Annotated in this window: 133 protein-coding genes, 1 other RNA gene, 8 pseudogenes, 1 riboswitch and 1 other annotated feature (2 of these 144 only partly in view); of the genes and pseudogenes, 87 read left to right on the forward strand and 55 right to left on the reverse strand. The window is 24.9% G+C overall.

Features of this window, described 5'->3' with window-relative positions:
• The 29 genes from rnmV to trmB all read left to right on the forward strand — a co-directional run.
• Positions 1 to 163, forward strand: the final stretch of a protein-coding gene (gene rnmV, locus AACL22_RS07000) for a ribonuclease M5 (RefSeq protein WP_338990719.1). It extends 356 nt beyond the left edge of the window; 163 of the gene's 519 nt are visible here — the last part of the coding sequence; its start codon lies beyond the left edge, outside the window; it ends in the stop codon at positions 161 to 163.
• Positions 163 to 1,011, forward strand: coding sequence for a 16S rRNA (adenine(1518)-N(6)/adenine(1519)-N(6))-dimethyltransferase RsmA (gene rsmA, locus AACL22_RS07005; RefSeq protein WP_338990721.1), 849 nt, complete (start codon positions 163 to 165; stop codon positions 1,009 to 1,011). The genes rnmV and rsmA overlap by 1 nt, the downstream gene beginning before the upstream one ends.
• A gap of 2 nt (positions 1,012 to 1,013) precedes the next feature.
• Positions 1,014 to 1,502, forward strand: a complete 489-nt coding sequence (locus AACL22_RS07010) for a hypothetical protein (RefSeq protein ID WP_338990723.1) — start codon at positions 1,014 to 1,016, stop codon at positions 1,500 to 1,502.
• A 324-nt stretch (positions 1,503 to 1,826) separates the two neighbouring features.
• The gene (gene polA / locus AACL22_RS07015) at positions 1,827 to 4,436 is read left to right on the forward strand and encodes a DNA polymerase I (RefSeq protein WP_338990724.1); all 2,610 of its coding nucleotides are present in this window, start codon (positions 1,827 to 1,829) and stop codon (positions 4,434 to 4,436) included.
• Positions 4,437 to 4,541: 105 nt separating this feature from the next.
• Positions 4,542 to 5,375: a DNA-formamidopyrimidine glycosylase gene (gene mutM, locus AACL22_RS07020; RefSeq protein ID WP_338990725.1), complete on the forward strand. Its 834-nt coding sequence runs from the start codon at positions 4,542 to 4,544 to the stop codon at positions 5,373 to 5,375.
• 328 nt (positions 5,376 to 5,703) lie between these two features.
• Positions 5,704 to 6,594, forward strand: a complete 891-nt coding sequence (gene fba / locus AACL22_RS07025; protein WP_338990728.1) for a class II fructose-1,6-bisphosphate aldolase — start codon at positions 5,704 to 5,706, stop codon at positions 6,592 to 6,594.
• Between the two features lie 105 nt (positions 6,595 to 6,699).
• Entirely contained in the window at positions 6,700 to 7,425 is a 726-nt protein-coding gene (gene budA / locus AACL22_RS07030) for an acetolactate decarboxylase (RefSeq protein WP_338990731.1), read from the forward strand.
• A 184-nt stretch (positions 7,426 to 7,609) separates the two neighbouring features.
• Positions 7,610 to 7,972 (forward strand): cation-transporting P-type ATPase, encoded by a 363-nt coding sequence (locus AACL22_RS07035; protein ID WP_338990734.1) that lies wholly within the window; start codon positions 7,610 to 7,612, stop codon positions 7,970 to 7,972.
• The gene (locus tag AACL22_RS07040) at positions 7,957 to 8,160 is read left to right on the forward strand and encodes a hypothetical protein (RefSeq protein WP_338990737.1); all 204 of its coding nucleotides are present in this window, start codon (positions 7,957 to 7,959) and stop codon (positions 8,158 to 8,160) included. The genes AACL22_RS07035 and AACL22_RS07040 overlap by 16 nt, the downstream gene beginning before the upstream one ends.
• A gap of 113 nt (positions 8,161 to 8,273) precedes the next feature.
• The gene (locus AACL22_RS07045) at positions 8,274 to 8,555 is read left to right on the forward strand and encodes a hypothetical protein (protein ID WP_338993032.1); all 282 of its coding nucleotides are present in this window, start codon (positions 8,274 to 8,276) and stop codon (positions 8,553 to 8,555) included.
• Positions 8,556 to 8,633: 78 nt separating this feature from the next.
• Positions 8,634 to 9,137 carry a hypothetical protein gene (locus AACL22_RS07050; protein WP_338990740.1) on the forward strand — a complete coding sequence of 168 codons (504 nt, stop codon included), beginning with the start codon at positions 8,634 to 8,636 and terminating at the stop codon, positions 9,135 to 9,137.
• 11 nt (positions 9,138 to 9,148) lie between these two features.
• Positions 9,149 to 9,844, forward strand: a complete 696-nt coding sequence (locus AACL22_RS07055) for an HAD-IC family P-type ATPase (protein WP_338990743.1) — start codon at positions 9,149 to 9,151, stop codon at positions 9,842 to 9,844.
• Positions 9,845 to 9,858: 14 nt separating this feature from the next.
• Entirely contained in the window at positions 9,859 to 10,266 is a 408-nt protein-coding gene (locus tag AACL22_RS07060) for a cation transporting ATPase C-terminal domain-containing protein (RefSeq protein ID WP_338990746.1), read from the forward strand.
• Positions 10,267 to 10,452: 186 nt separating this feature from the next.
• Positions 10,453 to 13,941 (forward strand): ABC transporter permease, encoded by a 3,489-nt coding sequence (locus AACL22_RS07065; protein ID WP_338990748.1) that lies wholly within the window; start codon positions 10,453 to 10,455, stop codon positions 13,939 to 13,941.
• Between the two features lie 142 nt (positions 13,942 to 14,083).
• The gene (locus tag AACL22_RS07070) at positions 14,084 to 14,365 is read left to right on the forward strand and encodes a hypothetical protein (RefSeq protein WP_338990750.1); all 282 of its coding nucleotides are present in this window, start codon (positions 14,084 to 14,086) and stop codon (positions 14,363 to 14,365) included.
• Positions 14,366 to 14,517: 152 nt separating this feature from the next.
• Positions 14,518 to 14,703, forward strand: coding sequence for a hypothetical protein (locus AACL22_RS07075; RefSeq protein ID WP_338990753.1), 186 nt, complete (start codon positions 14,518 to 14,520; stop codon positions 14,701 to 14,703).
• A gap of 138 nt (positions 14,704 to 14,841) precedes the next feature.
• On the forward strand, positions 14,842 to 15,210 hold the full coding sequence (locus tag AACL22_RS07080) for a hypothetical protein (protein WP_338990756.1): 369 nt from the start codon (positions 14,842 to 14,844) through the stop codon (positions 15,208 to 15,210).
• Between the two features lie 83 nt (positions 15,211 to 15,293).
• Positions 15,294 to 15,401, forward strand: a sequence feature (ribosomal protein L10 leader region).
• 72 nt (positions 15,402 to 15,473) lie between these two features.
• A complete protein-coding gene (rplJ, locus tag AACL22_RS07085; RefSeq protein ID WP_338990760.1) occupies positions 15,474 to 15,965 on the forward strand; it encodes a 50S ribosomal protein L10 in 492 nt (163 codons plus the stop codon).
• Positions 15,966 to 16,020: 55 nt separating this feature from the next.
• A complete protein-coding gene (gene rplL / locus AACL22_RS07090; protein WP_338990764.1) occupies positions 16,021 to 16,386 on the forward strand; it encodes a 50S ribosomal protein L7/L12 in 366 nt (121 codons plus the stop codon).
• 314 nt (positions 16,387 to 16,700) lie between these two features.
• Positions 16,701 to 17,339 (forward strand): hypothetical protein, encoded by a 639-nt coding sequence (locus tag AACL22_RS07095; protein WP_338990766.1) that lies wholly within the window; start codon positions 16,701 to 16,703, stop codon positions 17,337 to 17,339.
• Positions 17,340 to 17,407: 68 nt separating this feature from the next.
• Positions 17,408 to 19,732, forward strand: coding sequence for a hypothetical protein (locus AACL22_RS07100; protein ID WP_338990767.1), 2,325 nt, complete (start codon positions 17,408 to 17,410; stop codon positions 19,730 to 19,732).
• A gap of 30 nt (positions 19,733 to 19,762) precedes the next feature.
• Positions 19,763 to 24,010, forward strand: coding sequence for an ABC transporter permease (locus tag AACL22_RS07105; protein ID WP_338990769.1), 4,248 nt, complete (start codon positions 19,763 to 19,765; stop codon positions 24,008 to 24,010).
• Positions 24,011 to 24,219: 209 nt separating this feature from the next.
• Complete coding sequence (locus tag AACL22_RS07110) at positions 24,220 to 25,311, forward strand: hypothetical protein (protein WP_338990772.1); 1,092 nt, start codon at positions 24,220 to 24,222, stop codon at positions 25,309 to 25,311.
• Positions 25,312 to 25,326: 15 nt separating this feature from the next.
• A complete protein-coding gene (locus tag AACL22_RS07115) occupies positions 25,327 to 27,528 on the forward strand; it encodes a DUF4091 domain-containing protein (protein ID WP_338990774.1) in 2,202 nt (733 codons plus the stop codon).
• 9 nt (positions 27,529 to 27,537) lie between these two features.
• Complete coding sequence (locus AACL22_RS07120) at positions 27,538 to 28,722, forward strand: hypothetical protein (protein ID WP_338990776.1); 1,185 nt, start codon at positions 27,538 to 27,540, stop codon at positions 28,720 to 28,722.
• Positions 28,723 to 30,039: 1,317 nt separating this feature from the next.
• Positions 30,040 to 30,463, forward strand: a transfer-messenger RNA (tmRNA) gene (gene ssrA, locus AACL22_RS07125).
• 710 nt (positions 30,464 to 31,173) lie between these two features.
• Positions 31,174 to 32,679, forward strand: a complete 1,506-nt coding sequence (locus tag AACL22_RS07130) for an EAL domain-containing protein (protein ID WP_338990778.1) — start codon at positions 31,174 to 31,176, stop codon at positions 32,677 to 32,679.
• Positions 32,663 to 32,911, forward strand: a complete 249-nt coding sequence (locus tag AACL22_RS07135; protein WP_338990781.1) for a hypothetical protein — start codon at positions 32,663 to 32,665, stop codon at positions 32,909 to 32,911. Before AACL22_RS07130 ends, AACL22_RS07135 begins: the two co-directional genes overlap by 17 nt.
• Before the next feature lie 91 nt (positions 32,912 to 33,002).
• The gene (trmB, locus tag AACL22_RS07140; protein ID WP_338993034.1) at positions 33,003 to 33,302 is read left to right on the forward strand and encodes a hypothetical protein; all 300 of its coding nucleotides are present in this window, start codon (positions 33,003 to 33,005) and stop codon (positions 33,300 to 33,302) included.
• On the opposite strand, the gene AACL22_RS07145 is transcribed toward trmB, so the two are convergent.
• The gene (locus AACL22_RS07145; RefSeq protein ID WP_338990783.1) at positions 33,277 to 33,879 is read right to left on the reverse strand and encodes a YigZ family protein; all 603 of its coding nucleotides are present in this window, start codon (positions 33,877 to 33,879) and stop codon (positions 33,277 to 33,279) included. The two genes, trmB and AACL22_RS07145, sit on opposite strands and share 26 nt — an antisense overlap.
• A gap of 132 nt (positions 33,880 to 34,011) precedes the next feature.
• On the opposite strand from AACL22_RS07145, the gene AACL22_RS07150 reads away from it, so the two are divergent.
• The 9 genes from AACL22_RS07150 (at position 34,012) to AACL22_RS07190 (ending at position 40,532) form a co-directional block, all read left to right on the forward strand.
• Entirely contained in the window at positions 34,012 to 34,674 is a 663-nt protein-coding gene (locus tag AACL22_RS07150; protein WP_338990785.1) for a uracil-DNA glycosylase, read from the forward strand.
• Positions 34,675 to 34,747: 73 nt separating this feature from the next.
• Complete coding sequence (locus AACL22_RS07155; protein WP_338990787.1) at positions 34,748 to 35,704, forward strand: hypothetical protein; 957 nt, start codon at positions 34,748 to 34,750, stop codon at positions 35,702 to 35,704.
• 86 nt (positions 35,705 to 35,790) lie between these two features.
• Positions 35,791 to 37,032 (forward strand): serine hydroxymethyltransferase, encoded by a 1,242-nt coding sequence (gene glyA, locus AACL22_RS07160; RefSeq protein WP_422397503.1) that lies wholly within the window; start codon positions 35,791 to 35,793, stop codon positions 37,030 to 37,032.
• A 111-nt stretch (positions 37,033 to 37,143) separates the two neighbouring features.
• Complete coding sequence (gene rplM / locus AACL22_RS07165; protein ID WP_338990790.1) at positions 37,144 to 37,584, forward strand: 50S ribosomal protein L13; 441 nt, start codon at positions 37,144 to 37,146, stop codon at positions 37,582 to 37,584.
• Between the two features lie 11 nt (positions 37,585 to 37,595).
• On the forward strand, positions 37,596 to 37,997 hold the full coding sequence (gene rpsI / locus AACL22_RS07170) for a 30S ribosomal protein S9 (protein ID WP_338990793.1): 402 nt from the start codon (positions 37,596 to 37,598) through the stop codon (positions 37,995 to 37,997).
• 111 nt (positions 37,998 to 38,108) lie between these two features.
• Positions 38,109 to 38,495 (forward strand): hypothetical protein, encoded by a 387-nt coding sequence (locus AACL22_RS07175; RefSeq protein WP_338990796.1) that lies wholly within the window; start codon positions 38,109 to 38,111, stop codon positions 38,493 to 38,495.
• A 5-nt stretch (positions 38,496 to 38,500) separates the two neighbouring features.
• Complete coding sequence (locus AACL22_RS07180; protein WP_338990799.1) at positions 38,501 to 38,944, forward strand: hypothetical protein; 444 nt, start codon at positions 38,501 to 38,503, stop codon at positions 38,942 to 38,944.
• A 175-nt stretch (positions 38,945 to 39,119) separates the two neighbouring features.
• Entirely contained in the window at positions 39,120 to 39,788 is a 669-nt protein-coding gene (locus AACL22_RS07185; RefSeq protein WP_338990802.1) for an AAA domain-containing protein, read from the forward strand.
• Between the two features lie 453 nt (positions 39,789 to 40,241).
• A complete protein-coding gene (locus AACL22_RS07190; protein ID WP_338990804.1) occupies positions 40,242 to 40,532 on the forward strand; it encodes a hypothetical protein in 291 nt (96 codons plus the stop codon).
• Between the two features lie 36 nt (positions 40,533 to 40,568).
• Here AACL22_RS07190 and AACL22_RS07195 read toward each other — a convergent pair whose 3' ends face one another.
• From AACL22_RS07195 to AACL22_RS07235, 8 genes and pseudogenes are all read right to left on the reverse strand, one after another.
• Positions 40,569 to 41,282 (reverse strand): IS3 family transposase, encoded by a 714-nt coding sequence (locus AACL22_RS07195; protein WP_338993035.1) that lies wholly within the window; start codon positions 41,280 to 41,282, stop codon positions 40,569 to 40,571.
• 140 nt (positions 41,283 to 41,422) lie between these two features.
• Positions 41,423 to 41,686, reverse strand: coding sequence for a hypothetical protein (locus AACL22_RS07200; protein ID WP_338990807.1), 264 nt, complete (start codon positions 41,684 to 41,686; stop codon positions 41,423 to 41,425).
• Positions 41,687 to 41,784: 98 nt separating this feature from the next.
• Positions 41,785 to 42,168, reverse strand: a pseudogene (locus tag AACL22_RS07205) (terminase TerL endonuclease subunit); the annotation flags it as partial.
• Between the two features lie 30 nt (positions 42,169 to 42,198).
• Positions 42,199 to 42,563, reverse strand: a pseudogene (locus AACL22_RS07210) (terminase large subunit domain-containing protein).
• A 4-nt stretch (positions 42,564 to 42,567) separates the two neighbouring features.
• On the reverse strand, positions 42,568 to 42,954 hold the full coding sequence (locus AACL22_RS07220) for a terminase large subunit domain-containing protein (protein WP_338990813.1): 387 nt from the start codon (positions 42,952 to 42,954) through the stop codon (positions 42,568 to 42,570).
• 92 nt (positions 42,955 to 43,046) lie between these two features.
• Positions 43,047 to 43,466 carry a hypothetical protein gene (locus tag AACL22_RS07225; RefSeq protein WP_338990815.1) on the reverse strand — a complete coding sequence of 140 codons (420 nt, stop codon included), beginning with the start codon at positions 43,464 to 43,466 and terminating at the stop codon, positions 43,047 to 43,049.
• Positions 43,467 to 43,830: 364 nt separating this feature from the next.
• Complete coding sequence (locus AACL22_RS07230) at positions 43,831 to 44,088, reverse strand: hypothetical protein (protein WP_338990819.1); 258 nt, start codon at positions 44,086 to 44,088, stop codon at positions 43,831 to 43,833.
• A 309-nt stretch (positions 44,089 to 44,397) separates the two neighbouring features.
• Positions 44,398 to 45,380: pseudogene (locus AACL22_RS07235) on the reverse strand (IS30 family transposase).
• A 66-nt stretch (positions 45,381 to 45,446) separates the two neighbouring features.
• Here AACL22_RS07235 and AACL22_RS07240 point away from each other — a divergent pair.
• The 4 genes and pseudogenes from AACL22_RS07240 (at position 45,447) to AACL22_RS07250 (ending at position 50,126) form a co-directional block, all read left to right on the forward strand.
• Positions 45,447 to 47,183, forward strand: a complete 1,737-nt coding sequence (locus AACL22_RS07240; protein WP_338990823.1) for a hypothetical protein — start codon at positions 45,447 to 45,449, stop codon at positions 47,181 to 47,183.
• A 445-nt stretch (positions 47,184 to 47,628) separates the two neighbouring features.
• A complete protein-coding gene (locus AACL22_RS07245; RefSeq protein WP_338990826.1) occupies positions 47,629 to 49,599 on the forward strand; it encodes a PQQ-binding-like beta-propeller repeat protein in 1,971 nt (656 codons plus the stop codon).
• 13 nt (positions 49,600 to 49,612) lie between these two features.
• Positions 49,613 to 49,675 (forward strand): annotated as a pseudogene (locus AACL22_RS13810) (hypothetical protein); the annotation flags it as partial.
• Between the two features lie 142 nt (positions 49,676 to 49,817).
• Positions 49,818 to 50,126, forward strand: a complete 309-nt coding sequence (locus AACL22_RS07250; RefSeq protein WP_338988777.1) for a hypothetical protein — start codon at positions 49,818 to 49,820, stop codon at positions 50,124 to 50,126.
• Between the two features lie 27 nt (positions 50,127 to 50,153).
• On the opposite strand, the gene AACL22_RS07255 is transcribed toward AACL22_RS07250, so the two are convergent.
• The 24 genes and pseudogenes from AACL22_RS07255 to AACL22_RS07365 all read right to left on the reverse strand — a co-directional run bounded on the left by AACL22_RS07255 (position 50,154) and on the right by AACL22_RS07365 (position 64,225).
• The gene (locus AACL22_RS07255) at positions 50,154 to 50,972 is read right to left on the reverse strand and encodes a hypothetical protein (protein WP_338990828.1); all 819 of its coding nucleotides are present in this window, start codon (positions 50,970 to 50,972) and stop codon (positions 50,154 to 50,156) included.
• Between the two features lie 351 nt (positions 50,973 to 51,323).
• On the reverse strand, positions 51,324 to 52,361 hold the full coding sequence (locus AACL22_RS07260) for a hypothetical protein (RefSeq protein WP_338990831.1): 1,038 nt from the start codon (positions 52,359 to 52,361) through the stop codon (positions 51,324 to 51,326).
• Positions 52,361 to 52,903, reverse strand: coding sequence for a hypothetical protein (locus tag AACL22_RS07265; protein ID WP_338989258.1), 543 nt, complete (start codon positions 52,901 to 52,903; stop codon positions 52,361 to 52,363). Before AACL22_RS07265 ends, AACL22_RS07260 begins: the two co-directional genes overlap by 1 nt.
• A gap of 61 nt (positions 52,904 to 52,964) precedes the next feature.
• Positions 52,965 to 53,615, reverse strand: a complete 651-nt coding sequence (locus tag AACL22_RS07270) for a hypothetical protein (RefSeq protein WP_338990834.1) — start codon at positions 53,613 to 53,615, stop codon at positions 52,965 to 52,967.
• A 14-nt stretch (positions 53,616 to 53,629) separates the two neighbouring features.
• Positions 53,630 to 53,899, reverse strand: a complete 270-nt coding sequence (locus AACL22_RS07275) for a hypothetical protein (RefSeq protein ID WP_338990836.1) — start codon at positions 53,897 to 53,899, stop codon at positions 53,630 to 53,632.
• A gap of 15 nt (positions 53,900 to 53,914) precedes the next feature.
• On the reverse strand, positions 53,915 to 54,850 hold the full coding sequence (locus AACL22_RS07280; RefSeq protein ID WP_338990838.1) for a hypothetical protein: 936 nt from the start codon (positions 54,848 to 54,850) through the stop codon (positions 53,915 to 53,917).
• Between the two features lie 12 nt (positions 54,851 to 54,862).
• Entirely contained in the window at positions 54,863 to 55,771 is a 909-nt protein-coding gene (locus tag AACL22_RS07285) for a hypothetical protein (RefSeq protein ID WP_338990840.1), read from the reverse strand.
• A 189-nt stretch (positions 55,772 to 55,960) separates the two neighbouring features.
• Entirely contained in the window at positions 55,961 to 56,458 is a 498-nt protein-coding gene (locus tag AACL22_RS07290; protein WP_338990843.1) for a hypothetical protein, read from the reverse strand.
• Positions 56,459 to 56,494: 36 nt separating this feature from the next.
• On the reverse strand, positions 56,495 to 57,721 hold the full coding sequence (locus tag AACL22_RS07295) for a hypothetical protein (RefSeq protein ID WP_338990845.1): 1,227 nt from the start codon (positions 57,719 to 57,721) through the stop codon (positions 56,495 to 56,497).
• Between the two features lie 18 nt (positions 57,722 to 57,739).
• Positions 57,740 to 58,198, reverse strand: coding sequence for a hypothetical protein (locus AACL22_RS07300; protein WP_338990847.1), 459 nt, complete (start codon positions 58,196 to 58,198; stop codon positions 57,740 to 57,742).
• An 11-nt stretch (positions 58,199 to 58,209) separates the two neighbouring features.
• Positions 58,210 to 58,608, reverse strand: a complete 399-nt coding sequence (locus tag AACL22_RS07305) for a hypothetical protein (RefSeq protein WP_338990849.1) — start codon at positions 58,606 to 58,608, stop codon at positions 58,210 to 58,212.
• The gene (locus tag AACL22_RS07310; RefSeq protein WP_338990852.1) at positions 58,589 to 59,320 is read right to left on the reverse strand and encodes a hypothetical protein; all 732 of its coding nucleotides are present in this window, start codon (positions 59,318 to 59,320) and stop codon (positions 58,589 to 58,591) included. The genes AACL22_RS07305 and AACL22_RS07310 overlap by 20 nt, the downstream gene beginning before the upstream one ends.
• A 1,151-nt stretch (positions 59,321 to 60,471) precedes the next feature.
• Positions 60,472 to 60,660, reverse strand: a complete 189-nt coding sequence (locus AACL22_RS07315; protein ID WP_338990855.1) for a hypothetical protein — start codon at positions 60,658 to 60,660, stop codon at positions 60,472 to 60,474.
• Between the two features lie 247 nt (positions 60,661 to 60,907).
• The gene (locus AACL22_RS07320; RefSeq protein WP_338990857.1) at positions 60,908 to 61,045 is read right to left on the reverse strand and encodes a hypothetical protein; all 138 of its coding nucleotides are present in this window, start codon (positions 61,043 to 61,045) and stop codon (positions 60,908 to 60,910) included.
• A 158-nt stretch (positions 61,046 to 61,203) separates the two neighbouring features.
• Positions 61,204 to 61,491 (reverse strand): hypothetical protein, encoded by a 288-nt coding sequence (locus AACL22_RS07325; RefSeq protein WP_338990859.1) that lies wholly within the window; start codon positions 61,489 to 61,491, stop codon positions 61,204 to 61,206.
• Between the two features lie 13 nt (positions 61,492 to 61,504).
• Positions 61,505 to 61,627, reverse strand: a complete 123-nt coding sequence (locus AACL22_RS07330; protein ID WP_338990862.1) for a hypothetical protein — start codon at positions 61,625 to 61,627, stop codon at positions 61,505 to 61,507.
• Positions 61,628 to 61,695: 68 nt separating this feature from the next.
• The gene (locus tag AACL22_RS07335) at positions 61,696 to 62,034 is read right to left on the reverse strand and encodes an HNH endonuclease (protein WP_338990865.1); all 339 of its coding nucleotides are present in this window, start codon (positions 62,032 to 62,034) and stop codon (positions 61,696 to 61,698) included.
• A 9-nt stretch (positions 62,035 to 62,043) separates the two neighbouring features.
• On the reverse strand, positions 62,044 to 62,238 hold the full coding sequence (locus AACL22_RS07340; protein ID WP_338990868.1) for a hypothetical protein: 195 nt from the start codon (positions 62,236 to 62,238) through the stop codon (positions 62,044 to 62,046).
• A 3-nt stretch (positions 62,239 to 62,241) separates the two neighbouring features.
• Positions 62,242 to 62,403, reverse strand: a pseudogene (locus AACL22_RS13815) (recombinase RecT); the annotation flags it as partial.
• On the reverse strand, positions 62,400 to 62,690 hold the full coding sequence (locus tag AACL22_RS07345; protein WP_338990870.1) for a recombinase RecT: 291 nt from the start codon (positions 62,688 to 62,690) through the stop codon (positions 62,400 to 62,402). The gene AACL22_RS07345 and the pseudogene AACL22_RS13815, both read right to left, overlap by 4 nt.
• A gap of 3 nt (positions 62,691 to 62,693) precedes the next feature.
• Entirely contained in the window at positions 62,694 to 62,864 is a 171-nt protein-coding gene (locus AACL22_RS07350; RefSeq protein ID WP_338990872.1) for a hypothetical protein, read from the reverse strand.
• Position 62,865: 1 nt separating this feature from the next.
• The gene (locus tag AACL22_RS07355) at positions 62,866 to 63,069 is read right to left on the reverse strand and encodes a hypothetical protein (protein WP_338990875.1); all 204 of its coding nucleotides are present in this window, start codon (positions 63,067 to 63,069) and stop codon (positions 62,866 to 62,868) included.
• A gap of 648 nt (positions 63,070 to 63,717) precedes the next feature.
• The gene (locus AACL22_RS07360) at positions 63,718 to 63,999 is read right to left on the reverse strand and encodes a hypothetical protein (protein WP_338990877.1); all 282 of its coding nucleotides are present in this window, start codon (positions 63,997 to 63,999) and stop codon (positions 63,718 to 63,720) included.
• Between the two features lie 28 nt (positions 64,000 to 64,027).
• On the reverse strand, positions 64,028 to 64,225 hold the full coding sequence (locus AACL22_RS07365; protein ID WP_338990879.1) for a hypothetical protein: 198 nt from the start codon (positions 64,223 to 64,225) through the stop codon (positions 64,028 to 64,030).
• 182 nt (positions 64,226 to 64,407) lie between these two features.
• Between AACL22_RS07365 and AACL22_RS07370 the strand changes: the two genes are divergently transcribed.
• The gene (locus tag AACL22_RS07370; RefSeq protein ID WP_338990881.1) at positions 64,408 to 64,716 is read left to right on the forward strand and encodes a hypothetical protein; all 309 of its coding nucleotides are present in this window, start codon (positions 64,408 to 64,410) and stop codon (positions 64,714 to 64,716) included.
• Between the two features lie 35 nt (positions 64,717 to 64,751).
• Here the strand turns inward: AACL22_RS07370 and AACL22_RS07375 are convergent, their stop codons facing one another.
• Positions 64,752 to 65,492, reverse strand: a complete 741-nt coding sequence (locus AACL22_RS07375) for a DNA-methyltransferase (RefSeq protein ID WP_338990883.1) — start codon at positions 65,490 to 65,492, stop codon at positions 64,752 to 64,754.
• 888 nt (positions 65,493 to 66,380) lie between these two features.
• On the opposite strand from AACL22_RS07375, the gene AACL22_RS07380 reads away from it, so the two are divergent.
• From AACL22_RS07380 to tpx, 7 genes and pseudogenes are all read left to right on the forward strand, one after another.
• A complete protein-coding gene (locus AACL22_RS07380) occupies positions 66,381 to 67,223 on the forward strand; it encodes a hypothetical protein (RefSeq protein ID WP_338990885.1) in 843 nt (280 codons plus the stop codon).
• A 306-nt stretch (positions 67,224 to 67,529) separates the two neighbouring features.
• On the forward strand, positions 67,530 to 68,126 hold the full coding sequence (locus tag AACL22_RS07385; RefSeq protein ID WP_338990888.1) for a hypothetical protein: 597 nt from the start codon (positions 67,530 to 67,532) through the stop codon (positions 68,124 to 68,126).
• Positions 68,086 to 68,694, forward strand: a complete 609-nt coding sequence (locus tag AACL22_RS07390) for an AAA family ATPase (protein WP_338990890.1) — start codon at positions 68,086 to 68,088, stop codon at positions 68,692 to 68,694. Before AACL22_RS07385 ends, AACL22_RS07390 begins: the two co-directional genes overlap by 41 nt.
• Positions 68,695 to 68,738: 44 nt before the next feature.
• Positions 68,739 to 68,975: pseudogene (locus AACL22_RS07395) on the forward strand (AAA family ATPase); the annotation flags it as partial.
• A gap of 180 nt (positions 68,976 to 69,155) precedes the next feature.
• Positions 69,156 to 69,377, forward strand: a complete 222-nt coding sequence (locus tag AACL22_RS07400) for a hypothetical protein (protein ID WP_338990892.1) — start codon at positions 69,156 to 69,158, stop codon at positions 69,375 to 69,377.
• 65 nt (positions 69,378 to 69,442) lie between these two features.
• Entirely contained in the window at positions 69,443 to 69,592 is a 150-nt protein-coding gene (locus tag AACL22_RS13820) for a 4Fe-4S cluster-binding domain-containing protein (RefSeq protein ID WP_422397504.1), read from the forward strand.
• 47 nt (positions 69,593 to 69,639) lie between these two features.
• The gene (gene tpx, locus AACL22_RS07405; RefSeq protein WP_338993037.1) at positions 69,640 to 70,476 is read left to right on the forward strand and encodes a thiol peroxidase; all 837 of its coding nucleotides are present in this window, start codon (positions 69,640 to 69,642) and stop codon (positions 70,474 to 70,476) included.
• Here tpx and AACL22_RS07410 read toward each other — a convergent pair.
• The 3 genes from AACL22_RS07410 to AACL22_RS07420 form a co-directional block, all read right to left on the reverse strand.
• Positions 70,445 to 70,918, reverse strand: coding sequence for an HIT family protein (locus AACL22_RS07410; RefSeq protein ID WP_338990894.1), 474 nt, complete (start codon positions 70,916 to 70,918; stop codon positions 70,445 to 70,447). The genes tpx and AACL22_RS07410 overlap by 32 nt on opposite strands.
• A 92-nt stretch (positions 70,919 to 71,010) precedes the next feature.
• Positions 71,011 to 72,732, reverse strand: coding sequence for a lipoprotein (locus tag AACL22_RS07415; RefSeq protein WP_338990897.1), 1,722 nt, complete (start codon positions 72,730 to 72,732; stop codon positions 71,011 to 71,013).
• On the reverse strand, positions 72,732 to 74,972 hold the full coding sequence (locus AACL22_RS07420; protein WP_338990899.1) for a hypothetical protein: 2,241 nt from the start codon (positions 74,970 to 74,972) through the stop codon (positions 72,732 to 72,734). The genes AACL22_RS07415 and AACL22_RS07420 overlap by 1 nt, the downstream gene beginning before the upstream one ends.
• 202 nt (positions 74,973 to 75,174) lie before the next feature.
• Here AACL22_RS07420 and sufC point away from each other — a divergent pair.
• From sufC to AACL22_RS07485, 10 genes and pseudogenes are all read left to right on the forward strand, one after another.
• A pseudogene (sufC, locus tag AACL22_RS13825) lies at positions 75,175 to 75,964 on the forward strand (Fe-S cluster assembly ATPase SufC).
• 2 nt (positions 75,965 to 75,966) lie between these two features.
• Positions 75,967 to 76,122, forward strand: a complete 156-nt coding sequence (locus tag AACL22_RS07440) for a hypothetical protein (protein WP_338990909.1) — start codon at positions 75,967 to 75,969, stop codon at positions 76,120 to 76,122.
• 65 nt (positions 76,123 to 76,187) lie between these two features.
• On the forward strand, positions 76,188 to 78,032 hold the full coding sequence (locus AACL22_RS07445; protein ID WP_338993038.1) for an aminotransferase class V-fold PLP-dependent enzyme: 1,845 nt from the start codon (positions 76,188 to 76,190) through the stop codon (positions 78,030 to 78,032).
• Positions 78,033 to 78,485 (forward strand): Fe-S cluster assembly sulfur transfer protein SufU, encoded by a 453-nt coding sequence (gene sufU, locus AACL22_RS07450; RefSeq protein ID WP_338990912.1) that lies wholly within the window; start codon positions 78,033 to 78,035, stop codon positions 78,483 to 78,485.
• A gap of 20 nt (positions 78,486 to 78,505) precedes the next feature.
• Positions 78,506 to 79,920: pseudogene (gene sufB / locus AACL22_RS13830) on the forward strand (Fe-S cluster assembly protein SufB).
• Entirely contained in the window at positions 79,920 to 80,471 is a 552-nt protein-coding gene (locus AACL22_RS07465; protein ID WP_338990921.1) for a 5-formyltetrahydrofolate cyclo-ligase, read from the forward strand. Before sufB ends, AACL22_RS07465 begins: the two are co-directional and overlap by 1 nt.
• Before the next feature lie 16 nt (positions 80,472 to 80,487).
• Complete coding sequence (locus AACL22_RS07470) at positions 80,488 to 80,871, forward strand: hypothetical protein (RefSeq protein ID WP_338990924.1); 384 nt, start codon at positions 80,488 to 80,490, stop codon at positions 80,869 to 80,871.
• 70 nt (positions 80,872 to 80,941) lie between these two features.
• A complete protein-coding gene (locus tag AACL22_RS07475) occupies positions 80,942 to 81,283 on the forward strand; it encodes a hypothetical protein (protein ID WP_338990926.1) in 342 nt (113 codons plus the stop codon).
• A 4-nt stretch (positions 81,284 to 81,287) separates the two neighbouring features.
• Positions 81,288 to 81,477: riboswitch (cobalamin riboswitch) on the forward strand.
• A 272-nt stretch (positions 81,478 to 81,749) separates the two neighbouring features.
• Complete coding sequence (locus tag AACL22_RS07480; RefSeq protein WP_338990929.1) at positions 81,750 to 82,613, forward strand: hypothetical protein; 864 nt, start codon at positions 81,750 to 81,752, stop codon at positions 82,611 to 82,613.
• A gap of 28 nt (positions 82,614 to 82,641) precedes the next feature.
• Positions 82,642 to 83,010, forward strand: coding sequence for a hypothetical protein (locus AACL22_RS07485; protein ID WP_114565500.1), 369 nt, complete (start codon positions 82,642 to 82,644; stop codon positions 83,008 to 83,010).
• Between the two features lie 104 nt (positions 83,011 to 83,114).
• Here the strand turns inward: AACL22_RS07485 and AACL22_RS07490 are convergent, their stop codons facing one another.
• Entirely contained in the window at positions 83,115 to 83,456 is a 342-nt protein-coding gene (locus AACL22_RS07490) for a hypothetical protein (protein WP_338990937.1), read from the reverse strand.
• A gap of 253 nt (positions 83,457 to 83,709) precedes the next feature.
• Positions 83,710 to 83,925 carry a hypothetical protein gene (locus AACL22_RS07495; protein ID WP_338990940.1) on the reverse strand — a complete coding sequence of 72 codons (216 nt, stop codon included), beginning with the start codon at positions 83,923 to 83,925 and terminating at the stop codon, positions 83,710 to 83,712.
• 387 nt (positions 83,926 to 84,312) lie between these two features.
• On the opposite strand from AACL22_RS07495, the gene AACL22_RS07500 reads away from it, so the two are divergent.
• The 10 genes from AACL22_RS07500 to rplA all read left to right on the forward strand — a co-directional run bounded on the left by AACL22_RS07500 (position 84,313) and on the right by rplA (position 90,180).
• Positions 84,313 to 84,993 carry a hypothetical protein gene (locus tag AACL22_RS07500; RefSeq protein ID WP_338990943.1) on the forward strand — a complete coding sequence of 227 codons (681 nt, stop codon included), beginning with the start codon at positions 84,313 to 84,315 and terminating at the stop codon, positions 84,991 to 84,993.
• A gap of 524 nt (positions 84,994 to 85,517) precedes the next feature.
• Positions 85,518 to 85,670 carry a hypothetical protein gene (locus AACL22_RS07505; protein WP_338990945.1) on the forward strand — a complete coding sequence of 51 codons (153 nt, stop codon included), beginning with the start codon at positions 85,518 to 85,520 and terminating at the stop codon, positions 85,668 to 85,670.
• Positions 85,671 to 85,676: 6 nt separating this feature from the next.
• Positions 85,677 to 85,880, forward strand: a complete 204-nt coding sequence (locus AACL22_RS07510; RefSeq protein WP_338990947.1) for a hypothetical protein — start codon at positions 85,677 to 85,679, stop codon at positions 85,878 to 85,880.
• Positions 85,871 to 86,092 carry a hypothetical protein gene (locus AACL22_RS07515; RefSeq protein WP_338990950.1) on the forward strand — a complete coding sequence of 74 codons (222 nt, stop codon included), beginning with the start codon at positions 85,871 to 85,873 and terminating at the stop codon, positions 86,090 to 86,092. The genes AACL22_RS07510 and AACL22_RS07515 overlap by 10 nt, the downstream gene beginning before the upstream one ends.
• 260 nt (positions 86,093 to 86,352) lie before the next feature.
• The gene (locus AACL22_RS07520) at positions 86,353 to 86,778 is read left to right on the forward strand and encodes a hypothetical protein (protein ID WP_338990953.1); all 426 of its coding nucleotides are present in this window, start codon (positions 86,353 to 86,355) and stop codon (positions 86,776 to 86,778) included.
• 613 nt (positions 86,779 to 87,391) lie between these two features.
• Entirely contained in the window at positions 87,392 to 87,628 is a 237-nt protein-coding gene (locus AACL22_RS07525; RefSeq protein WP_338990956.1) for a hypothetical protein, read from the forward strand.
• 160 nt (positions 87,629 to 87,788) lie between these two features.
• On the forward strand, positions 87,789 to 88,172 hold the full coding sequence (locus AACL22_RS07530; protein WP_338990958.1) for a hypothetical protein: 384 nt from the start codon (positions 87,789 to 87,791) through the stop codon (positions 88,170 to 88,172).
• Positions 88,103 to 88,753, forward strand: coding sequence for a UPF0236 family transposase-like protein (locus tag AACL22_RS07535; protein WP_338990961.1), 651 nt, complete (start codon positions 88,103 to 88,105; stop codon positions 88,751 to 88,753). Before AACL22_RS07530 ends, AACL22_RS07535 begins: the two co-directional genes overlap by 70 nt.
• 246 nt (positions 88,754 to 88,999) lie before the next feature.
• Complete coding sequence (gene rplK, locus AACL22_RS07540; protein ID WP_422397483.1) at positions 89,000 to 89,491, forward strand: 50S ribosomal protein L11; 492 nt, start codon at positions 89,000 to 89,002, stop codon at positions 89,489 to 89,491.
• Positions 89,492 to 89,493: 2 nt separating this feature from the next.
• On the forward strand, positions 89,494 to 90,180 hold the full coding sequence (rplA, locus tag AACL22_RS07545) for a 50S ribosomal protein L1 (protein WP_338990966.1): 687 nt from the start codon (positions 89,494 to 89,496) through the stop codon (positions 90,178 to 90,180).
• Positions 90,181 to 90,771: 591 nt separating this feature from the next.
• Here rplA and AACL22_RS07550 read toward each other — a convergent pair.
• The 3 genes from AACL22_RS07550 to AACL22_RS07560 form a co-directional block, all read right to left on the reverse strand.
• Positions 90,772 to 91,479, reverse strand: a complete 708-nt coding sequence (locus AACL22_RS07550) for a hypothetical protein (protein WP_338990969.1) — start codon at positions 91,477 to 91,479, stop codon at positions 90,772 to 90,774.
• Positions 91,480 to 91,543: 64 nt separating this feature from the next.
• A complete protein-coding gene (locus AACL22_RS07555; RefSeq protein WP_338990971.1) occupies positions 91,544 to 91,768 on the reverse strand; it encodes a hypothetical protein in 225 nt (74 codons plus the stop codon).
• 17 nt (positions 91,769 to 91,785) lie between these two features.
• Positions 91,786 to 92,091, reverse strand: a complete 306-nt coding sequence (locus tag AACL22_RS07560; protein WP_338990973.1) for a hypothetical protein — start codon at positions 92,089 to 92,091, stop codon at positions 91,786 to 91,788.
• Positions 92,092 to 92,181: 90 nt separating this feature from the next.
• Between AACL22_RS07560 and AACL22_RS07565 the strand changes: the two genes are divergently transcribed.
• Entirely contained in the window at positions 92,182 to 92,904 is a 723-nt protein-coding gene (locus AACL22_RS07565) for a hypothetical protein (RefSeq protein WP_338990976.1), read from the forward strand.
• Between the two features lie 467 nt (positions 92,905 to 93,371).
• On the forward strand, positions 93,372 to 93,917 hold the full coding sequence (locus AACL22_RS07570) for a hypothetical protein (RefSeq protein WP_338990979.1): 546 nt from the start codon (positions 93,372 to 93,374) through the stop codon (positions 93,915 to 93,917).
• 188 nt (positions 93,918 to 94,105) lie between these two features.
• Here the strand turns inward: AACL22_RS07570 and AACL22_RS07575 are convergent, their stop codons facing one another.
• Positions 94,106 to 94,282, reverse strand: a complete 177-nt coding sequence (locus AACL22_RS07575) for a S1 RNA-binding domain-containing protein (RefSeq protein WP_338990982.1) — start codon at positions 94,280 to 94,282, stop codon at positions 94,106 to 94,108.
• A 325-nt stretch (positions 94,283 to 94,607) separates the two neighbouring features.
• On the opposite strand from AACL22_RS07575, the gene AACL22_RS07580 reads away from it, so the two are divergent.
• Positions 94,608 to 94,979, forward strand: a complete 372-nt coding sequence (locus AACL22_RS07580; protein WP_338990984.1) for a hypothetical protein — start codon at positions 94,608 to 94,610, stop codon at positions 94,977 to 94,979.
• A gap of 97 nt (positions 94,980 to 95,076) precedes the next feature.
• Here AACL22_RS07580 and AACL22_RS07585 read toward each other — a convergent pair whose 3' ends face one another.
• The 4 genes from AACL22_RS07585 to AACL22_RS07600 form a co-directional block, all read right to left on the reverse strand.
• On the reverse strand, positions 95,077 to 95,979 hold the full coding sequence (locus tag AACL22_RS07585) for a hypothetical protein (RefSeq protein ID WP_338990985.1): 903 nt from the start codon (positions 95,977 to 95,979) through the stop codon (positions 95,077 to 95,079).
• A 254-nt stretch (positions 95,980 to 96,233) separates the two neighbouring features.
• Complete coding sequence (locus AACL22_RS07590) at positions 96,234 to 96,830, reverse strand: hypothetical protein (protein WP_338990986.1); 597 nt, start codon at positions 96,828 to 96,830, stop codon at positions 96,234 to 96,236.
• 120 nt (positions 96,831 to 96,950) lie between these two features.
• Complete coding sequence (locus tag AACL22_RS07595) at positions 96,951 to 97,184, reverse strand: hypothetical protein (RefSeq protein WP_338990363.1); 234 nt, start codon at positions 97,182 to 97,184, stop codon at positions 96,951 to 96,953.
• A complete protein-coding gene (locus AACL22_RS07600; protein ID WP_338990989.1) occupies positions 97,184 to 98,191 on the reverse strand; it encodes a hypothetical protein in 1,008 nt (335 codons plus the stop codon). The genes AACL22_RS07595 and AACL22_RS07600 overlap by 1 nt, the downstream gene beginning before the upstream one ends.
• Before the next feature lie 388 nt (positions 98,192 to 98,579).
• Here AACL22_RS07600 and AACL22_RS07605 point away from each other — a divergent pair, with 388 nt between their 5' ends.
• From AACL22_RS07605 to AACL22_RS07615, 3 genes are all read left to right on the forward strand, one after another.
• Entirely contained in the window at positions 98,580 to 98,711 is a 132-nt protein-coding gene (locus tag AACL22_RS07605) for a hypothetical protein (RefSeq protein WP_338990991.1), read from the forward strand.
• A gap of 352 nt (positions 98,712 to 99,063) precedes the next feature.
• Complete coding sequence (locus AACL22_RS07610) at positions 99,064 to 99,456, forward strand: lipoprotein (protein WP_338990994.1); 393 nt, start codon at positions 99,064 to 99,066, stop codon at positions 99,454 to 99,456.
• Positions 99,457 to 99,460: 4 nt separating this feature from the next.
• Positions 99,461 to 99,916, forward strand: coding sequence for a lipoprotein (locus tag AACL22_RS07615; protein ID WP_338990997.1), 456 nt, complete (start codon positions 99,461 to 99,463; stop codon positions 99,914 to 99,916).
• Between the two features lie 32 nt (positions 99,917 to 99,948).
• Here the strand turns inward: AACL22_RS07615 and AACL22_RS07620 are convergent, their stop codons facing one another.
• The 5 genes from AACL22_RS07620 to AACL22_RS07640 all read right to left on the reverse strand — a co-directional run bounded on the left by AACL22_RS07620 (position 99,949) and on the right by AACL22_RS07640 (position 104,253).
• The gene (locus AACL22_RS07620; protein ID WP_338991000.1) at positions 99,949 to 102,039 is read right to left on the reverse strand and encodes a hypothetical protein; all 2,091 of its coding nucleotides are present in this window, start codon (positions 102,037 to 102,039) and stop codon (positions 99,949 to 99,951) included.
• A 213-nt stretch (positions 102,040 to 102,252) separates the two neighbouring features.
• Positions 102,253 to 102,744 carry a hypothetical protein gene (locus AACL22_RS07625; RefSeq protein WP_338991002.1) on the reverse strand — a complete coding sequence of 164 codons (492 nt, stop codon included), beginning with the start codon at positions 102,742 to 102,744 and terminating at the stop codon, positions 102,253 to 102,255.
• Complete coding sequence (locus tag AACL22_RS07630) at positions 102,704 to 102,835, reverse strand: hypothetical protein (RefSeq protein WP_338991004.1); 132 nt, start codon at positions 102,833 to 102,835, stop codon at positions 102,704 to 102,706. Before AACL22_RS07630 ends, AACL22_RS07625 begins: the two co-directional genes overlap by 41 nt.
• Positions 102,835 to 103,383 (reverse strand): hypothetical protein, encoded by a 549-nt coding sequence (locus AACL22_RS07635; protein ID WP_338991005.1) that lies wholly within the window; start codon positions 103,381 to 103,383, stop codon positions 102,835 to 102,837. The genes AACL22_RS07630 and AACL22_RS07635 overlap by 1 nt, the downstream gene beginning before the upstream one ends.
• Before the next feature lie 177 nt (positions 103,384 to 103,560).
• A complete protein-coding gene (locus tag AACL22_RS07640; RefSeq protein WP_338991008.1) occupies positions 103,561 to 104,253 on the reverse strand; it encodes a hypothetical protein in 693 nt (230 codons plus the stop codon).
• Positions 104,254 to 104,312: 59 nt separating this feature from the next.
• Here AACL22_RS07640 and AACL22_RS07645 point away from each other — a divergent pair, with 59 nt between their 5' ends.
• A complete protein-coding gene (locus AACL22_RS07645) occupies positions 104,313 to 104,864 on the forward strand; it encodes a hypothetical protein (protein ID WP_338991010.1) in 552 nt (183 codons plus the stop codon).
• Positions 104,831 to 105,223, forward strand: coding sequence for a hypothetical protein (locus tag AACL22_RS07650; protein WP_338991013.1), 393 nt, complete (start codon positions 104,831 to 104,833; stop codon positions 105,221 to 105,223). Before AACL22_RS07645 ends, AACL22_RS07650 begins: the two co-directional genes overlap by 34 nt.
• 17 nt (positions 105,224 to 105,240) lie before the next feature.
• Here the strand turns inward: AACL22_RS07650 and AACL22_RS07655 are convergent, their stop codons facing one another.
• The 3 genes from AACL22_RS07655 to AACL22_RS07665 all read right to left on the reverse strand — a co-directional run bounded on the left by AACL22_RS07655 (position 105,241) and on the right by AACL22_RS07665 (position 108,888).
• Complete coding sequence (locus AACL22_RS07655) at positions 105,241 to 107,163, reverse strand: hypothetical protein (RefSeq protein WP_338991015.1); 1,923 nt, start codon at positions 107,161 to 107,163, stop codon at positions 105,241 to 105,243.
• A gap of 3 nt (positions 107,164 to 107,166) precedes the next feature.
• Positions 107,167 to 107,328 (reverse strand): hypothetical protein, encoded by a 162-nt coding sequence (locus tag AACL22_RS07660; protein WP_338991018.1) that lies wholly within the window; start codon positions 107,326 to 107,328, stop codon positions 107,167 to 107,169.
• Positions 107,329 to 107,547: 219 nt separating this feature from the next.
• Positions 107,548 to 108,888 carry an Mbov_0401 family ICE element transposase-like protein gene (locus AACL22_RS07665; RefSeq protein ID WP_338991020.1) on the reverse strand — a complete coding sequence of 447 codons (1,341 nt, stop codon included), beginning with the start codon at positions 108,886 to 108,888 and terminating at the stop codon, positions 107,548 to 107,550.
• A 259-nt stretch (positions 108,889 to 109,147) separates the two neighbouring features.
• On the opposite strand from AACL22_RS07665, the gene AACL22_RS07670 reads away from it, so the two are divergent.
• The 9 genes from AACL22_RS07670 to AACL22_RS07710 form a co-directional block, all read left to right on the forward strand.
• Positions 109,148 to 109,546, forward strand: coding sequence for a hypothetical protein (locus tag AACL22_RS07670; RefSeq protein ID WP_338991023.1), 399 nt, complete (start codon positions 109,148 to 109,150; stop codon positions 109,544 to 109,546).
• On the forward strand, positions 109,539 to 110,525 hold the full coding sequence (locus AACL22_RS07675) for a PBSX family phage terminase large subunit (RefSeq protein ID WP_338991025.1): 987 nt from the start codon (positions 109,539 to 109,541) through the stop codon (positions 110,523 to 110,525). Before AACL22_RS07670 ends, AACL22_RS07675 begins: the two co-directional genes overlap by 8 nt.
• A gap of 171 nt (positions 110,526 to 110,696) precedes the next feature.
• Positions 110,697 to 110,999, forward strand: a complete 303-nt coding sequence (locus AACL22_RS07680) for a hypothetical protein (RefSeq protein ID WP_338991028.1) — start codon at positions 110,697 to 110,699, stop codon at positions 110,997 to 110,999.
• Positions 110,999 to 111,139: a hypothetical protein gene (locus AACL22_RS07685; protein WP_338991031.1), complete on the forward strand. Its 141-nt coding sequence runs from the start codon at positions 110,999 to 111,001 to the stop codon at positions 111,137 to 111,139. The genes AACL22_RS07680 and AACL22_RS07685 overlap by 1 nt, the downstream gene beginning before the upstream one ends.
• Positions 111,140 to 111,189: 50 nt before the next feature.
• Complete coding sequence (locus AACL22_RS07690) at positions 111,190 to 111,453, forward strand: hypothetical protein (RefSeq protein ID WP_338991034.1); 264 nt, start codon at positions 111,190 to 111,192, stop codon at positions 111,451 to 111,453.
• A 140-nt stretch (positions 111,454 to 111,593) separates the two neighbouring features.
• Positions 111,594 to 112,307 carry an IS3 family transposase gene (locus AACL22_RS07695; protein ID WP_338993039.1) on the forward strand — a complete coding sequence of 238 codons (714 nt, stop codon included), beginning with the start codon at positions 111,594 to 111,596 and terminating at the stop codon, positions 112,305 to 112,307.
• A 25-nt stretch (positions 112,308 to 112,332) separates the two neighbouring features.
• Positions 112,333 to 112,509, forward strand: coding sequence for a hypothetical protein (locus AACL22_RS07700; RefSeq protein WP_338991036.1), 177 nt, complete (start codon positions 112,333 to 112,335; stop codon positions 112,507 to 112,509).
• Complete coding sequence (locus tag AACL22_RS07705; protein WP_338991040.1) at positions 112,502 to 113,893, forward strand: hypothetical protein; 1,392 nt, start codon at positions 112,502 to 112,504, stop codon at positions 113,891 to 113,893. The genes AACL22_RS07700 and AACL22_RS07705 overlap by 8 nt, the downstream gene beginning before the upstream one ends.
• A gap of 3 nt (positions 113,894 to 113,896) precedes the next feature.
• Positions 113,897 to 115,343, forward strand: partial view of a hypothetical protein gene (locus AACL22_RS07710; protein ID WP_338991043.1) — the 5' end (the start) only. It continues 1,775 nt past the right edge of the window; only the first 1,447 of its 3,222 coding nucleotides appear in the window; it begins with the start codon at positions 113,897 to 113,899; its stop codon lies beyond the right edge, outside the window.

Raw genomic sequence — 115,343 nt, forward strand, 5'->3', positions numbered from 1 at the left:
ACAATGAAGTGATTATATTAATTTAGTTGATTCAAAAGTAAAACGCGAAAAAATTATTAAGTACTATAACTTAATGCCAACTAATAATAAAACAACATTTAAATGACTAAATTATATGAATGTTAAAAAACAAGATTTAATTGATATTTTAAAGGAGAAATAATGAAGAAACAAAACCAAGAAATGCGTGCCGAAGGAATAATAGCTAAAGAGAGTAAGGGACAAAACTTTTTAACAAATCCTCATTTTATTAATTTAATTGTTGATAGTGCATTTGATTTACCAAACACAAATATTTTAGAAATTGGTCCAGGAATGGGTGCTTTGACGAGTTCTATTTTATTAAAAGCAAACAAGCTTGTTTGTGTTGAAATTGATTCAACTTTAGTAGAATATTTAACATTAAAATTTAAAGATCAGGGTTTAACTGTTATCCAGGCAGATATTTTAACCATTGATTTAGAAAAATTATTTTTAACAGAATTTTTAAATAATAATCCAATTAGTATTATTTCCAATATTCCTTATTATATTACTTCACCAATTATTTTTAAATTATTAAAAATAAATAATCCAAAAGTAAAAGAAATTATTTTAATGATGCAAAAAGAGGTGGGTGAACGAATTATGGCTCAGCCAAATTCAAAAAATTATAGTAGTCTTTCTGTTGTTTGTCAATTTTATAGTGACATTGAAAAAGTTTCCTTAGTTGGTCGTAATAATTTTGTTCCAGTACCAAAAGTTGATAGTATTGTTTTAAAATTTAAATTGAATAAAAAATATCCTTTATTAATAAATGACGAAGAATTTATTAGATTTATTCGAATGATGTTTGCAACAAAGCGAAAAACAATTTTAAATAACTTAGCAATTATTATTAACAATAAAATTTTAGCCGAAGATATTTTGGTAAGATTAAACTATGCATTAAATTTACGTTCAGAAAATTTAAGTTTAAATGATTTTTATCTTTTATATAATGAAATTAAACAAACTAAGGGAGAACTATAAAAATGAAAATTAGATCATATGGTAAGTTTAATTTAACTTTAGAGGTTTTTCACAAACATAAATTTAAAAAAATGCACCATATTAAAAGTATTATTTTTCCTTATAAGGAAGAATATGATTATGTTGAGTTATTGCCTTATCAAGGTAAACAAACAATTTTTACTTATAATAAAAAAGAACTAGATTCAAATAATAATACTATTTTGGAAGCATATCATAAATTTGTTGTTATGTTCCCTAAGTTTAAATCAACTCCAGTTCATATTAATTTAATTAAAAATACAACTATTGGTTCTGGTCTTGGTTATTCTGCTAGTAATGCTGTTGCAATGATTAAACTTATCTGTCATTTTTTTAATATTAATTATTATTCTTGGAAAATTAAAAAGTTAATTCAAAGTCTTAGTTCCGATGCTTTATTTTTTTATTTAGAAAAACCAGCAATAATCTCTGGTTATGGTCATAAAATTAAGTATTTAACAATGCATTAAATTAATAAATATAAAATCCCAAATCTTAAAATTATTGATTCAAAAATATCATCAATCACAAAAGAGGTTTATCAAGAATTTGACCATAATTATCAATACTATAAAACAAAAAAATAATTAATAATCTTTATTTTAATATGTTACAACAGCCCGCTTTTAAAATTAATCCAGAGTTAAAAAAATTTTATCTTACACTAAAGCAAGAATATTCAAATGTAATGCTTTCTGGTAGTGGCGGTGCTTTTTTGGTTTGATAATTTAGTTTTAAAGTATATTTTAAAATTAAATTAGGCTATAATTGAACATAAAAGAGGAGATTGTAAAATGAAAAAAGTATTGTTAATTGATGGAAATTCTTTGCTTTTTAGAGCATTTTATGCCACAGCGTATAATGGCGAGATGTTAAAAAGTTTGGATGGAACACCAACAAATGCTGTTTATGCATTTGCCAATATGTTGAATAAAATATTAAAAACAAATAACTACTATAGTGTTGTTGTTGCTTTTGATAAAGGAAAAAAGAATTTTCGTCATGATTTATTAGTTAACTACAAAGATGGTCGGAGTAAAACGCCAAATGAATTAATTGTACAATTTCCAATTGTAAAAGAATTTTTAGATAGTTATCAAATTCCATATTTAGAGCAAGAAGGATATGAAGCTGATGATTTATTAGGATGTTTAGCAGTGCTGGCTGAAAAAGAAGATTTTTATGTTGATATTTTTTCAAGTGATAAAGATTTATATCAATTAATTACTAATAAAACAAATATTTTAATGCCACGTCAAGGCGACAGTGCTGATGTTATTGATGAAACAGCTTTAAGAGCAAAATGGGGAATTACACCATTACAAGTTCCTGATTTAAAAGGACTAATGGGTGATCCTTCCGATAATTTAAAGGGTGTTCCAAAGGTTGGCGAAAAAACAGCAATAAAATTAATTAAGGAATATCATTCAATTGAAAATTTATATGATAATATTAAGCAGATTAAGGGTGCATTACAACAAAATTTATTAAATCATGAGGAAAGTGCATTATTATGCAAAAAGATAGCTACTATTTTTTGTGATATTAATTTAGAACATTTTACTTTTACTCAGTTTTCACCAAATCAAGAAAAATTAATGCAATTTTATTTAAAATATAATATGAATTCATTTGTAACAAAGTTGTTTAATAATCAAGATAATAGTACCCAAAATTCAAATATAACAGTAAAGATTATTGAAGAATGACGTTCCGAATTTAATAAAAATAACACTACTGTTTATTTAGAATTATTAGATGAAAATTATCATACTGCAGAAATTATTGGGTTTGGAATTGTTAATTCGAAAGGTGTTTTTTATTTTGATTATATTCATTCAAAGCATGATAAACTATGACATCAATTTTTAAATGATACTAAATATCAAAAGTTAACTTATCATGCAAAGAGTTTAATTGTTGCTTTAGCTCGTGATAATATTTTTGTTCAAAATATTGAATATGATATGATGCTAGCTGGTTATGTTTATAATTCAAATGCAAAAAATAGTTTAGATACTTATATTAATTTATTTGAAAAAAAACAAATTTTGACTAATGAATTATTTTATGGTAAAGGGGTTAAAAAACAAATTCCTGCTGATGTAATTAAATTAAGTCATTTTATTGGTGAAAAAGCAGCGTACATTCATAAATTAAGACCAAAAATTATTGAGTTATTAAAAGCTAATCAGCAATATGATTTATATTATAAGATTGAGTTACCAACCGCTTTTGCATTAGCACGAATGGAAATTAATGGTGTTAAAGTTAACCAACATGAATTAACAACACAAACCTTACGAATTGAAAAAATTGTGCAAGAATTAAATAACGAAATTAATGATATTGCGCAAAAAGAAATTAATCCTAATTCACCAAAACAAATTTCAGAATTATTATTTCAAGATCTTTCATTACCTGATCGGAAAAAAGGGTCAACAGCACAAGAAACATTAAAAGAAATAAAAAATAACCATGTGATTATTCCAAAGATATTAGATTATCGAAAGTATCAAAAATTATATTCAACTTATTTAAAAGGGATGGAAAAATATATTTTTGCTGATGGGAAAGTTCATACAATTTATAAACAAACCTTAACAAATACTGGTCGGCTTTCATCTGTGGAACCTAATATGCAAAATATTAGTATTCGTGATGATGTTCAAAAAGAGGTACGAAAAATTTTTGTTGTTTCATCGCCAAATAATGTTTTATTATCTTGTGATTATTCACAAATTGAATTACGAATTTTAGCACATATGTCAAAAGACCAAGATTTAATTGCTGCTTTTAATAAGAATGAAGATATTCATACTAATACTGCAATGAAAATTTTTAATTTATCAAAAAATGAGATTACACCAAATATTCGTCGTAGTGCGAAAGCTGTTAATTTTGGGATTATTTATGGAATTAGTGATTTTGGTTTAGCAACTGATTTAAATATTTCTGTTGCAAAAGCAAAAGCAATAATTAATAATTATTATCAACAATTTCCAACAATTAAGGCTTTTATTGATCAACAAGTTGAGTTTTGTAAACAAAATGGTTATGTTACAACAATTTTTAATCGAAAACGTTATGTCCCAGAAATTAATGACCGTAATTATATGCAACGTGAATTTGGAAAACGGATTGCAATTAATATGCCAATTCAAGGTAGTGCAGCGGATATTATTAAAATTGCTTTTAAAAATATTGACCAAAAATTTTTAAAATTAAATTTAAAAGCAAAAATTATTGCACAAATTCATGATGAATTAATTTTTGAAATTCCACAAGTTGAATTAATTCAAGTGCAAAAAATTGTTAAAACATTGATGGAAGATTCTACTAAATTAGATGTAAAGTTAATAGTTGATAAGAAAACTGGTTTAAGTTGATATGATTTAAAATAAGATTAAATCATATCATTTTTTATAATTTTAATTACTTATTAGCATCTTGATTTTTATTAGATATAAAAATAAAATTAAATTATTAATTAAGAAAGAAGGAACAATATGCCAGAATTACCAGAAGTTGAAACGGTCCGTCGTATTTTAACAAAACATGTTGTTGGAAAAACAATTACTGATTGTCAAATTTTTTGAAATAAAATAATAAAATATCCTCTTGATACAAAGGAATTTATAAAAAAAATTGTTAAACAAAAAATTAATCGAATTGATCGAATGGGGAAACATTTACTATTTATATTGGATGATTATGTTTTAATTAGTCATTTACGTATGGAAGGCAAATATTATTTTACACTAAAAGATAAACTTGGTGAATGACAACATATTATGGTTTTATTTGAACTTGATCATCAATTTCAATTACGTTATCATGATACAAGAAAATTTGGGACAATGCATTTATATAATAAAAATGATTATTTACAACAAGCACCATTGAATAAGTTAGGATATGAACCATTTGATGAAAAAATTACAGTTTCATATTTAAAAAATTCTTGGCAAAATAAATCACAGCCGATTAAAACAACATTATTGGAACAAAATGTTATTGTTGGAATTGGGAATATTTATGCCAATGAAATTTTATTTGCTTCTAAAATTCATCCTGGTGAAAGAACAAAAAATTTAGTTGATCAAGATTATCAAAATATTATTGACAATACAAAATTAGTTTTACAAAAAGCCATTGATGAAGGAGGAACAACCATTGCAACTTATCATCCTGAACCAGGAATGGATGGTAAATTTTTGCAACAATTAAAAGTACATGGGCGTAATAAAATGGAATGTGTTAATTGCCATAAATTAATTGATAAAATTTTTGTCAATGGACGAGGAACTTATTTTTGTAATTATTGTCAAAAATTAAAATAAAAAGGCATTCCTTGTTTAGAAATGCCCTTTTAGAAAAAACTATTTACTAACGGATACCTATCTTTGGGTATTACCTTTTAGGAGGCCCATCCTTCAGGTAATGATAAGCTCTGTTTGTTTACTATATGTTACCATATAGTGCTTTACTTATAACACGGGATTTTTAAAAAAGTGGATAAGAATTCTAAAAATTATATTTTTTTTCTTTTTTTGGGTAAATTTTGGTAAATTAGGTAAATATTAATAAATTTCTTTGTTTTATATTATTTTTTAAAATAAAAAGTTTATAATATTATCGTAATATTTCATATTAGAAGGGAAAAGAATTATGGGACAAAAATATCATGCTAGATTAGTTAATGCTAGTGAAATAATTAAAAAAGCACATCAAAATAAATATGCTGTTGGTCATTTTAATATTAACAACCTAGAGTGAACAAAAGCTTTATTAGAAGTTGCGCAAGCAACAAAAACACCAATTATTTTAGGAGCTTCAGAGGGAGCAATTAAATATATGGGAGGTTATAATTTAGTTGTTGCGATGGTTAATGCGTTATTAGTCTCATTAGACATTACTGTTCCAGTAGCATTACATTTAGATCATGGTCAATCAGTAAAAAGTTGCAAAATGGCAATTGATGCTGGTTTTTCCTCAGTGATGTATGATGGTAGCCACCACCCATTTGCTGAAAATCTAAAAAATACAAAAGAAGTAGTAGCATATGCAAAAACAAATGGTGTATCAGTTGAAGCTGAAATTGGTACAATTGGTGGAGAAGAAGATGGTGTAGTTGGTGCTGGTGAAATTGGTGATCCAAAAGAAGCTGCGGAAATGGAAGCAACAGGAATTGATTTTCTTGCTGCAGGAATTGGAAATATTCATGGTCCTTATCCAACTGGATGACCAGGTTTAAATTTTCAAGCTTTAGAAGATATTCAAGCTGCTGCAAAAATTGGAATGGTTTTACATGGTGGTAGTGGAATTCCACAAGAACAAGTTAAAAAAGCAATTTCATTAGGAATTAGTAAAATAAATGTTAATACTGAATTACAAATTGCATTTGCTGCTGCAACAAGAAAATATATTGAAGAGGGAAAAGACAAACCAGAAAATGGGAAAGGGTTTGACCCACGAAAATTATTAAAACCTGGATATGAAGCAATTAAAGCAACATTTGATGAATTAACATCATGGTTTGGATGCAAAGGTAAAGCATAAAAAACATTTCAAGAATGAAATGTTTTTTTCTTTAACTTTATGTTTAAATAATGTTAATAAACAATTTCAACAAAAAGTTTATTAGAAAAAGGAGTTTTATTAGTTATGATTCAAAAATTTAGTAATGTTTATCAATTTTCAACAATAACAAGTTTAGCTGCTGGTAATTTTGACGGTATGATTAAGCTTGGGACGTTATTAAAGCAAGGTAATTTTGGATTAGGAACTTTTGACCATTTAGATGGTGAATTAATTGTACTAGATGGTGTGGGGTATCAATTAAAATCAGATGGAACAGTTAATGAAGTTACGGCAAGTATGACAAGTACATTTGCTGTCATGGCATTTTTTGAAGAACATCAAAAAATTAATATTTCACAACTAACTAGTTATGAAGAAATTCAACAAATTATTGTAAATAATTTACCAAGTTTAAATTTATTTTATGGGATTAAAATTAATGGTTTATTTTTGGAAATAAAAACAAGAACTGTTTCTTGGCAAGAAAAACCATATTCAACTTTTTTAAAAGCATCAGAACAACAAGGAATTCTTAATGCTAAAAATATTAATGGTGATATTGTTGGTTTTTGAACTCCATCTTTTGCCAATACATTGGGAATTAATGGTTTCCATTGCCATTTTATTAATACTGAAAAAAATACTGGAGGTCATGTTTTTGATTTTCAATTAGATTCAGGTACTATTAAAATATGCTATTTTTCAAAAATTAACTTAGAATTACCCACAAATAAAGAATATTTAGAAACAAATTTAATGGCTTTTGAATTACAAAAGGAAATTGAATTAGCAGAAAATGCAAAAAAATAAAATTATCTTAAATCTTAAAGTTCTTAATTAAGAATTTTAAGATTTTTTATTTAAATTTATATTTTTAAAATAAATTTATAATTTAAGGATTTATATTATAAAATTAATATGTAAAGTAAAAACTATGAAATTAAATTTTTAAATAATAAATAATAAATTTTAGAAAGCGAGGGCATTATAAAAAATGTGATTTAGTAAATCAGATAAAGAATTAGAACAGGAATTTAAAAGCAATTTAAATGTTGGATTATCTTCAAAACAAGCCAAAGAAAGATTAGTTAAAAATGGGAAAAATGAATTACCAAAACCTAAAAACAAACATTGAATTTTAATTTTTTTAGTTTCATTATTAAATCCATTATCTCTTATTTTAATTATTGCAGGAATTACTTCGGTTATTATTGAAAAAGTTGTTAATAATCGAATTTATGTGATAGATTTTATTGTGATTTTATGTATCGTTTTATTAAATGCCTTCATTCAAACAATTGAACAAATTAGAGCAAGAAAATCCCTTGATTCTTTTAAAAAATGACAATTCCAGTAACGATTGTTAAACGAGATGGTGCAATTTTTGAAATTCCGGTTGATGAATTAGTTGTAGGTGATATTGTTATTTTAGAAGCAGGGAAATATATTCCAGCTGATATTCGCATTTTAGAAGCAAATAATTTGTTAATTGACGAAGCTGCATTAACTGGTGAATCAGTTCCTGTTGAAAAAAAGGTGAAATAATTTTAAAAGAAAAATTAGTGTTAGCAGAACAGACTAATATGGCTTTTATGTAAACTTTTATCACAAATGGTCGAGCAGTTGGGATTGTTGTTGCAAAAGCTGTTGATAGTGAGATTGGAAAAATTGCTGCTGCGGTTGTTAAAACAAAAAAAGAAAAGACACCATTACAATTACGCTTAACAAAATTAACAAAAATTGTTAGTATTTTTGCGGTTTTATTAGCAATCTTTGTTTTTGTTTTCTTTTTATTAACTGATGAAAATAGTTGACCAATTAATTTAATGACAGCAGTTACAATTGCAAATGCTGTTATCCCAGAGTCCTTAATTGTTATTGTGTCAGTTATTTTATCATTATCAGTAAAACGAATGACAAAAGTTAATGTTATTGTTTAAAAATTAGATGCGGTTGAAACATTAGGTTCAGTTAATGTTATTTGTTCAGATAAAACAGGGACTTTAACTCAAAATAAAATGACAGTTAAAGAGATTATCTTCAATAATGAGATTCTTAAAGAAAATGATTTTAATTATAACCAAAATAATAAGGCAACTTTTCATTTTATTAATTGTCTAACCTTATGTAATGATGCTATTAACCAAAAAAATGAACAAATTGGTGATCCAACTGAAATTGCTTTAATTGATTTTACAAGAAGATTTACAATTAGTAAAGTAGAATATCGTGAAAAATATCTTCGTGTTTTAGAAGTTCCCTTTGATTCTGAACGAAAATTAATGTCAACTGTTAATCATGTTAATAAACAAGAATTTGTTTATACAAAAGGTGCTCTTGACCAATTATTACTGCAATGTAATCGAATTTATTTAAATAACGAAATTGTTCCATTAACTGAAGAAATGAAGGAAGAAATCCAAGAGGAAGCATTAGATTTATCAAGTCAAGCATTACGGGTTTTAGCTTTTGCTTTTAAGCAAAAAGATCAACAAGAAATTGAGACTAATTTATTTTTTTAGGTGCTGTTGGTATGATTGACCCACCACGTCCAGAAGCGGTTAAAGCAGTTAGAAAGGCACATGAAGCAGAAATTAGAGTAATTATGATTACTGGAGATCATAAAGCAACTGCTTTAGCTATTGCTAAAGAATTATGTCTAGCAGTTTCAGAAGCGAATGTTTTATCTGGCCATCAAATTGATAATATGAATAATCAAAAGTTACAAGAAAAACTACGTGATGTATCAATTTTTGCAAGAGTTAATCCTGATCATAAAACAAGGATTGTTGAGTGTTTGCAATCAATGAACTATGTTGTTTCAAAAACAGGTGATGGGGTTAATGATGCTCCAAGTTTAAGTAAAGCTGATATTGGTGTTGCAATGGGAATAACAGGGACAGATGTTTCAAAAGAAGCTGCAAATATTATTTTACAAGATGATAATTTTTCAACAATTATTCGTGGTGTTGAAGAAGGACGGAATGTGTATCATAAAATTAAACGGGTTATTGCTTTTGTTTGTATTGCACAATTAGCAAATGTGTTAGCTTTTATTATTATTTCAGTTACAACTAAAATTAAACCATTTGATTCTGTTACCATTTTATGGTTTAACTTAGTCATTGAAACATTAATGTCAATTCCAATTGGTTTAGGAAATAATGATGATGGCTTAATGCTAGAAAAACCACAAAGTAAGAAAGAAACTTTTTTACCAATAGTTTAGTTACAATTTTATATTTGGCTTTTGTAACAGCTGCTACTGTTATTGGTACATTCTTCATTGGCAAAGATATCTTTCATAATATTGAAGATGCTAAAATTGCGACAATCTTAGTAATGGCTTGTTCACCAGTAATTTTTGCTTTTGCAATTCAATTACCAAATTATCGAATTAAAACACAATATAATGTTTCTCCGACTAATTATTATTTATTAGATGCTTCAGTAATTGCCTTGGTATTAAATTTCTTGATGGTTTATACACCGGGTTTAAACTTATTTTTTAAAACAACAACCAAAAAACATAAATTTGATACTTCACCACTGTTATCTTGACAAATGACTGTAGTATCATTAGGAATGATGGTGCTTCCATTATTAATGCTGTTGAGATATGATGCATTTCGTAAATTAATCAAACAATAAAAGAATAACATTAAAAATTGTTTTATTAAGTCTTATTATAAAATAACAAAATGTTGTCAGCCCAACTACTAAAGGAAAGCAAAAAATTTTTAATTTATTAAGCAATTAAAGTTTTTCAATATTTTTTTAAAATTAGTTATTTTTCTTATATAATTAACTTAGTGATTCTTGAAATGGGTGGATAATATGTGAAATCTTGCAAAAGAGGCTACGCGAGGGTTTAGAAAAAAAATAACTCAATTTATTGGGTTAATTTTGTTTATTATTGGTGCAGTTTTAACCTTTACAGCTCTTTTTTCAACTGTTTTTCAAGTTAAAAATGGCTTAAATGATATTAAGAAAAATAGTCTTCCTTATCAATATGAAATTCGAGTAGATAGTTTAAATATTGATAATAATGTGTGAAAAAGAAATCCTGCTTGAAAAATAAATGAAAATAATCGTACTTTTTTAGCTCAGTTTTATGATGAGTCAAAAATTGATGCTGAGCATTTAACATTTAATAATATTCGTGCTGATGTTTTAGGGTTAAATTGTGATTTAACTAATTCTGAAATTTGTAAATGAACAAAAGAACCATCATACTTAAACCCAAAAATGGGGACAGCTTCTTTTACTGCCTTAGTTAAAAATTTTAATAAGAATCTTACTGCTGCTTTTTTAAGTTATATTATTCATAATCCAGATGAAAGTCGTTTAAATGATTTAATTAATGGTGACAAAGCTGGCTTAGAACTTAGTTTTAATGTTGGTTATCAATTTACTGCAAATAATTTAGTAAAAGATACGCAATATTTTAATGCTACTGCTGTTAACAAAAATAAAAATTTATTATATAACGGTGATGGTTGACGAGGTAATAATATTTTTTATACTCCGTTTAATCGTCTTTTTGAAGTAACAAAATGAGAACATATTAGTGATTTAACAAAAAATAACATTATTTTAAATAAACAATATGCTGATTATAATCATTTAAAACTTGGTGGACACTTTAATTTAGGAAATAGTCAAAATTTACAATTTAATATTATTGGATATGGGGCAAAGGTAAGTAATATTTATCCTGATTTAGTAAGTCTATCAACTCTTGCTACTGGTCATAAAATTATTGATTTAAAAAATGGTTCAGTATTATTTATGAATGATATTAATTTTAATGCTATCAAGCAAAATTTTTCAAATGGAACTGAAAAAATTACTAGTTTTATTAATGTTAATGGTAATTTAACTGAACCACAAAAAATAATTTTATTAAGAAAAGTTTTAAACAATTATTTTGTAGCACCTGATAATGCAATTGTCGCTTTTGAAGCATCATTACCCGGACAAATTGTGATGTTAACAAATACTGGTTTTATTATTAATACTTCAATTGCTGTTGCTTGTTCAATTATTATTTTATTTATTATTGCTTTTTTCATTAAAAAAGATATTACTAATGCAAAACGACAAATTGGAGTCTTAAAATCATTAGGATATCATCGCTTTGAATTATCATTTATTTTTACTTTTAACATTATTTTTACAACTTTAATTGGTTGTTTATTAGGATGAGCTTTAAGTATTCCTCTGCAAATGTATTTCACTGGTTCAAATTTATATTCAATAGGATTACCATTATCATCATTTTATTTTAATCCACTAATTTTTGTTTCAGCGACAATTTTTATTCCACTTATTTTTATTGGGATGTCTTTCTTAGTCTCATTTATTCTTTTAAGTCGGACAGCTTTGGATTTAATTTATGATTTAAAAGGTTCTAATTTAAGTTTTCGTCCTAAAAAAGTAAAAAAAGGTCGTAAATATGCTCATTTTGGATTAACATTTAATGTTCATTTATCATTTACCTTTGCACTTAAATCTTTAGGAAAATGAATTATGGTATTAATTGTTTTAGCTTTTTTGTCCTTTTTGTTAATTTTCCAGTTGGATGCAGGAGTAATGGCACAAGGAATTGTTAAAGATTCTTTCCGTTATTTTAAGAATGATATTAAATCATATTTAATTGCTAGTTATGATCAACAAGATATTGCACAAGAAGCCAGCAATAGTAAACCTTATCAGTGAATTACGGCTGATAAGCGTATGAATTATTACCATGAGGCAAAAATTCTTGATGATAATAAAACATTTAACTTTCCAAATCCATTAATGTGCTTTACAAGTTTATCTGTTTCAGATTCAAAAAATATGAAAAAAAATTGTGGTGATTTATTAAATATTATTGGTGATCCCAGTGGTACAACTCTTGTTAGAAGTAAGATTAATTATGATGAAAAAAATAAAAAATATCCATATATAAGTGCAACAACAGTTAAGGCAGTTGCTAATTATAAAGTTAAGGATAATGAGTCTGGTGAATGAATTAATGGATGAGATAATTTAGTAAAAATTATTAATCTTATGAAACCATTTTTAATTGAAAAAGGAATAAATGAAGCTGATATTCAAACAATTATTAGTGGAATTAATTTGGTTAATAGTTTAAGTACAGCAACTAATGGTCAATACCCAGATATTTATTTAGGACCATATATGGTTTATGATAAAAATTATGATTTCCCGTATGTTTTCTTATCAGCAGGTTGAAGTCCAGATGATACTAAAAATTCAAAAAATCCAGTTTCACAATTAAATGTTGTTGGGTTGACAAGTGATGAAACAGAGCGTAATCAATTATTGAATTATCGTTCTAAGACAACACCAAGTGATATTGCCCAAAAAGAAGTCTTTGGCTATAAAATTAGTTCAGACTCTACTGGGAATGACCCAAATGTTCCAATTAATGAACCAATACCAGTTCTTTTAGTAAAACGGGTTTATCAATCGATGAATTTAGTTTCGGGGGATATTTTTAAATTAAATGTTCGAATTACAAATGCTATTGGGTATGTTCCAGTTGCTTTTAAAGTGATTGGTTCAAATGATGCTGATATTAGTTCAGGGAATATTTATATGAATCAAGATTCATTAGTTACGGTTATGAACCAATGAGTTAATTTAACAAAAAAAGGAGAACAATTTTTACCAAATTCTTATTATAATGCTGTTGCATCACGAGCTAGTCCATTGGGAGTAACCTTGCAGCCTTATCGTATTATTTCGTCATTTTCATTAACCGATAATTATGATTTTACAATGTTTGATAATAATAAAAAACCGGATCTTAAAAATGAATTGGACTTAAGAACAAATTTAAAATTATTAAATGGTCTTAACAAAATATGACCATTTGATACTTTACGAGAAAATTATTTACAAGGAATGCGAACTGTCCGGGATGTTCTTAATGTTTTAGAAGGATTAACGATTGTCATTGTTGCTTTAATTTTATCAGTCTTAATTGCTATGGTGCTTGATGAAAATCGCCGTACAATCTTAACTTTAAAAGTCCTTGGATATCCAATATGAAAAATTATTGCAATTGTTTTAGGATTTTACTTATTTGCAATTGTTTTAGGCTATGTTTTAAGTTATGTTATTGCCCAATTATTATGGAATGTCATTGCTCATATTGTTTTTAAAAGTACCGGAATGTTATTAATTCCTTCCTTTTCATCTTATGTTGTTTCAATAGCAACATTAGCAATTGGCTTTATTTTAATTTCAGTAATTGGAGTAGGGATTTGAAAAATTAAAAAGAATAAATTAATAAATATTACAATGGAATAAAAAATGTTATTTAATTAAATAACATTTTTTTAAATTTATTAATTTCTTATTAATTTTTTTGTTAAACTAAATATATAGATATTGTGTTAGCCTAATTTATGATAAATAAAATTAATTGCTAGGGAAGTGGGAAAAATTAACAATGAAAAAGATATATACTTTCTGCATTATTGCAAGTTCTATTTTTGTTCAAAATCTAATCTTTAGTGAAGTTCCTAATCATAGTCGTAATACTCCATTTAGTTTTAATGAAAAACAATATATTCAAACAAGAATTGAAGGACTTGACAATATTTCTCGTAATGCAATTAAAATTTCTAATAGTATAGTTTATTTTGGAACTTCACGGGGAATTTATTTTTTGCCTAATGATACAACAAAAGCAAAAAAAATAATGGAATTAATGATAATGTTCTTGCTTTAACAGTTGATCAAAAAAATATTTATTATGTAAACGAAGATCATCAAGTATATATTTATGATGGTAATAATGGAACAATTGATAAAATTGAGGGTTTAAATGATGAATTAGTTGATAATCATATTACTGTTCTTGCATTAGACAGTAATGATACTTTGTATTTAGAGACTTTTGCTGGAATTTATTATTTACTATCAGGGTCAACTAGAGTTAAAAAATTTATTTATGATAACAATAGTGATAATAAAGTTGCTAGAAAAGTTTTTGCTTTAGTGATTGACCACAACGATAATTTATATTTTACTACTGATGAAGCTAATTTTTTTCAATTCAAAAATTAAATAATAAGTATAGTTTAGTTGACGAACATAAACTTAATGAATTAATTTATGCGTTTGCTGTTGATAAAGAAAATAACATTTTTTTGGTAATTATGTGTATTCAAGTATTGAAAAAGAATTAAGCGAGAGATTGGTTTATTGGATAAAACAACGTTATCTATTACTGTTGACAAAAATAATAATGTTTATTATTCAACAGTACTTGCTGGGGTGTATTTTTTAAAAAATAAAACAAAACAGGTTGGAAAAACTAATATTTTTGGAACTTCTGTCCATACAATTACTATTGACCAAAATGATAATATTTTTATTAATAATAATGAAGGTCCTTTTATTTTTCAAGTTTACAAAGAACTTGTTGTTCCACCTGCAGTAAAGCAAAAAGACACTTTGGTTGTTGAAATTTTAGGATATGTTTTTTTAAGTTCTTCTGGTGCAGTTGGGCTATCTTGTTTGGGTACATGATTGTGGAATAAATATCGGTATAAGAAAATAAGCCGAAAGTAAAACAAGATTAATAAAATTTTTTAAAATAACGTTTTTTATTTGACTTTTAACAAAAATTATAATACTATATTACTTGGTATTGTACCATAGTCATCAAAATACCATAGACAGCAACGGATTTTATTAAATCTTAATTATGTTGCCGAGGCATTATTGAGATATAGAACAATGACATGTTTTTATATTATTTAAATAATGTTTTAGGCAATTAATCCACTTGGTTAATTGCCTTTGCTTTTAAAATTATTATAGGGAGGCGAAGAATGAAGCCAGCAATGAAAATTAAAACAGCAGTTGTTAATGAAATTGTTAATAACTTTAAAAATGCTAATTCAGCAGTTATTGTTGAATATCAAAAATTAACGGTTGCTGAATTTACAGAACTAAGAAGAATGCTTACAAAACAAGATGTAAACATTAAAGTATATAAAAATAACTTAGTAAGTTTGGCTGCTAAAGAGGCAGGATTTGCTGAATTAGACCAATTTTTAACAGGTCCTAATGCTTTTGCGTTTGGTACAGGTGAACAGATGGCTGCCGCAAAAACTTTAGCAAAATTTGCAAAAATACATCCAGCAATAAAATTAAAAGCTGGAATTTATGAGGGTAAAGTTTTAGATACAAAAGCAATTGTTGAAATTGCAGCATTACCAACAAAAGATGAATTATTATCAATGTTTGGAGCAAGTTTACTATACCCATTACGTATGTTTACAATAGCAGTTAAAGAAATTGCTAAAACAAAAACTGAATAATTAGTTATGTTATTCAAAGATTTTAAAGAAAAATCTTAATGAGGAGGAAAATATTATGGCATTATCAAAAGATGATATTATTAAAGCATTAGAAGAAATGAAATTATCGGAATTAAATGAATTAGTAAAAGGAATTGAAGATCATTTTGGTGTTGTAGCTGCAGCAGCAGTTGCTGCTGTTCCCGCAGAAGCAGGAGCAGCAGCTGGTCCTTCAGAGGTTAATATTGTGTTAACAGATACAGGACCAGGTAAAGTTGCAATTATTAAATTAGTTAAAGAAATTACTGGAAAAGAATTAATGGCAGCAAAAGCAATTGTTGATAAATTACCAGCAGTAATTAAAGAAAAAGTAAAGATAGAAGAAGCAGAAGAAATTAAAGGACAATTAGTAACTGCTGGAGCTTCAGTTGACCTTAAATAATTTAATTTTCTTTAAAAAAGCAAAATTAGCCCTTTGCTTTTTTTTTTTTTTTTTGTAAAATATTACTATGTAAAAATAAAGGAGTGGAAAAAATGTTAATAAATTTTTTATCCAATATCACTTTTAATAGATTTATTAACTTTATAAATAATATCTTTTCATCAATTTTTTTTTGAATTTTTATTTTTTTCATTATTAGCATTTTAATCCGCATTAGTTTTTTAAAAACAAAATCTATTAAAAATATTAATAACACCTTTACTAAATTTGCAATTATTAGTTTTATTTTTACTTTTATTAGCAATTTATCAATTTTGCTTGTTCTTAATATTTTTATTCAATTTTCTTTTGGATGAATAGAAAGATCAACAATTAATTTATTAAATTTTATTTTTTTATTATTTGCTATCTTTCTTAGCACAACAAAGAAAAGATATTTTAATTTCATTATTTTATTTAATAAATTAATTGCTATTTTCTTTTTAATTATTTTTGCTCCAGTTATTTTTAATTTTATTTTTAATGCATTTTTAAAAACAAAAAATAACTCATTTTATTTAATTTTATGAATGATTGGTTATGGAAGCTTAATTAGTACTATTGTAATTAATAATAGCGTAATGGAAGTAAAACAAATTTTTCGGAGATTATCGTTTGGTTTTATTTTGTTATTATTGTGTTTAATTTTAAATTTATATTTTATTGAAAATATAAATGATATTAAATTATCAACAATTTTTAAAAATATTTTTATAATTATTTTACTTTGAATTTATTTTTGAAATGTTGTTTTAATAAATAAAAATAATCCTAAAACACAAAATCATAAAAAAAACAATGATGATTTAAAATATTTTGTTTTAGCAATTAAAAATAATTGTTTGAGTATGGATAAGCCAATTAAATATACAACAATTTTTATTAATGGTTATAAGCAGGTAATGATAATTTAATGTTATCTGCTGACTTTTAAATTAATGATTTTTATAAAAATTTAATAAATATAAAAGGAGTGAAGGAAATGAAAAAATTACTTTCTATATTATGATCTACAACTTTAATGTCAGCAAGTATGTTAGGGGTAGTTTCTTGTGCAAAAGGAAAAAATAGTCAAAATAATAATTATTTTGATAGTGAACTTAATAAAATTGATCCAACAATTCGAAATTTAGTCAAATATACTAGTACAATTGCTAAAATTTTAATTGCTAGTCGTCATGAAAATATGAATATTTATGGGTTTCCAACATTACAGTATTTTTTAAACAATGTTGGAAGAAATTTAAAAGGAGTCTTTACTACTAAAAGCGGGAAAGAAATTAAGATTAAAGATTATGTTGAAGAATATAAAAAATTAAATAATCTTTATTATAATCCTTGAAAAGCAACAGATAATAATTATCAACCAGAGCGAAATACTTATAATTTAATGTCATCAATTGTTGCAATGACTGATTTTTCAAAGTGAAATACAGAAGCTAACCAAGGACATCCTAGCAATACAACAGATGCAACAGGGCGTTACACAGATTTTGTTGCAAATCCAAATTTAGCATGTGCTCAATATGATACTGGAGCTTTAGCAAATACATTGTCACAAAAATCAGAATCAGTTATTAATTATATTAACAGAACGGCTGGATGAAGTAATTATTATGATTCATCATCGGGTCCTTATGTATCAAATATTTTATATCATAATTCACTTTCAACACCACCAACAAAGTCAATATTGTCTTATAAAGATGGTGGTGAAGAAATTAAATTTGGGAAAACTGTGGCGAACCAGTCAAGTTCATTATATGATTTATTTGGTTTAAAATATTTTGATGAAGCAATCACTATGTTAGGCCAATTTGGGCCAGGATTAGAATTACCAGTTTTATATTCATTAGCACAATTATTACCATTTATTCAAAATAATCGTTCTGGTGAAAAAACTGCAGGAATTTTTTTGGCAGCACCGTTTTTTATTTTAAACCAAATAAAAAGTCAGTTTTTTGATAGCTCAGGTAATGTTAAATCAAATAGTCCATTATTAGAGATATTTAGTCGTGATACTATTGAAAAAACGGTTCTTAATGTTGAAAAAAAAAGTGATGGTGAAGTAGATAACCCTGATAAAACAATTCAAAATATGAAACTTTATGATATTTTTAACAGTCCAGTTGTGGCAAAATCTCTAACCGTGATTATGTCAGAGAAGAAACAATATTTAGATTTAACAAGTGATAAAAAAGAACATAAAAATGCCTTTTTAAAATGGTATTCTGTTCTAGGAAAATGATTTACAGAAGCTTTAGCAAAAGAAGGTTCAAATTTTGATGTTCAAAAATTTAATCGCATAATGTCAAACACAGTTTATGAGGGTCTTTTAAAATTCCAAGGCTTAATTGGGAATTTTGCTGAAGATAGTGTTGTAACTTTAATTCGAACATTATTGCAAATGTTAAACGCACCAAACTTTGATTTGTTTAATTTATTAAAAGGAATTGCAGGATTAGCAAATTGATTTTACAGTAATGATAGTGAAGGACATTATAATTTAAATATTGATAATGTTAAAACAATTGATGATGTTTATAATGAAGGACCGAATAAAAATGGCTTTAAAGAGGACTTAATTGCAGTTGATTCAAATAGTGAATATGCTAAGTTTATCTTAAATAGTTATGGTTTTGATGAACAAACAGGTCAATATAAACAAGGGTCATTATTTGATATCATTAATATTTGAGCGCATGGAGGAAATAATACTTATCCTGATCATGAATCAATGCATAAATTTATTACACAAATATTAGATTCGCAAAATGGTTATATTGGTGAATTAACAAGTCAAGTTAATAAAGTAATGGCAGAAGATTGATTTGATAATATCTTCTTAGATCGAAAATGATATATTACAGCATCAGGAACTGGTGTAGATGGTTCAAAATTAGGGGCAATTGTAACTGATGGTTTTGTAACAGGTGTTCGTTATCAATTAGATTACTATGGTCCAAAAGATGCTTCAACTAAATTAGAACGTCATAAAAAACCATTAGGATATACTGATCCCGCTTCAGGGAACTCTCCTTCATATGTTGAACAAGAAAAAGACCCAAAACAACGTCATAATATTGCACCAGAGGGCGAAACATGAAACAATCAAGATTGAGTTGATTATGATGGAATGGGTAATGAATATTTAACAAATAGTGACAAAATTAAATATAGTTATGTTGCTCAATTTAATAACCAAGCTCGTTTCTTGTATAATCCAGGGATTAAAGATGATTTAACAAAAAATTCATATTTATTAAGTGATTTTGTTTGATACTATAACAATACTCGTTATTATTAATAGTTAATTGAAAAAGAGGAGATCTAAAAAATGTTGCTGTTTTTACAAACATTAAAAAGTATGTTTAAGCAAAAAGCACAGTTAATTATTTTTATAATATTAGCTGCGCTTTTAACATTATTAACAACTTCTTCGTGAATTGTTAATACACGTTTATCTAATGCATATTCATTTATGGGGGAAGGAACTTTTGCTTATGATTATTTATTAAGATTTGACAGTAAAAAGAAAACAGGAAAAAATGTTGAAACAATTACTCCATGATATGCTTTTGGCAATGATTATCATTTGATTACTGATGTTAATGGGGAACAGTGGACATTGCCTTATGTTCATTTAGGTGAAGATGGCGCATTAAAAGCTTTGGATAATAATGTTGAAATAAAATTTACTTTTGATTCTAAAGCAAATAAAGTAAGTAATATTATTTTTACTGATCTTGATAAAAGTGCACCAATTTTTTTAAATAATGGTTTATATCGTTTCAATGTTAATAGTGAAGCTTTTCAAACTTCTGTAATTGGACAATTATATGATCAGAAAGGTTATCTTTTTAATCAAAATAATTTACCTTTGATTGAAGAATTTATGAGTAATTTTACGCATAGTGATATTTCACAAAATACAATAAATTTAATTATTGCATATTTAAATAAAAAATATTCAGGTATAACAGATGAAACAAAATTAAAAGATGCTGTTATTGATTTTGTTAATAATGGTATAACAAAATGAAAAAAAGATGTTAATTTAAGAGGAAGCGTAGATGAAATCCCTACTAAAGCTAGCATTGAAGATAAAATATTTGAGGAAAAATTAAATGGTGATTTAAGTTTTTTAGTAAAAGATACATCACAGCCTTTAACAAAAATTAGTCTTTATTATTCACCTACTATTAATAATAATCTTGATGTTGGTTATAATAATAATATTGAAAACGCTGTTTTTAGTGTTAATGATTTTTATAATCAAAATAATAAAAATAATAGTTTTCGGAATCAACCTTATTGGCCTTATGGTTTGACAAAAGCCTATTATGCATTAGTTGCTAAAGCTTCAAACTTTTCATTTCAGTTACGTGAACAATATGCATATTGAGATTTAACATCAAATTTAAAATATAAAATTATTAATTGAACACAATTATTATCGGATAATAAATTAAAATTTATTAAAAAATATGATTCTTTTGATCCAACTAATCCAATTAATGATGTGTATGTTGTTATTATGCCACAATTTGCGCGTAGTCAAAAATTAAAAGTAGGAGATCAACTTACAATTGGTGAAAATTCAAATTTCTTTGTTGGTGCTATTGGTGGAGATTCAGCTAATATTTATCCAACAATTTATGATACTGATGTTTTTCCAGATCCAAAAACAGATGGTATTATTTATGTTTCTGAAAAAGTTTATCGTAGTGAGTCTATTGCTGCTAACACTGATATTGAAGAAAATTCTACATTATATATTAATTATGTTGGTTTACCGGAAAATAAAGGTACAGCCTTTGAAAATTTCAAAAAATATTTAGCAGCTGATTTTTGAAGTTTAAATAATCCAAGTGATAAAAATGCCTTATTACAAAGCCGTGATGAAACAAAGTTAGTTTACTTACGTTATTCTTTGTTAGGAACTACAATTAAATTTTATCGTACGATTACAATTATTTTATGTCTTATTTTCTTAATTATTTTAATTTTTACATTAGTAATTTTAATTAAAAAAATTATTAATCAACAAAAAAATGCAAATGGAATTTTAAAAGCAAATGGTTATAATGGAATAACAATTGCTAGTTCCTATTTAGCTCATGCGATTGTAGTAACTGGAATTGGAGTTCCGGTTGGATGAATTATTGGTGTATTTTTACAATTACCTATTATGAGTGTTTTCAATAGTTATTTTGTTATTCCAGTTAACTTTTCATTTTCGTTAATTCCATTTGCAATTTGTTTTGGAATTATTGGTCTTGTTAGTAGTTTGTCAATTTTAGTAACAGCAATTCGGCAATTAATAATCAGCCCATTAGATTTATTAAATCCGAATAAAAATATTAAAACTTCAAAATTAGTTTATTCTATTAGTAATATTTTTCATTTTAAAAAATTTACAACAAAATTTCGTTTTGTGATGATGGCTGTTTCAATGAAAAAAATTGGTTGGTTTTTTTTAACATTTTTTGTTGCTAGTTTATCTTTAACATTAGCAACTTTAATTCCAACAGGAATCAATAAATTTAGTAAGGATTATTATGCCAATTTAAATTATGATAACGAGTATGAATATACAAACGTTATTGGGAATATTCCTTTTAGTCGCTATGAAATGTATGACTGAAATGGTTCTGGTCTTTCATCTGAGGCAGCATATCCCTTAATTAAAAATTCTTTAGTAAGTGATTATTTATATAATGGAGAATGGCTATCAACAAAAAATGATATTAATGCTAAAAATGCTCATTTATATACACAGAAATTAAATAATATGATTATTTTTAATTTTATGGTTGGAAAAGGAGCAAGTTTATCAATTGGTACTTTTTATGATATGTATAAACGTTATGGTGAAAATGTTGATATTCGAAATCAAATTGATACTTTATTATGTTCAACAATGCCACGTGCTTTTGGTAAATCACCAGTTCATCCAACAGACCCAAATATTATTGACCGTTGGACTTATTGTGCGCAATATGCGACAAGTGATATTATGCCAGGCAAAATTCGAGCAATGTGGTTAAAAGATGATTTGGCTAAATTACAATTTAATTTTACTTTTGGAACTTCAATTTATAATTCAAAAAATGAAGATGTTTATACCGGATATACAACAAATATATCAGATTCAAGTTTTATTCTTCCAACATATGGAATTAATATAAATAATAAAACAATTATTTTTCCAAATCAAACAATTAAAAAAATTTTAGATAATAGTAAAAATTTAAATATTAGGACAGATTTTATTCCAATGGTTGTAAATAAAGCCGCAGAAAGTAAATATAATTTATTGTTAGATAAAATAATTGAAACTACTACTAGTGTTCAGCAGTTACAATATTGTGATGATGCACTTCATTGTGCTGTTGACCAAGCAGCGTGGTCATATGAGTTACCAAGTGGTTGGTCTGATGACAATCTCAACCCGTTTACCCTTGATTTAACAAAATTAACAATTGGAAACAAAACACGTGTTGGTTTTGAAAATAAAAATGGTAAAGTTCAAGATTATTATAATATTAAAAATTTTGTTTTAAAATTACCAGTTGATGCTTTTAAACAAGGTGAATTTCAAAATTCAACGATTTCTGCAACAACAGGACGTCGGTTACCAGGCTTGTTAGACCTTAGTAGTCCTGCTGATCAGAGAGTGGTCACTAAAGAAGAAACTGAAGACGGTGATTATTATATTATTCATCCTTTAGATAATAAATTTGATAAAGAAATTAATGGCATAGGTGATTTAACAACCGGGTTTCCAACTAACTGATATCGAGAAGCATTACGCCAAGGATTATTAAAAATTGGGAAAATTACTAAAAATATTAAATATAAAGTTGTTGGGATTCAAAATTCATATGATGTTCCAAGAGCGTATGTAAATCAAATTATTGCTAATAAAATTCTTGGTTTTGATACAAGTTCTAGTGAACTATATGATAACAAAGATGATAATCCAATGTTATGATTTAATGGTAAGTTTAGTAAATATTATGATCAAGTTGATCAAACAACACGATTTAATCTTTCTTCCTCAGATGGTTCCTATTCAATGAATGATTTTATGAATGGTCAATTAACTAGTGGGGTTGGAGGAACAGATTATTTAATTATTAAATCGCAAGTTATTGAAAAACTTGCTTGAATTTCAAGTATCTTATCAATTATTTTTGTTGTTATTACAATTATAACTGCTATTATTATTGTATATATTATGACAGAATCATTTGTTAATTCTTTCTTAAAATTTATGGCTGTGATGAAAGCTTTAGGATATTCAAATCGTGAAATTAATAGTTTAACATTAGGAATATTTACTCCGTTTGCTTTTCTAGCATGGATTTTAGGTGTTGGGATAATGTGACTAATCTTATGACTAGGTGTTTATGGGTTTATTGCAATTGCTAAAGTAATTATTCCATTTGGTTTCCCATGAATTACGATTCCAATTACTTTTATTTTAATGGCAGGAATTTATTTAATAACATATTGAATTTCAACTTATAAAATTAATCATATGAGTATTCAAGAGCAAGTTAATGCAAACGAAGTATAAACCTAACAAAATAAAAAATCTAAGTAAACCTTAGATTTTTTATTTTCAAGTTATTTTTGAAGTTTTAGTTGTCATCTTGTTTTTTTTTTTTTTTTTAATATAATTGAATTTGAACCTATAAACCAAAAAAAGATAAAATGGAGAAAACAAAATTGCGAAAATTATTTTATTTAATGATATTTATTTTTCCTATTACTATAAGTTTTAGTTTGATTTCAATTAATATATGATGAAAAGAAACAAAAAATTTAGGTCTTTTATTAAAACCACAATCAATTATGACTAATAACAAATGAAGCTTAAATAGTCTTCGAGGTTACGATGATGGATTAATGCCATCGATTCGTAGTAATGTTATGTTGGGTTTACAAAATAACTTAGGATTAAATATTGTCAAAAATTTAAGAGTTGATATTTATTATGGTCATGTTGATGATAGTAATTTTTATAATGCAAAAACAATTAATTTTACTGATTTTACTAATACTAATTATATTTTTTGGTTTACTGTTGGAATTTTTGCAACAGAAAAAAGTGAATTTTATGGACATAGTTTTTTACAGTTTGATTATCGTCCAATTTGAAATTTTATTAACAATCAATTTATTAAATTTGATAATTCAAAAGGACAAATTGACAGTGAAGATAAACTTGTTGATAGTTGAAATAAACTATTAAGTAACCAAGTAATTCTTAATAATTTTAATAAACAATTTCAAAAAATGAGATTAGATATTTCAGCTGGGATGGAATTACAACCAGGACAAATGACATTAAATAAGGATATTAGTTTTTTTATAAAATTAAGTAATAAATTTATTTCTGAAAAAGATAATATGTTAACAATTAATAATGATTTATTTAAATATATTCCAGAACGATTGCAAGCATCATTATTTAAACTTCCTGGGGAAACTTTTACAATGAATACAGCAGCAACTATTAAGATTACAAGTAAAGATTTTAAAAATCATAATTTTGATTATGCTATTTTAAATAAAAATGTCACTTTAAATAATACCTTAGGTAGTTTATATGATGATATAAAATTATTTGTTATTAAGGCAATTGATACAATATACCATTATAATTTAGCAATGAGTGTTTTTGAATTACAATTTCGTAAAAATGGATATTTTGATCCTAATTTACTTGAAAAAGAAACAACATTAGATAAACTATATACCTTTTCTTCAGGCGGGAAGAAAAAGTATTGGGTATGATTAGAATTAATTAATGCAAAAGATACCTCACTAGATTTAAGCACTTTACCAGGTGTTCATTTAGGATTTATGGTTTAAGAGAGGAATAAACAAATGAAAAAAATATCGTTTAAAAATATGATTCAAATTTTATTAGTTGTTGTTTTAATTCCTCCTTTTGTGATGATGGTTGTTAGTTGTAGTCGTTTTGAAGGGAATTATCCTGGTGGTAGTGGCGGTCGTTATGATAACCAGTTTAATTTTCAGTATGGTTGTGGTAATAATCAAAATCCACAAGCAGATGATAATTCATATTTCCATACTTTTTTTGGTGATTCAAAATTTACTTATAGTGCTTATAATGAAAATAAAAACGGTGATCCATTTTTTTATGGAAATCGTAAAGATTTATTAAAGTGTACAAATGATCATCCACGCTTAACAGCATGAAGAAATCAACATCTTAATACACAGTTAATTTTATTAAATAAGGAAGATATTACTAAATATAATGATTTACAAGTATCAATTGTAAATGATAATAAAGACCCAGCAATTATTAGTGAGATTGTTTTTTTAACTTATATTAAAGCTTTTCCAAATGCAGCAAGTTCTAATCGTTATATTTACCCAGGAGTACAATATATGCCTGATACGCTAGGAGAAAATACATTGTCTGAATTAACATATGATGTTCAACCGCTTTGAATTAGTCTTTTTATTGGGTCACAAGCAAAGCCGGGAATTCAAAATTTTACGATAAAATTAAGTTTTCGTTTTAATGGTCAAATTAAAACTAGTATTGAACGTAAGTTTAGTATTGAAATTAAAAATTATCTTTTAAAAACTGATGATTCAAATAAACCAATGCATGAACGATTTGGTTTTAGTGCGACATCATTTCCTTCAAATGGTATGAAATATATTGATACTGGTGATAATTTAAGACAGAAAAGAGCAAGTGTAAAAGAACTTGATGACAAAATTGGTCCTTTTGATAATAATTTACCAAGTTATTTATCCCCAAAAATGCGGCCATATTTATTAGCACATTTACAAGCATTAAAAAAATCTAATACATTTTATTTATATGGTCCTGGATGAAATTATCAATTAATTCAATGAGTAGGAAAATTAAATAAATCATCAGAAGGATGAACTGATGAAGAATATGAAGATTATATTAAAAGTAGTGATTTAAATGTTGTCTTTAATGATCCAGATTGAGAATGAGAATTTGATTTTAATGCATTTGATGAATACTTAAAAGTTGCTGCTCAATTAGGATTTACGGAGTTTATGTTTTCAGCAATGGAACCAGGAGCCTTTACCTTTTTTTACCTTAAAAATGGAACTAAAAAAGGTCCTCAACGTACATTTAATGTTGAATTAGTAAAATCAAGCAATGGTATGCCTGGGAAAAACTTTGATGCTTATTTAAAAACAATTCATAGTAAATTTATTAAAGCATTATCAAATCACTGAAATTTAATTCGAAACAAACCAGAATACTTAACACCAAATGGCAAACAAATTACTTTATATGAATCGTTTGATGAATTAGCAGATAAAACTAATGAATTAACAATGAAAAATGTGGTTGAAAATGACCCTTATAATCTTATTAAATCTAGTATTTTTGCTGGTTGGCGTTTTCGCTATAATCCATTTGATGAAGATGATATTCAAAATATTTTTGTTAACAAATATGACCAAATGATTTTGCAATACCGTGAAATAGTCGAAAAATTTAATAATATTAATATTTATAAATTACGAAGTAATATTCTTCGTCGTAAAACATTTGGGAATGCAACTATGATTTATACTTCTTGAAATAATTTTCCAGCAGCATATATTCAATCTGATAATAGTGAACAAGTATGGGGACCTTTAATGGCTTATAAATTAGGAGCAAATGGTTATGTAAGATGGTCATATGATTTATATCGAGATGATTATTATGCTAAAAAAGAAATGAATGGTCAATTCGAATCGGGAGATGATAATTTAGTTTATGTTGGAAATATTCATGGTCCGCGTTATAGTGTTCGCTTTAAAAATTATATTGACGGAATGGAAATGGTCCATAAAATGATGATATTAATGGAAATATATCCAGACAAAAAATATGATTTAAATCGAGTCCTGAATGCAATTGGTTTTCCTGCTTCAACAACAAGGGATAATAAATATAAGTGATATCCAACTCAATTTACATTAGATGATGTTGTGTTTGAACAACCAAGTTTAAATTATGGAAAAACAATAGGAGAACAAGTTTATGAATTATTTATGTATGTTAATTCATTATAAAGGAGGATTATGAAAAAGTTATTAGAGTCATTATTAGTAGGAACTATCTTATTTGGAAATATTAGTCCACTTATTGCTTGTAAAACTACACAAGAAGAGAATCTTAATTTTGATTTAGCACAAATTAATGAAGCAGTATTTCAAAATTATTCATGAACAGTTGATCAAATGTTAGGTAGTGAACTTGACGGGTTTCAAACTTTGCGGAGTACTATTTTTAAAATTATTCAAATTAATTTTGAAGAAATTGATCTTTTTAAAATTAATGTTGATATTTATTATGGCTATCATACGACACCTAATTCAAATTATTTAATTGACTTTAGTGCTGTACGAAACTTATTACCAATTACTTATTTTTCAATTCATATTACACCAAATAATTATGGTCATTACCAAAATGAAAAATGAATTACAATTAATACTAATGTTGATTTAACTGAATTAAATATTTTAAAAAATAGTGTCTTATTTTATTCTGATAATCCATTGCCATTTGATAATGCTAAATTAATAGCAGGATTTGTACAAAATATTAATAATATTTTTCAAACGGAAGAAGGATACGAGGAGATTGTAGCATATTATAAAAGCAAAAAAATGTGAAATGACAATAATCCCTTACCAGTTGGATTCTTTAACTTGGAAATTAATGTTAAAAAAGATAGTAGTAACTTTGTTAAATTTGATGCATCAAGAGCAATGTTAATATTTAATTCCACAGTTGTTGAAAGTAATTATAAGGTAATCCTAGAAAGTAAAGGATTTAGTTTTTATAAAAAACCAGAGTTCTTATCATTTTGAAATGTTTCGATTGACAGTAATGATTTTAATGCTAAAGACTGAAGAAATATTGATTGGAAACCTATTGCTAACAAAACATATGCTGGAACAACAACTATTGCGGAAGTTGTTAATGATGTAACTGATTATTTAATTAAGTGATCAGCACATGTTCATAATTCACATTTTATGCAAGCAACTGATGTAAATGTTGTTTTGAAAAAAGGTGCACAGCCGAATGACTTAGATTTGTGGTCACCAACAACTCAACTAAAAAATTTATGAAAGAGTGCTGACCATGGGGGATTACCATATGTTTTTGCCTGATTTAAAAGTAGCAATAAAAATTATCTTAAAATTAATCATACAGCCGGAACTGTTGGTACACATGTTTCTTTTAAAATTATTTAAGGAAGGAGAAAAGTATGACAGATTTAGTATCTTTAAAATATTTTATTGTTTTAAATATTTTTTTCTTTTTGGTAGTAGTTGAGAAGGAATTTATTTATTAAAACATTTTAAAAATAAAAAAAATAGTGAAAGTTGAATCGCTAGCAAATTATTTTATTTTTTATTAGTTGTTATTAATATTGGTTTAATTCTGAATGTATTACAACTGTTTTTATTATTTTTAACATCAGATTTTACTTTTAGCAATAATTATTTGCCAGAATAAAGATTATTGTCACGAAAGATTTTTTATGCTATTACAACAGCTATTAGTATTTTTATTTTTATTTTATTCTTTATAATAACTTATTTATATCAATGAAAAACAATTATTTATTTTAATCACCAAACATTAAAAAGTATTTTTAGTGAATATGACTTGAATGATAACTAAGTTAAAGTGTCTATTTTTAACAATATTAGTTTGTTTCAGTTTCTAGATAAATATTTAATTTGTAAAACAAATAGTAAATTTTATAATAAAATTATAACTTTTTTAATTGTAAAATTCAAGAAAATAATGATAATTTACAAATTTTACAAATGAGAATATTACGATTGAAATATTATTCACCCAAAAAATTAGTTTTTTTAACAAAAAAATTAGATTTTCAAAAGTTCTGAACGTGGTTAGTGTTTGAAAAGAATCTTAAGATTACTTTAATTGTTGTTACAACCGTTCAAATTCTTTTGACTTTTTATATTTTTTTATCTGGTATTTTTCAATGAAACATCAAAGAATGGATTGTTTATAATTATAATGGAACAAATTATTCGTTAAACCCGAATAACATTATTTATATTTTGAGTATCCTTACTATTGTTTGCTTTATAATTGAGTTTTTGTTGGAAAGTGTTATTTGCTTAATAAATTGGATTAATAAAAATGATAGTGCAATTACAGTCAATTTTTTAAAATTTATCATGTTAATTACTAGTCTTGGGTTATTTAGTTTTTTTTAGTAGTTTAAATTATTATGTTGAATATTTAAATTTAAAAAATAATAATTTAATTACAAATCCTAGGTTAATTGTTGAGCGATTATTATTTTGATTACAAAAAGATTATATTCTAGGTATAGGACTTTTCTTATTATTTACCTTATTTTTAGTAGTTTTAGTTTAATCATGGATTACTATACTTTAATTCGAATTACTTTAGGTACAAAAAATGGAAAAGAAATTAGCCATGAATATCATTTTAAGCAATTATTTCAAAAAAATGTACTAAATAGTTATTATTTACTATTTAATAATTTAAGAGTATAATTACTATATGGGGATGTTCCGGTTTCGACAGGAATGATCTACTAATATTGGCAGTAGTTTAGCAGACTATAATGCTACTAGGTTTGAAGAAACGCAAACAAAAAACAAAAAGAAGACAAAATTGAAATGCCAGCTTTTATGATGAACAATCAATTAGCAGGATCAATGTTAGCAGTTTAATTCCTCGCTGTTAGAGGATTGCTAGCCGTAATAGTAGTTAATTGTAGATTATTAACTATTATCGTATCTCAAGTCTTAATCTAATAGAAATTCTAATTGATAATGTTAGAATTTTGAAAGTCTTATTATCTAGTTATTTAATTAGTTGTCTAATCCTATTATTAAATAATGAAAAAAAGATGATTAGACTAAACTGTAGAAGATATTAGAATGTTATTTGTGGACGCGGGTTCAATTCCCGCCATCTCCACCATTTTTTTATTAAAAATAAGGTAGAAATTAAAAGAAACTTGTTTTGTCATAAATAAATTATTAGATTCAAGAAATTATTTATGAGAATTTTAGTTTCTTTTTTAAGTTCAAAAATATTTTTAAAAGGAATGATATAATAAAAAAAGTACAAGGTTTGTTAAAAGAGGTGGAAGTAAGTGAGTAATATTTTAAATATTATTTTTGTATATTTATTATTTATAATTATTTTTTCTATCATTTATATTTTTACATGAGGTTTAGTGCGTAATTCTTTTGTTCGTTTTTCAATTTATTATCAAGTTTTTATTGGTGGTGTTTTTGCAATTTTAGTTATTATTGCACAAGGATTAATCCCATTTTTTGTGTCACCAAAAACTGGCGAAACCAATACAATGATTGTTATTAATATTTTTCTGCCAATAATAGTTTGTTGAATGATAGTGTTTTTTTTTTTTTTTGCTTTGCCACAATTTTATATACGATTATTATTTTTACTTTTCTTTTTGCAATTTTACCATTTTTAAATAATAATTATTTTTTACCTTTGACAGGTACTCCTAATATTATTATGATTTCAGTACTTTATGTTTTAACCCTTCTAATTGTTTTTGTGAGTTGGTATTTTAAATGAACAAAATGAACTAGATGGTCTTTATTGACATTAACAGGATTCATTACGGCTTCAATTATTGTTTTAGCACAATCAAAAAAATGGCTATGTCAGAAAACTTTGTAAGTGAATTATATGTTTTAGTGTGAATTGCAATGACTTATTTTGCTTATAGTATTTGTGGTATTATTGAATTAATTTATGTTCATGCGATAAAATTACAAAATATTATTGAATATGGACGCAATAGTTATGTTTGTGAGGCTTTAGCACATGATGCTATTTATAATTTAATTCATAAGAATAAGATTCGTCGTGGAATTTATTTTACTTTTATGATTAATAATATTGAAAAACTAGACAAATTTCTAAATAGTAATGTTAAAAATAAAATTATTGATCTTATTTCTCATCAAGTTTTTACACTATGAAAAGAACAAAATGTTTTATTTTTTAAAGCAAGTTTAAATCATTTTGGAATTTTTCTTCCCCTTGATCAAATTGAAAAACCTGATATTAGTAGTATCTTATTGCATAATAAAAGTAAGTTACGACCAGAAACTGATTTGTTAAAACAATTTGAAATTTTATTGCGACAAGTTAATACGACTTTTATTTTAAAAAATTATAAAATAATTGTTAAATTACAAGGATATGCTTCATTATATGGTTTACAATCAAATAATTTAAATAAGTTAAAAGAATATAATATTGCAATAGCAGATAATCGGTTAAATCTTGAATATTCAAATCAAATTATTTTTATTGATCCTGAAAATATTAAAGAATTGTCAAACCAAAAACGTAGTATTTTAGCTTTAAATGAACATATTCAGTTAGAAAAAATTGTTAGTTTATATTCTCCAATTATAAATGTAAATGATGGCCTTACATTAGCATATCATTATAGTAGTAATTTAGTTGATGGGGTTGATAGTGATTTAATATTTGGAAAAGATAATAATACTTTTTTGGGAATTGTACATGAAACAATGCTGGCTCGTTTTAATGCGGCATTAAATATTAAGAATTTTCATAAATTAGATAATTATTTAGAACAAAAATTATTCTTTACTTATCCAGCTAGTTTTATTAGTAGTGACCAGTTTAATTTAAAAAAATTTGCAACAAAATTAATTGAATTAAAAATAAAACCTGGTAATTTAATTTTAACTTTTGATTTAATGGAAACTGGATTTGATCCTGAAAAGTTTAAAAAAAATTTAAATACAATTAAAAATATTGGTATTGAAGTTGCTGTTAAAAATTTTGGAGCAATTGATACGGAATTAAATAGTTTGTACTATTATGAACCTAATTATGCTGTTTTTTCTCCAACAATTATTCGTGAAATGTTTATTCATTTGCATTATCAAAATTTAATTAAAGAATATATTATTTTAGCAGAAAAACTTGATATTATTTTAATTGCACCACAAGTTAATAGTTATTTAGGATATAGTAAATTAAAAGAACTAAAAATTAATTATATGTTTGGTTCATTATTTGGAACTTATGATGAACCACAAAATGAAATTGGTAATGAAATAAAAATAGCTTTATTAAAAAACAGTCGGAAAGGATTTAAAGATGAGACTAAGAAATAAACCTTGAGCAACAGAATATATTATGGAGAATCCTACCTTTGCAATTCAAAATCCAGAATATTATAAGGGGCAATGGGGAAAAATAATTTTTAAAAATAATAATCCCTTAAATATTGAAATTGGTTCTGGGAAAGGGGATTTTATTATAGCATTAGCAAAAAAATATACAAATCAAAATTTTTTAGCAATTGAACGTTATCCATCAGTTTTAGTTTTAGCTTTAAAAAAATAATTGCTGAAAATTTATCTAATTTAAAAATAATTGTTTTTGATGCTATTTTTTACTAGAAATTTTTGCACCTAAAGAAATTAATAAAATATATTTAAATTTCTCTGATCCTTGACCAAAAGTGCGACATGAAAAACGTTGGCTAACAAATAAAATATATTTAGATTTTTATCAAATTATTTTACAAGATAATGGTGAAATTCATTTTAAAACAGATAATGATCAATTATTTACTTATTCATTAGAATCATTAAAAAAAAATAATTGAAAAATTGTTGATTATACAACAAATTTATATCAGAGTCAGTATGTGGAAAATAATGTTCCAACTGAATATGAACGACGCTTTGTTAAACTTGGAAAAAATATTAATTATTTATATGCTCGGAAATAATTATATTAATTTTATTATTGCTGGCTCATAAAAGGAAAGTATGGATTTGTTCATTAGGTAACGAAAATTGATAGCTAATAGGTTCCGTAAAATTTTTATTAATTATTAAATTTTGATAATGATATGTTAAATATTCATCAACTAATTTAATTTTATTAATTGGGAATTTAATAATAATATCTTTTGTTTCAAAAAAAGGAATTAATTCCGCTTTTTTTAGGTTTGTTTTAACACTATTAGCATAAGCTCGAATTAATCCGCCAGCTCCTAATTTAATTCCCCAAAAATAACGAATAACTAAACAAACAACATTAGTCAAATTATGATGAAGTAAAATTTCTAAAATTGGTTTGCCAGCAGTATTAGTTGGTTCGCCATTATCACTTTTTCGAATAATATTTTGATTTTTCCCAATAATGTAGGCGTAACAGTTATGAGCAGCGTTTGGCTGTTGATTTGTTTTAATAAATTCAAGTGCATCATGTTCGGAAGTAACTTTTTGCAATAAACAAAGGAAGCGTGATTTTTTAATATTTATTTCATTAATAATTAATTTAGTTTCTTTTAGTTCTTGCAAGTTTTTCACCTTCCCTTTTATCTTTATTTTATCTTCATTATATTATCTTTTTTTCCTTTTTTTGATATAATTATTTTGCAAAAAACCGAAATTAATAATTTACTATAATAAGAGGCAATAGGAGAAATGGGAATGTGAATAAAATACGCAGTTGGTTGAGGAGAGTTCTTTGATAATGAAATTAAAAAGCCGTATTTTAAACAATTGTTAAAGAATATTGATAATGAATATCAAAATAAACTTTGTTACCCTGCAAAAACAGATATTTTTCGTTTATTTACATTAATTGAGCCTAATGATATTAAAGTTGTTATTATTGGACAAGATCCATATCATGGTCCAGGCCAAGCAAATGGTTTAGCTTTTAGTGTTAATGATGGTATTAAAACTCCGCCAAGTTTAGTCAATATTTTTTATGAATTAAAAAAAGACTTAGGTGTTGATCATTATGCTAGTGGTAATTTAGACCATTGAGCTAAAAAAGGTGTTTTTCTTTATAATACAATTGGAAGTGTTGTTGCCAAAACGCCTTTAAGTCATAAGGATATTGGTTGAACTAATTTTAGTCAAAATTTGATTATTTATTTAAATGAGATTCGTAATGATATTGTATATGTTTTATGAGGCAATTATGCAAAACAGTATGGTGAATATATTTTGAATAAAAGTAATATTATTAAGGGAGCACACCCATCACCTTTTAGTTACAATTTATTTAAGGATCAACAATTTTTTGCAAAAATTAACGATTTACTTTTAAAAAATAAAAAAAACATAATTGATTGAAAAATGTAATGTATAATTGATATATGTAAAATATTGACAGGACAAGAGGATTTATTTTATTAATATAGATTGTGGGGATATTATGGGTCTACTAACATCATTTAGTGATATATCAAAAATCTTATATAGTAATAAAATGGCATATATTGCTAGTGGTGTTATTGGTGCTCTTTTTATTATTTATTGTATTTATAATGGTTTATATTATTTAATTAATCCTAAACGTTATCATGGTATTCGTTTTACAACGAAAAATATTGCGTATATTACAATGTTGTCAGCAGTTTCTGCAACAGTTACTATTATTATTTCAATAACAGTACCAATTACGGTTTTTCCTCCTGTGCGGATTGCTTTTGAAGGTTTAATGGTTAAAATTAGTGGATTTATTTTTGGACCAATTGTTGGACTTTTATCGGGGGTTGTTACTGATTTAATTGTTATGTTATTTGTTCCTTCTTATCTCCATGTTGCTTATATTATTGTAATTGCTTCATATGGATTTTTGTCAGGTTGTGTATCTTCAATTAATCGTGCCGTTGGTAAGCATAAATGAGTTTTATTTATGTTAACAAATATTTTTATTTTAATTTTTGGAACTTTTGCTGGAGTAATGACATGATATTCACCATTTGAAACCATTACATTATTTGCTGGATTGGAAGTTAGCAAAATTGTTTTAAGTTATATTATTGGTTTTGGCACAGGGGGAACTATTATTATTATATGAATTATTATGTTTGTTTATCGTCATTTTGATAAAACAAAAAAACTTTATTGAGATTTAGTTGCTATTATTATGCTTGCTGTTGTTAATGAATATTGAGTCACCACCTTGATATCCGCCTGGGGGGATATCGTCTTTTTAACGGTGTCACAGAATAAAAATGGTGGAACAGATGGTTATGGGGTAACTATGATTACGCGATTAGCAATGGCACCAATGAAAGTATTATTTAATTCGGCAATTATTTATATTACATATCGGGCTGTTTCCCCATTAATTCATAAAGATACTAATGCAAATTTACAATATTAAAATCTTGAAAAAATAACTTTTATTGAAGTTATTTTTATTTATCTCTATATAATGATATTAGAAGTTATAGAATGGAGATGAAAATAATGAAAGTGAATTCACAAATTAAAAAATTGATTGATTTGGAATTAAAACGTCAACAAAATCATGTTGAATTGATTGCGTCAGAAAATTATGTTAGTGAGGCAATTTTAGCTATTACAGGCTCAATTTTAACTAATAAGTATGCTGAAGGATATCCATTTCACCGATATTATGGAGGATGTGAATATGTTGATCAAGTTGAACAATTAGCAATTGATAAGGTTAAGGAGTTATTTCAAGCTGAACATGCTAATGTTCAACCACATTCAGGTAGTCAAGCAAATACTGCTGCTTATTATGCTTTGCTACAACCACGTGATACTATTTTAGCAATGGATTTAGCAGCAGGTGGTCACTTAACCCATGGTCATAATGTTAATTTTTCTGGTCGATTATATAATTTTCGTAGTTATCAAGTTGATTCTACAACCGAAATGTTAGATTATAATGCAATTGAAAAAATTGCAATTGAAGTAAAACCAAAATTAATTGTTGCTGGAGCCAGTGCCTATTCACGTGAGATTGATTTTAAAAAGTTCCGTGCAATTGCTGATAAAGTTAAAGCCTTATTAATGGTAGATATGGCTCATATTGCAGGAATAATTGCCGCTGGTTTACATCAATCCCCAATTCCATATGCTGATGTTGTTACTTCGACAACACATAAAACATTGCGTGGACCTCGTGGGGGTTTAATTTTATCAAAGCAAAAATGAGCAAAAAAAATTAATAGTGCTGTTTTCCCAGGTAATCAAGGTGGACCATTAGAACATGTTATTGCCGCAAAGGCACAATGTTTTTTAGAGGCATTGGAACCAGATTTTAAAACATATCAAGCAGAAATTATTAATAATGCAAAAGTCCTAGCAGAAACATTAAAAGCAAATAATCTGCGTTTAGTAGCTGATGGAACAGATAACCACTTATTAATGGTTGATGTTAAAAGTAGTTTAGGAATTTCGGGACAAATGGCGGAAGAAATTCTACAAAAAATTGGTATTATTTGCAACAAAAATATGATTCCATTTGATAAAGAATCATCAATGGTTACTAGTGGGATTCGGTTAGGAACAGCAGCTATGACAACACGTGGTTTTGAGAGCAAAGAATTTAAACAAATTGGAGAAATAATTTATAATGTTTTAAAAGAACCAACTGAAAATAATATTGTTAAATATCAAGAAGAAGTAAAAAACTTATTAAGTGATTTTCCAATTTACTCAACTTGAAAATTACAAGAGTAATTAAATTTAGAAATAACAAGTTAAAATATTGATTATCCTATTATTTTTAGTTATAATATTATTGCTTTATACATTAGACCCTGGTACGGAATGATGTGAGGAGGCAGTGACATGAGACAAACAACTATCTTAAATTCAACTAAAGTTGAAAAAAAATGATATGTGATTGATGCTCAAGGTCTAGTTTTAGGACGTTTAGCAAGTAAAGTTGCAATGATCTTAAGAGGAAAAAATAAACCATCTTATACTCCACATGTTGATTGTGGTGATAATGTTATTATTCTTAATGCTGATAAAATTAATTTATCAGGAAATAAATTAAAGGGTAAAATGTATTATCATCATTCACAACATCCCGGGGGATTAAAACAAACAACAGCAAAGGATATGTTAGAAAAAAAACCAATTTATCCTGTTGAACACGCAATTAAAGGAATGTTACCAAAAAATAAATTAGGAAGTAAATTATTCCGTAATTTATTTCTTTATGCTGGTAATGAACATCCACATGAAGCACAACAACCAATTAAATTAGAATTAACTAATAAATAAAAGGAGAAAATATGGCAAAAAAACAAGAAGTTATATATCGTGGTACAGGAAGAAGAAAATCTTCTATTGCCCAAGTTGTATTGACTCCTGGTAAAGGGAATGTTGTTGTGAATGGGAAACCAGCATTAGAGTTTTTCCCATATGCAACATTAGTGCAAGATTTGGAACAACCTTTAGAGATTACTGGTTCAAAATCAGAATTTGATATTCGTGTTAGAGTATCTGGTGGTGGTTTTACCGGACAAGCTGGCGCAACAAGATTAGGAATTGCAAGAGCCCTAGTTGAAGCGTCACAAGATTATAAAACTTTATTGAGACATGCTGGCATGCTAACTCGTGATGCTCGTATTAAAGAACGAAAAAAATATGGGTTACATGGGGCTAGAAGAGCACCGCAATATTCAAAAAGATAGATTTCAAAAAAGTACATTTTGCTTTGCAATGTACTTTTTTAATTTGTTTAGTTTAATTTGTTATCTAATATAAGTTTAGTATAATTATTATGTAGATAAGAGGGTGAACAAATGACATTGACAGAATTTACAATTCAGGGTGATAAATATAATAATAAGAATTTATTGTTAAATTTGTATTTTTTAACAAATCCAAAAAGTAAATTTACTGATGATGATGTTAAAAACCTTCGGTTAAAAAACATTACAACAGCTCAAGGCCTAGATACTTTTTTAAAGCATAATATTTGTATTGCTGATTTTTTTGTTTGTTTAATTAATGATCAGGCAAAAATTAAAAAAGATAAAAAAGGATCAGAAAAGAAGCTTTATGATATTTTAATTCGTTTTAAATCAATTACTTTGCTAGATCAAATGTTCGATTCAAACTTATCATTAACAATCTTAGGCGATATTAATCCGGAAATTGGCATTGTTAATGTTAAAAATATTTTTTAACAGCAATGGAAAAGAGAAAACAAGAATTTAAAACGTTAGCTACTGGAGTAGTGCTTGAAATTGCTGATAATTTTCGGATTGATGAAGCAAAATTACGAACTATTTTTGATTCAAATGTTATGGCAAATATGAAATTTTTAACTTCATCTTTTGCTGAAGAAAAAGAACGATGGTTACAATATTTACGCTTTCAAGAACAAAACTTAGAATATAAGCGTAATAATTCTTGTTTATATTTAAACCGGAAATTAACAGAATATATTAAAATTCCAAAAACAGTTCCAATCGGTGAAAAATTTCATGATGTAAGATTTTTATCCCATAATTTTTGATATGTTGATAAAAAAACTTTTACTAATAAAAATTTAACAATTAGTCATTTATTTGAAGAAATAATTATTGTAGAATTAGAACTATTGTTGGATAATTTAGATAAATATTTAATATAAAAGAAATTAAACAATTTAAGTCTTGCTAATTTACAAATTAATCGTACATATCAAAAAGATGTTCCATTAACACTATTTTCTTTTAATTTTAGTAAAAGTTATGTTCAAGATGGAGCAGATATTTATGATTTAGGGATTAATATTTTTGAAACAAAAATGCAACAAAAAGATATCTATGATTTTAAAAAAAAAATTAATCAAAATATATATGCTTGAAAATAATATTATGCAAGAAAGTGATATTGACCATGAAACAATTAAAGTAACTATTAATCAATTAGAGCAGTATCAAATTGTTAATTGCTTTTATGAAATAAAAAATGAGGATGAAATATCATTTAATGAATTAAATAAAATGATACCTTCTTATGGTTATTTAACTTATATTGGAAAAGGGGACTCAACTTTACTTCGACGTAGTAATGTTATTTTAGATAAAATTAGCAAAAATGATGTTGCAAATCCTTATTTAATTAATTATATCTTTAATATTGAAGATATTAAATTAAAGACACAATCTAACTTAATTATGGAAAAACAATTAATTTTTGCTTCAAATAATTTAAATGGAAATCAGCAGAAAGCAATAACAAAAGCCTTAAACTCACAAGATATTTTTTTACTGCAAGGTCCACCAGGGACAGGGAAAACTGAATTTATTGCTGAATTAGTTTATCAATATGCTAAATTAGGAAAGAAAGTTTTAATTTCTTCGCAAAATCATACTGCAATTGACAATGTTTTAACAAGATTATTTAAAACACCTTTATTGATTCCTTTACGCTTAACAAGTGATGAAGTTCGTAAAAAAGTCGTTTTAATGATTTTGATCCAGATAAATTAATTTTTAATAATTATCGTTTTATTTTTGCTCATTTATCACGACAATATTTAACAAAATTAGATGGAATTGGAAGTGATTATGAAAATCAAAAATATGAACTACAAAAATTAAAAGCAAATGCTAAAATGTTAGAAAAAGAAATTAATGATTACAATCATTATACTCAAAAGTTAAATACATTAGTTACTGAGCGAGAAACAATCATTAATCAAAAATTGCAATATTTAGATGATAATCGAAAATTAACAATTGATATTAATAATATTCGTAATCTATTAGATTTCTTAGTTAATATTAATTGAGCTGGAATAGTTACTTCAACTCCGGATCTTGTCCGATTATTTAATAAACATTTTTGGGAGTTGTTGCAAAAAAATTGGATTTCAAATTGATGATTCATATTCATTAACAGAAACATACAAAAAACTATTAACAATTACTACTGATAATAGGTTGTTAAAGGATAAGGAGATAGAATTAGCAACATTAAAACAAGTTAGTCAAGACTTACGTGATGATGATTGAATGAAACAATTAACTGCTGTTCAAAATGAAATTAATGGTGAAGATTTATTTCATTTGTTAGAAAAGTACAAGTTAAATATTAATAAAAATAATATTTTTAATGCTGATACGACATTTACTTCAATTTGCACTAATAAGAGGCAAGAAATCTACTATAATAATAATCAAATTAACAATTTATTGATTGAGGCTTATGAAGAAAAAGAAGTTATATTGTAGAGTGCACCCATTTTAGTAAGTACTAATAAAAAGTATTTACTTTTTTTTAATTATATCTTTTTCTTTACGATTTGAATATCATGTATTTCATTTTATAACATCTTGTATATATTCTTCATGTGAATTATATATTTTATTATGGATTGTAGCTTTCTTAAGTAATGAATGAAAACTTTCTATAACAATATTATCTGCACAGTGGTAATTTTTTCCCATTGAAATTGTAATACCGTTAGATAAACATTTATCGTGATAAATAGTGGATGTATATTGATATCCGTGATCTGAGTGAATTATTATTCCATTCAGATCTTTTTTTATTAATTTTATTTTATTAATTGCATCATTTAAATTATCCATTACTAATTTATTGTCATTATATTTAGATCACTTTACATCAACTATTTCTTTAGTATATCCATCAATAATTGTTGATTGATAATATCTTTCTCCTTTTCAAATTAAATATGTTACATCAGTATATAGTACTGAAAACCTTGTTTTTATATCATTGAATTTACGATTAATTAAATCAGGATATTGCAATAAGCTTTTTTCTTTATTCTGTTTATATTTCATTTTTCTTCTCATTTTTCTTACATATTCAGGTTGTATTTGATTATCACGCATAATTCTTAAAACTTTTTTTGAATTATATTTTATACCATAATCTTCCTTTAAATATTTAATAATTCTTCGATAACCAAATTGTTTTAAATTTTCTTCATAGACTTTTACAATATCATTTATTGCTTTTTTATCTTTTTTGCTACTGTCATAATTTTTATATTTATCTTACTAACTACGTTTTAACCCTGTTACTTCTAGTAATAATTTTATTGAATATTCACAAAAATTTTGTTTAATAAAAGAGACAATTCTTAGTTTGCTTAATTGTAAAAGTCATGGAGCTTTTTTAATAATTCATACCTTGTTTTATAATATTCTAAATTTCTTTTGGCAAAAGAAATTTTAGGTCCTTTAGGATTGTTTAATTTTCCTTTTTTATGATTTGCTCATCAAGATTCTACTGTATTTGCATTTATATTATATTGTTTTGCTACTATTCAACAACTTTTTTGTTTAATTTCCTCAATGATTTTTGTTTTAAATTCTGATGTATATTTGTTATATTTTTGTCCTTTTTTTGCCATATAAAAATGCACCCCCTATAAAAATTTAGCAAAATCTTTTTTTATTTTACTTACTTTTTTGGGTGCACTCTATTTTACAGCGGATCCAAGTGTAAAAGTTATGTATCCTTGTTTTTCTCAAACAGAATATAAAACTTTGTCTTCTTTTTCATTTTCATATGCTCTTTCTCGGGGAATAAAAAATGTGGCAAAATAAAAAACTCACCAGTTTTTTTGGGTATTAAAAATACAACAGCAGTTAAGTCCATTGTTTGTGATAAATCAATACCAACAGTACAATATTTATTTTTTAAATAATCTTCTAAATTAACATTTTTATTATTTTTTTCTTGTAAAGATCCAAAATTAAATAATGAAGTTTCTTGCAAAAAAGCAATATTACAATGACGAGTTAAAAAACTAGGTTGTTGTAATGGTTGGTTAATTGCTGTTTCCAATTCTTTTTTTAACTTTTCAATATTTTTAGAAATACCAAGATTTGGATTTGCTTTATATAGATTTTTAAATTTTTTTTATTCATTAAAATTATCTAATTCATATATTCAAGGTAAAAAATTATCGTTTTGATAAATATTATTTAATACTTTTTCAGCATATTCATATCTCTCATCATAAATACTCTCACGAGTACTTCCACTTGTTGTAATTAAAAGCATTAATGTATTTTTTCTTTTTAATGTTGCTGATTTAATAACATCATATAAGTCTCTTTTTTCATAGCCGCAAATTCATCTAAAATTACTACATATGGATTTAAACCATCTAATGTTTTATCTTCTGATGCTAATGGTTGAAAATGTGATCAATCTCTTAAAAATTCTATTTTATCCCTTGTTATTTTTAATTTACTATTTAATCATTCTTCTTGTCTAATCATACTTTTAACTTCATCAAAAATAATTTTTGCTTGTTCTTTTTTTTGTTGCAACTGTATATATACTTGCTATTTTTTCGTTATCTAATAACAAACATTTTAAAGCAATAGCAGATGCTAGGGTTGATTTACCATTCCCTCTACCAACAACCAATAATGCTTCTTTAAATCTACGAATATTAGTTTCTTTTTCGTAAAAACCAAATAATGCTTCTATAAATGCTTTTTGTCATAATTCTAATTTAAAATTTTGTCCTGCATATTCACCAGTTGAAAGATGACAAAATCTTTCTATAAAAATTATTGCACCACTTGCTTGTTTTTTATTAAAATAAAACCTTTTACTATTTTTTAATTCATTAACTAAATTAGATACTATTTTTTTAATTTTCAAACAAACAATATCTTCGTTTTTTTTTTTTTTTTAATTCATTCATTATATAATTCTAAATTAGTTTTATTATTTATCGTTTTTTCAATCATAAATTATTTTTCTTCTAATTGTAGAATTTCATCTAATAGATTATTGTTTGTTTGTAATATAGGCGATACTTCAATTTTTTCATTACTTTCTTTTATTCATTTTTCAATAATTATATAGTGACTTTTATAATTTTTTAACATTGCATTATATTCTGGCAAAATTGGATTTTTTTCTTGTCTTTTATTCCCGCGAATATTTTCAACATCAATATAATAATTATCTAATTGACGAATTTTTTTATTCATATCATAAATTAATCATTCAATTTTACAAAATGTTTTAAGGAAATTAATTTTTGACTTATCTAAATCAACATTATTATTAATTAATATTTTTTTATAATCTTTAAAAAGATTATTTATTTCTTTTTCACCTTTTAAATTTAGTTCATTTTTGCTTAAAATTGCTTTATTTTTATTCATTTTCGGGTTATTTTTATTCATTTTTAAGCTATTTTTTACCAATTTTTTATTGTTTTTTTTGCTTTCCATTAATAAAACCCCTTATTTTTAAATGTTTTTTTATTATTTTACATAATTTATTTCATCACACCATAAAATTTTTGCTTTTTGTGTGCACGTGCCCCCAGCCCTCGGTAGCCCAAAATACCTTTAAAATAAGGTACAATAGGGGGTAAAATATAATTTAATTTATATAATCACTTAATTATTTGATATTAAATCGATGACATAATACCGTCATTAAAATAAAAAGTAAAGTAATTTTAATATAGTTATTGACATTCTTTTTTTCTAAATTTAAAATAATGTTTGTATATTTATTAAATTATTTTTTTTCATATTTGTTGTATCCTAAATAAAAACCATTATCTCAATAATTAGGATTATCAATATTTTCTAAATCTTCTAGTAATTTTTTTAATTCTTCTGATGTTAATTCTTTTTGTTGGATTTTAGTATTTTCATAATGATTGTTATATTCATTTAATAAATCATTATTAGCATCATTTTTGCTTTGCAAATTAAAATGCTTTTTGTTTTCTTGCTTTAATTTTTCAAAAGATAAAATTAAATTTTTTCCCACAATATTACCACTTTTATTAGTAACGCTACTATGTACTATATATTTTTTATTTTCATCAATTTTTAAACTAAAATAATTTTGATAACTTGATAAACCTAAGTAATTTTTATTTCAAACAACACAATCTTTTTTCTTATTTGGCGCTGTGTATATATAAACGGCAAATTTATATCTTGTTAAGTTAATAATAAAATATTTTTAATAAATTGCAACAACTTTTTCAGAAAAAATTAAATTTTTGTAATTTTATCTTATTTTATTCATATTTAAGCGCACTAAAAATAATTTATTAAATTTTAACTAATAAATTTATTTAAAATTTTGTAAAAACATTGTCTTTGCACTTAATCAATTTAAACATGGTCGGAGTTTATCATTTATAACATTAACTACTCAATCTATCATTTTTTGACTAATATTATTAAAATCAATTCCCTTAGAAAGTCAATATCTAAATTCACCGTTCATATGCTCAATTAATGGTTTTTGTTGTGGTTTACCGGGGTCACAAAAATAAACTTGTGTTTCAGTAAATATTTTCATTTCTCTTCATTTACTAAATTCTTTTCCTCTATCAGTTATTATTCCTTTAATTTTCCCAATTAAATTATTATTTTTAACAATATCTTTAAATTTTTCTAAAACTTCATTAGCAGTATTATTTTTTAATTTCATTACAAAATAATTTTTACTTGATTGTTCTACTAAAACTAAATTACTAGATTGATGGTCTTTTCCTACAACAGTATCCATTTCAAATCATCCAACATTAGAAACTTTATTTTCAATATCTCAAATTGATTTAAAGTTAGTTAATTTACCACGATTATCAGTTTTTCCTTTTGTTTTGTATTTTTTACCACGATGGGGTAAATTTTCTTTTTTTTTAATCCAAATTCACCTAAGCGAATTCATTTATACAATGTTTTAACACAAACAGGAAATTTAACACCAAATTCCAAGAAATAACGATAAATTAATTGTTCGGGTGTATCGTGGTATTTATTAAATCTTATTTTAATAAAATCTAACTGCTCTTTTGTAAATTTAGGTAGTTTTTTAATGCATTTTTTACGTTTTTGTTTATAATCTTTTTGTGATTGATATGGATTATAATATTGTATATTTTTAAATCGCTTGATTTCTCTTTTAACAGTATTAACTCCACGACCCGTTTGTCGTGATATTTCAGATAAATTAATTGTGCCATTTTTCTTTTTACAAGTATCAGATAATAATAAATCTTTAAATAAATCTCGTTCATCAAATGTTAAATGTTTAAATTTTCTCATTTTTATACAAATTCCTTTCATTTTTTCTTATAATGTATTATATATAAAATAAAGAGGTCAATAAATATGCAAGAATTTAGTAAAATTAATAATAAAAAACGAATTACTAGTTATGAACATTTAAATAAAAAATATGATTTAAATTTTAGTGACTATAATTTTGGTTTTGATTGAGAAGTATTTAAAGATTTTGTTGGTGATAGTTATGCCCGATATTTTACTTCGCCATGTTTTTTTAAGTTTGTCTCAGCGGGGCGTGGTACTAATAAGACATGAAATCACCTAGCAGAAAAATTATTTTTTGCTTGTAATTTTACCGATGCTTCATCTAATATTTTACGAAGATATGCCAATACCCACGAAGATACTACATTTGGCGATACAATTAATGTCTGCAACTATCTATATGATAAATATGGGATTGATATAGGGTATGACAATGAAAATGGTATTGTTTGACCTAAAAATGTTAAAGAAGGTGGCGAAATTGTTTTTCCTAGTGGTGTTCGCATTGCTTTTGCGGGTTATGCTAATGGTAATAAAATTATGGGGAAAGTTGGTAAAGGTAGTGGTATTATATCAGCATGAACTGACGAAATGATACATGCTGAAGAAAAAGAAATCTTAACTGATAAAGAACTAGATAAAAGATATAATAATTTAAGAGTTTCAATGTTTCGTTCTAAAAGTTTAAAAGTGTCTTACGAAAAATACACAGATGAAAATGATAATGAACAATATAATTTAGATAATCCTATTCCAGTAAAAGAATTATCTTGGACATTTCAAGAATGAGACAACATAGCAAAACAATATATAACAGTTACAACATATTTTTATAAAACATATTCTAATCAATTTACCTTTAATCCTTTTGATAAATACCATATCTTTTATGAAAAATTTGTAACGCCATATTTACCTTTAAATGAAAGAATTAAAAATATTTTAAAAGAACACAATCAGGTATATTCAGAAAACAAACAAGCATTTAATGGTTTGGGTATTTTTAATTTGCGTTTAACTATGGGGGCTGTTTGAAATAAAATACCTGATATTACCAAAAAAATTGTTTTAGCAAATAAAGAAGAACGACCCGATTTATTTGAACTTGAATATTACGGTTTTGAATATAACGATAATGACCCCAGTATTTATGTTTTACGAAATTATCGTAAATATATTAAAGAGTATAATTTACAAGATTTTTATAATACAAATACAAAACAATATCAATTTGATAGTTATTCAATTGGTGTTGATTATGCTAATGGTAGTGAAGACCATATAGTATTTTTATTTAGTGGTTATAAAATTAATGAAAATAATGAATATGATAAATATTTAATTAAAGAAAATGTTGTTACCCCAAAAAACGCAATGAATTTAAATGAAATAGTTGAACATTACGGACAATGAATAATTAACTGTTTTGATAAATTTGATGGTTTTGAATATGCTACATTTCATTATGATATTAATGCTCATGACTTTATGCAAAAATTACAAGAAGATATTTACCCTTATTTAGGTTATAAAATTAAGATGTTTAAAGCCAAAAAACATCAGACATCCCTTAATAAAGAAGCGGGAATAATTAATCGTGTAACATGAATAAGAAAAATGTTTGTTCAAGGCAAAATATATGGTATATTATATAACTTCCCATTTTTAGATAAGTGTATTAGTGAATTAAGATTTAGCGATACCAAAACAAACACACCCGACAGTAAAATGTACCACGATCCATATGATGCTTTGTTTTATGGTTCTTTTCCGTATCGCTTTAAAATGGGTATATAAAATGTATTATAATATTATTGAAATAAAATTAGAGAATATTTCAATTAATTTTTATCTATATTTTTATTAAATCTGTAATAGCAGATTTTTTTAGGTTTTGGGCGAGCGGTTGATTTTCTTAAATTTTTGTGATAAAATGACTTACAAGTTAAAAAAGATTTTGAGGTTCTTTCAAACAAATTTGGGAACCTTTATAAAATTCTTCGCTTAACGCTTAGAATTTTTCCCAAGTATTTTGAAAAGCGCGGCAAAAGTTTTTTTAAACTTTAAGTAATTTTTCACAAACTTATGAAAATCACCGCGAGCCCAGATTAGTACAATATAATCACAATAATAATCATTTAAATAACTTCCTTTCTCAAATATGTTTAAAAAGTGCTTGTATATATATAATGTCAATAGATCTTGATAAAAATTTTCAAGATAAAAGAAAGGAAATAATAAAATGAAAAAACTTTTAAGTTTATTAAGTCTATTAACTATTGGTGGAACCGCTGTACCAACAACAATTGCTGCTAGCCCCTATCAAAAAGAAGAAACTAAATTAGAAATTAGTAAAGTTAATTATTCACAAAAAAATAATTTAGAAAAATTAAATAGAGTAAAAAGACAAGATAATAAAAAAAATAATATTGTTGGAATTTCAGAAATTGTTATTATAACAAATAAAAGTATTATTTCTTCCGGTGTAGTTTTAAATAATAAATTATACTTTGGTTCTTTTGATCATAATGTTTATGAATATAATCCTGAAACTGGACAACAAAAAGTTGTAATTACAACAAATGGGAGTGTTTTTTCTTCCGGTGTAGTTTTAAATAATAAATTATACTTTGGTTCTTTTGATCATAATGTTTATGAATATAATCCTGAAACTGGACAACAAAAAGTTGTAATTACAACAAATGGGAGTGTTTTTTCTTCCGGTGTAGCTTTAAATAATAAATTGTATTTTAGTTCTTATGATGGAAGTGTTTATGAATATGATCATACAACTGAAAAACAAAAAATTGTAATTACAGCAAATATTAATGCCATTTCTTCTGGTGTAGTTTTAAATAATAAATTATACTTTGGTTCTTTTGATCATAATGTTTATGAATATAATTCTGAAACTGGACAACAAAAAGTTGTAATTACAACAAATGGTGGTATTTGATCTTCTGGAGTTGTTTTTAACAATAAAGTATATTTTGGTTCATATGATAAAAAAGTATATGAATATAATCCTGAAACTGAACAACAAAAAGTTGTAATTACAACAAATGGAAGTATTTTATCTTCTGGAGTAGCTTTAAATAATAAATTATACTTTGGTTCAGAAGAAAATAAAGTTTATGAATATAATTCTGAAACTGGACAACAAAAAGTTGTAATTACAACAAATGGTGGTATTTGATCTTCTGGGGTAGCTTTAAATAACAAATTATACTTTGGTTCAAAAGATAATAAAGTTTATGAATATGATACATTGCAATTAATTGAATCTAAAATTATTAATATGAGAGATCAAGTAAAAAGAGGGTTATATTTATATCATAAAAAACAAAATCCTAATTCTGAAATTAAACAGATTTTAAATATTAATTTAAAAAATTTAACAGAATCTGAACTTGTTTTAAAAGAAACACAAAAAAATAAATCATATAATTTAGAACAAGATCTTAATGATATTTGTAAAGATTCTAACTCAACATTTATAAATAATAGTAGTATTGAACAAATTCAAAATACAGTTTCTTGTTCTAAACAATTAACAGAAACAAATACATTTCAAAAAATGAATGGATTTTCTAAATCAGAAACAACATCAAATACTGATAATTGAAGTACAAATGTAAATACTAAAGTTACAGCAAAAGCTAGTAGTAATGCTGGTGTCCCTGTTGTTTTTGGTGCAAAACTTGAAGTTGCAGTTGAAGCTGGTGGTGGTTATACATGAGGGAAGTCAAAAACTTATACTATAACAGATACTTCAAATTCTTCTGAAACAGAAATTAAAACAACCACAAACACTACAACAATAACTGTTCCATCTCAACCAGTAAAGGTGCCACCACATAGTAAAATTTCAGTTTATGTTACTTCTTTACAAAATAATATAGAGCTTATTTTAAATTATTATCAAAAAATTGAAGGTATGGTTAGTGCCAAATTAATTGATAAAAATAATAATGAAATAATAGTTAATATTTCAATTAAAGATGCTATGCTTAGTTTATTTGAAAATGAAATTTTACCCTCAAAAATAAAAATAAATAATGATAATAGTATAAATTTTTACTATGATATTAAAAGTAAAAAAGAAATAATTATGCATCAGACTGAGATTGGGGAAGCTATTCCCTTAAATTCGGAAGAAAAAAATGTAACATTTAAAAATAAAAAAACAGATATAGTGGTAGTAAAGAATTAATTATAAACACGATATGAAAAAGAAATTAAGTCTTTTGGGAACAATCACTTTAATAGGAACAAGTACAGTCAGTTTAGTTGCCTGTAATACACCACAATATATCGAGGAACAATTAAATAAACTAAAAGAAAAAAATAATATAAAAACAAAAAATGGTATTTTAGAATGAATAGCATATCAAGAAAAACCATTTAATCAAGTGGATAATAAATGATATTTTGCTATATGGAAACCTAATAATTCTATTTATTGAAAAATATCAAAATTTAAACACGATACAAATAAAGGAAAAAAATGAGGATTGAGATCCATTAAAACCATATTATATTGATCTCTTTTTATGGGTTTTTGAAACAAAAGAACAAGATTTATTAATAGATGATCAATCAGAAGGTAAAATAGAACGAATTTTTTGAAATGAAGATAAGGGACGAAATTTTAAAGCAGTTTATCGTTGAAATTTAGAAGATACTAATGTACCTAATTTAATTATTGATAAAACCGGTAATGTAAAAGTTAATGAATAATAAAAAGTCATTTTAATAAATGACTTTTTATATTTCTAATATAATTAATGATAATTTTTCATTATTTTTATTAAATAGTTGTAAATTATTAATATTAATTTGTTCTTTTTCAGTAAAAATTGTAATTTCATAATTACCATAACCTCATATACCTGATATTTCAATTTGATTTAAATTAAATAGTTTTTTATCAAAAGTTATTTTAATACTATAATCAATTAAATCTTCGATTGTACTAATTCAATCTATTTTAGAATAAAGTAATTTATATCATTCAGAAAAATAATTTAAATAGTTTTCTATTTTGTCATTAGAAACAATTAAATTAGTTAAATATTTACCATATTCTCCATCTGATAGTTTAATTTCTGCCGGAATAAGTGAAGGAATATTATTTGTTTCTAATTCGTTTGTTATTGATAATCAATTAAAAAAATTTGCTTCTAATCGATAAATAGGATTTTCTGAAATATCTTTGTTTTTAACACTTACTTTAATTTCATTATCTTTGTTATTATTAACATTTATTTGTTGTTTTAAATTTCAATCAATAATTTTTCCAGTACTTGAATCAATTAAAGGTTTAAGAGGTTCACCACCACCATTTCAACGATAAACTGCTTTAAAATTTCGTCCCTTATCTTCATTTCAAAAAATTCGTTCTATTTTACCTTCTGATTGATCATCTATTAATAAATCTTGTTCTTTTGTTTCAAAAACCCATAAAAAGAGATCAATATAATATGGTTTTAATGGATCTCAATCCTCATTTTTTTCCTTTATTTGTATCGTGTTTAAATTTTGATATTTTTCAATAAATAGAATTATTAGGTTTCCATATAGCAAAATATCATTTATTATCCACTTGATTAAATGGTTTTTCTTGTGCTTTAATTTCTTTTCAATAATTTACTGTAATTGGTGGATTAGAACCAATAAAATCAAAATATAATGAATATATTTGTACTTGACAATCTGAAAAATAAAAATATCCTTCTTCTAATCTATTTGGTTTTGAAATTAGTTTAAAATAATAAGGAGCAATTAATTTAATATCATCATTATAGCCTTTATTAATTGCATACTTGCTATATGTATAATTTGATAACATATAAATAATTTGTTTAAATCTTTTGACAACATTTTCATTAAGAAATGTGGAATTATCTAATTTTCAATTTTCAAATAAACCATCAATTACATCTTCTGGTTTTTGTCCTTCAAATTTTTGGCGCAGTTCAGCCGCTTTATTGGTAGGATTACCTTTTCATCGTATTTTGCTCCTTGAAATTTACGGTCATAATTATAACGATATGTTAAATAATTTAATAAAACTTTTTCTAAACCATTTTTATTTACCAAATCTAAAATATCTTTTCCTTGAATATAGTTTTTGGCTATACTTCATGGTAAAAAACTTTCAGTAAATCAATACTGAAATATTCTTACATTAGGGTTTGTTTCAATTGGCATTGATAGTAAAGGTACTAAACTAGCGTTTTCAACTATTGATGATGGATAAGAATAAACACCATTAACATTGCCTCAACACTTAATATTTCCAAATAACATTGATTTAGGGTATTTAATTTCAATCCCAGTAAATACTGTGTCTTCGGGTAATGATTTTTGTAATACTAAATGAATACTATTTTGGTTTTTTCATTTAAAATCAGTTATTTTAACTAAATGCATAGATTTAATAATATTAACACCATCGGGTGAATAAGGGCCTTTGTATTCTTCAATGATATAACATTCATTTTTGTTATCTTCACTAATTGGCTCATTAATAGATACTATTTTTAAGTCATAGGATTCTAAAAATTCTTTGTCTTGTTTTGAAATATCATTAATTAAAATATCTTTTTCATCAATCATAACATAACTTGTGCTATTATCTTGGACTGTGGTATTTTGTTGAATTTGTAATTTAAAGTTAAAATCACTAATTTCATAACCAGTTATTTTAATATATTCATCTTTGTCAATAAAACCTATTTTAACGCTATTTTGAGAGTAATTTAAGATTGGTTTTTGCTTTGTCTTAACAATATTATTAATTTTATAAATATATAAGGTTCTTGCACGGTCTTCAGTAAATAATTGTTCTAAGTCAGGGTTGCTGTACTGCGATTGAGCAGCAAAATCTAACGGAATACTATCGATTGAATAGTCAATTGGTTCATCATTTTCCGCTAATTGTGCTAACATTTTTTCAGATGGTTTTAACATTATTCTTGTTCTCCTTCTTCATTAGGCATATTGATAATAGTTTCGTTGTTTTTTAATTGTCTGTTTAAAGTAGCATTTACTGGTAAGCGAACATCAACAATTAACTCATCAATATTTTTAATATTGAATGTTCTACTGTTTAAAATCGCATTATCATATTTAATTAACTTAATAATGAATTCAGTTAATTTAATTTCTCTAATATATATCATTTGTTCATATGATGCGTTTGTTTGAATATTTACTCCCGCAACTTCTGCTTGTGTTTGTTGGGCTCCCTTGGCGATTGCGGGAACATGATGGCGATTTATTTTATAGTAATTAGTTAATAATCAATCATATATTTTGGTTAATTGTTCACCTTTAAAATTACCCGCAATATAATCTACTGGTTGAAAATTACTATCAGGGTCTCCTTCAACTAATAACAAGTCATTTTCAATAAATGAAGCTAGCATTTTACTAATTTCTTGGTCAACTACACCAGTCACGCCGTTAGTATTAATAGTAAATTTACCACTATTTAATAATGGATCTAACATTATCTTTTCAGCAATAATATCCTAAAATACTAGCAACTTGTTTACCATAACGAGCAGAAGGCTAAAAATTAGGGTTATTAGGAATAATTTGAATTGGAATAAAATTAAGTGGTAATATTTCTTCTCTTTGTAAAGTTGTATAGTTATTTCATTTAGCATCATCAATATATAAGTCGGTAATAGTACTATATAATCGTGTTTTTAACTTTCTAATAACTTTAACTTGTTTAGTTACAGCATCAATCTCTAATTTTTCAGTAATAAAAATACTCTGGTCATTTTTAATATAAGAGTCATAATCAAAAGTACAAGATACTAAATTACCTAATTCATCATATTGGTCATTGTAAAAATCAATAGTAATAAAATTAAGTTTTGAATTATTAACAAAAATAAAGTATGCACCCCTACCATTCTTATTAATTTTATATTCGTTATATCAATTTTTATTAGTAAAGTCTTGCATCTTTAAAAAGTTATTAATTAATTTAGTATCTAATTGTTGATTAGTAAGTGGATTATAAATGCTAATTTCTAAATCTCGTGGATTTAAAAAATTAGCATTATCTTCACAAATTCTTTTTTTTAAAATCTCATTATGTTTTTGAACAGTAACATTTTTACGATTAGTAATAGTTGATGCTAAATTAAGATAATAACTATCAATATCATAATCTTTTTTTATTTTCTTTTTTGCTGGTAACAATCCCATTTATAACTTCCCCTTTATTTTGTTTCTTCTTTTTTAATAACATCTTCAATACTATCTTCTTTTTGTTTTTTGTTATGTGTTTTGATAAATCTAATTGTTTCAATAATCAAAACTATAATTCCAGCTCCGATAAGCATTGCTGAAACAATAACATATGCCGGTCAAGAAATACCTAATGTTTTTTCTCCTATAAAACAAATAATAATTCCTGCGATAAAAAACAATGATGAAACTCCAAAGATTTTCAAAAACATAATTACATCTTTAATATTTACTTTTGGCATAATAACATCTCCTTTCTAATTTACCTTTTTTCTTTCAATAAACACAAATCCCAAAGGTCTAAATGTTGCTGGACCATTAACTCCAATATTAATCAATCCATCAGGATTAATAGATAATGCTAAACATGCACTATTAACACCTATTTGATCATATATAACACCTATTGTTTGTCTAAAACTATGCCTTGTTTGCAACATCCCTTGACTTTTTAAATCTCCTTTGATATTTTTTCCTGAGGCTCAAATTCTATAAATATAATTTTCTTTATCAAAATTAGGAATAGTATATCCTTTTTGTCCAACTTTAAAATCACTAGTATCAACAATTTCTCAATCTGGAACTTTTGGTATAACAATTGATTTTTTTAATTCATCTAAAATTTCTTCTTTTATTTTTGCAAGTTTTTCATCTTTAATTTTTTCTATAACAAGTTTATCTAATAAAGCATCAACTTCTAATTGAGTATAATATGCTTCTAAATCAATCATTGTTAAATCAATACCTTCTTCTTGAAAAGTACGAAACATTTTCTTTAAAGTTGTTAAATTAGCCAATGATTTTGCATAGGTAGGCAATAGACCTTGTCAAGTAATCATAGGGTCATTTTGCGATGAATAATTAATATCACCAACACTCATATTTGCCGAAGCAAAAAACTCAATTGGAATGCGGTTAAATGTTCAATGCTCAATCGTAATAAACACCATATTAATACAAATTTTCTTTAATAATGGATCTTTAAATGTTTCAAACTTTAGTTTTGAAAATGGATAGTTTAAGTAAGAATTAATCATATTTTGGGCTCTTAAAGCAAATGTTTTAAATCATAATTCTACATCACCTTTAAAGAACTTATTATAACGAACTGGAACTTGTGTAATTTTACCTGTCATTGGAATAAAATTATTATAATTTTCCAAAGTAACATTTTGTCATAATTCATTTAACATTTAATCATCTCCTTATCATTTACTTTTTTTAAAATATATTTTCTTTAATATAAATTTTTTACTATTTAGTAATGTTTTTGTTTTAATTGTTTTGTTTAAATCTTGTTTTGTTCTGAGTTGTTTATATGCTTGAAATACTAGTTCATTACCTAACAAACTAGTAACCACACTATCTTCTAGCGTATTTAACAATTTATCTTTATTAAAGTTATTTTTAAATTGTTCTTGCATTTTTAATATCTTAGCAATTATCCGATATATTTTAAAACTATCTTTTACTACTTGCTGATAAACAAGTGGGGCAAAAGAAACTAAATTAAACAAACTTGTTTTTTTAAATCCCCAACCAATAAACCACTCACTGTTCATATAGAATTTAAACGGTTCAGGAGCCAAAACAAACTGTTCTGCTTTGATTAAAGTTGTCATAACGACAATAGGGACATATTTAGGATTTTTATAATATATTGTTAAAGCAACTTCGCCCGCAACTGATAATGGAACAATTTTTACTGCTAAAAAAACATCAGAACCATAAGCAAAGGGTAATAATTGGCCTTTTTTAATAGCTTTAGTTTCAAATTTAGAGAATATTTTTTTAGTTTTATCAGTAATTTTATTAATTACTTTTTGTTTAATTGTAATTATTTGTTTTTCAATTGGGACTAATAATTTTTTAGTTACTTTTTGAATATAAAAATTTGGGTTTAAATGATTTAAAATTTTATTTAATTTAATTGGTGTTTGGTGAAAAATATTTAATAATTTATTATTATATATTTTACTGCTCCGCATTAAATTAGCATTTAATAGTAGATTTTTACCAACACCTTTTTTATGAAGATTAGTCATAATGTTATATCACTCATTAGTATTAATTTTGCTTATTTTATCAATATTTAATCCATATTCATATAACAATTTATTAGCATTTTTTTCATTTACGCGCGGTATTTTTTGAACTAATGTAGGGCTTATTTTTTGAATATTTTTCTCAATTTTTAATAAATTATTAATTGTTTATAAATTAGAAACTTTAAAACCTTTATAAAAATCATTTCGGGCCAATTTACCAAATGTATATAATAAAGTTTCATTATTAGCCTGCTTTTAAAAATCAAATATTAATTTATCAGATAAAATCTTTTTGCCTGTAACTTGTCTTACAACATCTTCTAAATTATTAGCAGTTATTACACCTAATTTTTCAAGTAATTTAGTTTCTTTTGCTAATTTTAAAATTCTAGTTGTTCGAGCAGCACGCGTTAATTTACCAACACCGCCAATTGCTGGTAACAAATTTAAGGCGGTACTTTTTGCTGTTACTTCTGATGTTAATTTATCATATATTTGATTTACGGCAAAATCGGTTGCTGTTTCTACTCCAAACGAGATAAATGCTGCGGCAAAATTAGATAATCCCGTACCAAGACCAACAGCCGAAGCAATACCACCAGTTAAAACTGATAAACCAAGAGCTAAAACTTGAATTCCTAAAAATTCTAATAACTGTAAACCAAAATTTTTTTCTTGTTGTTGGATTGACAACCTAGTTGGATTTTTTTTAACAGCATAAATAAGAGCTGTTTTAGATGTTCTAATTGGCATATCTATCAAACGAAAAAGTACTATTTTTTAGTACTATTAAGAATTTTTAATTTTAACATCAATCGGAGATGTTTGACCAGTAGCGTTGTTTTTACTTTCAATTTGAACAGAAACAGTTTTATCATTTGTAATATTAATTGGTCAATCTTCACCTTTACTTTCAATAAAGTAATCAAAATCACTTTCAGTTAAAGAACTATTTACGGCTTTAACTGCTTTTAAAACAACATCTTTAAATTGTGGTTTTAACTGTTCTGCTGTTGTTTGTGTTGGATTTACAACATGAATAGTTGGTTTATCTAATTTATTAATTTTACTAATATCAATTTTTGTAACAATATGTTTAATAATTCCTTTAGGTTCAACTACTGCTCCACCTAAACATAAAACTCTTTCCATAATTAAAGTATTACCCATTCCAGTACCTAACGCAGCAGCACCAACCCTTAGCGGAGTATGGTCTTTTTTGCGTAAAATAAGAGGATCATATTTTTTACTAAATTTAAAGGCAATTGCATTAACTCCGTTTGGTAATAATTCAATTGTTCCTTCTGAACCATCTTTATTAATAATTGGTAATTTTTTAGGAACCATATAATATGTTGTTCCTTCAACAGTTTTCATTGCTCCACTTGTTTCAATTACGCTATTTATTTGGTCATTTGCGCCAAGTTGTAACTGTAATTTATTACGAATTCCACGAATAAAATCAGCCGAACCCAAGACAACTGTTTCTGATGGGGTAAAGCCATTTTCATATATTTTATCCATAATTTCATCGTGGATTTGTAAAGCATTTGTATCATCTGATTTTTGGCCTTGAATAGTTGTAACAGTTCCTTTATTAATAATTTCTAAAATTTTATTGCGTTTATAAGCAACTTCAGTATCCATTGCTTGCTCAATATCAGCCGCCCAAAGATTGGGATTAAAATCACTTTCTACTGGGTCTAATTTACGAGCAAAAGTTAAAATTGTATCTAATTCAACTGTTCCATCTTCAAACTTTACTTCAGTATAGTTTAAAAGACTGTCATCAGTATTAAATACTTTTTTATCTTTTCCTATACCTTCATTATATTTAATATTTTTCTTTCTTTTATATGTTAAACCAAACTTATTTGCTTCTTTTCACGCAAATAATGCCTCTCAGCTAAATTTTTGTTGATAAGTTTGTAAATATCATTGGTCAAATGATTCACAATCTTTTTGTGTTGCTTGATTAACAATATCGCCGAATATTCTTTGTGGATTTTGTGCCATAATTTTATACCTTCTTTCTTATTTATTAAATACATTGTCTGTATCTAAAATATTGTTTTCTTTATTTTCTGATTTTGGTACGCCACCAGTATTAACTGTTTGTACCTTAATTAATTCATCATAAACACTCTGCAATTGTGCTTTAATGATTTCAATATCATCAGTAATATCATAAGATTTTAATAAAACATTTTTAAAATCTTCATTATCAGTTAAAGAATTAATAAAATCAATTACTTCAATTTGTTTTAATTGAATTGTTTGTTCTTCAATTTGTGAAGTTAATTCAGTATTTTTTGTTTGTAGTTCGTTGATTTGTTGATCACTATTTTCTAAATTACTTGCATTAAATTCTTCAACTTCAACAGTATTTTCTAAAATAATTTCAGCAGTTTTAATATCTAAACTACCATCTTCATTTTTAATAGGTTCATTATTTTTATCAATAAGAACAAATTTTACATTTTTTAATGCCATTGTTTTTCCTCCTATTTTTTAATATTTGTATTTGTTCTTTTTCTAATCGCTTTTTGTATAATTTCGAAACTATCGACTCGAAAAGAAAAAAAATAGCGTTTAGTTTTTATATTTAACTGATTAAATACTGAGCCTTTAATTTTTATCTCATCATCTTTTTTTAATTTCAAAAAAGCAGATACAACTGACGGATTATAAATTGATAATGTTGAGTAATTTAATCCTTCTCACTGACATTTCGCAGAACAAGCATCAACTTCAACACCACCAGCAACCAGTGCCTTAATTTTAGTTTTAATTGGGTTTTCATGTAATCTAACAGTTAATTCTAACTTATTAACTTTTTTATTTTTTATTTTAGATTTATTAGTTATTAATTTTTTAAGTAAATTACTTTTTGTTTGTGCCATTTTTATCAACTCCTTCTGTTATAAAATATTGTAAATGTTTTCAAGCATCGTGTTCGTGCTCTGTCATTTTAATATTTCCTTTATAAATATAATTTTTCTTAACAACTGGCGATTGTAAAACATAATTTAAATTAAATAGATATTTACATAAAACTTTTAAACCACCAATAAATTTAGGAGTAGCTAATGGATTTTTTATTTTTAAACCTTTATTAAGTTGATAATCTTCAATTATTACAATAACTTTATTTAAATAAGAACAAATTTTATTTTTAAACTCATTTAATATTAAATACATATTATTTATTGCTTCTTCTTCATTTTTAGAATTAAAAGTAATATTATTAATTATTTTCTTTTGCAAAACATTATAAATAATCATACCAGTTTGTCCAATTCCAGCAGGGTCAATTGCAATAATATATTTTAATTTATTTGTTTTATTTTTTTTGTCAATTTGTAATATTTTTCATCCATCGGATGCTAAATCTAAAATATCGTTAATTTTGTAATGTTGCATATAAGAAGCAATTACATCTCAATTGTTTTCAAATAAAATTAAGTACATTTTGGCTCATTCTAAACATTGCAAATCATAATGCTTTTTATGATGTGAAATACGACAATTAACAGGCTGACAATTAACTCAATCAAATGACGTTGTTATTTCATTTCAAGTTTTATTAATATACAAACTTTTATATTCTGTCATTTATCTATACTCCTTAATTATTTTTATTTGTTGCTCAAATTTCATCATTAATATCATTTACCGTTACTAGATAAGCTCGTATCATTAATTCTTGTAATTTATTTTTAATTTTTTTATTTCATTTTTTCATCAAATATTTTCCTTTCTGTAAAAAAACATAATATTCCTTTATTGGTTAATATTTTGATATTTAGTAAATAATTTATTTTAGTATTTAATTACTTCGCCCCCGCTTCACTTTGAAGGTGAGCGGGGGCGGGATAAGATATTTTGATAGAGTTTACCCCCATACGGAAATAAACAAAGAAACAGTTTACCCAGTTATTAATTACGCTTCATCCATCCCTAGACAACTTTATATAAAGAAAATAACCTTTTGGAGTTCCAACCCTCTTGTTTTTTTAGTGTCCGATATTGTTTTTTCGGTTTAACAGCACTCTTTTTATGAAAACAAGCAAAAAACACGCGCTCTGACATTTCGCAAGTGATTAATCTTGCCGAGAATTAAAGAAATAAATAGGAGTAGTAAATCCAATCGCTTTCACACTTTCTTTAAGGCTTCGTGCCATAGATGAGTTATTCATCTTTAAGCATCAAAATATTAAATTTTAAGTGCCGCATTATTCATTGGATAATACCTTTATTGAAAGGATTTATAAAAATATTGTTTATTTTGTGTAGGGAAAACAGAATTTAATCTGTTTTTTTATGATAAAAGTTCTAAATTTAAAGATACTATCCGATGAATAATGCAAATAAATTTATGTTTTTTAATATAAAAATAAAAAAAACAATCTCACAAGAGTTGTTTTTTGCCGGTTCATCGTACAGGACGCCTTTATTAAAATGTGAATAATATTATTTTTTTCTTGCGAAATTAAATTTTGATTTAAATAAATTTTTTTATCATATTTAACAACTCTCTTTATTTTTTACATTTTTGGCATTTATAAAATTTATTAAGCGTTAATCATTCTGAATTTGAAATTATAAACTCTTGCTTACATATAATACAGTCAATAATTATATTGCCATTAAACCGTGCTTTGGGTTTTGAATAATCTTTTTTTATGATAAAAACCACCTTTCTTTTTTCTAATATTTTATATTTGACAAATTATTTTTTTCTTTAATTGGTGTTAACTTTATTTTTAAACATTATTTTTATTTCAATTTCATATTTTTAAAATTTTATTTTCTAATTCATGGGTAATTAATCAATGTTCTTCGCATAATATTATTTCTTTTTTATATTTTAAATTTCATGCTAATTTGCCATTATCATTAATTATAAAAGATTTGCCAGAATAACCATAATTTTTACAAACATTACAAATCATTATTTTACATCCTTACTATCTAATAATTCTCATTTTGAATTATCTATTAATGACACCAATGCATTACCACACGCACATATTGATGTGCATTCACAATTATCATAATATTCAATTTCAAAATCTTCTTTATATAATTGTTATTGTTTTAATTTCATAATTTCTTTATCTTTTTCATCAAGTTCTTTTTTAAATATTTCGTTTTCTTCTTGTAGTTTGTCAAATTTAATTAATTCTGTTATAGTCATTATTAAATTTCTTCCAAATTCTTTTCCATAATTAAAGTATCAATATATTCATAAGCACTTTCTTCTGAATGACATTCTTCTAATGCTATATTAAATAAGTCTTCTTCTGTATAAACATAACCATTTTCGTCTTTTCACATATTATTCACATCCTTGTCATTTAATATTTTTATCTTCTAAATCAATAATTGTTGCTTTACAATAATTTAAATTTTCAGAATAAATTCTTGCTTCTTCAAATGTATAAAAATATAAAGTATTTATGCTATATTTATCCTTTGTAACTAATAAATATCTTTTATTTATAATTTATCACCTCATAATCTGCTTCTTCATCTTCTAAATAATCAGAAATTAAACTTTTAATTTCATGAATTTCATATCATTTTAAATTTAAGTCAAAGTCCACTGGTAATGATAAATTACCTACATGTCGTACTTCATTCCCAAATTTAAGATATAAATTTAACTCTCAATTTACATCATCACAGTTAATTTCTGCATAAATAATATCTTTATTTGTAATTTTTAAGGCTTTATTATTAATTCATTTTTCATTTAAGTAATCACTAATACAATATGACATATGATATTTCCTCCTAATTCTTTTTGTTTATTGCTCAATATTCATCAGTAATATCATTTTTTGATACTGGATAAGCTCGTAGCATTAATTGATTTAATTTATTAATTATGTATTCATTTAATTTTTTCTTTTTCATACATCCTCCATTAATTAACAAAGTTAAAAAACTTTATTAATTTTATTTTTTTATATTTACTTTTAGAATTATTTTTTATTTATTATGTATTCACCAGTTTCTAAATTAATTTCAGCGTTATCATTAAATGCTTTTTCATGCATATGTTCTTTGTTGTGACATTCTAAACATAATAACTCTAAATTATTTATTGATAATAATATTTCTTTATTTCAATTAATAAAATATTGATCTTTTATATATTTTTTATGATGAACTATTATTCCTTTATTTAAATAACCCTTATCTTTTTTGCATCTTTCACACATACCCATTTTTAAAGTGAAGTAATAATCCCTTACTTTTTTTCATTCAGTAGTATGATAAAATTTATTACGAATTGGACGAGTTTTATATTTATTATTCATTAAAAATTATTATTCTAATGTTAAATCATCATTAATTAAAACATTTTCATCAAAATTGTTATTTTTTTCATTTTCATTTTCATTATTAATATTGTTGTTTGATTCAATATTAATAAGTTGTTGATTATCAATATAATTTATATTGTTTTCATCATTAATAACTGTTTGATCATATTTATATGCTTCTTGCATTTCAATATTCATAATTCCTCTTTTTTTTAATAAGGTAGATAAAACAGTTTTAAAAGCCATATCACCAAAACCACTAACCATAAATTTTCCATATTTTTTATAAGTTTGTGAATATTTACTAAAATGACTTTCGCATTGTTCTTTTGTTCAAAATAAAGTTTTTTCAAAACCATTTAATAGTTTAAAATATGCGACATATCAATAGTTTCTTTTTTAATTCTTTGATTTTTATCTTCTATTCAATTAAAATTATATTCTTCCTTTAAAAAATTATAATTTTTTAATTCACCATCTTTAACTTCAATAGCATTAATAGTTAAATATTGTCCAGTTCTAATAGCAAGTTGAATATATCCTTTATAGCCGATTTGAAGTTGTGCCAAATACTTATTTTCTTTTTCATTGTAGTAAGGTAAAACAAAAATAAAACCTAAATTTTGATCTATTGGTAAATTTAATAACATGCCTTAATAACACGCTGATAAAATACTATTTAATTCACATTTACTAAATAATTTGTTTTTATTTCAAATTGAAAGAACATTTTTAACAAAAATATCTTTTTCTTTTTCATTTTTAAATTTTGTATTTAATCAATTTTTTGTGTTTGGTTGTTCTAAATAATTTTTAATTTCCATTTTAAATCTCCTCTTTAAAATTTGCACTATTTTTAAAAAATTGTGCTTTTGCATCTTGTAATTCTAAATTTAATTTAGTTGTTATTTTAAAATTAATTCTTTCAATTCCATTTTCATTTATAATTCAAATTTCACCTTTATCAGCAACATTGATACCATTGGCTTTTAATAAATGAGCATATCCTGTAATTTGTAATTGTGCCATTTTATTTTTTAAGTTCAACATTTTTTCAAGTTTTAAAATCAACAACAACTGCATTATTATTTTCCATATAAACCAAATCGGGTGTACCACAAATTAATCCATCTGAAATTGGTTGTTCTATTATTGCTATAATTTTTTTAAATTCTTTTTCAATTTTTTTAATAAAATCATTAAACTTTTTTATTAATGGAAATAATTCTTTAATTTCATTATATTCAACATTTAATAATTCTAATATTTGATTAATATTGTTTCGTAAGTTTTCATTTTTAATACAATCGTATAATATTCTTGATGCAAATTCATGAATAATATTCCCCTAATTATTGCTTTATTAAAATATGTAGAACCTTTAATATTAGAATAATTTATATTAAAATAGTTACTAACTATTGATGTAACACTTGGTAAAAATTTATTATTAAATTTATATCTATGTTCATCTTTTCAAAATTCAGCTTCATACTTTAAATTAATATTTTTATCAATAAATTTCATAAATAATTTAATAATGAAACTTTGTTTTATAATTAATTTCTAATCCATCAATTTTAGGATTTTCAATTTGTTGATTTTTTATTCAATTTAAAACATAGTCTGTATCAAGTTCTTTTTTGATAAATTTATTAGAAACTTTGTTAATGTCAATTATTTTAATATCATATTCTTTTTTTGCTTTAATCCTCTAATTTTTAATTCGTTTTCACTAATTAATTGATCAATAATTCCAACATTATTAGTTAAATTCTTATTTTCTAAAATTAGTTGTTGCTGTTTTTCATACCAATAAACTTGTTTTTGTAAAATTTCATCTGTTAAATCTTTAAATTTATTGCTAATTTCTTTTTCAAATAATAATAAAATTCTTCTTACTTGATTTAAAATAGTTTTTGATGAAGAAAGTGGATTTAAGTATTTTTTTTCTTCCATTTTTAAAATAGACTTTAATTCGCTACCATTATCTGCATCTTTTTTTAATTGTGTAATTAATAATTTTATTTTGTAAAGAATTAAAATAATCAATATTATTTTTATCAGTTATTTTTGATATAAAATCTTTCAAATAATTTAAAGAATCATTAAGTGAATTCCTTAGTTTTTTTTCATCTTCAATATCATTTTTAGTTATTAATTCTTTTATAGTTATTAATTCCATATTTTTTATTTCTTCCTTTCGTTATTTAATATTAAATAGTTTGATTATTTTTAATGTTATAAAATATAAAATTGGTAAACATATTATATTTGTAATTAATATTCCGATAATTATTTGTTTTATACTTAAAACTCCAAGATTTAATCAAAAAAAGAATAAAATCAATCGGAAGATAAATAATTATGTTTGCTAATAAAATGAGAATAATTTTAATAATATGATTTATTTTTATTCAATTAATTAGTTTAATTAAAATGGCCAATAAACCAGTACCAATATTTCAACATAATGATCCCAAAGTAAAACCTCACAATGTTAAATCTGATAGAAAATGTCCCATAAATTCAATTAACAAACACCAATATCAATTTAAAATAAATCCGCTTATAAAAATGGGGATTAAAAATAATGAAATTGATGTTCTTGGAATAATTTGTATTCGCATTACTTGTGATAATACAACCATCATCGCAATTAAAACTGGGACATAATTTATGTTTTTGATTAATTGAAAGTTATTCATTTTTTAAAAATTTAATTTAAGTTGTATTTTCTTTAATCGCTTTTGTATTATTGCAAAATAATTATTATTTATTTCACAACCTAGTCATTTTCGGTTTAATTGTTTACAAGCATAAGCGGTTGTACCACTTCCCATAAAAGGATCTAAAATTAAATTATTTTCTTTACTATGTTTTTTAATCAAATCGCCGAATATATTTAATGGTTTTTCTGTTGGGTGTTCTGTTTTTTTATAAGATGAACCTATTGGGTTTTTAAATATTGTTTTTTTATTTTCATAGTTTTTTATATAGTTTGGTATTGGATATTTTTTAGAATAAATAATCATACAATATTCTTTATCTTGAAAAATAAAATTATTAGTTGGCATTGGATTTATTTTTTCTCAAAAATAAAAATCAAAACTCATATTATTTTTATAAACTCAATCTAGATAATCTTTAATTTGTCTTTTATTCACTCAAATTAACATAAATTTATTTTTTGAAATTCTATAAAATTCATATAAATAAGTATTTATATCAAATGAATTATGTAAATTATTATCATAAATAGCATTAATATATTTATTTATACTTTTTGATATTTCGCTAGAATTTATTTGTTCTTTTTTTCTTATTGGTAAATCATATAAATAAGGTGGATCAGTTAATATTAAATCAATGCTATCATTTTCTAATGTTTTGACAAAAGATAAAGCATCACCATTTATTAACTTACCTAAATTAGTATTAAATTCTTTCATTAAATTATCATCCTATTTTTTGTATTTTATTAATTTAAAATTATTAAATATTTTTTTAGCATTATTTTTTATATATAATTTTAAGATATGTTTATCAAAAATATTTAATTTAATATATTTATATTGTTTGTTTATGATAGAGATTGAAATAAATATATTATTAATACTTTTTTACTTACTTTTACTATAATTTATTTATTAACAAATATATTAATTTTGTTATTAACTAATTATTTATGAGAGAGTGAGAGAAATATTAATATTTTCTTTTTTATCTCTCTTTCTATCTGTTTTTTAAATAAATATATTAAATATATAGTAAAAATAAATTTTTGCACATTGAAAATATGCAAAATAGTAAAAATGGCACACCGAAAAATACTATTAAGTTTTCAAAGAACAATTAGTTATTTAATAAAATATTAAATTAACATATTTTAATTAATCAGTGTGCCAATATTAGATTAATATAATGGGAACAGAGAAAGGACAACACCTTAAATTAGGAGAAAAACAGGTACACTTTGTAAAGATTTCTAAGATATTTAATAAATGTGTAAACAACTTAAATAGGGTATCAAAAAGTTGTAATAAAAGGTTTCTATTTTAAGAATTTAAGATGCTGTCCTTTCTCTGAATCAATTAATAATTTTGGTTTTACAAATAAAAAAACCATTTTAGTAAATGGTTTATTATTTTTATTCAATTTCTATCTATTTTCTTAAAACCCTTCTTTTTTACATGCGACCACAAATTATACAACATTATCAAAAATTAACATTATATTTATATTGTGAGAAAGCAAGAAATGAGCACAATGATAATAAAAATCGAGATGCTTTTTAAAAAATAAAACTTGAATTAGAAGAGGTGTTAATATAAATGAGTATGAGTGTTGAACAAGTAATGTATAATTACCAAAAAAAGATTGAACAATTAAATTTAAATATTAACTTTGTTAAAGATAATTTAAAATTATTATTACAACAATTACAAGAAATTGATGCTAGTGGGTTAAATTGTCAACAAATTGAACAATATTTAGTTGAGTTAGATCAAATTTTAACTGATTTAAAGGATAACCCGTTAGTTAAAGAATTTAGTAAAGTTGAACATGTTGAATTAGAATTGGCAAAAAGAGTTAATTTTTTCTTGGAACAAAAAACCCTTCGTTTAGCAGAAATTCAACAAAAAATTGAAGTTTTGAAAATAAAAGTAATTGAAGATGAAACAAAACAACGGTTATCTAATTTAAAAAACCGAGTTAATTTAAATTATCAACAATTAGAACATGAATTAATAGCAATGTTTGATGATAATGAATCAAAAGCTTTTATTATGAATTTTTTTAAAACAAATAAGAATCATTTCAGTAATTTAAACCCAGAGGCTATTTCTGACCTTGTTCAAACAGAAGTTAAAAATTATCATACTTCAACTGATTTTTTGAAAAAACAATATCTTAGTAGTTTTAAAAAACAAATTAATGATAATAAATTTGTTAATACAGAATTAGCTTCAGCATTAGAAGAATTTGCCCAAATGCCAGCAGCTGATACTATTTTTTTAAACGCAAAAGCTTTAGCATTACAAAATCAAATTATTAATAAACAGTTAGATGAATCAGCGCGGAAACATGCTATTATATCAATTTTACAAGCAATTCAAAAACGTGCTTTTATTGTTGATAGTAATAATATTCGTATTACGAAAAAAAAGAAGATAGTTTAGTTATTGTTTACGCAAAAAAAGTAACCGGAGAAGAGGCAATTTTTAAAGTATATTTAGATGGGCGCTTTACATATAAATTCGAAGGTTATGAAGGTCATGCACATGATATAGATGAGCAACCGTTTATTAACGATTTATCAATGTATGATGTTTCTTTATCAAAAGAAATGAAAAAATCTTATTTAAATCCTGATAAAATTATAAATCAAGCAAAGATTTAAATTGATAGTAAATCAAAAAAGAAATAATTAACATTTTTAGGTTAAAAAACATTATAATTAAAGAAATAGTTAGAGGTGACTATAAATGAGTGTAAAAAGTAATTTAGATAAGTTAAAAAATCAAATTGGAATTAAACGATGTGTTATTCTAAAAGGCAATGTTAATGATATTTATCAAACAAATAGTGGTTATGTTGGTTTAAAAGATCGATTATTTGGATTATTAAGAGAAAAAGGTTTTAATAATATTTTTATGTGAGACCGGATTGATGGTCTAAGCGGAGGAAATCTGAAAAATTTAACATTAACAGTAGAAACACAACAAAAGAGTAAAGAAGGTGAAGCATATGATTTTGGACAAGAAGTAATTAAAAATGCAAATGAAGAAAAGAATGGTCCAACAGGACAATTTCCAACTTTAGCAGAATTTTTTACCATTGTTCGTCGTAATATGTTAGTTGCAAGTTCTAAAAAAGTTGCTTTTATTGCTGACTTTTCTGATTATTTATTTTCTAATGAACAGACCTTAAGTGAAGAAGAGCGTGTTAATTTAATTTCATTAAGTAAAGCTTTTCGAGATAAAAAATTTGATCAATCAGAAATAATTGATTTTGATACAGCTATTATTTTTATCACTAATAGTGTGTGTTGGAAAATTACCAACGTCATTTTATTTGCATAATCCAGATGTAACAACAATTACTTTAACAAAACCAAATCGTGAAGAACAAGAAAAGTTCATTTTAACTAATAAGAATTTTTTTAAAATTACCGAAGATTTAAATACTGATATTTTAAAATTACAAGATATTTATGATACGATGGAAGAATGAACTTTGAAAGAAGTTTATCAATTAATTAAGTTTTCAAACAATATTTCAGAACGCTTACCATTTGAAAAATTATTAAATTCTTATCAATACGGTGATAAAGTTTCGCCATGAAAAGAAATGAATTATGAAAAATTAGCAACTATTGAAAAAGAATTAAAAAACCGAGTTATTAGGCAAGATCATGCCATTGAAAAAGTGAAGAATTTTGTTTATAAAGCTTTTACTGGATTATCAGGTGTTCAATATTCATCAAAACGAACAAAACCAAAAGGTACATTGTTTTTTGTTGGACCAACTGGAGTAGGAAAAACTGAATTAGCAAAAGCATTGGCCAAATTTTTATTTGGTGATGAAAAAAATTGTATTCGGTTTGATATGTCGGAATATAACCAAGAGAAGCAAGTGATCAAAAATTAATTGGTGCACCACCTGGTTATGTTGGTTATGAAGAAGGGGGACAATTAACAAATGCAATTAAAGAAAGGCCATTTAGTGTACTTTTATTTGATGAAATTGAAAAAGCCCACCCGCGAATTTTAGATAAATTCTTACAAATTTTAGAAGATGGTCGTTTAACTGATAATAAAGGTCAAACTGTTACTTTTTCTGATTCGTTTATTATTTTTACTTCAAATATTGGTGCAAGTGAAGTTGATGATAATTTATCATTTTTAGAAATTGAAAAGCAATTTATTCAAAAAGTATCTGATCATTTTCGAACTGAATTAAAACGACCAGAATTATTAGGGCGAATTAGAAATAATATTATTCCGTTTAATTTTATTAAAAATATTAATTTTAAAGCAAAATTAATTACACAAAAATTACAGCCCATTCAAACAGCTGTTTGAGAAAAATATAAGATTAAATTAGAATTTATGGAGTTACCACAAATTTTACCAATTATTATTCAGGATGCTGATGATAAAAAAGGTGATCGTGATTTGTTAAATAGTATTGAAAAGCATGTCGTTGATGGACTGAGTTCATTTATTTTTGCAAATCAAACTAAATTTAAAGCTGGAAAAACAATATTAGCACAGCACAAGCAAATGGTCATCAAATTGAATATTGTTTTAAATAAAAAATGAGTAATTTAATTAATTTTAATTGTTTTGTTTCTTTTTCAACCATTGAAGGACCTGGAAAACGATTCGCATTATGAATGCAAGGTTGTATTATTAATTGCAAAGGATGTAGTAATCAGGAAATGATTCCTCTCATTAATCGGAATGTAATGAAAGTCAGTGACCTTTTTAAGGCGATTATAGACGCTAAAGAGCGCTTTCAAATTGAGGGGATTACCATTTTTTAGGGGGAGAACCATTTATTCAACCACGAGCGCTCTTAGAACTAGTCACTTTATGTCAAACAAATAATTTAACAGTAATTGTTTTTTCTGGTTTTTTATATGAACTATTGCAAGAAAAGCATCCAGCAATTTTATCTAAAATTGATATATTAATTGATGGACCATTTATTATTGAAAAGTTAGATAAAAAACGACGATTAATTGGCTCTGCAAATCAGCGTGTGATTAAACTAAGCAATGTTTATCAGAATAATGATTATTTTGAACAAAATATTATTGAAGCAGAATTTACTGTAACTAAAAATAATAGTATGATTATTAATGGAGATGGAGCTCATCTCATTAATAATGAAGAAAAAATAAAAAAAAAAAAAAAGGCTATAAAAATGGGAGCATTTAAATTAGTTGTTGCTGTATTTTCACATTTTACCCAAGATATTATTAAAGTTGGTGATAAGTTAGAATTTAAAGGAACTAATGCTGATATGAGTGATTTTCTCCTTAGTGATGTTAAAACACAATATAAAGTTATATCGGTAATTCCAAGTATTGATACAAGTGTTTGTTATACTCAAACTGTTAAATTTAACAAAAATATGAAAGATTATACTAATGCACGATTAATCACAGTCTCACGTGATTTACCATTTGCGCAAGAAAGATGTTGTGAATCTTTTAGAGATGAAGCACATTTTTTAGTGTCAGATTATAATTATCGTGATTTTGGGACAAAGACAGGATTAGTTTTTACTGCTTTGCAAGTTTTGCCACGAGCAGTTCTTATCTTAAACCAAGATAATATTGTAGAATATCTTGAAATTGTTAATCCAATTGGAAATGAACCAAATTATCAAGCTATTTATGATTTTTTAGATAGTAAAAAATAAAAAAGTATTTATAAGCAAAATACTTTTTTTTAAAGATTAACATTTGTTGAATTTCTGCCAAATCACGTAGTTTTTCTTTATCAACATTAATCTTAAAGTTATATCCTTCATCTTTTTGATATTTTGGAATAATATGAAGATGATAATGAAAAACCTTTTGAAAAGCCTCACTTTTTTCATTGCTAACATAATTAATTCCAACAGGTTTTAATGTTTGATACATTTTTTCAGCAATTATTTTTCCAATTTTAGCAACTTCTGTTAAGTACTCATCATCAGTAACACTATAATATTCAAAGTGCTTTTTGGGAATAACTAAGGTATGACCATCACTATTGGGGAATGCATCTAAAAAAGCATAAACTAAGTTATTTTCATAAATTTTTTTACTTGGTATTTTTTGGGCAATAATTTCACAAAAAATACAATTGTTTTCATTCATATTAATTTCAGCTCCTTATGTAATTAATTATAGCAAATAACTACTATCGTTGATTAATTAAGTTATTTTTAATATAAAAAAAGAAGATTTTTTTAATCTTCTTTAAGAATATATGATCCGATTGCATCATACAAAGTTTGTGAATAAACATTTTCTGGATTATTGGCAAAGGCTAAGGAATATAATCTTGTTTTTGCTGCTGTTTGTAAATTTTGTTGTTGTGCAAAAGTATATTCAATTCATTTTAGGATTTGACCTTTAATATTTTTATTTTTTGTAATGTCAACTGGTGTTCCATCTTCATTATAAAGAGCTTCACCATTTTCATTGTATGTTCCTAAATAACCTTTTTCATTATATAATCATGATAATGAACGCTTAATACCACCTTGTTGTGCTAATCAAGCTTGATCTAAATCAGTTGGTGTTCCTCCTGACCCGTATCAAGTTAATGATAATTCTTTATTGTTTTTATTATCATTTTTATAATTAATATTCATATTTTTCATTAAATCAACAGCATAAATTGGTAATACTAAGACAACTGACCCGTATCTTTTATTTGTATCTAAGAATTGGTAACTTGAAGGGTCTGTTCCTTCACCTGATTTTATAATACCTGGTGTTTCTGTGTCAATAATTTTTTGTTTATATGCATCAGCATTGTTTAAAGTTGTAAAAATATCATTTGGGTTTTTATTTTTATCAATTCCAACAAATCCTTTAAAACCACTAATCCCAAAAATTGGATCAATTCCATCTTTAATCATATTATTAAAGATTTTACTTTGGTTTTTCTTATTAAACATGTCTTTAAGTTTTTTTATTAAAATATTCTGATTATTAGTTAAATCAGAATTTAATTGTTCAACATTTGCTAATGGCCCTTTATCCCCATCTTTATTATTAAATAATTTGTCTAATTCTTCTTTATCTAGTTTTAATTCTCACACCATTTTAACATATGATTTTCATCGTGCTCCACTAATGGTATCTCATGATTGAATAGCATTAAATAATGCACTATTTCGATTTAGATAAATTGAACTATTATCTCCGCTACCATAGCGCTTAATCTCGTTTTGGTGTAAGTATGTTGCAGTAATAATTTTATCAATAACTGCTGGTACTTCAACATGTGTATAATAATCTTTAAACCGAACTTTTAATGCAACTTTTTTTTCATTTTCTGACATTACATTAAAGTCAGTATAATTAGCTCCAGCACTTTTACTTTTAATTTCGAAATTAGCTTCTCCTTGCTCTTTTCTTGATTTCATATAATTTGGTTTATCTGTTCCTTTTCAGAAATATGATTGAGTACCGCCAACATATCAACCTTCTGATTGATAATCAGGTGCATATCCTTGTCCTGCAATTGTTGTTTCTAAAGGTGTTGAATTAGAAATTCCAGTAAAGTATTTTGTACTTAAATTATCAAGTGCAACTTGCTCAATAAAGTTAATAAATTGTTTTATTAATAATGAATCAGGTTGGTTAACATCAATTGTTACTCCGGTATAACGTGCTCTTGTTGCTTCTTCTGAAGCATAGAAAAATTTTGAAATATTAATATCTAATAATCTTACAGCCATTTCTTTTAGGGCTGCTTTAGTGAAAATGTCATTAAATGAATATTTGACAACATTTGATTCATTTTTTGAATTAATTTGTACAATAATTCAACGTTTAACTTCATCAGCAATTGCGAGGTCGATAAATCTTTCAAAATCTTTTTTTACACATGCATAAAGACTTGTGCCAGTAGAAGAAAGAATAGACATTGCTCCTAAAATACTTAGTAGTTTTTTCATTATCGTCTACCTCCTATTTTAAAAAAATATTTTATTGGATCTGTTATTTCAGGAGGGAATTGATACACTCATAATGGAGTTTCTGCCAAAATAGTTGATTTTGTGTAATTTAAACCAATTTCTTCATGTCATACTTTTGCGTTACTAATTTTTTCAACAATAGTTTTTGGATCAATCTTAGCAGCGGGTCCTCCCATTTTATATCCTTCAATTGTTTTATTTTCTGCTTCAAAACTACTGTATAAACGTTGAACAGCACCTCCTGAAAAATTAGTTGACATTGCATTAATAATTGAAATAAATCAATCATGATTTGTCTCATGTTTTTCTGAATCTTTAAAAGTAAGAAAGTTTTTCAATCATTCTTGAGGACCAGCACCATTTGTTAAGATTTTATTATTAAAATTATTGAAAAAGTCATAAATTCAAAATCATCATGTTTTATCATCAGTTGAACCAGAACTTAATGTAGCATATTTTTTAACTTCATTTAAAACATTAAATTTTAGTTTACTGTTATTATTGCTATTTACTAAACTACGATTTACTAAATATAATAAGTATTGAGCATTACTAAATTGTGTATTCATCTTTTGTTTTGTTTTGTCAACTATCATGATTTCTGATTTATCTGTTAATGAACTATAATAATTACTTGAATAATTTAAACTTTTAAATTGTCAATTGCTATCATAAGTGTCGTATGATGTTGGGTCAGCATCCTTTAGATATTCGTGGCCATCAATATGAACTAAGTTTAAACCATTTGTATCAAAGAAACTAATAACAATATCATTAGTAGTACCAATTTTTCAGGCAGCACTAATTGGATCGGTTGGATTTTTACGATTAATTTTACTTACCGCACCATTTATATCACCAGGCGCAGTTTCACCAGGTGCATTAATGCTATTATATACACTTGATTTTAAAATATTTGATTTAACAGCATCAGCTTGTGTACTTAAAGTTAATAAATCTGATGATGGAGTAACTGTACCTTCACTGTTAGTAGTAAAGTCTTCTCAACTCTTAGCTAAGGATAAAGTTCCTAAATCTTTATTAATTTGTGTTTTTGTTGTTTCATCAAAACTATCTGCTGTAAAACCAGTATCAGTTGGTGTTGCTCCGGATTTAAAAGCATATGTTATTTTTGAAATTGCTAAAGGTTTTTCATTTTGGAATCATTTTTCAATTATATATTTTTGAAATAATGATAGTTGCCCAACATCATATGTTTCATTTAATTCAGGAGTACCAACTGATGATTTAGATGAATTTTCAAAAACAGGTGTTGCAACTGGTGGATGATTACTCATATATTCCGTAATTTTATAATTAAAAGTTCCTAAATCTGTTGCAATTGTATTAATACGAGTATTAATTTCAGTGATTGTTAAGTTTGATAGATTATCAATAAATTCTTTTTCATCTTTATTTCAACTAAAAGCTAATGCCAATTGAGTACGTAAATTTTGATTGTCAGTATTTCAATCGTCTGCTTTATTTCCGTTTTTAAGGAAACTAGCAAAATCTCTTAAAATTCTAACTGCGCTTTCAGTGTTATTTTGTTTGTATACACGCATATTGTTATTTAATAAAACATTAGTTAACATTTGTGTTGCACTAATTCCGTCATTAGCACCAGCTGTCATAATGGCAGCTTTATAATTTTGTTCTTCAATTTCATATTTTTTGTTGCCACTAGCACCGCTGATATCTTTATAGTTTGAATCTAAAAAATCATGATATTTTTTTTCTCATTTTTTTTTATCACTGTCTTTAAAACTTTGTTTCTTTTTCTCAACAGTATTATTTGTATTTGTGATTAGTAATTGTCATTGTGTTTTTAAAATGTCTTTTAAATTTTTATAATCAGCAATATCACCGATTGTAGTTTCTTTTGATACAAAAAATTTATCAGGGTTCGCTAAAATTGCAACGCTTAAAATTTGCATTAATTGAATTGACATTTTGATTCTTGTTGTGCCATCTCATTGGGTTGGATCATTTGTTCATTTTCCATTTCCGGCATCTACAAATGGATTTTCTAAGACACTTCAAATATCGGGAGAAGTGATTTTTTTACCACCAAAAATTCCTGGAATTCATGCTCAGATGCTATCACCATTTTCATTTTTATGTTGATTATTTTTTTCTTTAGTACTACAAGCCGCCGTTCCAAATGCGGTTGCGCCCACTAATATCATACTGCTTAGTGATGATAAAAGTTTTTTCATTTTAGTTCATCCTTCCTCTTGACTTTTTATTTTTGTACTTTTTGATAAAAAATACTAACTTTATTATATTAAAAAAATATAATAAAGTCTACTTTTATTGTACAATAAAAGTAGACTTTATTAATTAAAAAATAAAGATAATTTCACTTCGGGACTAATATAATACATATTTCAAAGGAGGGGCTAAAGTGAAAAAAATGAAATCAAAGATTTATTTGTTTTTGCTGATAATGATATTATTTTAAATTGTTTAAATTTAACTGTTAATGAAATTCATGCTTTAATGGGGCCTAATGGAAATGGAAAATCAACTTTATTATTAACAATTATGGGGCATCCTAGTTATACTGTTGAAAGTGGGGATATTTTAATTGATGGGGAAAGTATTTTAAACAAAACGGTTGATAATCTTGATCAACTAAATTTTTTGCAATGCAATCACCAGTTGAAATTTCTGGAGTTTTAAATTTAGATTTTTTAAAAGCAATTATTAATGCTCATCATGATTCACCAATTAAATTACCAGAATTATACCAAGATATTAACCGTAATATTAAAAATTTAAAAATTGATGATAGTATGATTCGTCGTTATTTAAATACTGATTTTTCAGGGGGAGAAAAGAAAAAAATGAGATTTTACAATTAAATTTATTGAGCCCATCTTTAGCTTTAATTGATGAAATTGATTCAGGTTTAGATGTTGATGCTTTAAATGTTGTTAGTACTGAGTTAAATAAAATGCGAAATAAGCATTTTGCTGCAATTATTGTGTCCCATTATGATCGCTTTTTTAATTTAGTGCAACCAATACATGCTCATGTTATTGTTAAGGGTAAAATTGTTAAAAGTGGAGATTATAATTTAGTTAAAAAAATTAACGAAGAGGGATACGAATGATTATTACAAGAATTAGATTTAACAGTAGAAAATAAACAAAGGAGTGTTAAACCTTTAGCGGGAATTGGGTGTGCTGCTCAAAAAGGTAAGTAAAAATGCAAGTTTTAATGAATGAACAAAAACTTATTGGTGACAATTTTACTATTGATGCAACAATACCCAAATTAACATTTACGAATAATAAAGCTGGTGAAGTTATTAATATTAATTTTGCTACTAATCTTGTTAATGAAACTTTTTTGTTTTTTTAAATTTAACTTCAGAAGTAACAATTAACTACAATATTCCTGCTAATAGTCAAATTAATATTATTAATATTTACAAAAATAGTGAATGTGAACAAATAGCTAATCTTTTTTATAACTTATTAGAAAAAGCACAAGTTAATATTTATCACTTAAATATTGTTAATAGTAGTATTACTGAGAACATTACCTTCAATTTGCGAGGTAAACGTAGTGCTATTAAATATTATTTGGCAAGTCTGTCAACACATGAATATCATAAAAATGCGATTATTTATGCTCATCATTTAGCCCCAGCAACCGAAAGTGAAATTAAAACTTACTCAATTGCAAAAGATAATTCATTACAAACTGTTAAATGTACTAGCCATATTAAAAAAACAATGGGTAAATCAGAAGCTCATCATGAATTACGATTACTAGTTTTTGATAAAACTTCAAAAGCAATTTCTGATCCGATTTTGTTAATTGATAAAAATAATATTAAAGCAAGTCATGCTAATGTGGTTGGGATGCTAGACCCAGAGCAAATCTTTTATTTACAAACAAAAGGTTTGACAATAACGCAGGCTCGAAAATTAATTTGTATGGGTTATTTTAAAAATGTGATTGATGCAATTGAGGATGAGGAATTACAAAAAAATATTATTGATGAAATTGATTGATACAGAAATTGGAGAAAAACGATGATTGATTATAGAGAAATTAAAAAACAATTCCCTTTTTTAAAAAATAATTCTGAGCAAATTTTTCTTGATAGTGCTGCTACTAGCTTAAAACCACAAGTTGTTATTGATGCTATTAATGATTATTATACAAATTATGGAACTAATCCGCATAATACTGATAGTGATTTAGGATATAAAACAAATGTTCAATATGAACTTGTTCGTCAGAAACTTCAGCATTTTATTAATGCTAAAAAGGTTTCAGAAGTTATTTTTGTCCCTGGAGCAACTTATGGATTAAACCAAATTGCATATGGTTTAAGTTCAAAGATTACAGCGGGTGATGAGGTTCTAATTACAAAACAAGAACATGGTGCAAATATTTTACCATGATATCGGATGGCACAAGAAAAAAAAGCAGTTGTTAAGTTTTTACCAGAAATAAATTTTCAAATTGATTTAAAACAATTAGCAACAGTTATTACTGCCAAAACAAAGATTGTTTCTTTTGCTAATGTGCCAAATATTTTAGGGTATGAAAATGATCCAACATCAATTGTTACAATGATTAAAAAAATTAATCCGGAAATAATTGTTGTGATTGATTGTGCACAGGGTGTTATTCATATGCCGACTGATGTTCAAAAGTGAAATGCTGATTTTATTACTTTTTCAGCCCATAAAATTTTTGGTCCAACTGGAATTGGGATTTTATGAGGAAAAGAAGAATTATTGCTACAATTACAGCCGTTAATTGTTGGCGGTGGTATGAATACTCGAATTGATAGTAATGGTTTAGATTATAGTTTAAAAAAATTACCAGACCGGTTAGAAGCGGGTTCAGCTAATATTGCTGATATTTTTGGTTTTGGAGCAGCAATTGATTTTGTTAATAGCCTTACTTTAACAGAAATTATTAAATATAATCATCAGTTAAAACAATATGCAATTCAACAGTTTAATAAAAAATTAAAAGATAAAGCAATAATTTATAATCCTGATAGCAAGGGACCAACATTAGTTTTTAATATTAAAAATGTTTTTTGTCAGGATGTTACAATGCATTTAGGAAGCCGCAATAAGATTACTGTTCGGAGTGGTGATCATTGTGCGCGGTTAATTGGTACTGTTATTCCAGAGAAAAATACAATTAGAGCTGGTTTTTCAATTTATAATAGTTATGAAGATATTGATTTGTTAGTATCGGCACTTGCAAATGAGAAAGATTTTTTAGGAAGGTTGGTTTAAATGGAATTTAATAAAAATGACCCAATGTTTTTACGACAAATTATTATGGACCATTATTCAGAACCACAATACAAAGGTTTAACAAAGAAACCAACAGTTTATTCAATTCATCAAGCTTCTGAATCATGTATTGATGATATTTATTTAGAATTAATGATTGAAGGGAATAAAATTATAAGTGTTCGGTTTGACGGTGTTGGTTGTGCAATTTCAACAGCATCAAGTGACATTATGGCGCAAGAACTAGAAGGAAAAACAATGAAGGATGGTTTAGCAATTATTGAAAATTATTTAGCAATGGTTTTTGACAAACAATATGATGAGAACAAGTTAAACGATTTAATTGCTTTTATTAATATTGCAAAACAACCTAATCGAATTAAATGTGCAACAATTGGTGTTACTGGTTTTCAAACATTATTATTAGATTTATTAAAAACAGATAATGATTAATGCCAAAGGAGGTCTTATTAATGCCAAAATTAAAGCAAGAAAAAGAAATTAAAGAAATTTCTAGTTATAAATATGGTTTAAATGATGGAGATATTTCTTACTATAATACTGGGAAAGGTCTTAATGAAACAATTATTAATGAAATTTCAGATCATAAAAATGAACCAGATTGAATGCGAGAATATCGGTTACAGTCATATCATAATTTTTTAAAAATAAAAAATCCAAGTTGAGGGCCAAACTTAGAATTTATGGATTTTAATGAGTATATTTATTATATTAAACCAACAGAACATATTGTAACAAAATGAGATGAGGTTCCTGAAAAAATTAAAAAAACCTTTGACCGGTTAGGTTTACCAGAAGCCGAACGTGAATATTTAGCTGGAATTAAAGCTCAATATAATAGTAAGCCAGTTTATGGAAGTATGTTAAAAGAAGTTGAAAAAAAAGGAATTATTTTTTTAGATTGTGATACCGCATTACGTCAACATCCAGCGTTATTTAAAAAATATTTTGGAACATTAGTACCAAATACAGATAATAAATATGCTGCTTTAAATGGAGCTGTTTGATCAGGTGGATCATTTATTTTTGTTCCAAAGGGAGTTAAATTAGAAAAACCATTGCAGGCTTATTTCCGGATTAATTATCAGAATAGTGGTCAGTTTGAACGCACATTAATTATTGTTGATGATGATGCAGAATTACACTATATTGAAGGATGCACAGCACTAATTTATTCTCGTGATTCTCTTTACATGCTGCTATTGTTGAAATTTTTGTGGGAAAAAATGCAAAAATGCGTTATACAACTGTTCAAAACTGGAGTGATAATGTTTTAAATTTAGTAACAAAGCGTAGCATTGTTGATGAAAATGGTCAAATGGAATGAATTGATGGTAATATTGGATCAAAAATTAATATGAAGTATCCGAGTGTTATTTTAAAAGGAAATAATAGTAAAGGACAATGTATTTCAATTGCGGTAGCAAAGGAAAATGTTATTCAAGATGCTGGTTCAAAAATGATTCATTTGGGAAAAAATACTTCTTCTAAAATTATTTCTAAATCAATGACTTTTAATGGTGGGACAGCAAACTATCGTGGGTTAGTTCATATTGGACCAAAAGCACAGTATTCAAAAGCTGGGGTTGAATGTGATACTCTAATTCTAGATGGAAAATCACATTCCGATACAATTCCTCAGAATAAAGTTTATAATAATGAATCACAAATTGAGCATGAAGAAACAGTAAGTAAAGTTTCTGAGGAACAATTATTTTATTTACAAAGTCGCGGTTTATCAGAACAAGAAGCTTTGGAAATGATTATTATGGGATTTTTAGAACCATTTACAAGAGAATTACCAATGGAATATGCAGTTGAATTAAATCAGTTAATTAAAATGGATATGGAAGGTAGTGTTGGTTAATGATAATTCTTGCTAAACAAGAAATTCGACAAGAAAAATTGCTTGTAAGAAGCAAGATTTCATCTGAGTTACGACAGCAAAAAGAAACTCAGATTTTTAATACTTTTTTTCAACATCCGGGTGTACAAAATAGTAAAACAATTGCTCTTTATTATTCAATCAAAAATGAAGTTAATACTATTTTTATTATTAAACAATTATTTGCATTAAAAATTAATGTTTTATTACCACGAATGGATGGTAATAATTTAAAATTTTATCATATTACCAATTTAACAACTGATTTAGAATTTAATTCACGTTTTGGTCTTTATGAACCATTAAATTCATTGCCAATAATTGATGCAGAAAAAATTGATGTTCTTGTTGTTCCAATCGTTGCTTTTGATCAAAACAATTTTCGATTAGGATATGGGAAAGGCTATTATGATCGGTTTTTAAAAAATTATTATCATCTTGTGATTGGGTTAGCATTTATTGAACAGTTAGTGCCAACCCCTTTGCCAGTTGAAGAACACGATGTTAAAATAGAAATTATTATTAGTGCATAAAAATTAAGGAGTCAGAATGAACTTACCATTATTACGTGTTGTTAGTAAATATTGATTTACATCATGACATACTTATTTAGTAACATTTGTTTTACCAGTTATTTTATATTTTATTAGCATTCGTGTGACTAATATGTTTAATAGTAATGCTAGTTATTTATCGTTACCAGGGTCAATTTTATTAGTGGGGGTTCTTAGTGGTATTCTTGATTTAGCAATTGCTTTTTATGAATTTCGAAAAACTACTTTTGCACGCCAATTGCATTTATTAAAAGCTTCAATTTATCAATTAATTTTAGTTTTAATTGCTGCAATTAATTTAATTATTAGTTTAATTGGTTCACTTTGGTTATTTTTAATTGCTTTTTTTAGTTATGGTGAAGGAATTTATATTGAATAAATTAATTGACTTGCATTATTTTGAGCAATTATATTAAGTTCTTTTTTAACATCTTTAATTGGTATTTTAATTGCGCTTTTTTAAATGATTTAAAGGTTATTTTAGTGGTAGCAATTTTATTTTTTTATTATTTGCTTTTTTATCGGGATTATTTTTTCCAATTGGTGTTGTGCGTAGTGACAAATTTTTAAATATTATTGGTTACTTGTTGCCGTTAAGTTATCCATCATCAATTATGGGTAGTGCTTGTTTTTGAAATGTTCCTGCGTGAATTTTAGACTCTAATTTATATCCTAATTTAACATATTTTTCTGATTTACATAATATTTGACTACCTTTGCTAGTTAGTTTAAGTTGAAGTTTTACTTTTTTTATTTTTATTTTTGTTATTAATTATTATAAAGATAACTAAAAAATGTGGTATGATAATTTTAGACAATTTAATAAATAGTTATTTAGAGTTAGGGAATTGAGTGCGAATCTTGAGCTGTCCCAGCAACTGTGATATTGACGAAAGCCACATTAGCCACTGAAAGGAAAACTTTTGGGAAGGCGGTTAGTAGGATGAAATTAAACCAGTAGACCTTTCTAAATTTAATTAGTCTTATTATATAACTCCTGGGTGTGAGTCATGTAATTATTTTGTAAATAAATAATTTAGTGATTGTTATATAAAAAACATGTTGGGGAATGTTTTTTAATTTACTGCAACTAGAATTAAATTGTTCATTGTTAATTTGCTAGAAAAAAATAAGAAAATGAAAAAAATATTATTACTATTCCTAAGTTCTATATTTTTTTCACCAACATTAACAACAATTTCTTGTAAAAATGTTGATCAATCGCTTTCCTATTGTGATCCAAATTGAATTTATCAAATGAAGACAGAGGAAAATGAAGAATTTTCAGTTGGTTATAATAATTATTATTTACCAACTACATCAAGTACCTTCCAACAAAAAGATTGGTTAGATCTTAATCAAGAAGCACATATTTATCTTTATTTTAAAAATGTTGTAAGTCTTGATGAAGTAATGCAAAAATTACAGTTTGGTGATACTGCTTATATGCAAGATGTAACACATCTTTATGAGCCAATAACATTTGCAAAAACTTATGATGATAATGTTTATATTTCTAATTCCTTTTTGACGCAAAATACCCCTGTTAATTGTTATACAATAATGGCACAAGATAAATGAAAAGATCTTAAAAATAATAAAAATATGAAGCAACTAAATGACCGATTTCAAAAAGAGTTTGAACAATGAGGAACAATTCGTGATTCTCATCCAGTGCAAGAAGTGGATGGAAAACAATTTGTTTGATGAAATTCTAACCGTTGGGATGTTTTATTGCAGACGGAAATCCAGAAGGCAATATATGGAGTTTGAAGTAGCACTGAAAATAAAATTCAAGTGGGAATGAATATTCCATTAAGCCTTGTTAGTAAAGGCTCAATTAGAGTGTCAAAAACTAAGGCTCAAAGTGTATTTCGAATAGATCTAAATTATCAAGAAGATTGAATAAATAATAGTTTTAATAAAATAAAATACCGATTACCCCACTGAGGTTTTTATTTTAAAATCATTGGTGAAAATAAGACCCAATATATTTCACCACAACTAATTCCTGCAATTAATAATACTTTTCGTGTGACTGATGTTTTGACATATTTAACATCGCGAAATTGAAATTCTTTTAATAATAAAGGTTATAAAAATGCCAAAATAATTTCATAATTTTATTGTATAATTATTTATAATTATCTTGGAAGGAGATGAAATTATTAAGACATTAACATGACCAAAAATTTTAATGTTTATTGGCGCAGCTTGAATTATTATTATTGGCATTTTATTCGCTGCTGGCGTTCCAACAAAAACTTCAATTTACGGATGAGACACAAGTTGACCAGTTTTATTGCTTTTAGGAATTTTGTATATTTTAGTTCCGCTATCAGTTAAACCAGGCTTTTGATCATTATTATGAGCACTTGCCATTACTGGTTTAGCAGTAATTTTCTTAGTTGGATTTTTTGTAAAAGCAGATTATCAATCACCCTGAACGTATTTAGGGGCCATTCCTAATCTTTTTATTGGAGTTGGAGCATTAGGATGGATTTTTGTTCACGAGTAAAAATTTAATGCTATTAAGAAATGATATTAAAATTATTTTAATATCATTTTTTTATTTATAAATAAACTTTATAGTAATAAAACAAAAAGAACAAAATCATTGTTCTATTTTTCTTGTTCAAGTTCTTGATTTTGTTCGGTTTGATTAAATTCTGTATAAATTTTTTGAATATCTTTTATTCTTTGTGGTTTAGGAATTGGATTAATTTTTGTCGCAGGACTGTTAATGTTATTTGTTGATATGTGTAATTGGATTGGCACAAGTCTACCATTTTTATCAATCATCTTTTGTAATTCTGCTTGTCCTGTTTGGGGCAAAGAAATTTGATGTTTTTTCCCTTCTCTTGAAGCATCTGTAGTAATTGAACTTCATTCATTTATTACATTTTCATTAATTCCCATTTGTTTTCAATTTTTTGTTACATTTTTGCAAGTAAAACTTGCCATTTTTTCAGATTCTTTTTTATTAAAGCCAAGTGTTGTAAAAAAAAGAATTAAGACCTTTTAAAATGATTTATATATTTTTTTAGATGGTTTTTCATTTCTGATGTAAATTCCATATTAAAATTTCCTTATTAGATTTAATTATTAATTAAGCCATTTATTTTAAAAATATTACATTTTCAAAATCATTTACAATATTTACCTTATCATATTTATTTAAAATTAACAATATTTTTTAATTAATAATTGTTTTTATCTATTGTTTTCGTTGGCATAAATAAAACTCACCGCTACTATATTTTAAAATTAACTTTAAGAAGTTAACAATTATCAAAGCTCCAACACTTATTATGTCCAAAATTGCTCCAATTTTACATAAATCTGACAAACAAGCACTATTATTTTCTATTTTAGAATTAGTTCTTTCTTTTTCATTATTGTATTTATATGAAGTTATGTTATTAGTTGTCATTTTTCCTCTTTTTATAATTTTTTATATATAATTTAATATAATTCAAAAGCATTATTGTTTACAGTAAAAAGTTTTCATATTTTTTAAATGACATAAATATTTATAAAGAAGATATTTAATAATTTAAAAAATAAAGAAATTAAACAACTTTCTTATTTTTTTTGTTATTTAATTTAAATTTATAAATTAGATAACAAAATGTTTGGAATTTATAGTATATTAACAATTAAGTAATAATATATGAAAGACCAAATTATGTATAAATTACATTAAATGTTATGTAAACACTATATAATATAATAACAATTATCAAGATAAGAAAACCTATTAGTTTAATAGTCACATAATATTATTTGAATTAAATAATGAGTAAGGAGAAAATAAAATATGAAAAAAATATTTAGTTTATTAACTTTTATTTTTCTTAATGGAGCGGTAATGCCCTTGATAGGTGCTATACAATATGACATTCGAGAAGAACGTGACAGAATACAACAAGAACGAGATAGAAGAAGACAAATTAAGTTAGAAGAAGAAATGAAGAATTATATAGCAATGATAAATAATGTTAATCTTGGTGTTATTAGGCACAATAATAAACAATCTATTTTTGAAAACTTACCAAAAAAATATCCAAGATATGCTAATTTTACTTTAAAGATAAAAATTCCAATAAATAACTATGATTATTCAAATGAACATTATTGAGCATTTGTTAGTTTTAAAAGCTTTACGACTAGACAAAATGAGGATGCTTTAACAGCAAAAGTAATTTTTAATACCGAAGATAATTTATCTCAAAAAATAAAGACAATTTTAGAAAATCAAGAAATACAAAATTGAGTAAATGATTTTAGACAATTTTCAGATAATGTTAAATTCTTAATTGATACAGTTATTTCTAAGCTTGATTATAATGCTGAAATTCTTTGAGTGTTTAATACTATCGAAACTTTAAAAACTTATTTACGAGAGTTTACTAATATTATTAACATAATTAAAATTCAATTGCAGTTAAAAAAATTTATTATTGAAAATCAGATATTGAGCAAGAAATTAATCAATTAAAACAACAAATAAAAAAATATCAAGATAATTTAGATTTAATACGTAATCGTTCGCATTCTAATAACAATTTTAATGTGTTAACAGATTGTAGTAATTATGGGTTTTAAACTGCTAGTGTTTTAGGAATTTCAGCAGGTCTTTCGTTATTATTTTCCCCTCTTGCCGCCACTATTGCCTTTCTTAACGCTATTTCAGCTGGAATTACTAGTACAATTCCTTCAACATGTAGTATTCCTGAATAAGGGCGAGTAAAAAAAGATACGGGTTTTTTTAAAAAGGGAAAATCCGTTTTTATTTGTTAAAAACAAGCTTGTTTATTAAACTTTTAATTAAATTTATTAAATTAACAAAAAAGTTAACAAATGTTTTTTTAGTATGCTTTTTTCTACTAACACCAACATGTTAATTAACAAGTTAATAAACAAGTTAAATAATGTGTTCAATAACATGTTTAAAAACACTTTATTAACAACAGACTGGAGGTTTTTAAAATTGAATATAGTCAAAAACTTGCATATGTTTATATGAATAAAAATTATATACGAGATGTAAAATTTGATACTTTTAATTGTAAAAACTGCGTTTCGCCAAAAACTTATGGTGCGAGCTGATTACAGCCAAAAAAATTAATTTGACCGGGTAAATTTCCTAATCAGGTAAGATTAGGTATTTATTAAAATCAATTGTATGAAGAGTTTATTTTTAAAAATAATAAAAAAATTATTACTTGTCATATTTTAGGTTCTGAATTAAAAAAACTTATTGAGAAACAAGCAAGAGGTAATCAGTCGGCATATTCACGGCAAATAAATGACCTAGAAAAAGAGTCTAATAAAAATAATACTGAACCAATAAATTTTAATGAGAATGATATTTTATGGGATTAGCTAAAAATTTAGTATATGCAATATATGACATAAATGATGATTTAGTTGGTATTTATGAATCAGTAGAAGATGTAGTAATTAATTATTATCAGGTTAGTCCAGATAATCCGCTTTTTGAAATTAAAAAAAAGTATGTTTATCAAGTTGTTTATCGTACAAAAAAACAGTTTCATACACAAAATATTAAAATTTATTGTTATAAGGAGGAATAAAAGTGGAATCAAAACATTTTTTTGGTTAAAAGCATTAGAAAAAAATATAAGGATAATGAAATTATTTCTAAATTAGAAAATATTTGAAAAGAATTCAAGAACCAAATGTTAGAGGTACAATAAAATTAAATTATAAAGGAAATATAAAAATGTCAGAACATGAATTAGATGCTTGAAAACATTTACAATATTTTCTAAAAAAGGAGTCAAATAAAAATGCCAAGAGTTCAAAGCAATTTAGTTAATAAAAAAATAAACCAGTGACTGAAAAGAAAACAACTATTACAAAAAATGCTGTTAGCTCTACGATTAAAAAGAATGTGACAAAAAAAGAAATTGTAGAGAAAAAACGAGAATGAATAAATAAAATAATAATTGACGTTAAAATTTATTCTGATCCTATAAAAACTAAGATTGTATCCAAAACAGCTGGTGGTGTAGAAATTGATGCGGGTTTTGCAGGATGTAGTTGATCCGGAATGAATTATACTACTTTATCAATATATGAACCGAATTTATTATTAACTTTTTTAAAATTAAGAAAAGATGACGAAATTAGAGTAACTGGTAGTATTTGAAATACTTTAAATAAAGTAACAAAAAAATATTTTCATTGTATTAGAGTTGAAAAATTTGAAATTATTAAAAAAGTACCGAGAACTCGTTCCAAAAATAATCAAAAATAAATTTATAATATATAATTTAACAGTAGCAGTAATGTTACACCCTAAATGAAACAACTTCTTTAAATCAGGAGTTTTTATAAAAAATGCGGATTGTGTTCTGCATTTTTTATTTTTGCATTATACAATCATCAATGAAAAAAGGAGGAATTTAAAAAATGGCAGTAAAATATGTTTTAGTTGATGACAATAATCAAGCTATTTTAAATGATGATGGTAGTTTAGCTATTTAAAATGCAGAATTTGTTTTTGCAAATCAAGAAGAATTAGATGCACATAATGCAGAACTTATAAAACTAAAATCAGAACAAGAACAAAGAATTAGCGAATTAGTTACACTTTCTGAAAAACAAGCCGAAGAGTTAAAAAGAATTGATATTTGAAATTTTATTGATTCATTAACTTTTGATGAAGAAATTAGAAAAGTTTTAAGCAATACAAATTATGATATTAAAGATGATGTTGCTGTAATTAAAGCTAAGTTAAAATCTGATTATCAAGATTTAATGAAATTAAAACCAGTAAATACTGGTGGAGTACCAACAAATAAAACAGATGAAAATAAAATTATTGATACTGACAATGTATTTAATAAATAGAAAGAAGGAAGTAAATTATGGCACAAAATCCACAAAGAATATTCGGCGATATTGTTAATCAAGCAACACAAAAAGATTGTGAATCATTTGACCAATGATATTTACAAACTTATCAACAAAAATTAAGTTGAGAAGCTTTATTTGCTTGAAAAGATGCAAGTAAATTTAGTTTTACATATAAAATAAAGAACAAGATAATTTTATTGACTCTTTTTTTGCTAATAAATATGAAGAAAGTAAAACTTTATTTATAAAACATATTAAAAACCTTGATGATGAAATATTTTCTAAAAAAGAATATAAGAAAGATGGATGATTCGTAAAAGAAAAACGATCTAGAAAAATAGTTGATGAATGAGGAGAATTAATTTATCTACGAAGAATTTATCGTAGATAAAATAAAGAAACTAATTCATGAGAAAAAAAGCATTTGTAGATGAAAAAATAGGAGTTTTAAAATATCAAACATTAACTTTAAATTTAGAATTAAAAATATTAGAATTATCTGAGGGAAAAAGACAAAAAGATATTTTACATTGTTTTCCAAACATAAACTTAACTAGAATGACAATTTCAAATGTTATTAGAAAATATGATATTGAGTATTTTAGTAGTCATTTATTTAATGAATTTGAAAAGATTAAGTTAGAAGAAAATTCATGTCTTTATATTTTTATGGACGAAGGTTTTGTTTCATTAAAAGAAGAAAAACAAATTAAATATTTTAGATGTCGGATTACAACATATTTAATACTGGTTTTAATTTTAAAAAATGTAAATATAACAGAAAAGTATTAGCAAATAAAAGAGGTTTTGTTATATTAAAAGAACAAAAAACAGGTGAAATTAATACCGAAGATTATGTTCAAAGAATATTAATGGAATTAGAAAGATATTATATTTTACCTGAAAAATTTAAAATTATTGTTGGTGGTGATGGTGACGGTTGAATTATACAAACAGCTTCTTTTTTAGGAACTAAGTATGTTTTAGATCGATTTCATTTTTCGAAAGAATTAAAAAGAGCTTTTTTAAAAGGAAGAAAAACCGAAACAAAAACAAATATTTATAATGAATGTTATAATTTGTTTATTAATGGTAAGTATGATAAATTATTAAAAATTGCTAATTCTTATCACAAAACTGAATTAGTTAGATATATTAAAAATCATAGTAAAGGCATTAAAAACCAAAAATTAGAATATAACATTGGTGTTTCAGCTGAGAGTGATATATCTTGATTTCTTAAATCAACTTTGGGGTATGGGGCAAAAGCCTACGCATATAAAACATATAAAAATTTACTATACTTAAAATTAGCAAAAATAAATAAAATTGATGTAATAGCAAATATTAAGAATTTTTATACTTTTAAATAATTAAAATAAGGTAAATTTAAAAATTTATTACTTTTTGGTCGTCTTATTAAAATAATGTGTTAATATAAATTTAACAAATAAAGAGGGGTTGTTTCATTTAGGAACAATAATTAATCCTTAAAAGAAAAAACCCGTATTTAATTTACTCACCCCTTGAATAAAATAAAGTTTTTTTTTTTTTTTTTTATTGTTATAATTAATTAGGCATTTATTCTATTATTTAGAATATGCTTTAATGTGGTAGTAATGGTAACATTACGTTTGGACCACAGCGAGAATTTAATTAAAAGGAGGAAATTGCTCGTGGCAAGAATTACAAGAATAGCAAAATTAGAATTTCAAGCAGGACAAGCAAAACCAGGGCCAGAATTAGCTTCATTAGGAATTAATATGCCTCAATTTTGTACACAGTTTAATGATGCAACAAAAGAACGAATGGGTGATGTTGTTCCAGTTGTTATTACTGCTTTTGATGATAAGACATTTAAATTTGAATTAAAAACAACACCAGCAGCGATTTTATTAAAAAAAGCAGCAAAAATCCAAAAGGGATCAGCAAAGGCAAAAAATGAAAAGGTAGCAACAATTTCAGCTGATGAAGTTCGCAAAATTGCGGAATATAAACTTGTTGATTTAAACGCAAATGATGTTGAAGCAGCAATGCATATTATTGAAGGAACTGCTCGTAATATGGGGATTGTTGTTGAAGGTATGCCAAGTAAGAAGAAGAAAAACTAAGAATGGCAAAATTTGGTAAAAAATATAATAAAGTTGCTGAATTAGTTGATAAAAATAAAGTATACCCAATTGCAGAAGCAATTGAATTAGCAAAACAAACTGCAACAACAAAATTTGACTCAACCGTTGAAGTTGCCTTTAATTTAAACGTTGATCCACGTCATGCTGACCAACAAATTCGTGGAGCTGTTGTGTTACCAAAAGGAACAGGAAAAATACAACGAATCTTAGTTTTAACAAAAAGCAAGGAAGCTGCTGCTTTAGCAGCAGGTGCTGATTTTGTTGGTGGTAAAGATTTAATTGAAAAAATTCAAAAAGAAAACTGATTTGATTATGATGTTATTATCGCAACACCAGATATTATGGCAGAATTAGGAAAAATTGGAAAATTATTAGGGCCAAAAGGATTAATGCCGAACCCTAAAACAGGAACAGTTACTCTAGATGTTGTTAAAGCAATTGGCGATGTTAAAAAAGGAAAAGTTGAATATCGTGTTGATAAAAATGGAAACATTCATTCAATTATTGGAAAAGCATCATTTAAAGTTGAAGATTTAAAAGCTAATTATGATGTAATTTATGAAACAATTCGTAAGGCAAAACCAGCGGCTGTTAAGAGAGCATATATTAAAAATATTGCTATCACAACAACAATGGGACCAGGAATTAAAGTTTTAATTGAATTATAAAAAAGAAAAAAAGATTAACAATTGTTAATCTTTTTTTCTTTTTTTGTTTCTTTTTAGTTCTTAACGAAAATAATACTAGATAACTAACTAAAGTTGAAACGCCATAAATTCCAATGCCTGAAAAGAGTACTAATAATGGTGCTAAAACTGGATGAAAATAGGGGTTTAAAATTTTGCAGCTATTTCATCACATTATTCTTCCATCTGTTGGAGCATAACCATGACATTCAACATATATCACTAGTCTGGTTCATGAAAATATAATATATAAAATTGGCAATATTAAACTAAAGTAATTGATTCTTTTAATAAAATATTTAAAATCATGTTGTTCATAATATGAAAAAATACCAAATAAGATAAATGCAATAATTGGGTAGTATTCATTATTCTTAGGTTTTTAATAAAATTAAGTAATTAGAAACAAATTAAGTTTCGTTTATAATTGAATGATAACAAAATTTATAAAAAATTCAACTTTTTTTAAAAATATAATTTTTAGTTGAAAAAATAATTTATAAATTTATGAATTTTGACACACTAAAAAATACTTTTTAAAGTTATTGCTAATTTTAAAAGGTTTTTATTTTTTTATAAAGATAAAAATTGATTTTGAAATTGATTTAAATTAAATATATTAAATTCAATTTTTTCTTTATTATTTTTATTAGTTTTATCAACTTTCTCATCATTAATTTGATTATTAAGTCTTAACATAGAAGCAATTAACATATTGATAAATATTTCTTTACAATATATTTTTGCGCCACGCCCTTTAACAGCCTTAATATAATGCGATACATCACCCTCAACATGACAACCAATATTGTATTCTAATGATTGATTTACAATACCTTCTTCATTACTTTTAATTAATTCAATGGTTTCTAATAAAAATATTTTTTTATTACCATTAACATATGGTAAATGACATATTAAAAAATCTAATAATAATTTATAATTTCCAGTAAAGAAATATATTTTTGCTAATTTATATTTTATTCTATGAATTTTGATTCTATTTCGATTTGGGAATAATTGTTTAAATTTATTTGATAAATGAAATTTATCTAAACTATATGATACAGTGTTATTTTTATATTTTGCTTTTACTGCTCTATAAATTTTTTTAATTTGTTTTTCACCATCACTTAATATTAATATTTTAGTATTTTGATTAATATCATAACTATACATTGATTTAAAAATTTTATCAATAAAATTATCAATATTAGATTTATTATTTTTATTCTTATGATTTTTATTCATCATTTGAAAAACGCCTTTTTTCTTTTTCATTTTTATTCTGGTTTTTGTTGACTTTTCTTGATCAACACCGACATGCATAGTCGCAAGAAATATTTTATTTTCAATTTTTTTCTCGCATTGGTTCAAAAGCTCCGTCAATTTGAATATATAAAACATTATTTGGAATTTTAATTTTATTGTTATTTTTATTACTAATGTAATCGGTTTCTTCTAAATCGGCATTTTTAAAAATATTAGATATTGTTCTTTCACTAATATTTGCATTCTCTGTTGTATGTAAAATATCTTTATATCTTTTTCCATCACCTATAAAAGACATATATTTATTTTTTAAATTTATTTCAATTCTTTTGTATTTTTTTTTAAACCTAATTCTTCATCTAAAGGATAACGATTTATATTTTCTTTTTTTTCTTCATCATATTTAACATATAATCTTCTTTTAATAGGAATATCTCCATATTCTGTTTTAATTGTTTTTGGCAATTTTGATATCACCTTATATCCTTGTAATATTTGTCCGTGTTGATATAATTTAAATATCTCATTATCTCTTTCAATCAAGAAATTTTTAGTTTCATTGTTTGTTTCTATTATTTTATCTTTTTTATAATCTTCTAATAAATTTTGTTTTAATTCCATTTTATAATTTCCTTTCATATAAACAAATTATTTTAAAATATGATACTCAATACTTCACATAATCTTATCAAAAAAAGAGGCTATTTAAAAATGCAGGATTTTACCAAAATTAATAACAAAAAACGGATTACTAGTTATAAATATTTAAATAAAAAATATGATTTGAATTTTAGTGACTATAATTTTGGTTTTGATTGAGAAGTATTTAAAGACTTTGTTGGTGATAGTTATGCCCGATATTTTACTTCACCAACTTTTTTTAAGTTTGTTTCAGCGGGGCGTGGTACTAATAAGACATGAAATCACATAGCAGAAAAATTATTTTTTACTTGTAATTTTACTGATGCTTCATCTAACATTTTACGAAGATATGCCAATACCCATGAAGATACTACATTTGGCGATACAATTAATGTATGTAATTATTTATACGATAAATATAGGATTGATATAGGACCCGACAATGAAAATGGCATTGTTTGACCTAAAAATGTTAAAGAAGGTGGCGAAATTGTTTTTCCTAGTGGTGTGAGAATTGCTTTTGCAGGTTATGCTAATGGTAATAAAATTATAGGAAAAGTTGGTAAAGGTAGTGGTATTATATCAGCGTGAACAGATGAAATGATACATGCTGAAGAAAAAGAAATTTTAACTGATAAAGAATTAGATAAACGTTATAATAATTTGCGAATTTCCATGTTTAGATCAAAAAGCTTAAAAGTATCTTATGAAAAATATACTGATGAAAATGATAATGAACAATATAATTTAGATAATCCTATTCCAGTAAAAGAATTATCTTGGACATTTTAAGAATGAGACAACATAGCAAAACAATACATAACAGTAATAACATATTTTCATAAAACATATTCTAATCAATTTACTTTTAATCCTTTTGATAAATACCATGTCTTTTATGAAAAATTTGTAACCCCATATTTACCCTTAAATGAAAGAATTAAAAATATTTTAAAAGAACACAATCAAGTATATTCAGAAAACAAACAAGCATTTAATGGTTTGGGTATTTTTAATTTACGATTAACAATGGGTGCTGTTTGAAATAAAATACCTGATATTACTAAAAACTTGTTTTAACAAACAAACAAGAGCAACCTGATTTATTTGAACTTGAATACTACGGATTTGAATATAACGATAATGACCCCAGTATTTATGTTTTACGAAATTATCGTAAATATATTAAAGAGTATAATTTACAAGATTTTTATAATTCCAATACAAAACAGTATCAATTTGATAGTTATTCAATTGGTGTGGATTATGCTAATGGTAGCGAAGACCACACGGTGTTTTTATTTAGTGGTTATAAAATTAATGAAAATAATGAATATGATAAATATTTAATTGAAGAAAATGTTGTTACACCAAAAAACGCAATGAATTTAAATGAAATAGTTGAACATTACGGGCAATGAATAATTAATACATTTGATAAATTTGATGGTTTTGAATATGCTACATTTCATTATGATATTAATGCACACGACTTTATGCAAAAATTACAAGAAGATATTTTCCCTTATTTAGGCTATAAAATTAAGATGTTTAAAGCAAAAAAACATCAGACATCTCTTAATAAAGAAGCAGGTATAATCAATCGCGTAACCTGAATAAGAAAAATGTTTGTTCAAGGTAAAATATATGGCATATTAGATAACTTCCCATTTTTAGATAAGTGCATTAGTGAACTAAGATTTAATGATACCAAAACAAACACACCCGATAGTAAAATGTACCATGACCCATATGATGCTTTGTTTTATGATTCTTATCCATATCGTTTTAAAATGGGAATATAAAAAAGGTTTTAAAAACCTTCTAAAATTTATAAATTTTATTTACTTTTTATTTATTAAATAATTAGTATTTAATGATTTTTCTAAACTAGGTGATTTTTCTTGTATTTTATTACCATCATCATTTTTCAATAGTTCAAGATGACAATTTTTATAACTTAATTTAAGATGTTTTCTAACTAAATTAAAATCTAGTATCTCAACTTCAATTTCATCACCAACATCAAAAAACCTCTAATATCTCTAACAAAGTAATCTGAAATATCACTAATATGAATTAAACCATCAGCCTTTTCTGCTCTACAAAAAGCACCATAAGGTATAATGTTTGTTATTTTAACATTAACTTTATTTCCTTTTTTATACATAAAATTAAATATACTTCCTTTCTTTAAATGCTTTAATTATATCATTAAGACTATAAAAATCATTTGCAGGAATTGGACGAGCGGTTGATTTTCTTAAATTTTTGTGATAAAATGACTGACAAGTTAAAAAAAGTTTTAAGGTTCTTTCAAACAAATTTGGGAACCTTTATAAAATTCTTCGCTTAACGCTTAGAATTTTTCCCAAGTATTTTGAAAAGCGCGGCAAAAGTTTTTTAAACTTTAAGTAATTTTTCATAAAATTATGAAAATCACCGCGAGCCCAGATTGATTAAAAACTTTAAATAATATTGAAAGGATAATTATTATGAAGTTGTTGAAATTAGTTAAAAAACATAAAATAATATCAATATATATAATATTATTTACCATTTTCATTTTATGCATGATTGTATTAGCTACACTTACTGCAATTACTCATGAAAAAGACAAAAAATATAGAACTTTTTTTGAAAGAGATAATACTACAATAGTTTGTAATAAAGGTGAAAAAATTGGAAAAATGAAAATAAGATACAAAACAAAAGATAATAAAAATTTACAAAAATATACAATAAAACTTTATTGTACAAACAATCCAATTGTTGAAGGAAGTTACCCTGATAAATTATATTCTATTGCCTTAGGAGGATTTTTCAATAAATTTGAAAAAAAATGAATTTATATAGTTTTAATATAGATACATGAAATTCAGATGTTTATTCAAAAGAATGAGATAGAAAATATCCTGATGATTATTTCATAAATTAAAAAAGTCATTTTAATAAATGACTTTTTTACATTTCTATTGTAACTAATGATAATTTTTCATTGTTTTTATTAAATAATTCTAAATTATTAATATTAATTTGTTCTTTTTCAGTAAAAATTGTAATATCATAATCTCCATAACCTCATATTCCTGATATTTCAATTTTGCTTAAAAAATTAATATTTTGTGAAAAAAGTATTTTAATATTATTTTCAACAAAATTATTAATTAAATTTAATCATTCTGATTTTGAATATATAATGCTTTCTTTATGAAAATCAAATAATTTTTCTAAACATATTTCTAATTTATTATTAGAAATAATTAAATTAGTTAAGTATTTGCCATATTCTCCATCTGATAGTTTAATTTCTGCCGGAATAAGTGAAGGAATATTATTTGTTTCTAATTCGTTTGTTATTGATAATCAATTAAAAAAATTTGTTTCTAATTGATAAACTTTATTTTCTGAAATATTATTATTTATATTTTTTAAATTATTTAATTTTATATTTTCTATATTAATATTTTTTAAATCAGAAAAATTAAAATATGATGATTTTAATTTAACTCTGCAATCTTCAAATATTCAGTAATCTTTTTCTGATTCATTTGGTATTGAAACTAGTTCAAAATAATACGGAGCAATTAATTTAATATCATCATTATAACCTTTATTTACTGCCATATTACTATATACATAATTTGACAACATGTATACAATTTGTTTAAATCTTTTTACTGCCCTATCATTAAGATAAGATGGGTTTCTAAATTTTCATTCTTCAAATAAACCATCAATAACATTTTCTGGTTTTTGTCCTTCAAATTTTTGGCGTAATTCAGCAATTTTATTTATAGGATTTCCTTTTTCATCATATTTAGCACCTTCAAATTTTCTATCATAATTATATCTATAAGTTAGCATTTTTTTCAATACATCTGCTAAATTACCTTTTACAGGTGCTTGTTTAAATTCTAAAACAACATTACCATAATTATTATCATTATTATTTCCAATTGTTGATACTCATTTTGCAACATCACGAGTACCAATACCAGTACCTAATGAATAATTTGCTACTTGAACATAATCATTATCTTTTATAGTTATTTGATTACCTTCTGGTCAGTTTGGTTTTGGGGCTTCTGAAGGAAATGTTGCACTAGTTCCAGCAAAATTTATTTTTCCACTAGCAATTCTAACATTATTAAATACTTTTTTTGTTTATTATATGGTAAATCATCTATACTAGTTAAAATTAAACAATCCTTTTCCTCAATATAATTTAATGCAATTACTCATGATAAAAAACTATATCCTAATCAATATTGAAATATTCGTACATTAGGTTTTGTTTCAATTGGCATTGATAGTAAGGGTACTAAGTTAGCATTTTGAATAATTGATTGTGGATAAGAATAAACACCATTCACATTGCCTCAGCATTTAATATTTCCAAATAACATTGATTTAGGATATTTAATTTCAATTCCAGTAAAGACAGTATCTTCGGGTAATGATTTATGTAATACTAAATGAATACTATTTTGATTTTTTCATTTAAAGTCAGTTATTTTAACTAAATGAGTAGATTTAATAATATCAACACCATCAGGTGAATAAGGGCGTTTGTATTCTTCAATGATATAACATTCATTTTTGTTGTCTTCGGTAATTGGTTCATTAATAGATACTATTTTTAAGTCATAGGATTCTAAAAATTTTTTGTCTTGTTTTGAAATATCATTAATTAAAATATCTTTTTCATCAATCATTACATAACTTGTGCTATTATCTTGGACTGTGGTATTTTGTTGAATTTGTAATTTAAAATTAAAATCACTAATTTCATAACCAGTTATTTTAATATATTCATCTTTGTCAATAAAACTTATTTAAACGCTATTTTGAGAGTAGTTTAAGATTGGTTTTTGCTTTGTCTTAACAAGATTATTAATTTTATAAATATAAAGGGTTCTAGCACGGTCTTCACTAAATAATTGTTCTAAATCGGGGTCGCTATACTGTGATTGAATAGCAAAATCTAACGGAATACTATCAATTGAATAATCAATTAGTTCATCATTTTCTGCTAATTTTGCTAACATTTTTTCAGATGGTTTTAACATTATTCTTGTTCTCCTTCTTCATTAGGAATATTGATAATAGTTTCGTTGTTTTTTAATTGTCTGTTTAAAGTAGCATTTACTGGTAAGCGAACATCAACAATTAACTCATCAATATTTTTAATATTGAATGTTCTACTATTTAAAACAGCATTATCATATTTAATTAACTTAATAATAAATTCAGTTAATTTAATCTCTCTAATGTATATCATTTGTTCGTATGATGCATTTGTTTGAATATTTACACCAGCAACTTCTGCCTGAGTTTGTTGGGCTCCCTTAGCAATTGTGGGAACATGATGACGATTTATTTTATAGTAATTAGTTAATAATCAATCATATATTTTAGTTAATTGTTCACCTTTAAAATTACCAGCGATATAGTCTACTGGTTGAAAATTACTATCAGGGTCTCCTTCAACTAATAACAAGTCATTTTCAATAAATGAAGCCAACATTTTACTAATTTCTTGGTCAACAACACCAGTCACGCCGTTAGTATTAATAGTAAATTTACCACTATTTAATAATGGGTCCAACATTATCTTTTCAGCAATAATATCTAAAATACTAGCAAATTGTTTACCATAACGAGCAGAAGGTTCGAAATTAGGGTTATTAGGAATAATTTCAATTGGTATAAAATCAATTGGTAATATTTCTTCTCTTTGCAATGTTGTATAGTTATTTCATTTAGCATCATCAATATATAAGTCGGTAATAGTGCTGTATAATCGTGTTTTTAACTTTCTAATAACTTTTACTTGTTTAGTTACATAATTAATTTCTAATTTTTCAGTAATAAAAACACTCTGGTCATTTTTAATATAAGAGTCATAATCAAAAGTACACGATACTAGATTACCTAATTCATCATACTGGTCATTATAAAAATCAATGGTAATAAAATTAAGTTTTGAATTATTAGCAAAAATAAAATATGCACCTGTACCATTCTTATTAATTTTATATTCGTTATATCAATTCTTATTAGTAAAGTCTTGCATTTTTAAAAAGTTATTAATTAATTTAGTATCTATCTGTTTATTATTAATTGGATTATAAATGCTAATTTCTAAATCACGTGGATTTAAAAAATTAGCATTATCTTCAAAAATTCTTTTTTCTAAAATTTCATTATGTTTTTGAACAGTAACATTTTTACGATTAGTAATCGTTGATGCTAAATTAAGATAATAACTATCAATATAATCCTTTATAACCTAAAATACCTACAAAACAAGCACCAACGCCAATACCAACTAAGATTTCATAACTCATATTTTATCTTCCTTTCTTAATTTTACGACACCATCTTAACATCACCATAAAATTTGTCCACCACTTATTTAAAAAACATTTTAAGATGATGACGATTAAGGAAAGGGGAAAAAAGTGAGTATTGTAAAAAATTATTATGGTAATGATATAACAAAAATTAAAATAGAAATTGAAACGGCTGATATTCAAAAGGCAATTAATTTTCTAAAAAAATATGAAGAAGAAACAAAAAAAGAGGAAAAATAACAATTTCCTCATTTTTTTATTTATAGTATTGCACAGACTACTGACTGGCAAGGTTTCTTTTCTTTATTTAAGTTTGCAAGTAGAACCTAGAATAACTCGCAACATCACTTGCTATTTAATTATAGCATTTTTTATTTTTATTGTATAATTTAACTAAGTAATTTACTTAATTTAATAAATTACTTATCCTTCTTTTAAAATATTTGTAGTAATCTTTTCTATGAATAATTATTTATCAAAATATCAACAAAAGTGCTTATTATTAGCACTTTTTTAGTTTTTATTATCCAATTTACCCTTATATATATAATGTGACCAGTTAATAAATATCAGAAAAAGAGAGTTAGTATAAATGAAAAAGATTTTAAGTATTATTGGATCAATATCATTAGTAGGGACAAGTACAACAAGTTTAGTTGCTTGTAATAAAAATAATTTAGATGATGAAATAAGTATTATTAAAGAAAAAGAGAATAAATTTTATATTAAAAACTTTAATAGTAATTATGAATACAATATAAGATTTGAATTATATGGAAATAATAAATATTTTTTTCATAACGAAATTATACCAATAAATTACATTGGTAGTACATATACATACCGTGAACAAAGTGATCGTGGGCAAATTTATCCAATTACTATTAATTTTTTTCAAGATAATAATAGTAAAAAATGATACATAACAGGTAGTGATAATAGTCTTATTTTAAATAATATTTTATTAGTGAAAGTAGGGAAATAATAATATGAAAAAGATTTTAAGTATTTTAGGTAGTTTAGTAATTACTGGAACAAGCACCTTAGGAATAGTAAGTTGTGAAGAGCCAAAATGTGAAAATAAAATTATTGGTAATTTAAAAGAAATTTTTTCTTCAAATAAACCATTTCATAACGATGATAATAAATGATATTTTGTTGTTGTAAAAGGAGATAACACTGCGTGAAATATTATTAAATTTCAAAATAATAATAAAACTAAAAGTATATATAATTCAAATGATTATGAAATTGATTTAGCAAAAGGAAGCAAAAATTATTCAGGTTTAGTTATTTTTATTAAAAAAGATGATAAAAAATTCCCTAATACATGAGGACAAGATAATGGTAAATATTTTAAAAATGTTTATCAATGATTGGGTGATAATGAACCTACAAATAATGACACACCAAAAATAGATGATAACGGGAATATTATTGTTTAAATAAAGTAATTATAAAAAATAGGGACAAAGCCCTATTTTTGTTTTAAATTAATATTAACGAATGAAGTAGTTTTTATTAAAAAGTGAGCATTTATTTTTCTATTCGCTGGAAATGCTAATTTTCCTTTTATAAATAATTCATAATTAACACTCATTTTTAACTTAACACCCTCATTATAAAAGACAATTTGTGTTCTAAAATGATAACCATCATCACTTTGACTAAATGGATATTGATATTCTTCTAAATTATTAAAAACAGTATATCCACTTTCATTAATATTTTCTATTTTAACATTAGTTTTTGTTTCTAGTCTTTTTGACCAATTAAATTCAGGATCAATACTATTTGCTTCAAAAACTATGCTTCCTAAATTTTCAAAACTAAAAATATCATAATTATCTTGAACTTGTTTTCATTCAGTTGCTCCAAAAGTTTCAAAATCAAATAATAAGATGTCTTGATTGTGTTGTTTTTGGTCTTTTGTACCACCTTGGCCATTATCTTCGGCATAAGCATCTAATTTACTATCTGCTTTACTTAAATTAATTTGTACTGGATAGAAATTAATACTTGGTGGTGGGTCAGGTAATTTAACAGGTCAATCGTGTACGATATCATCGTCAATATATTGATCTAAAAAACTAATTGAATAAAGAGTTAATCAATCTCGAACTGAATTATTATATAAAGATGTAGTTTGTAAACTAACAAAATAACTCATAATTGAATATGGATCATATAAATCAATATCATCAGAAAACATATAAATACGACATGCAGTTTTACCTAAATTATAAAAACCAACTGCATCAATTATATAACGACCACTACCAACAACATCAGTTAGTAAATTTTCATTTGTCATTGTTGGTAATGATACACTTTCTTCATTAATTAAATAAATACTATCTTCATCCTTAAATGATTGAGGTATCATTACACTACTAATTCTATAATTTTTTCCATATTCTGTTTTTGATTTTTTAGATCACATTGATGCTGTTATTTTATCTGTTAAAGTAAATGCTCAACTTGTATTACTTGCACTAGCACCGATTATATCATTAACCTCATCTTGTGTATTATATCTAAATGCATCTAAGGGAATATTACCTTGTTTTTTTGCTTGTGGACGCGTACTATCTTCAACAATAGGTCAATAACTTTCATCATAAAAAGTATAATTTGCTTTACCAATAAATAAAGGAATTCCTGTCTTAATATTTGGATATAAATTATTAGTATTATTATCAATAGTTTTTCAATAAATCGGAATACCTAAACTTATTGCATTTAAAAATTTACCAACAATAGGAATATCTCTTTGAGTTCATGCAATACTTTCTGTTATATCTATTGGTAAACTAATAATATGATTAACCATAACACTAAATAAATTTAACATGTCTTTTAATTGCCCACGATTTTTACTTGGATTAATTATATTATGACCAATATCAACATTAAATTTAAAATAACCATTTGCTCGTACATCAAAGTCTTTAATAATTTTATTACCTTTATAATTTAAAGCAACATCTTTAACTGTTAAATTATTTGGATTAGTTGCTTGTGTTAATTTTTTATCTGTATTCAAATAACCCTCATAATTTTTTTTAATTTCTTGGTTAGATTGACCTTGTTTTTTTAATCAATTATCATATTGACCATTAATAGCAGGAATACCATTTGTTAGTAAATAAGTAGTTAATGGTTTAGATGATTTTGTTAAACTATCTGCTACTGGCATTTTTAAATTGTCAATAAATAATCTACGCTGAGGATATACTTTTTCATTTCATTTCCCTAAATTTTCAATAGGTCGACCAAATATAACAGGAGCAGTAAAACCATTATTACCTAATAAAGTTAATTGAATACTTTTAATTCCATTATCCCCAACAAATTTTTCATTAATTTCATAATCTTTTGGAATACCTAATTCATCTCATATTATTTTAGGTATTACATAACCTTCACCTGCTGCTGAAAATTGTACAAATTGCTGAATAGTTTGCCCAGTAGTATTAATATAATCTTTAACATAACTAAAAGTAATAACTCAATATACTAATTCATTTAAATCATTATATTTTGGTTGAGCATTTGAGATAAACATTAATAAATTATCATCAACATCTTCTTTATCAGATTGTAAAGGAACTAAATAAAATCTTAAAAAATCTTTTCTTTGAAAATTATAAGTGGTTTCAATCGTAATTGTACGATCAAGATATCAAGCGTTATATTTGCCAAAATATTCTTCACCACCTAATTTAGAAAATTCAACAGTATCATTAATATTAAAAATATGACATTTATAAGCATCACCTTAAAATTTTCTTTTAATAGCAAAATTATCTAATGCTTTATTAATTTTTTGTAAATTAATAACATAAACATTAAAACCATTTTCATTATTAATTTTTTCTCAAATATCATTAACTGGGTAATTATTTTCAGGTTCTTCTGAATTAATAAAAACTTGTTTTGTTTCATCTCATAAATAAGTTTTTTCGGTACTAGTAATATATAAATAACTAATTTTATCTGTTAAACTATTTTTAAAATCATCAATAAAATAAGTAAATCAATCTTTTTCTTTTTGGAAAAAATCATAATTTCAAATATCAGGGATATGTCTAGATCTAATTTTAATTGCATTTTTTCATTGTGCTATAATTCCCTTTTTCCCAGTAAATATTTGTGACATTTGTGTAAAGTTTTGTGGTACTCCATTATTAGGTTGAAAACCTTTATCAGTAATATTTACTAAACCAGTTTTAATAATAAATGGAAAAAAAATAATTATTTTTAATATCAATATCTAATTTAGTTAAATCAGATCTAACACTATTATCCATTATTCTTTCATTTAAGTTTTTAAAAATACTATTAATATTTGGTACTTGCATTATTGTATATCTCCTTTAATATCTTCTTCTCTTGTTTGTTTTTCTTCTTCATCAATATAACTCATTTCTTGTTCTAATTGTGCTTTTTGTTCTGTTTTAATTTTTTCAAACATCATTCGTGCTTTTTTATTTGTCACCTTATCTTGTTTATGAATTGCGTCAATATGAATAATAGTTCCATTATTTAATCTTTTATCAATTACCTCTGATTGTGTAATTTCATTAACCATTGATATATCAATAAATTCTAATGTATAAGGTCTAATATTATTATTATTTGGATTGTTATCATTTAAGTTATCTCATTTTTTATAATGTCTAAATATATAATCAAATAATCTATATAATTTAGGAATTCGTAAAGACCTTTTTTGTAAAGTAGTTTCAATATCTAATTTATTATTCATTAAAGACTCTGTTTTATTTGTATAATTATTTCCTGAAAAATTATCATATTCATAACCTGCACCATTAAATATCATTTTCATTGAATAATCACTATCAATAGTTATTTCAGTATAATTTTGTTGAGCATGAATTAAACCCATTCCACTATTACCAGTTAAATTAGCATAACCTTGTACTGTGCTAGTAATAATAGCATCAGCACTTACTAATTCTTCTGAACCTTTACCATTATCAATAAGTGAATGAGTAGTATCTTTTTGTCCTATAAAATGAGTACGGTTAATAATTCTTTCGATTCTTTTATAATAAATATTGTCTTACACATCTTTAATTAAATTAAATACAGGTAAACAATCAGGGGTAGTATCTACTGTTGTTTTTGTTCCATAAACTAATTTAGGTAAATTAATAAATTCAACAATAGGTAAAATATCTATTCCAGTGTCATATTCCATTGTAGAAACTGGTTTTAGTTTACTTTCTAATTCACCGTAAGTTTGTCAAATTCCAATTTCTAAATCTTTTGCTGTATAGTAAGTTATTTTTGCTTTTCTAGGATAAAATTGTACTCTTTGATATCACATATAATCAGATTGAGCAGGTAATATTCACATTTTCGCATATTGTTCTATTTCTGAATATTTAGCAATACGAACATTTGAACTAATTGAAGCAACATCAATAGTTAAATCGCCAGTTTCTGTTTTTAATAAATACATTACACTACGACCATATAAACTATTTGCTAATTCATTTTGATATAACTTAGAATAAACATAGTTTTTTTCGTATCATTCTTCTATTCAATCTTGTGTATCATCATTATCACAATTAAACATTAAACCTTGTCCAATAGTTAACGGAGCGGCTTTTCTATTAGCAATAATTCAAGGAATATCAATATAGTATTTTTGTTCTTGCAATATTTTATATTTTCCCGTTTCTAAATAACTTAAATATTCAGGCTTATTAATTAATTCATTAAAATTTATTTCTTGTTTATTATCCATTTTTACACCTCTTTTTGTCATCACCCATTATATAATCACCATAAGGAGAGTGTCAAAAAATGTGAAAGTTATTAACATTAATTACTAGTATTTTAGAAAATATAAAAATAGCATTAAGAATTATAAAATTATTAGAAAAATATGGTAATTCTAAAATAAAAGCAATTTTACAAAGTATTAAAGATATTAAACATCAATTAGCACAAATTCAATATTATTTAAACCCAAATATATTAAGTGATTTATTAGCAAAAATACCTAAAAATTTAGAAATACAATTATTTAAAGATATTAGTTTTTTAGATAAAAATAAATATAAAGAAATTGTAAAATCATTAACTCCAACAGAAAGTAATTGAACTATATTATCTAGTAGTTGATGTAAAAAAGGTTTGTTTCAAATAACTAATAAACAAAAATTAATAGGTAATTTAACTATTTTAATTCAATCAGATAATGATAAACAAAGAAGAGATATGGATCTTATACATATCCAAAAGTACATATTCAAGTATGACAAGCAATGAAATCAGCAACTGGTAAAAATGGAACTGGGGCAGGGTCTGTATTTTGGAATATGTGATTACATGTATGATTACGCAGTGAATTAAGAGAATATGTTAATTGACAAATATATACACAACAAAATAAAGACGGCGGAGATGTTAAATTAAGAGCAAGTCGTATTAATAAAAACCTATTAAAATTAAATAAAGAAATAAATCGTTATAGTAATAATTTTTACAATACAAAAGATGCTAAATTAAATCATTATAAGCAGTATATTGATAATAAAAATTGATTAAATCAACAGCGAGAATATGCAACTAATTTAAAAGTGGGTTATCAAAAATTACATACTAAAATAATATCAAAACCAAAAACAATTAATCTTTATAAAGAACTTAAAAAAGGTATTAATGTAATTAAACATCCAATAAATACTATAAAAAATAAAAAAATAGGTTAATTCCTATTTTTTATATACTATGAATTTTTAATTACTACATCAATAGGGTTTGTTTGACCAGTAGCGTTATTTTTACCTTGAATTTGAACTTCAACAGTTTTATCATTTGTAATATTAATTGGTCAATCCTCACTTTTACTTTCAATAAAGTAATCAAAATCACTTTCCGTTAAAGAACTATCTACTGCTTTTACTGCTTTTAAAACAACATCTTTAAATTGTGGTTTTAATTGTTCGGATGTTGCTTGTGTTGGAACTGCAACATTAATAGTTGGTTTATCTAATTCATTAATCCCGTTAATATTTATTTTAGAATTGCCTTTAATTAATATTTTTTTATCATTAATATTTTGATTATCAATAATACCTGCATTAATATGTAAATAAATATTACCACTTACAATTTCATTAACTGGTAAATAAATACCTGCTGAATTTGTTTGAATTGGATAATCATTTTTACCATCACTTAATACCATAATAGAATGCATAAATGCTAAAACTCTTTGTTTCTGTGGCGTAGTTAAATTTTTATCTAATACTTTATCAAATAATTTTTTAATCTCTGCTTTGTCAAGGGTAGATGGAGTAATTCCAAAGAATTCATAATATTTTTTCTTAACATCCATATTTAATGCTGTTTGATCTTCTGTTAAATTATTAATATTGTTAATAGTATTTTGCATTGTAGTTTTAAATTCAGGATTATAAAAATCTTTATAATTTGGATCATAATCTAATAATTGATAAGTTAATTCATTTTCTCATTCACCAGTAAATTCATTATATTTTTGTCATGAATTACCAGTTGGATTTGTATTATCTCATAAGCGAGCAATAGCATCCATTTGTTCTTGTTCTGTAAACATTTCTTTAACAATTAAGAAACCTAATTCTGGTCTTGTTAAAGCAGGTAATGAAAATAATACCCGACTAGTAAATGCAGGTTCTTGTGTATCATTATCTACATAACTAATATTTTCAGTAAAAATAGTAATCATTGCGGCATTATCTCTTTGAATAACCAATGCTTCTATTTTATTATTAATAGATAAATCAAAGCCACGAGTTCTATTCATTCCTTGTAAATTAACCTCTAATTGTCCATCTGATGTTTTACCATGCAAAGGTTTAATATTTTGACCAAGTCATAATGATTTAGAAACCATATAACCTAAAACTTTATCTTGGAATAAAGTACCAGTCACCATTGTATTTGCTGAAATATTTTCACCGATTAATTGAGTATATGATCGTGTTAAATCTAAATATGAATGTGGTTCTCAAATCATTTCTCAATCACTAGTATTTGTACCAATTTGAGATGCATTAATTTTTCGTGTTTCATCTGTCATACGATGTCCTAATTTATACATTAAATCTAATGCATCTTGTTGAGTTTTAATTTTAGTTGTATCATAAACAAAAGCATAATCTTTATTAAATTTAGATCTAGCAATATAATTATCAATTACACCTTTTAAAAAGTATAATTCTAAATTAAACATCATATTTTTTGTAATTGAACCAGTTAATTTTGCTACTAATTCACCGCGTAATGATGGGTCAGTATTTTTTAAACGAGATAAATCAAATCTTCTTCATTGTGTTTTTAAACCAATAGTATGATCAATTACTAAACGACCACGCTTAGCATTTTGATTTTGTTTTGGATTTCCTTTTTCGTGGTTTCATTCTGAATCACCATAAAATAATCGTTTAGGTATTGTATAAATTGCAACCGCATAATCTGAACTTTCCATATTAGGACTTGATTGTGCTGTTGCTGTTAAACGATGAAAAGTATAATAATCAGGATTTGATAAAATATCTTTTACTCGCATTTCTTGTGCTGATAATAATAAATGTCCTTCTTTTGTTAAATTTGCTACACCATTACCAATAACAAATCCCTCATGTAATCCTATAATTGATGCCATATTTTATTTTCCTTTCTGATATTCTTTTTGAACTAAGTTTTTAATTCTTTCATTAATAGGAATATTATGATTATCTTGTAAATTATCTTTTATTTTTTGTGATAATTCTTCAATAAACATATTTTCATCTTTAATTTGAATACCACCATTTATTAGGTTTTTCATATCTAATGTTGGTTTTTTCTCAACTAAATCTTTAAAATTGGCTGTATGTATTATTTAAGGGTTTTAATTAATATCTTAGAAATTGTGGAATAAAAATACCACTTACTTATCTAAATTATATTACTTTTAATTTTATTGTCAACAATATTTTAACATTTTTTAAATTTTTCTACGACAAAAATACATGTTTATTAAAGTTATTTAATTTATTAGATAAAATTAATAAAAATATAAGTTTGGTTGTAAATTATTATTTACAAAATTATTAACTGAATAATTAATTCTTTTTTCTTCTAATGGTTCATTAGTATTAAATAAATTAATTTTATTTTTAAAATTCATCATACTAGTATTTAATTTATTTTTAAGAGTTTTTTCATGATAAGTTGCTTTTTTAACCAAAACACCTTTACAGTAATGTGATATATCACCCTCAATATGACAACCAATATTATTTCATAATGTTTGATTTCTGACACCTTCTTCATTATTTTTAATTAATTTAATTGTCTCTTTTAAGAATTTCATTTTTGATTCTTTTATAAAAGAAGCACTGTTTTTTAAACATTCTAATAATTCTTCATATTTAGCATTAAAAAAATAATCGATTGCTTTATGGTACGTTTCTCTGTTTTCTTTGTTTTTACTTTGATAAGGATATAATTTTTTAAATCTACTTGTAAGGTGGAATTTATCTATCGTGTAATGTACTTTATTTTTAGGAAAATATTCTTGAATAAATTTTACAATATTTTTAATTCAAGGTGCGCCATCGCCTAATACCATAAATTCAATATTGTCATTAATATCATAATAACTGGTAATTAATGTAAATAATTTATTAACAAAATTAGTTAATTTACTATTTTTTTTAATATATTCTGGAATATTATCAAGTTCTATAACACCTAATTTATTTGCAATTATAGGTCTTTTTTTCGTTGATTTTACCTTATCAAAACCAGTATGAGCAGTTGAAAATATACTATGTTTTTTTATTTTTTCTTTTCCTTTTTTCTTTTCATTTCACATTTTTAAATAAGTTCCATCAATTTGAATATATAAAGTATGAGGTATCTTTACTTTTTTATCAGTTTTATTAAGATAATATTCTTTATCAGTTTTTGCATTTTTCATAATATTTGAAATTGTTTTTATACAAATTTTTACATGTTCCATAGTATCTAAAATATCTTGATATGTTTTTTTCTTGCCAATAAATGATAATATTTTTTCTTTAACAGAATTATTTATTCTTTGTCATTTTTTAATTCCTAAAAGTTTATCCAAAGGAAAAATATATTCTTCTTTACCTGTTTCTGGATTAATTTTATAATATTTTCTTCTTTTAAAAGTTATTTTCCCATTTAAAATAGTTAATGTTCTTGGTTTTATTTCTTTTACTTTATAATCTTTAAATTCTTTTAAAGTTTCATCAATTTTATAATTTTTAAAAATTCATTCATCAGAATTTTCTAAATTTTGTTGAATAATTTCAATACTTTGTATATATAACAAATTATTAAAATTCTTAAAAAAGTTGTTATCAATATTTATCATTTTTTTACCCTCTTTCCTTAGTTCTACACATTAACACAAAAATAATAAAAATGCAAAAAAAAAAAAAAAAGATATTATTTTTTATTTATTGTGTTATAATTTAATTGTTAATTATTAGCAAATTAATTTAACTGAAAAAAGTAAAGTAATTTACTTTTTTTATTTTGATGTAAAATATAGATAATAAAAAAAGAACCGTGTCAAGTTCTTCTGTACATGTTTTTCTCTACTTATATTTAACCATATAAAGGAGTAAAAAATGAAAGAATTTAATCCAAAAACAGCAAGTTTACGAACATTCTATCGTAAAATAGATGAATTTTGGCAAAATAAATCACCTAATAAACCATATACTTTGAACGATTTAACCAATGAATTCAATCTTTCTCGCAAGTGAAGATATGATACTTATGCGAGCGAGAAGATAGTTCCTTTACTTGAAAAACAAGTTGATAGAATTGAAAGTGAAATAATTAATTTTATGATGAAATCACCAAATGGTGCTAAATTATATTGACAACGAGCATTTAATTATAAATATTCAATACAAGAAAAACAGTTAGAACAAGAATTAAACTTAAATAATCAACAACCAATAATAGTTAATTTACAAACGGATATTAGAGATATTAAAAAAGAAAGTGATAATAATGCTTAATCATTTTACTTATTTGTTAGAAGCTTCTTATTGGTTATTACAAAATAGTAGTATTGGTAATAAATATCCCTTTGCTAAAAAGTTTGAGTTAGTGAATGAAATTAATCAAATTGGAACACGATATAGTGGTAAAACTATATCAAATATTAAAATGTTTGGTGAATTATTAAAAATTAGTTTATTAATTAAAGAACCAATTTGTATTATTGCTAGTATGTATTGGAGTAAAGATTTAAAAGATAGTGTATTTCAAAATATATGAAATATGTTAGATGAAAATCATATTCCTTATACTATTAATTTATCAAATTTTACTTTTACTTTATCAAATGGTAGCAAAATATATTGTAAAGGTTTACATTCACCAAGTCGAAAAGAAAAATTAAAAGCCTTTGCTGATTTAAATAAATATAAATTAGTTATTGATTGAAGAGAAGAATGTGATCAATTTCAACAAAAAGATTTAAGTGATTTAGAATTTGCTATTCGTGGTTATCAAAATAAAATAACAATTAATACATGTAATCCTGAAAGTTTAAAAAGATATATTGTTGGTTATTGTAATGAATTAATGCCTTTTGATGAAAAAATAATGCGTAGTAAATATGAGCAAATTAAGTATATTGAAAAATGAAATATGAAAATTATTATTCATTATTCTAGTTGAAGATTAAATTATGAATTACCACAAGATAAAGTTAATGAACAATTAAGATTAGAACAGTTAGATATTGAAAGAGCAAGAGTATGGAGTTGAGGTTTACCAGGCAATACTAGTGGGTCAATATTTGCAAGATATATTGATATTATGCAAGCAACAGATATTATTCAACCAACTAAATTATTAGGTGGAGTTGATTTAGCAAACTCTACTAGTCCTAAGGGACATACAACAGCAGCGAGTTTTTGAATATATAATTCATTTGATAAAAAAGCATATAAAGTAGCAGAATATACACACTCAAATGCTACACAATAATTTAAAGGACCATTAGAACAAGTAAAAGATATTTTAGAGTTTTACAACAATCAATTAAATCAATATTTTAATTTAATACAGCAAGGTATATCAATCAATGTTGATGATAGTGCTTATGCAACATTAGAAAGTTTAAACCGAGAAAAATATAATTATTCTTTTGGTCAATATATGCATTTTAAACCAGCACAAAAGCAGAAATTTAAAATAAAGCATCGTATTGAAGCATTCACAATGTTAATAAATACTAATCAATTAAAATGATTATGAGAAAAATGTCCTGTAAGTAAAACTCAATATGAATTAATTCAATGAGAAGATAAACCAGATGCCAGAGAAGAACGAATGTTGGACTTATACGATGATACATTTGATAGTGATTTTTATGCTTTACACTTTGAATTAGTACCAATGGTTAAACATAATAGTACAGCAGATTATAAATTATGACAACAAAGGGAGTGATTAACTTAATGAAAAAAGATATTTATGTAATACATGATGAGCGTGTAATAAATGCAAAAAGACCTTATATGTCTGTTTGTGGACAAGTTAAAAAAAGACTTTGTCAAGAATTAAAAAAAGATAATATTAGAGTGCACCCCAAAAAGTAAGTAAAATAAAAAAAGATTTTGCTAAATTTTTATAGGGGGTGCATTTTTATATGGCAAAAAAAGGACAAAAATATAACAAATATACATCAGAATTTAGAACAAAAATCATTGAGGAAATTAAACAAAAAAGTTGTTGAATAGTAGCAAAACAATATAATATAAATGCAAATACAGTAGAATCTTGATGAGCAAATCATAAAAAAGGAAAATTAAACAATCCTAAAGGACCTAAAATTTCTTTTGGCAAAAGAAATTTAGAATATTATATAACAAGGTATGAATTATTAAAAAAGCTCCATGACTTTTACAATTAAGCAAACTAAGAATTGTCTCTTTTATTAAACAAAATTTTTGTGAATATTCAATAAAATTATTACTAGAAGTAACAGGGTTAAAACGTAGTTATTGAGATAAATATAAAAATTATGACAGTAGCAAAAAAGATAAAAAAGCAATAAATGATATTGTAAAAGTCTATGAAGAAAATTTAAAACAATTTGGTTATCGAAGAATTACTAAATATTTAAAGGAAGATTATGGTATAAAATATAATTCAAAAAAAGTTTTAAGAATTATGCGTGATAATCAAATACAATCTGAATATGTAAGAAAAATGAGAAGAAAAATGAAATATAAACAGAATAAAGAAAAAAGCTTATTGCAATATCCTGATTTAATTAATCGTAAATTCAATGATATAAAAACAAGGTTTTCAGTACTATATACTGATGTAACATATTTAATTTGAAAAGGAGAAAGATATTATCAATCAACAATTATTGATGGATATACTAAAGAAATAGTTGATGTAAAGTGATCTAAATATAATGACAATAAATTAGTAATGGATAATTTAAATGATGCAATTAATAAAATAAAATTAATAAAAAAAGATCTGAATGGAATAATAATTCACTCAGATCACGGATATCAATATACATCCACTATTTATCACGATAAATGTTTATCTAACGGTATTACAATTTCAATGGGAAAAAATTACCACTGTGCAGATAATATTGTTATAGAAAGTTTTCATTCATTATTTAAGAAAGCTACAATCCATAATAAAATATATAATTCACATGAAGAATATATACAAGATGTTATAAAATGAAATACATGATATTCAAATCGTAAAGAAAAAGATATAATTAAAAAAAAGTAAATACTTTTTATTAGTACTTACTAAAATGGGTGCACTCTATATTGCAATATGTAAATTAAATTTATATAACGAATATATTAAAAGATATCAAAAAGTTAAAGTATGTGTTCAAGTTTTATCAAATGAACCAAATTTATTAACTGTAAATATAATTAATTATGCACTTATTTTAAAATTAAAGGAGCAAAATAACAATGAATAATACTTTCCCTAGTTTACCAAACTTAAATGATATTAATAGTGTTTTAAAATTTTATAATTATGATTGAACTATTAATTTAGCAAATATTATCGCTCGTCATCAAATGCGATTAATAAATGGTAAAGATATTTTATTTAAGTCGCATCGTAAAGATATTTTAGAAAAATTAAATTGATGATATGAAACTTATAAAATAAAAGAAAAATTAGATAAAAATGAATTAACAGCAAGTTTAATGGGTAAAACTATCTTTGGTTTATTAGAAACTAGTGATGGAAATATTGATTTATGAATTAACCCTTTTAACTTTACATCACGCGTAAGTAAAATAAACGAAATTGAACAAGGTGCCGATATTTGATTAAATTATCATCAATCAGATAGTGGTTTTATTTTAAATTTAATTTGTACCAAAGATAAAATAGTTATTAAAGGTTGACCTAAAAATAATGAAGTAGTTGTTGGGCAAAGTAAAACACAAATTAAAGATGATGTTAAACCTGTTTTAGTACAAGAATTTAAAAATAAATTAGGTATAGTACCTTTTTGAGAAATGATAAATGAACCTAATCCTTTATTTTTATCAACATCAACTACATTAAACCCATGACCTACAATGACAAATTGTTATAAATTACAATTTGATTTAGAAGATAGTTTTAATATTAAATCAAAAGAAAGATATGCAAATCGTACACATTGATATGGAATACTAAGTGATGATTTAATGACTGCTTATAACAAAGGTAATAAAAAAGTACTGCAAGATGTATTCGATGATATTTTTGTTCAATCAAGTTCATCAACAGTAGATGGTCAATTATCTCAATCTTTACAAGTAGTACAAGGGACACCAACCTTAGAAACATATACACAAGACCAAAAAGCAATTATTGAACAAGTATATATAGCATGTAATTTTTCTAGTCCTTTTGGTGATGCCTCAGATAGTGAAGAAAATAAAACCCAATCATTAATAAAAAAAACAAAAGACTTAGAAAAACAAGCATATTTACAAGCATATCGTAAACAATATTATACTAAGATGTTTGATACTGTTTTAAAATATTATGGTTTATGAGATGGTGTTGGTGAACGACCTTATGGTTTTGATTTTGTTAGTGCTAGTTTAGTTGACCAAATGCGACAAAATGAATTAATTACTGCTAGATTAGATAATGGCACAATGGAACCAATAAGAGCAATTACTGAATATGATAATATTGATGAATTAGAAGCAACCAAATATTTTGAAAAAATAGAAAAATGACAAGATAAAATGCAAGCCAAAGAAATAGACCATAATAATAAATTAATGGAATATGATGAAACTGGTAATAATCAAAATGCCTTACAAGGTAGAACAGAAATTAAGGAGAATTAAAAAATGAGTAGAATTAACCCAGGGGTTATGGAAGAATTAAGAAGACAAGCCCATGATACTTTAATAGATATTAGAGAAAATATAAGAGATAATAGACATTGAATGGTATTTCCTTTTAATGTTTATAGTTCATATATACCTGATACTGAAACTGGTTGAAAACCTAATAATGCAAAACCTAGTGATTATGGTAGCTATTCACGAATATTTGATAATATGGAAAGTACTATTGCACAATGACAAGGTAGTTTAAAAATAGTTCAAAAATATAAAGGTGAAGAAATTAATATTTTAACAATTGATGATTTTAATAAACAACCAATTAACTCAACTATATGAGCCAATAATGAAACACCTTTTGCGATAAAATTAAAAGATGAAAATAATAATGTTTATTGAAAATTAATTGATGGTGAAAACATTTATGATATTAATAGAATGTTAGAATACTTAAAACAATATAAATTAAGTTATTTTATTAATAATGATAATAAAGCCGATAATTTTTATACAAAAGAAGTTAAAGTTGGTAAATATTGAGATGCTTATATGATTGATGATAGAAGTTCAATTCAATTTGGTGATGCTAAATTTGAACAAGTATTTACTCAGCAATCAACAGAAAGACAATATACTTTATTAATTTTAGATGAAGATGCTGAAAAATTAAATATTAATGATTATTATAATTTTTATACTGTATTTAATGACCGTGGTTTAAATATTGGTGGTGGTGACATTAATTCTGCTCCCCAAGATAGACAATGATTATATCCATCAAATGTGATTAATTATTATTCACCATATGATGGTAGTTTTTTATGACAAGAAATTACCTTTTCAAGTATTAATGACAAAATTAGTAATAGTGGTTTATCAGTACGACAATTTATTCAAACAAGTGCCCCAGGTGAAGGCTATTGTTTTCCTAAAATAACTTATGATGAAAAACTAAATAAAGGTATTGTTGAATTAGATGAAATTTTATTAAAAGACCCAGGTGTTAGAGCAATGGCAGTTAAATTTTATGGTAATCCTATCTTTTTTGATATGCCTGTTATTGGGCGACCAATTATTAAAGGTGAATTTAATAAAAAAGTAATGAATTCAAGAGATTTATTAATGTATAACATGTTTCCTGCACCACCTGATAAAATAAATACTTATGCTTCACCCGAAGTAAGTTGATATAACATTCAAGGAATACAACCAACTATTATTACTGGATATAAAGATTGAAAAGAACATATTCAATCAATGTCTGATTTTTGAATTGAAAAAAATAATGAGGGTATGATAATAACAGATAAAGCAAGTTCAACAGCAACTAATCCAACTGTTGGAACAACTATTAAGGAAGAAAATTCAAATTCTAAGCCTTATTGGTCTAAAAATTGAATGATTACTCCACCAGATAAAGTAAAAGTAAATAGTGGAACTATTAATAACA

It is taken from the genome of Spiroplasma endosymbiont of Seladonia tumulorum (assembly GCF_964020235.1).
GTDB lineage: Bacteria > Bacillota_I > Bacilli_A > Mycoplasmatales > Mycoplasmataceae > Spiroplasma.